This is a genomic window from Pandoraea capi (assembly GCF_902459735.1).
In the GTDB taxonomy this organism is placed as follows: Bacteria; Pseudomonadota; Gammaproteobacteria; order Burkholderiales; family Burkholderiaceae; genus Pandoraea; species Pandoraea capi.
Genome location: NZ_CABPRV010000017.1, coordinates 1 through 98,927, shown reverse-complemented (window position 1 = coordinate 98,927; position 98,927 = coordinate 1). Strand labels below are relative to the sequence as shown.

The 98,927-nt window shown below is 62.9% G+C and carries 94 protein-coding genes and 4 pseudogenes; 50 read left to right on the top strand and 48 right to left on the bottom strand.

All coding sequences use genetic code 11. From position 1 onward, the window contains the following. Positions 1 to 182: 182 nt before the first annotated feature. From PCA20602_RS26135 to PCA20602_RS25005, 5 genes and pseudogenes are all read left to right on the top strand, one after another. Positions 183 to 448 (top strand): annotated as a pseudogene (locus PCA20602_RS26135) (IS3 family transposase); the annotation flags it as partial. Positions 449 to 771: 323 nt separating this feature from the next. Next, on the top strand, positions 772 to 1,701 hold the full coding sequence (locus PCA20602_RS25020; protein ID WP_150723494.1) for a hypothetical protein: 930 nt from the start codon (positions 772 to 774) through the stop codon (positions 1,699 to 1,701). A 2-nt stretch (positions 1,702 to 1,703) separates the two neighbouring features. After that, positions 1,704 to 2,144, top strand: coding sequence for a hypothetical protein (locus tag PCA20602_RS25015; protein WP_150723493.1), 441 nt, complete (start codon positions 1,704 to 1,706; stop codon positions 2,142 to 2,144). Then, entirely contained in the window at positions 2,068 to 4,206 is a 2,139-nt protein-coding gene (locus PCA20602_RS25010; protein WP_150723492.1) for an AAA family ATPase, read from the top strand. The genes PCA20602_RS25015 and PCA20602_RS25010 overlap by 77 nt, the downstream gene beginning before the upstream one ends. A gap of 226 nt (positions 4,207 to 4,432) precedes the next feature. Further along, on the top strand, positions 4,433 to 6,019 hold the full coding sequence (locus PCA20602_RS25005; RefSeq protein WP_174981600.1) for an RNA-directed DNA polymerase: 1,587 nt from the start codon (positions 4,433 to 4,435) through the stop codon (positions 6,017 to 6,019). A 334-nt stretch (positions 6,020 to 6,353) separates the two neighbouring features. Here PCA20602_RS25005 and PCA20602_RS25000 read toward each other — a convergent pair whose 3' ends face one another. Beyond that, positions 6,354 to 6,692: a hypothetical protein gene (locus PCA20602_RS25000; RefSeq protein ID WP_150723490.1), complete on the bottom strand. Its 339-nt coding sequence runs from the start codon at positions 6,690 to 6,692 to the stop codon at positions 6,354 to 6,356. A gap of 526 nt (positions 6,693 to 7,218) precedes the next feature. On the opposite strand from PCA20602_RS25000, the gene PCA20602_RS24995 reads away from it, so the two are divergent. Further along, complete coding sequence (locus PCA20602_RS24995) at positions 7,219 to 7,509, top strand: type 2 periplasmic-binding domain-containing protein (RefSeq protein WP_150723489.1); 291 nt, start codon at positions 7,219 to 7,221, stop codon at positions 7,507 to 7,509. A gap of 13 nt (positions 7,510 to 7,522) precedes the next feature. On the opposite strand, the gene PCA20602_RS24990 is transcribed toward PCA20602_RS24995, so the two are convergent. Beyond that, positions 7,523 to 8,071, bottom strand: coding sequence for a lipocalin family protein (locus PCA20602_RS24990; protein ID WP_150723500.1), 549 nt, complete (start codon positions 8,069 to 8,071; stop codon positions 7,523 to 7,525). Between the two features lie 405 nt (positions 8,072 to 8,476). Here PCA20602_RS24990 and PCA20602_RS24985 point away from each other — a divergent pair, with 405 nt between their 5' ends. The 5 genes from PCA20602_RS24985 (at position 8,477) to PCA20602_RS24965 (ending at position 14,824) form a co-directional block, all read left to right on the top strand. Next, complete coding sequence (locus PCA20602_RS24985) at positions 8,477 to 9,373, top strand: alpha/beta hydrolase (protein WP_150723488.1); 897 nt, start codon at positions 8,477 to 8,479, stop codon at positions 9,371 to 9,373. A gap of 46 nt (positions 9,374 to 9,419) precedes the next feature. Continuing rightward, the gene (locus PCA20602_RS24980; RefSeq protein ID WP_150723499.1) at positions 9,420 to 10,001 is read left to right on the top strand and encodes a fasciclin domain-containing protein; all 582 of its coding nucleotides are present in this window, start codon (positions 9,420 to 9,422) and stop codon (positions 9,999 to 10,001) included. Between the two features lie 224 nt (positions 10,002 to 10,225). Further along, positions 10,226 to 11,440, top strand: coding sequence for a glycosyltransferase (locus PCA20602_RS24975; RefSeq protein ID WP_150723487.1), 1,215 nt, complete (start codon positions 10,226 to 10,228; stop codon positions 11,438 to 11,440). 10 nt (positions 11,441 to 11,450) lie between these two features. After that, the gene (locus PCA20602_RS24970; RefSeq protein ID WP_150723486.1) at positions 11,451 to 12,152 is read left to right on the top strand and encodes a polysaccharide deacetylase family protein; all 702 of its coding nucleotides are present in this window, start codon (positions 11,451 to 11,453) and stop codon (positions 12,150 to 12,152) included. A gap of 206 nt (positions 12,153 to 12,358) precedes the next feature. Then, positions 12,359 to 14,824: a patatin-like phospholipase family protein gene (locus PCA20602_RS24965; protein WP_150723485.1), complete on the top strand. Its 2,466-nt coding sequence runs from the start codon at positions 12,359 to 12,361 to the stop codon at positions 14,822 to 14,824. A 79-nt stretch (positions 14,825 to 14,903) separates the two neighbouring features. Here the strand turns inward: PCA20602_RS24965 and PCA20602_RS24960 are convergent, their stop codons facing one another. From PCA20602_RS24960 to PCA20602_RS24945, 4 genes are all read right to left on the bottom strand, one after another. Continuing rightward, positions 14,904 to 16,064 (bottom strand): ATP-binding protein, encoded by a 1,161-nt coding sequence (locus PCA20602_RS24960; protein ID WP_150723484.1) that lies wholly within the window; start codon positions 16,062 to 16,064, stop codon positions 14,904 to 14,906. Between the two features lie 79 nt (positions 16,065 to 16,143). After that, positions 16,144 to 16,848 (bottom strand): response regulator, encoded by a 705-nt coding sequence (locus tag PCA20602_RS24955; protein ID WP_069340263.1) that lies wholly within the window; start codon positions 16,846 to 16,848, stop codon positions 16,144 to 16,146. A gap of 243 nt (positions 16,849 to 17,091) precedes the next feature. Further along, positions 17,092 to 17,478: a DoxX family protein gene (locus tag PCA20602_RS24950; protein WP_246182334.1), complete on the bottom strand. Its 387-nt coding sequence runs from the start codon at positions 17,476 to 17,478 to the stop codon at positions 17,092 to 17,094. Between the two features lie 255 nt (positions 17,479 to 17,733). Continuing rightward, the gene (locus tag PCA20602_RS24945; protein WP_150723482.1) at positions 17,734 to 18,783 is read right to left on the bottom strand and encodes a D-cysteine desulfhydrase family protein; all 1,050 of its coding nucleotides are present in this window, start codon (positions 18,781 to 18,783) and stop codon (positions 17,734 to 17,736) included. A gap of 223 nt (positions 18,784 to 19,006) precedes the next feature. Here PCA20602_RS24945 and PCA20602_RS24940 point away from each other — a divergent pair, with 223 nt between their 5' ends. The 5 genes from PCA20602_RS24940 (at position 19,007) to PCA20602_RS24920 (ending at position 24,073) form a co-directional block, all read left to right on the top strand. Then, the gene (locus PCA20602_RS24940; RefSeq protein WP_240493404.1) at positions 19,007 to 19,702 is read left to right on the top strand and encodes a GntR family transcriptional regulator; all 696 of its coding nucleotides are present in this window, start codon (positions 19,007 to 19,009) and stop codon (positions 19,700 to 19,702) included. A 391-nt stretch (positions 19,703 to 20,093) separates the two neighbouring features. Next, positions 20,094 to 21,182, top strand: coding sequence for a TauD/TfdA family dioxygenase (locus tag PCA20602_RS24935; RefSeq protein ID WP_150723481.1), 1,089 nt, complete (start codon positions 20,094 to 20,096; stop codon positions 21,180 to 21,182). Between the two features lie 87 nt (positions 21,183 to 21,269). Beyond that, on the top strand, positions 21,270 to 22,163 hold the full coding sequence (locus PCA20602_RS24930) for an ABC transporter substrate-binding protein (protein ID WP_240493403.1): 894 nt from the start codon (positions 21,270 to 21,272) through the stop codon (positions 22,161 to 22,163). Positions 22,164 to 22,176: 13 nt separating this feature from the next. Further along, complete coding sequence (locus PCA20602_RS24925) at positions 22,177 to 23,316, top strand: amino acid ABC transporter permease (RefSeq protein WP_150723480.1); 1,140 nt, start codon at positions 22,177 to 22,179, stop codon at positions 23,314 to 23,316. Between the two features lie 13 nt (positions 23,317 to 23,329). Then, the gene (locus tag PCA20602_RS24920) at positions 23,330 to 24,073 is read left to right on the top strand and encodes an amino acid ABC transporter ATP-binding protein (protein ID WP_150723479.1); all 744 of its coding nucleotides are present in this window, start codon (positions 23,330 to 23,332) and stop codon (positions 24,071 to 24,073) included. A gap of 69 nt (positions 24,074 to 24,142) precedes the next feature. On the opposite strand, the gene PCA20602_RS26440 is transcribed toward PCA20602_RS24920, so the two are convergent. Continuing rightward, on the bottom strand, positions 24,143 to 24,274 hold the full coding sequence (locus PCA20602_RS26440) for a hypothetical protein (protein ID WP_425495714.1): 132 nt from the start codon (positions 24,272 to 24,274) through the stop codon (positions 24,143 to 24,145). On the opposite strand from PCA20602_RS26440, the gene PCA20602_RS24915 reads away from it, so the two are divergent. The 4 genes from PCA20602_RS24915 to PCA20602_RS24905 all read left to right on the top strand — a co-directional run bounded on the left by PCA20602_RS24915 (position 24,212) and on the right by PCA20602_RS24905 (position 26,063). Next, positions 24,212 to 24,526: an alkaline phosphatase D family protein gene (locus tag PCA20602_RS24915; protein WP_174981597.1), complete on the top strand. Its 315-nt coding sequence runs from the start codon at positions 24,212 to 24,214 to the stop codon at positions 24,524 to 24,526. The two genes, PCA20602_RS26440 and PCA20602_RS24915, sit on opposite strands and share 63 nt — an antisense overlap. Positions 24,527 to 24,584: 58 nt before the next feature. Then, a complete protein-coding gene (locus tag PCA20602_RS25790; protein WP_174981594.1) occupies positions 24,585 to 24,722 on the top strand; it encodes a hypothetical protein in 138 nt (45 codons plus the stop codon). Positions 24,723 to 24,727: 5 nt separating this feature from the next. After that, positions 24,728 to 25,420, top strand: a complete 693-nt coding sequence (locus PCA20602_RS24910; RefSeq protein WP_174981591.1) for an HD domain-containing protein — start codon at positions 24,728 to 24,730, stop codon at positions 25,418 to 25,420. 208 nt (positions 25,421 to 25,628) lie between these two features. Beyond that, positions 25,629 to 26,063 carry a porin gene (locus PCA20602_RS24905; RefSeq protein WP_343032118.1) on the top strand — a complete coding sequence of 145 codons (435 nt, stop codon included), beginning with the start codon at positions 25,629 to 25,631 and terminating at the stop codon, positions 26,061 to 26,063. On the opposite strand, the gene PCA20602_RS24900 is transcribed toward PCA20602_RS24905, so the two are convergent. Then, positions 26,020 to 26,493 carry an Lrp/AsnC family transcriptional regulator gene (locus PCA20602_RS24900; RefSeq protein ID WP_069340255.1) on the bottom strand — a complete coding sequence of 158 codons (474 nt, stop codon included), beginning with the start codon at positions 26,491 to 26,493 and terminating at the stop codon, positions 26,020 to 26,022. The two genes, PCA20602_RS24905 and PCA20602_RS24900, sit on opposite strands and share 44 nt — an antisense overlap. Before the next feature lie 200 nt (positions 26,494 to 26,693). On the opposite strand from PCA20602_RS24900, the gene PCA20602_RS24895 reads away from it, so the two are divergent. The 3 genes from PCA20602_RS24895 (at position 26,694) to PCA20602_RS24885 (ending at position 30,494) form a co-directional block, all read left to right on the top strand. Further along, positions 26,694 to 27,962, top strand: coding sequence for a Zn-dependent hydrolase (locus tag PCA20602_RS24895; RefSeq protein ID WP_150723477.1), 1,269 nt, complete (start codon positions 26,694 to 26,696; stop codon positions 27,960 to 27,962). Between the two features lie 63 nt (positions 27,963 to 28,025). Further along, a complete protein-coding gene (locus PCA20602_RS24890; RefSeq protein WP_150723476.1) occupies positions 28,026 to 29,258 on the top strand; it encodes a diaminopropionate ammonia-lyase in 1,233 nt (410 codons plus the stop codon). 57 nt (positions 29,259 to 29,315) lie between these two features. Continuing rightward, the gene (locus PCA20602_RS24885; protein ID WP_150723475.1) at positions 29,316 to 30,494 is read left to right on the top strand and encodes a M20 aminoacylase family protein; all 1,179 of its coding nucleotides are present in this window, start codon (positions 29,316 to 29,318) and stop codon (positions 30,492 to 30,494) included. A 26-nt stretch (positions 30,495 to 30,520) separates the two neighbouring features. Here PCA20602_RS24885 and PCA20602_RS24880 read toward each other — a convergent pair whose 3' ends face one another. Next, positions 30,521 to 31,258, bottom strand: coding sequence for a GntR family transcriptional regulator (locus PCA20602_RS24880; RefSeq protein ID WP_150723474.1), 738 nt, complete (start codon positions 31,256 to 31,258; stop codon positions 30,521 to 30,523). 275 nt (positions 31,259 to 31,533) lie between these two features. Here PCA20602_RS24880 and PCA20602_RS24875 point away from each other — a divergent pair, with 275 nt between their 5' ends. Then, positions 31,534 to 32,988 (top strand): 2-hydroxymuconic semialdehyde dehydrogenase, encoded by a 1,455-nt coding sequence (locus tag PCA20602_RS24875; RefSeq protein WP_150723473.1) that lies wholly within the window; start codon positions 31,534 to 31,536, stop codon positions 32,986 to 32,988. 123 nt (positions 32,989 to 33,111) lie between these two features. Here the strand turns inward: PCA20602_RS24875 and PCA20602_RS24870 are convergent, their stop codons facing one another. The 3 genes from PCA20602_RS24870 to PCA20602_RS24860 all read right to left on the bottom strand — a co-directional run bounded on the left by PCA20602_RS24870 (position 33,112) and on the right by PCA20602_RS24860 (position 37,042). Then, a complete protein-coding gene (locus tag PCA20602_RS24870) occupies positions 33,112 to 34,308 on the bottom strand; it encodes an aminotransferase-like domain-containing protein (RefSeq protein WP_150723472.1) in 1,197 nt (398 codons plus the stop codon). A gap of 179 nt (positions 34,309 to 34,487) precedes the next feature. Then, a complete protein-coding gene (gene amaB, locus PCA20602_RS24865; RefSeq protein ID WP_150723471.1) occupies positions 34,488 to 35,987 on the bottom strand; it encodes an L-piperidine-6-carboxylate dehydrogenase in 1,500 nt (499 codons plus the stop codon). 29 nt (positions 35,988 to 36,016) lie between these two features. Next, the gene (locus tag PCA20602_RS24860; protein ID WP_150723470.1) at positions 36,017 to 37,042 is read right to left on the bottom strand and encodes a DUF1338 domain-containing protein; all 1,026 of its coding nucleotides are present in this window, start codon (positions 37,040 to 37,042) and stop codon (positions 36,017 to 36,019) included. A 176-nt stretch (positions 37,043 to 37,218) separates the two neighbouring features. Between PCA20602_RS24860 and PCA20602_RS24855 the strand changes: the two genes are divergently transcribed. Beyond that, on the top strand, positions 37,219 to 38,142 hold the full coding sequence (locus PCA20602_RS24855) for a LysR family transcriptional regulator (protein ID WP_069340246.1): 924 nt from the start codon (positions 37,219 to 37,221) through the stop codon (positions 38,140 to 38,142). On the opposite strand, the gene PCA20602_RS24850 is transcribed toward PCA20602_RS24855, so the two are convergent. Both PCA20602_RS24850 and PCA20602_RS24845 read right to left on the bottom strand, forming a co-directional pair. Beyond that, positions 38,127 to 38,774, bottom strand: a complete 648-nt coding sequence (locus PCA20602_RS24850; protein WP_150723469.1) for a YitT family protein — start codon at positions 38,772 to 38,774, stop codon at positions 38,127 to 38,129. The genes PCA20602_RS24855 and PCA20602_RS24850 overlap by 16 nt on opposite strands. Positions 38,775 to 38,922: 148 nt before the next feature. Continuing rightward, entirely contained in the window at positions 38,923 to 40,020 is a 1,098-nt protein-coding gene (locus PCA20602_RS24845) for a branched-chain amino acid aminotransferase (protein ID WP_150723468.1), read from the bottom strand. Positions 40,021 to 40,469: 449 nt separating this feature from the next. Between PCA20602_RS24845 and PCA20602_RS24840 the strand changes: the two genes are divergently transcribed. Further along, entirely contained in the window at positions 40,470 to 40,841 is a 372-nt protein-coding gene (locus PCA20602_RS24840) for a hypothetical protein (RefSeq protein ID WP_150723467.1), read from the top strand. A 23-nt stretch (positions 40,842 to 40,864) separates the two neighbouring features. Here the strand turns inward: PCA20602_RS24840 and yfcF are convergent, their stop codons facing one another. After that, complete coding sequence (yfcF, locus tag PCA20602_RS24835; protein WP_150723466.1) at positions 40,865 to 41,533, bottom strand: glutathione transferase; 669 nt, start codon at positions 41,531 to 41,533, stop codon at positions 40,865 to 40,867. A gap of 169 nt (positions 41,534 to 41,702) precedes the next feature. Between yfcF and PCA20602_RS24830 the strand changes: the two genes are divergently transcribed. The 6 genes from PCA20602_RS24830 to PCA20602_RS24805 all read left to right on the top strand — a co-directional run bounded on the left by PCA20602_RS24830 (position 41,703) and on the right by PCA20602_RS24805 (position 48,334). Next, complete coding sequence (locus PCA20602_RS24830) at positions 41,703 to 42,590, top strand: LysR substrate-binding domain-containing protein (RefSeq protein WP_150723465.1); 888 nt, start codon at positions 41,703 to 41,705, stop codon at positions 42,588 to 42,590. A 106-nt stretch (positions 42,591 to 42,696) separates the two neighbouring features. Further along, the gene (locus tag PCA20602_RS24825; protein ID WP_150723464.1) at positions 42,697 to 43,617 is read left to right on the top strand and encodes a LysR family transcriptional regulator; all 921 of its coding nucleotides are present in this window, start codon (positions 42,697 to 42,699) and stop codon (positions 43,615 to 43,617) included. Positions 43,618 to 43,863: 246 nt separating this feature from the next. Beyond that, positions 43,864 to 44,727, top strand: a complete 864-nt coding sequence (locus PCA20602_RS24820; RefSeq protein WP_150723463.1) for a VOC family protein — start codon at positions 43,864 to 43,866, stop codon at positions 44,725 to 44,727. 33 nt (positions 44,728 to 44,760) lie between these two features. After that, positions 44,761 to 45,516, top strand: a complete 756-nt coding sequence (locus PCA20602_RS24815; protein WP_150723462.1) for a class II aldolase/adducin family protein — start codon at positions 44,761 to 44,763, stop codon at positions 45,514 to 45,516. 157 nt (positions 45,517 to 45,673) lie between these two features. Beyond that, a complete protein-coding gene (locus PCA20602_RS24810) occupies positions 45,674 to 47,014 on the top strand; it encodes an MFS transporter (RefSeq protein WP_150723461.1) in 1,341 nt (446 codons plus the stop codon). Between the two features lie 180 nt (positions 47,015 to 47,194). Continuing rightward, the gene (locus tag PCA20602_RS24805) at positions 47,195 to 48,334 is read left to right on the top strand and encodes a porin (RefSeq protein ID WP_425495713.1); all 1,140 of its coding nucleotides are present in this window, start codon (positions 47,195 to 47,197) and stop codon (positions 48,332 to 48,334) included. Positions 48,335 to 48,417: 83 nt separating this feature from the next. On the opposite strand, the gene PCA20602_RS24800 is transcribed toward PCA20602_RS24805, so the two are convergent. Next, positions 48,418 to 49,467 carry an aldo/keto reductase gene (locus PCA20602_RS24800; protein ID WP_150723460.1) on the bottom strand — a complete coding sequence of 350 codons (1,050 nt, stop codon included), beginning with the start codon at positions 49,465 to 49,467 and terminating at the stop codon, positions 48,418 to 48,420. A 417-nt stretch (positions 49,468 to 49,884) separates the two neighbouring features. Between PCA20602_RS24800 and PCA20602_RS24795 the strand changes: the two genes are divergently transcribed. Beyond that, positions 49,885 to 50,859, top strand: a complete 975-nt coding sequence (locus PCA20602_RS24795) for an AraC family transcriptional regulator (protein ID WP_150723459.1) — start codon at positions 49,885 to 49,887, stop codon at positions 50,857 to 50,859. Between the two features lie 2 nt (positions 50,860 to 50,861). Here the strand turns inward: PCA20602_RS24795 and ligD are convergent, their stop codons facing one another. Together ligD and ku are read right to left on the bottom strand one after the other, a co-directional pair. Next, entirely contained in the window at positions 50,862 to 53,420 is a 2,559-nt protein-coding gene (gene ligD / locus PCA20602_RS24790; protein ID WP_150723458.1) for a DNA ligase D, read from the bottom strand. A 17-nt stretch (positions 53,421 to 53,437) separates the two neighbouring features. After that, complete coding sequence (ku, locus tag PCA20602_RS24785; protein WP_150723457.1) at positions 53,438 to 54,436, bottom strand: non-homologous end joining protein Ku; 999 nt, start codon at positions 54,434 to 54,436, stop codon at positions 53,438 to 53,440. A 333-nt stretch (positions 54,437 to 54,769) separates the two neighbouring features. On the opposite strand from ku, the pseudogene PCA20602_RS24780 reads away from it, so the two are divergent. Both PCA20602_RS24780 and PCA20602_RS24775 read left to right on the top strand, forming a co-directional pair. Continuing rightward, a pseudogene (locus tag PCA20602_RS24780) lies at positions 54,770 to 55,300 on the top strand (hypothetical protein); the annotation flags it as partial. Between the two features lie 204 nt (positions 55,301 to 55,504). Beyond that, on the top strand, positions 55,505 to 55,756 hold the full coding sequence (locus PCA20602_RS24775) for an MJ0042-type zinc finger domain-containing protein (RefSeq protein ID WP_150723456.1): 252 nt from the start codon (positions 55,505 to 55,507) through the stop codon (positions 55,754 to 55,756). A 14-nt stretch (positions 55,757 to 55,770) separates the two neighbouring features. Here PCA20602_RS24775 and PCA20602_RS24770 read toward each other — a convergent pair whose 3' ends face one another. The 6 genes from PCA20602_RS24770 to gtdA all read right to left on the bottom strand — a co-directional run bounded on the left by PCA20602_RS24770 (position 55,771) and on the right by gtdA (position 62,143). Then, on the bottom strand, positions 55,771 to 56,712 hold the full coding sequence (locus PCA20602_RS24770; protein ID WP_246182332.1) for a 2-hydroxyacid dehydrogenase: 942 nt from the start codon (positions 56,710 to 56,712) through the stop codon (positions 55,771 to 55,773). A 112-nt stretch (positions 56,713 to 56,824) separates the two neighbouring features. Beyond that, the gene (locus PCA20602_RS24765; protein WP_150723455.1) at positions 56,825 to 58,168 is read right to left on the bottom strand and encodes an MFS transporter; all 1,344 of its coding nucleotides are present in this window, start codon (positions 58,166 to 58,168) and stop codon (positions 56,825 to 56,827) included. 160 nt (positions 58,169 to 58,328) lie between these two features. Next, positions 58,329 to 59,546, bottom strand: coding sequence for a 3-hydroxybenzoate 6-monooxygenase (locus tag PCA20602_RS24760; RefSeq protein WP_150723454.1), 1,218 nt, complete (start codon positions 59,544 to 59,546; stop codon positions 58,329 to 58,331). Between the two features lie 95 nt (positions 59,547 to 59,641). Continuing rightward, positions 59,642 to 60,283 carry a maleylacetoacetate isomerase gene (gene maiA / locus PCA20602_RS24755; protein ID WP_150723453.1) on the bottom strand — a complete coding sequence of 214 codons (642 nt, stop codon included), beginning with the start codon at positions 60,281 to 60,283 and terminating at the stop codon, positions 59,642 to 59,644. 9 nt (positions 60,284 to 60,292) lie between these two features. Next, positions 60,293 to 60,991: a fumarylacetoacetate hydrolase family protein gene (locus PCA20602_RS24750; RefSeq protein ID WP_150723452.1), complete on the bottom strand. Its 699-nt coding sequence runs from the start codon at positions 60,989 to 60,991 to the stop codon at positions 60,293 to 60,295. 114 nt (positions 60,992 to 61,105) lie between these two features. Continuing rightward, positions 61,106 to 62,143: a gentisate 1,2-dioxygenase gene (gene gtdA / locus PCA20602_RS24745; RefSeq protein ID WP_069340228.1), complete on the bottom strand. Its 1,038-nt coding sequence runs from the start codon at positions 62,141 to 62,143 to the stop codon at positions 61,106 to 61,108. Positions 62,144 to 62,343: 200 nt separating this feature from the next. Between gtdA and PCA20602_RS24740 the strand changes: the two genes are divergently transcribed. Next, the gene (locus PCA20602_RS24740; RefSeq protein ID WP_150723451.1) at positions 62,344 to 63,294 is read left to right on the top strand and encodes a LysR family transcriptional regulator; all 951 of its coding nucleotides are present in this window, start codon (positions 62,344 to 62,346) and stop codon (positions 63,292 to 63,294) included. Positions 63,295 to 63,370: 76 nt separating this feature from the next. Here PCA20602_RS24740 and PCA20602_RS24735 read toward each other — a convergent pair whose 3' ends face one another. Together PCA20602_RS24735 and PCA20602_RS24730 are read right to left on the bottom strand one after the other, a co-directional pair. Then, positions 63,371 to 63,979 carry a hypothetical protein gene (locus PCA20602_RS24735; RefSeq protein ID WP_174981583.1) on the bottom strand — a complete coding sequence of 203 codons (609 nt, stop codon included), beginning with the start codon at positions 63,977 to 63,979 and terminating at the stop codon, positions 63,371 to 63,373. Further along, positions 63,972 to 65,003, bottom strand: coding sequence for a ParA family protein (locus tag PCA20602_RS24730; RefSeq protein ID WP_174981580.1), 1,032 nt, complete (start codon positions 65,001 to 65,003; stop codon positions 63,972 to 63,974). The genes PCA20602_RS24735 and PCA20602_RS24730 overlap by 8 nt, the downstream gene beginning before the upstream one ends. Positions 65,004 to 65,355: 352 nt before the next feature. Here PCA20602_RS24730 and ruvA point away from each other — a divergent pair, with 352 nt between their 5' ends. Next, entirely contained in the window at positions 65,356 to 65,937 is a 582-nt protein-coding gene (ruvA, locus tag PCA20602_RS24725) for a Holliday junction branch migration protein RuvA (protein WP_069340224.1), read from the top strand. Positions 65,938 to 66,020: 83 nt separating this feature from the next. Next, positions 66,021 to 66,929 (top strand): LysR family transcriptional regulator, encoded by a 909-nt coding sequence (locus tag PCA20602_RS24720; protein ID WP_150723448.1) that lies wholly within the window; start codon positions 66,021 to 66,023, stop codon positions 66,927 to 66,929. Positions 66,930 to 67,093: 164 nt separating this feature from the next. Here the strand turns inward: PCA20602_RS24720 and PCA20602_RS24715 are convergent, their stop codons facing one another. The 5 genes and pseudogenes from PCA20602_RS24715 to PCA20602_RS24700 form a co-directional block, all read right to left on the bottom strand. Continuing rightward, the gene (locus PCA20602_RS24715; RefSeq protein ID WP_150723447.1) at positions 67,094 to 68,413 is read right to left on the bottom strand and encodes an MFS family transporter; all 1,320 of its coding nucleotides are present in this window, start codon (positions 68,411 to 68,413) and stop codon (positions 67,094 to 67,096) included. Positions 68,414 to 68,840: 427 nt separating this feature from the next. Then, positions 68,841 to 69,195 (bottom strand): annotated as a pseudogene (locus PCA20602_RS26130) (DUF2817 domain-containing protein); the annotation flags it as partial. After that, on the bottom strand, positions 69,132 to 69,437 hold the full coding sequence (locus tag PCA20602_RS26125; RefSeq protein ID WP_246182331.1) for a DUF2817 domain-containing protein: 306 nt from the start codon (positions 69,435 to 69,437) through the stop codon (positions 69,132 to 69,134). The pseudogene PCA20602_RS26130 and the gene PCA20602_RS26125, both read right to left, overlap by 64 nt. Then, positions 69,434 to 70,294 carry a VOC family protein gene (locus PCA20602_RS24705; RefSeq protein WP_150723446.1) on the bottom strand — a complete coding sequence of 287 codons (861 nt, stop codon included), beginning with the start codon at positions 70,292 to 70,294 and terminating at the stop codon, positions 69,434 to 69,436. Before PCA20602_RS24705 ends, PCA20602_RS26125 begins: the two co-directional genes overlap by 4 nt. Before the next feature lie 275 nt (positions 70,295 to 70,569). Continuing rightward, positions 70,570 to 71,565, bottom strand: coding sequence for a LysR family transcriptional regulator (locus PCA20602_RS24700; RefSeq protein ID WP_150723445.1), 996 nt, complete (start codon positions 71,563 to 71,565; stop codon positions 70,570 to 70,572). 116 nt (positions 71,566 to 71,681) lie between these two features. Between PCA20602_RS24700 and PCA20602_RS24695 the strand changes: the two genes are divergently transcribed. After that, positions 71,682 to 72,125 carry a cupin domain-containing protein gene (locus PCA20602_RS24695; protein ID WP_150723444.1) on the top strand — a complete coding sequence of 148 codons (444 nt, stop codon included), beginning with the start codon at positions 71,682 to 71,684 and terminating at the stop codon, positions 72,123 to 72,125. Between the two features lie 75 nt (positions 72,126 to 72,200). Here the strand turns inward: PCA20602_RS24695 and PCA20602_RS24690 are convergent, their stop codons facing one another. After that, on the bottom strand, positions 72,201 to 72,998 hold the full coding sequence (locus tag PCA20602_RS24690; RefSeq protein WP_150723443.1) for an aldolase: 798 nt from the start codon (positions 72,996 to 72,998) through the stop codon (positions 72,201 to 72,203). Between the two features lie 104 nt (positions 72,999 to 73,102). Further along, positions 73,103 to 73,822 carry a haloacid dehalogenase type II gene (locus PCA20602_RS24685; RefSeq protein WP_150723442.1) on the bottom strand — a complete coding sequence of 240 codons (720 nt, stop codon included), beginning with the start codon at positions 73,820 to 73,822 and terminating at the stop codon, positions 73,103 to 73,105. A 125-nt stretch (positions 73,823 to 73,947) separates the two neighbouring features. Here PCA20602_RS24685 and PCA20602_RS24680 point away from each other — a divergent pair, with 125 nt between their 5' ends. Continuing rightward, positions 73,948 to 74,823, top strand: coding sequence for a LysR substrate-binding domain-containing protein (locus tag PCA20602_RS24680; protein ID WP_150723441.1), 876 nt, complete (start codon positions 73,948 to 73,950; stop codon positions 74,821 to 74,823). Between the two features lie 22 nt (positions 74,824 to 74,845). Here the strand turns inward: PCA20602_RS24680 and PCA20602_RS24675 are convergent, their stop codons facing one another. After that, on the bottom strand, positions 74,846 to 76,447 hold the full coding sequence (locus PCA20602_RS24675) for an MFS transporter (RefSeq protein ID WP_150723440.1): 1,602 nt from the start codon (positions 76,445 to 76,447) through the stop codon (positions 74,846 to 74,848). A 180-nt stretch (positions 76,448 to 76,627) separates the two neighbouring features. Here PCA20602_RS24675 and PCA20602_RS24670 point away from each other — a divergent pair, with 180 nt between their 5' ends. Next, positions 76,628 to 77,530, top strand: coding sequence for a LysR family transcriptional regulator (locus tag PCA20602_RS24670; protein WP_150723439.1), 903 nt, complete (start codon positions 76,628 to 76,630; stop codon positions 77,528 to 77,530). A 25-nt stretch (positions 77,531 to 77,555) separates the two neighbouring features. Here PCA20602_RS24670 and PCA20602_RS24665 read toward each other — a convergent pair whose 3' ends face one another. Continuing rightward, positions 77,556 to 78,437 (bottom strand): LysR family transcriptional regulator, encoded by an 882-nt coding sequence (locus PCA20602_RS24665; protein ID WP_150723438.1) that lies wholly within the window; start codon positions 78,435 to 78,437, stop codon positions 77,556 to 77,558. Between the two features lie 232 nt (positions 78,438 to 78,669). Here PCA20602_RS24665 and PCA20602_RS24660 point away from each other — a divergent pair, with 232 nt between their 5' ends. From PCA20602_RS24660 to PCA20602_RS24635, 6 genes are read left to right on the top strand one after another with little or no spacing between them, the layout of a single operon-like run. Further along, complete coding sequence (locus PCA20602_RS24660; RefSeq protein ID WP_150723437.1) at positions 78,670 to 79,530, top strand: transporter substrate-binding domain-containing protein; 861 nt, start codon at positions 78,670 to 78,672, stop codon at positions 79,528 to 79,530. 11 nt (positions 79,531 to 79,541) lie between these two features. Then, positions 79,542 to 80,231 carry an amino acid ABC transporter permease gene (locus PCA20602_RS24655; RefSeq protein ID WP_425495712.1) on the top strand — a complete coding sequence of 230 codons (690 nt, stop codon included), beginning with the start codon at positions 79,542 to 79,544 and terminating at the stop codon, positions 80,229 to 80,231. Continuing rightward, positions 80,221 to 80,934 carry an amino acid ABC transporter permease gene (locus PCA20602_RS24650; protein WP_150723436.1) on the top strand — a complete coding sequence of 238 codons (714 nt, stop codon included), beginning with the start codon at positions 80,221 to 80,223 and terminating at the stop codon, positions 80,932 to 80,934. The genes PCA20602_RS24655 and PCA20602_RS24650 overlap by 11 nt, the downstream gene beginning before the upstream one ends. Then, on the top strand, positions 80,931 to 81,890 hold the full coding sequence (locus PCA20602_RS24645) for an agmatinase (RefSeq protein ID WP_069340201.1): 960 nt from the start codon (positions 80,931 to 80,933) through the stop codon (positions 81,888 to 81,890). The genes PCA20602_RS24650 and PCA20602_RS24645 overlap by 4 nt, the downstream gene beginning before the upstream one ends. A gap of 14 nt (positions 81,891 to 81,904) precedes the next feature. Further along, positions 81,905 to 82,633: an amino acid ABC transporter ATP-binding protein gene (locus PCA20602_RS24640; protein ID WP_139133031.1), complete on the top strand. Its 729-nt coding sequence runs from the start codon at positions 81,905 to 81,907 to the stop codon at positions 82,631 to 82,633. A 34-nt stretch (positions 82,634 to 82,667) separates the two neighbouring features. Continuing rightward, on the top strand, positions 82,668 to 83,081 hold the full coding sequence (locus PCA20602_RS24635) for a RidA family protein (protein ID WP_150723435.1): 414 nt from the start codon (positions 82,668 to 82,670) through the stop codon (positions 83,079 to 83,081). A gap of 97 nt (positions 83,082 to 83,178) precedes the next feature. On the opposite strand, the gene PCA20602_RS24630 is transcribed toward PCA20602_RS24635, so the two are convergent. Together PCA20602_RS24630 and PCA20602_RS24625 are read right to left on the bottom strand one after the other, a co-directional pair. After that, positions 83,179 to 83,769: a hypothetical protein gene (locus tag PCA20602_RS24630; RefSeq protein WP_150723434.1), complete on the bottom strand. Its 591-nt coding sequence runs from the start codon at positions 83,767 to 83,769 to the stop codon at positions 83,179 to 83,181. A gap of 332 nt (positions 83,770 to 84,101) precedes the next feature. Then, a complete protein-coding gene (locus tag PCA20602_RS24625) occupies positions 84,102 to 84,428 on the bottom strand; it encodes a winged helix-turn-helix transcriptional regulator (protein WP_150723433.1) in 327 nt (108 codons plus the stop codon). 173 nt (positions 84,429 to 84,601) lie between these two features. Here PCA20602_RS24625 and gstA point away from each other — a divergent pair, with 173 nt between their 5' ends. Beyond that, positions 84,602 to 85,252, top strand: a complete 651-nt coding sequence (gstA, locus tag PCA20602_RS24620) for a glutathione transferase GstA (protein ID WP_150723432.1) — start codon at positions 84,602 to 84,604, stop codon at positions 85,250 to 85,252. Between the two features lie 59 nt (positions 85,253 to 85,311). On the opposite strand, the gene PCA20602_RS24615 is transcribed toward gstA, so the two are convergent. Further along, positions 85,312 to 86,442, bottom strand: coding sequence for an FAD-dependent oxidoreductase (locus tag PCA20602_RS24615; protein ID WP_174981577.1), 1,131 nt, complete (start codon positions 86,440 to 86,442; stop codon positions 85,312 to 85,314). A 137-nt stretch (positions 86,443 to 86,579) separates the two neighbouring features. Here PCA20602_RS24615 and PCA20602_RS24610 point away from each other — a divergent pair, with 137 nt between their 5' ends. Continuing rightward, positions 86,580 to 87,371, top strand: a complete 792-nt coding sequence (locus PCA20602_RS24610; protein WP_150723430.1) for an AraC family transcriptional regulator — start codon at positions 86,580 to 86,582, stop codon at positions 87,369 to 87,371. Here the strand turns inward: PCA20602_RS24610 and PCA20602_RS24605 are convergent. The 9 genes and pseudogenes from PCA20602_RS24605 to lldD all read right to left on the bottom strand — a co-directional run bounded on the left by PCA20602_RS24605 (position 87,368) and on the right by lldD (position 96,209). Continuing rightward, positions 87,368 to 88,222, bottom strand: coding sequence for a hypothetical protein (locus PCA20602_RS24605; protein ID WP_150723429.1), 855 nt, complete (start codon positions 88,220 to 88,222; stop codon positions 87,368 to 87,370). The two genes, PCA20602_RS24610 and PCA20602_RS24605, sit on opposite strands and share 4 nt — an antisense overlap. Before the next feature lie 212 nt (positions 88,223 to 88,434). Further along, the gene (locus PCA20602_RS24600) at positions 88,435 to 89,166 is read right to left on the bottom strand and encodes an ABC transporter substrate-binding protein (RefSeq protein WP_150723428.1); all 732 of its coding nucleotides are present in this window, start codon (positions 89,164 to 89,166) and stop codon (positions 88,435 to 88,437) included. A gap of 28 nt (positions 89,167 to 89,194) precedes the next feature. After that, positions 89,195 to 90,091 (bottom strand): GntR family transcriptional regulator, encoded by an 897-nt coding sequence (locus PCA20602_RS24595; protein ID WP_150723427.1) that lies wholly within the window; start codon positions 90,089 to 90,091, stop codon positions 89,195 to 89,197. Positions 90,092 to 90,128: 37 nt separating this feature from the next. Then, the gene (gene acnA, locus PCA20602_RS24590; protein WP_150723426.1) at positions 90,129 to 92,759 is read right to left on the bottom strand and encodes an aconitate hydratase AcnA; all 2,631 of its coding nucleotides are present in this window, start codon (positions 92,757 to 92,759) and stop codon (positions 90,129 to 90,131) included. 65 nt (positions 92,760 to 92,824) lie between these two features. Then, the gene (locus PCA20602_RS24585; RefSeq protein ID WP_150723425.1) at positions 92,825 to 93,571 is read right to left on the bottom strand and encodes a PA3715 family protein; all 747 of its coding nucleotides are present in this window, start codon (positions 93,569 to 93,571) and stop codon (positions 92,825 to 92,827) included. 78 nt (positions 93,572 to 93,649) lie between these two features. Beyond that, complete coding sequence (locus PCA20602_RS24580) at positions 93,650 to 93,988, bottom strand: putative antibiotic biosynthesis monooxygenase (RefSeq protein WP_069340190.1); 339 nt, start codon at positions 93,986 to 93,988, stop codon at positions 93,650 to 93,652. A gap of 27 nt (positions 93,989 to 94,015) precedes the next feature. Next, positions 94,016 to 94,510, bottom strand: a pseudogene (locus PCA20602_RS24575) (SDR family oxidoreductase); the annotation flags it as partial. After that, positions 94,441 to 94,884 (bottom strand): LacI family DNA-binding transcriptional regulator, encoded by a 444-nt coding sequence (locus PCA20602_RS24570; protein ID WP_281354674.1) that lies wholly within the window; start codon positions 94,882 to 94,884, stop codon positions 94,441 to 94,443. The gene PCA20602_RS24570 and the pseudogene PCA20602_RS24575, both read right to left, overlap by 70 nt. 182 nt (positions 94,885 to 95,066) lie before the next feature. Further along, positions 95,067 to 96,209, bottom strand: a complete 1,143-nt coding sequence (lldD, locus tag PCA20602_RS24565; protein ID WP_069340445.1) for an FMN-dependent L-lactate dehydrogenase LldD — start codon at positions 96,207 to 96,209, stop codon at positions 95,067 to 95,069. A gap of 140 nt (positions 96,210 to 96,349) precedes the next feature. Here lldD and PCA20602_RS24560 point away from each other — a divergent pair, with 140 nt between their 5' ends. After that, on the top strand, positions 96,350 to 97,246 hold the full coding sequence (locus PCA20602_RS24560) for a LysR family transcriptional regulator (protein WP_150723424.1): 897 nt from the start codon (positions 96,350 to 96,352) through the stop codon (positions 97,244 to 97,246). 506 nt (positions 97,247 to 97,752) lie between these two features. Here the strand turns inward: PCA20602_RS24560 and PCA20602_RS24555 are convergent. Next, positions 97,753 to 98,628: a hypothetical protein gene (locus PCA20602_RS24555; protein ID WP_150723423.1), complete on the bottom strand. Its 876-nt coding sequence runs from the start codon at positions 98,626 to 98,628 to the stop codon at positions 97,753 to 97,755. Between the last annotated feature and the right edge of the window lie 299 nt (positions 98,629 to 98,927).

Genomic DNA, 98,927 nt, shown 5'->3' with positions numbered 1-98,927 from the left:
CGATTTCTTCATGACAAGGTTTCTCCTGCGGCCTTGCCACTAACTTTACAGTGGGATACTTCCGAGGGGTAAGGTCATCCGGTACGGAATGTAACCGCGAAGCTCTGACGTGTTGAATTTCGCCAAATTTTGACCGTGGGAGATGCTGACAAAAAACTACTGAACTGCATTGTGGGTAGTCCATCTGCTTATGCCAGGGATATTTTCACGCGGTAGAGTTGTACCTAAAGCTCGGGAATCACCGCGAGCCGACCAATCGCCAATTGAGAAAACCGGCGAAGAATTCCATCAAGGAGTGATGTGAGGAATTCGAAACGAGTGACGACCTTCAGAGACGGTATGTTCGGGTAAAACCGAAGGACTACGAGGATCAAAGGAGCGCCGCATATGAGCATTACATCAACCACGGCGCCGCTACGCCTTCATCCTCAGGACGTCGGGCTATCCCTGACGCCAAAATATTTTCGGAGTGAGCTGTTAGAATCAGAAGAAATCAAGCAGAACAACGAATTAAAATGCGGGGGCGCATGAAGGTCCTGAGGGTGCTCGCAATGGGTGCTTGTTTCGTTGTCGACAGCAGCGCCGGTAGCGATGTTCCATGTCAACCCAGTGATACTTTCTAATTCCGTGCAATACGACAAAGGTGGGCTATCCGCTGTGGTCACTTCGCGTCGATGTGCAGGGAAGCGCCACCGATATGGCGGCTTTCATGGTGACTGGGACCGCAGGAGAATAGCCGCATCTGAACGGCACATTTAGATTGGGGGCTTCGTGATACAAACCGATTTCGGGACTTTCGATGGCACAAGCTGGGAGCGCTTGTGCCAGTCTGCGTTCAAATTGAAATACGGACCGTCTTATCAACGCATGCCGGCGTCGCCAGGCGACTATGGAATCGAAGGCTGGACTACGGACGGGCTCGCGTTCCAGTGTTACTGCCCAGAACGGCACTACACGCAGGATGAACTCTACGAAGCCATTCGAGACAAGATTACGCGTGACGTGGGAAAGCTCAAGTCTTATGCAGAACAGATAGCTGAGCGAATTGGGGCCACGAGGATTCACAACTGGCTCTTTGTGACGCCGACGATAAACGACAATGAGCTTCACAAGCATGCTCGAAAAAAAGAGAAGGATGCCCGTAAATGGGAGCTGACCATCCTCACCGAAGACTTCAATATTTCGCTACTGGATGCTGGCTACTTCTCCAGCGAGTTTGAGCAATCCAGACGCAATGCCGGGACTGCGTTGCAGCTAGGGCCTGCGGTGAGCAAGTCGACAGTCCTGCCGGAAGCCCCTGAGGAATACGACAAGCTCATCGCTCGAAAGAACCGCATGCGCCTCAAATCGCGGCAGGCCAGCCCAACGTTTGAATCCGAGTTGTCAGAGTTCAACAAACTTGTTCAAGGCAAATTCTTACGCTGCGACCACCATCTGGCGACGATAGAGCGAACGTCGCCACAGGCCTTCGCGCAGGTCATTCGAATCATCGGTTTGTACGCTGACGAAATGCAAGAGCTCAAGTATTTTTGGACTGGCGAACCCAATGAGCTGGTTGATTCTGTCAGATCTGAACTCGGTAACCGGCTCGAGAAGGAGCTCGGCGGTGTCGTCAGTTTCAGTGACGCGCGCACGTTGGCCGACCTCGTCGTAGCCCGTTGGCTTGCCATATGTCAGCTTGACTTCTCGGAGCCGGTCTAATAATGGCAACTCTCGAGTTCAATGTTCGTCCCTCAGTCGTACTACCCGACCATCGGCCGCTCTTCAAAATTACGCAACTGCTACTTGTATTGTTGTTGGCGTCACGCGGACGAAAGTCCAGCCTCGTCAGGCTGCAGTTGTTCAACTGGGTCCTGAAAGAAGACGTGCGACGGGAGAAGCTGGTTCGCGCCGCGAAGAGTCAAGAAATCGATTTCCCTGCATGGGGCCTCGACCCCGCAGTGCAGAAGGCGATGACTCTCGCCGCAGCGGACGGACTTATCACCGCAAGCGCAAAAATGGTGGCTTTGACGAACAAGGGCAGCGCATTTTGCGAGCGCGCTTTGGAGGAACAACTGTACGACGACGATGCTGCGTACCTACGCGGACTCAAGACGTCCATCACCGAAAAAATGGTCGACAATATTGTGGAGAAATGGGGCTAATATGCTCATCCGAGGAATCGAAATCCGAATCATCAGTGACGGTGAGACCTTTGGGTTCCGGACCCCTTTTATGCCTGGGCTCAACATTATCAAAGGGCGTAACTCGTCGGGGAAAAGTACCCTAGTTAACACTTTAATGTATGGCCTTGGGTTCGAAGAGCTGGTCGGTGTAAAGGGCGAGAAAGCTCTCACGTCAGCCGTGCGCGACAGCTTCCAGTTCGACGGCAAGACGCGAGTCATAAGCCAGTCCTCAGTCCTAGTGGAAGTCGAAAACGATTCAGGGAAGGTCGTCACGTTTCGGCGTCCTATCAGGAGCGAGAGCAAGCAAACAAGGCTCGTCGAAGCCTTTGACGGAGCATTGGTCTCGAAGCCCGGCGATGCTGTCGGTGAGCCGTCACCGCTCTTCCTCCATGACCCTGGCGCCGCGAAGTATGAGAGCGGGTTCTTACGCTACCTAGAGGCGTTTCTCGGTATGCAGCTACCTCGCGTCCAATCGTCAATTGGCGGGCTCACGCGGCTTTATCCGCAAGTTGTCGCAGCGGCATTGTTCATCGAGCAGAAGCGTGGCTGGACCGACTACATAGCAAACATCCCGTTCTATCAAATCCTCGGGGCGCCTACTCGAGTTGTTCAGTACCTTTTGGGCCTTGATAACTTCAAGCTCGAGGAGGCAAGAGCGCTCAACGAACAACGCATCAATCAGATTCAGGCTCGGTGGGCAGACAATCTCGCAGAGCTTCAGGCGGCCCTGAATGTGGTGAATGTTTCAACGCAGGGCATTCCGAAGACCCTACACAGCTCGTTCAAGCCATCCGACGTTTCGCTTTGGGTGAGAGTCGAGTCAGAGAATGTTGCAGTACCGAATGCCGTTTCAGAAAAAACGGAACAGTGGCGCGCGATTGAGCGTCGTCGCAAAGCGGGACCAATATCGACGACTCCAGATGTCATTGACCTGCTTAACGAGCGGACCGCCAAGCTAGACAGTCTCATGGCGAGCTACGAGACATTGATGAGCGAAGCACGTCTTCGAAAAAACAACCTCATCGAGTTCCGGCAGCTCATGCAGCAGGCTGAGTCTGACCTACGCAAGAACAAGACGACCCGAAAGCTCCACGACTTGGGCGCTAGTCTGCAAATTCAATCTGCTGAGGGAAAATGCCCGACCTGCGGGGCAGACATTGAGAACACGCTTCTCCCCCACACGGAGGGTGTGACGCCAATGGACCTGCAGCACAACATCGACTACCTTGAAGCCCAGTTGCGCATGCTCAAGGGCCAGATTGCAGGTTTGGAAAGCATGGGTGAGCAATCCACAGGTCACATTTCAGCATTGGAGAGCGAGATTGCACAGCAGCGAACCTATGTCGTGAATTTGAGAAAGAACATTTCCCAGTCGGACGCGACACTTGAAGCCGATGTCAGGAGACAGATAATTCTGGAGCAAGACGTCCGCTCCCTTCAGGCAGCAGAGTCTCGTCTGTTAACGTTCCTTGAGCGCGCGGATGACTTGGTGGATAAGCTTGTCAGTGCAGAGAAGGAGCGAGCGACGTTTCCGAGCGACTTGTACAGCAAGCGAGACCGCGTCAAGATTTCAATTCTTGAGAAGAACTTTCGTGCCAATGCATCGGCGTTTAACTATACGAGTGCGGAGATTCCAGAGGTACAAATCAATGCGGGAACTCTACTTCCAGCATTGGGTGACATCACTCTGCGTGAAGTGCTGAAGCGGAATGTAAAATCCGAGTCGTCCGCAAGTGACTTTGTCCGACTTATATGGGCGTTCCTGCTCGCGGTGTATCAAACATCGTTGACGCGTGAGTACGCGGGCAATCATCCCGGTGTGTTGATGTTCGACGAGCCGGGCCAACATTCAATGAGCGAGACGAGCCAGAAGGCACTTGTGAATCTGATGAGTGGGCTGACGCAGCTTCAGAGTATTCTTGCTGCATCATTCGATGAAAGCGTTGCGGTTTTCGACCGAGTGACTGGAGGCAGCCGGTTTTATCTCATCGAGTTGCCAGACAAGTTCATTGGTCCGATGGAGCATGATGGCGCAATGTAGCCTGCTGTATCGTCTTCGCGTAGAGGCGCGGACTGGTAGACACCAAACGTTGTGACCGGGGTTAATTGGTGTCACGTAGTACGTTTGTAAATGACGGGGAATCGGTCAATGGAGATTTCGCTCTGAATTGTCTGAACTCGGAGCGGAGCAAAAAAGTGCACGTTGGCAAAAGTTGTTTATCTAGATGCGGCGGCCTCGCTAGAGCGAGGACTATCATGGAATGCAAATGCCTTTGACTCTCACTGACGCGGCTCTAGATTGGGCGCTAGAGCATGCACGGACCTACAAAGACACGGACATATTTCCGTCTATCTTTGAATTTGACGCGATTGCTGACTCTTGGGGGACGGTAAAGGCGGCTATCCAAGCGACCGATGTTAGCGAGTGGCGGGTGCGTCCGTTCCGGCGATGCCTTGTTCCAAAACATCGCTTCGGATTTCGGATTTCCACTCAGCTTGATCCGCTCGATTTCATTGTCCTGACTGCGCTCGTGCGAGAAGTGGGGCACAGGCTAGAGGCACAAAGAATTCCGCAGGCGGACGACATCGTTCATTCCTATCGCTTCGCGCCGGAAGCTGACGGCCGCATGTTTTCCGAAAAATATTCATATCGGGCCTTTCAGCAGGCATCCCATGATATTTGCGAGCAGATCGCACCTTCTCATGTTGTCATTGCTGATATAGCGGATTTCTTCCCGCGGTTATATACACATCGGATCGACAATGCCCTTGATAGCGCCTTGGGTTTAGGGCACATGCACGCAAAGGCTCTGAAGGGTCTTATAGGGCATTGGGCAGGAGCATATTCGTATGGAATTCCTGTGGGCTCGGCAGCATCCAGGTTAATTGCAGAGGTTACCATTGCGGATATTGATCAGCTCTTACTCTCTGAGGGGATAAGATACGTGAGATATTCGGACGACTTCCGGATATTTTGCAACTCAGAGGCTGAAGCCTACAAATGCCTTACGATTCTTGCGCGTTCACTTCTGGACAACCACGGCCTGACACTCCAGCAGAACAAAACAAAGATTGTTCCCGTTGAAAATTTCCGTCGAGACTACCTTCGGGAGAATGAGCGCCGAGAGCTCGATACATTGTCTGAACGATTCTATGAATTGCTCACGGAAATCGGTATAGACGACTCTTATGAAGAGATTGATTACGACGCTCTGCCTGAAGAGTATCAAAGTGCAATTGATCAACTGAATCTGGAAGGCATTCTGCAAGAGCAGATCAACGCCGAAGAGCCTGACCTGTCATTGCTGAAGTTCCTGCTCCGCAGACTTGGCCAGTTGGGCGATACTGAAGCAATTGACCTGATTTTTGATAACTTTGGAAAGTTTGTGCCAGTCATCCGGGAGACCATCGAGTACCTACTTCGGCTCGACGGAATGCCGGCGCCTCGAAAAGCTGAATTGGGTGAGCAGTTGATCAACATCGTAAAAGATGATGCTTCAACTGCGTCACACCTCGAGTATTCTCGAATGTACCTTTTACTTCCATTCGCGCTTGACGGTGAATGGAACTCAGACGATCAATACGTGAAGTTGTACAACGATACTCCCGACGAGTTTTCGTCGAGAGAGTTACTGCTTGCTATGGGGAGAAGCAAGAAGGACTTCTGGTTCAGAAGTCGGAAGCAGTACTTACATGAGTTGCAGCCGTGGCTGAGGCGGGCATTCATTTACGGTGCGTCGTGTCTGCCTGCGGACGAATACAAGCATTGGATTCGGGGCATTGATGGGCAACTTGATGACGTGGAGCGTTCCATTGCCAATTGGGCTAAGAAGAACCCCATCGGCCGGGCTTAGCTGCTCGCAGCTACCACGGAGCAGGGCAGTATCATGGTGGGATAAGTGCTCGGGCCTCCAGTGCCATAAGGTTTGCAGGTGATTCCGCAAAATCTTCGCGACCGCGTGAAGCACGTGCATCGTCTCTGATGATCTTTTGAGCCGCTTTGACGGTCCATAACCCTCCCCCTCTGCCTGAGATCGAGCCAGAAGTGGGCGTTCATGGGCTTTTTCAATTTGGTCGTTACATTAGTAATGGGCATCGCCATCCCAGATATGGGTGTTGATTTGCGCCAAATGTTGACCCAGGGGGATGCGCTTTTATCTTGATACCTGCCTCGTTGCCGTAAGGTAATCATAGTAATCCGATGTGTTCGCCGTCGGAATTTCTCCTTTCTAGATCGATCAAGCGTTCGCGAGCAATGTCGGTCATCCAACCGATGAAATCCCCCCACGCACTTTCTGTCAATGCCATACCTGCGGCCTTATTACCTGGTTCGGTTTCCACTAGATCACAGTCGGGAGAGTCATACTCAACGCGATCAGTTTGCAGTAGTAGCCACCGAGGAAGGATGTCAGACCACTCGTAAGGAATGCGTGTGAGTGGGATGTAGCGTCGTCCGTTGCGCTCAAAGGTGTGAAATCCCATGGGCATAAAGTTGCCCAAAAGGCGCATTTTTTGGTCTATTGCCATGAGATAGTCACCGGTGATGAGGCTGCATTGACATGAATGATATATCGGGATGTCGGCGCGTAGGCCGCGAGTGACATTTCAGTATCAAACGCAGGTGGGCGAACAGCGCGACTCGTCCCTCGACTGATCCCACGGTTTTCTGGTTCGAGATGGGGCCATAAGGGGGCGATTGTTCTCGGTATATCAACAAAATAAAAATTTAGGTATTGCTGGGACGCTCATTTGACGCAGTTGGCGGACTACTATCAACAATTTTTGATGGCTATAAATGTACTAATTCCTGCCAAGTCCGTTATTGGTTAGTTGAGGCCCGTATCCCGTTTGGGAGGCGGGCTTTTTCTTTGCCAACACTTTTTTACCCGCGATGAACGAGCACTGCGAGTCCGAGCGCCAGCGCAGACACGGTTGCCGAGACAAGCAACAAGGCAAGCAGGTGCGCTAAGGCGAAGCGCAGCGGGGTCATGTCGACTGTCCCTCGGGAAGGGTATGCAGCAATGGGTGGGACAGATGCACGACCTCATACGCGATGGCCGTCAATGCACTGGACGCGGCTGGCGTCGCCTGGACCGAAGCGTTTGTGGGCGGGGGCGTCAATACCGTAGGGGCGGCCGCTTCGGCCGGGCTGGGCGTCGCGGCGTTGGGGCGTCGGGTGGCCCCGCGAGGAACGGTGGATCTCTCGTCCCGTCTGGGCCTTCCGGCGCTACCGTCGAGAGACGTCGTGCTGTACACGAGTCTGAGAGATCCACAGGTCAAAGGGGCGCTGCATGCGCTGACGGTGGCCCTGCGGTCGACGACACAACCCAAACGCCAGACATGAAAGCACAACGACCTCAACGCCCTGGCGACGCAAATCCCGCCTGCCCGATTTGCTCGGGCATCTGCGGCACGCGTCGGAAGCGTGAAGTGTCGTAGCCCATCGCGTCGAAGCGGGCGAGCAGGGCGCGATAGGTGACGTCGTCCATCACCGGTTCACGGGAAAAGATCCAGCCGAGCGACTTGTCCGGGTAGCCGAGCAGCGTGTAGCGATAGTCGGGGTCGACGTAGAGCGTGAGTTGGGAGACGTAGATCGGCCAGAAGAGCCGGACTCGCCAGTGCCCGCCGCCACTGCCGGGCACGACGCTGTCGACGAACTGGTAATGACGCTCGGGCTGATCGAAGCCGTTCTTGCGGCCATAGAAGTGATCGTCGATCTTGCCGTCGTCGCGCAATACCCACTCCGCACGGCTGCCGACGAAATCGCGCTCGGCGAAATAGGGGATGTTGGCGATTACGTACCAGCGCCCCATGTATTTCGGCAAATCCACCGGCACCGGACGAAGTGGAACCTCTGCACGAGGATTGGGGTTTGGCGGCGATCCCGAGCATGCCGCGAGCATCATGCCCACGGTCGCCGCGCCGATAACGCGAACGACGCACGTCAGCGTGCGTCGCCAAAGACGTCCGCCACGATTCGGGGTATGTCGCACCCGACCGACGTCCCTGACATCCCCGAAGTTCTTGATGTCCTTGATTTCCTTGATGTCCATTAAGGCGGCACGCGGCATATGAATTCTCCATGTGGGTCGTGGGCACTCCGTCTCACCGTGGTTGATACGGATGCCGCGCCCGCGCGGATGCACGAAACCGGAGAAATGTGTGTCTCCCCGCCGCTCCACGTGCATCCGATTGGCTGTCGCGCCCGTATCTAGCCATGTGCAGGGAACAACCGGCTTCTGTTTCGCCCTGCTTGTCGCATTCCCCACCGCTTGTCACGTCTGGATCGCCAACCGTCAAAAGGAGCGATGATGGTGAACGCTTTGTTTGGCCGCCTGCTGATGGTCTTGCTGGCGGGGCTCTCGCTCAGCGCTTGCAGTCCTATCGGCCTGGTCGACGCGCTCACACCGCGCGAGACCTATCGTACTGTCGGGACGATTGCCTACGGCGCCTCGGAACGGCAGCGGCTCGACGTCTATCTGCCATTGCCGCAGGGGGCTGTGTCCACCAGCGCAATGCCGGTGGTGGTGTTCTTTTACGGGGGGAGTTGGCAGAACGGCGACCGTGCGGACTATCGATTCGTCGGCGAAGCGCTGGCGTCGCGTGGATTCATGGTGATCGTGCCCGACTATCGCACCTATCCGGAAGTCACATTCCCGACCTTTGTCGACGATGCCGCGCTGGCGGTCCGTTGGGCGCGGCGTCATGCTGGCGAATATGGCGCCGATCCTGAGCACTTGTTTCTCATGGGACATTCGGCCGGCGCGCAAATCGTGGCATTGCTCGCGACCGATGCCACATACCTACGAGCCAACGGATTGCGTCAGTGCGATATCGCGGGTGTGATCGGGCTCGCGGGCCCATACGATTTTCTACCGCTGCACAGCGCCGTGCTGGGGCGCATATTTCCGGCATCGGTGCGACTGGCGAGTCAGCCCATTCATTTCGTGACGGGCGAAGAGCCATCGATGTTTCTCGGTGTCGGCGACACCGATACCGTTGTCGACCCGGGCAATACCGAGCGCTTCGCAGAACAGTTACGCAGCCATGGCAGTGAAGTGCAGGTACACCACTATCCGGTCGGCCACGCGATGATGATCGGTGCGGTGAGCGTTCCGCTAAGAGGCGTCGCGCCCGTGCTGGACGACATCGTCACCTATCTGAATGCTTCAACAGAACATGCATCCGCGGACCGGTGCCGCTCGTAATAGAGAAGGCTTCCGCTTTGCGAAGCGCCATCAAACAGGTGATGAAATGGAGACTCGTTATGCCACCGGATTTCTGCCGGTGCTTGTGGCAACGTGCTGTGCGCTCGGCGGGGCGATCCATGCGAATGCCGCGCCGATGGACAACGAGAAGACGGTCATGGTCGGTGGAGCGCCCATGTACCCCTCGAAGAATATCGTCGAGAACGCGGTGAATTCCAAAGACCACACGACACTTGTCGCCGCCGTGAAAGCCGGCGGATTGGTCGATACGCTGTCCGGCCCCGGGCCTTTCACCGTCTTCGCGCCGACGAATGAAGCGTTCGCCGCGCTACCGGCAGGGACCGTCGATTCCTTGTTGAAGCCGGAGAACAAACCTGCGCTGGTCAAAGTCCTTACCTATCACGTCGTGCCGGGAAGGCTTTCCGCTCAGGATCTGATGAAAGCCGTCGACGACGGTCATGGCATGGCGTCGCTGAAGACGGTGGAAGGCGATTCGCTTACCGTGAAGAAGGACGGCGGGCACCTTAGCGTGACGGACGACAAAGGCGGCGTGGCCCACATTTCGATCAGCAACGTCATGCAGTCGAACGGCGTGATTCATGTCGTGGACAAGGTCTTGTTGCCGTAAGGCCTCATGTCGCGCGCCGAGGTGGCGTTCCGCGTTTCTGGCGATCGCCTGTCCCGAAAGTACGGGGACGTGAGTTGACGATGTCCCCGTACCTTCTCTGCCGACACATTCGCCGTCGTCCGGCGACAAAACGCAACAAATCTCATCGAGACTCGACACCCTATCGGGCCGGGTCTCCCTACCATTCGTGCAGACACCTTCGGGCCCTACCCGGATCGACACGGATGAAAATTCTTTACACCAACTTTCACGTCGGCTGCGGCGGCGGGCAAGACACTTACGTACGGGAACTCGCGCTGGCGATGCGGCGCGATCATCGGATCACCGTCGCTACGCCCCCCGGTAGCTGGCTCGGTGAGCAGGTCGCACGACTCCCCGGCATCACCGCCGTCAGCATCGATTTCAAGCCGCGCTGGCACAGCTTCTGGCGTGAGACGTTGCGCCTGCGCCGTCTGATTCGCGACAACCAGTTCGACGTCGTGCATGTCAACGGCTCTCCCGATCATCGTCAGGTCATGCTCGCCGTCGCGGGGCTGGCGACCCGGCCCGAAATCGTCTTCACCAAGCACAACACGTATCCTGCCAACTCGCTTGGCAACCGGTTGCGCGCCCGGTTCGGTACGTCGCGCACGATTGCGGTGAGCGACTATGTCCAGTCGATGCTCGAACGCGACTCGGCCTATCCGAACATCGTCGTCGTCAAACACGGTGTGCGTGCGCCGCGTACGGAACCGCTCTCCGAAGACGAGCGCCTGCGCCGCCGTGCCGCGCTGCTCGGTGCGAAGGACGACAGCATCGTGCTCGGCAGCGCAGCCGGTACCGGCGCAGCGAAAGGGTGGGCCGATCTCGTGACCGCACTGACCTTGCTGCCCGAAGCGACCCGTCGGCGCTTTCGTGTCTGGCTCGCCGGTACCGATCCGAGCCTCGAACAACGCGCGATGGTCGAGCAATGCGGACTCGATGCGCAGATCCTCTTCACGGGTTCCATCAACCACGTGCATCACCTGCTCGCCGCCACCGATGTGGCGTTCGTCCTCTCGTACCACGAAAGCCTCTCCTACGCATGCCGCGAAGCCATGGCGGCCGGTTGCGCCAGCCTCGTGACCAACGTCGGCGGCCTGCCGGAAAACGTCACGCCGTGGGTGGACGGCTGGATCGTGCCCCCGCGCGATCCGCACGCGATTGCCAACGTCCTCATGCATATCGCGGACAAACCCGAACGCACGCGACATATGGGACACATGGCGCGACAAAAAGGGGCGACGGAATTCGACTTCGACGATTTCGTCGCAGCCACGCACGCGGTGTATGTCGATGCGGTGTCGTCGCGCATGGCGCCGATGGCACCGATGGCACTGACGGCATCTATGGAAGCGCATCGCAGCAGCATCGCAAGCCCGCAGCGACGCAAACGGCGCACCGCAAAGCAAGCCGCCTGAGACCGTTCGCATGGCGCTTCCGATCCTGATGTACCACCAGATTCGCGTGGTCCCGTCGCGCGACGATCCGCTGCGCGGCCTGTGTGTCGATCCCCATACCTTCGCGGCGCAGATGTCATGGCTCAGGCGCCTCGGCTATCACGGTCTGAGCATGCGGGAGTTTCAGGCTCATCGGCGTGCGCAGGGGCGTGCGCGCGTGTTCGCCATCACGTTTGACGATGGCTTCGTCAGCGTCTTCGATAACGCTATGCCAGTACTGGATTCGTTGGGCTTCTCCGCAACCTGCTATTTCGTGGCGGCGCGCCTGGGCGGGTGGAACGACTGGGACGCGCACGCCGGTCCGGCACCCGAGCCGCTGATGTGCCGGGACCAACTGCTGACGTGGATGCGTCATGGGCACGAGGCCGGTGCACACACGCTCAACCACGTGTCGCTGCCGGATATCCCGCAGGCGGATGCCGTCGACGAAATCATCGGCGCCAAACACCGGCTCGAGACGACGTGCGGGACCAACATCGAAGCGTTTTGCTACCCCTATGGGAATGTCACCCGTGACGTGCGCGACATCGTTGAGCGCGCGGGGTATCTGCACGCCACCACCACGCGACGTGGCCGTGTCGCGCCTCACGACGATCCCTTCCTGCTGCCGCGCGTGGCCGTCGCACCAGACGTGGGGGCCTTGCGCCTCCTGTTCAAATGCCTGATGGGCTAGGCGATCACCGTTTCACCATGCCCGCGCCGGCTACCGTCGGCAGGTTCGCGACGGATCAGCGACGCGCGAAACGCACGCTTCGCGGCAAGGATATTTCCCAAACGTAATTCGCGGATACTGTGCGGCGCTACGTGCCGCCCGTCCGGTCCGTTGGGTGAAACGGAAAACGGGTATTCTTGCGTCTTTTCCCAGCCGCCCCGTAAGCCATGAGCCGTTTCCCGAATCTCCAAAAGCGCTACCGGGACGGTTTTCGCTGGCTGGGTCTGTGCCTGCTGACCGGCGCTGTCCTTGGGGGGCTTTGCGCTCCGATAGCAAAAGCTGCGCCGGGCGCATCGGCGGGGCAAGGTGCCAACGTCGCCCCGGCGCTCGCCACCTCCGCTGTCCCCGTCTCGGCTTGGGCTGCGCCTGCATCGCAAGCTACGTCAGCGGGTTCGGGCTCTGCCTCCGTGTCAGCGCCTGCTGGCGGCACCGTGTGCCGCGTGCAAGGCGGCGCTCCCGGCCGTCCCTCCGTCGGCCTGGTGCTGTCCGGCGGCGGTGCGCGCGGCTACGCGCATCTCGGCGTGCTCAAGGTGCTCGAAGAGAATCACATCCCGGTGGATTGCGTTGCGGCGACCAGCATGGGCGCAGTCGTCGGCGGGCTTTACGCCAGCGGGCTCAGTGCCGAGGAGATGCGTGCCCGGCTGGAGCACGTGAATCTCGCGGACATCGCATTCGACGTCACCGATCGCAGCGATTTACCCCAATCGCAACGCGAAGACGAACGCTACTACGTCGACAGCTTTTCCCTCGGTTTCGGACGTAACGGATTCCAGCTTCCGTCAGGTCTGGTGCACGGCAACAAGCTTCAGGCGCTGTTGCAGGAGTGGACGCCGGCCATCGGTGGCTCGGTGTCGTTCGACAGGCTGCCCGTGCCGTTTCGCGCGATAGCAGCCGACTTGCAGACGGGACAGATGGTGGTGCTCGATCACGGTTCGTTGCCGCAAGCCATCCGCGCAAGCATGGCGTTACCCGGTCTTTTCTCGCCGGTCGATGTCGGCGGTCGCACGCTCGTCGACGGTGGCATCGTCAGCAATCTGCCGGTGGAAACGGCGCGCGCGATGGGGGCGGACATCGTGATCGCCGTGGATATCGGTTCGCCGCTGCGTCCGCTGGATGCGCTGTCGTCCCCGGCGGATGTCTTCCAGCAGATGGTCGGCATTTTGATTCGCCAGAACGTCGCTCGCCAGCGCGAACAACTGCACGCGAGCGATGTGCTGATTCAGCCGGATCTGGGGCGTCTGACCTTCACCGATTTCGAAAACGCATCGCAAGCGATCGCTGCGGGTGAGGCGGCCGCGCGGGCGGCGCTGCCGAAGCTGCGTCAACTTGAATTGAGCCCGGCGCAATATGCCGTCTGGCGCAGCGCGCATTCGACGATGCAGAGCCCGGCGGTGCGCATCGCGAAAGTCGAAGTCCATTCGCGCGGGGTGGTGCCGGCTGAGAAGATTCGCGCCGCGCTGCATGTGAAGGAGGGTGACGTATACGACCCGGCCGTCGTCAACAAGGACCTCCTCGCGCTCGTCAACGAAGACGATTTCGAGAGCGTCACGCAGCAGTTCGTCGACGAGAACGGACAGAACAAACTCGTCATCACAGCGCAGGAAAAGCGCTGGGGCCCGAACTTCCTGCTGTTCGGGTTGGGGCTGTCGGCGACATCGAAGGAGGAGGGCAGCTTCCGTCTGCATCTCGGCTATCGTCGCCCGTGGCTGACGAGCAGCGGCCTCGAAGCGCGCGTGGACACCACGCTCGGCAGCGACGTCGCGGAACTGCACGCGGAGTTGCGCCAGCCGTTCGCGAATCCGTGGGGCGCGTACATTGCGCCATATGTCGACGTGCAGCGCCGTCACGCGAATCTGTACGACGACTCGGTCGAGGTCAAACTCACCCGCTACCGGCTCACGACCGAGCGGGCCGGGGTCGACATCGGTTTCCCGGTCTCGACGCTGGGCGACTTCCGTATCGGTGTCGCCTATGCGCATGGCACGGCTGTGCCGCAATACAACCTGCCTATCGGCGACGATGACGACGACGATCCGGGTGCGTACCGGCAACTGCTGTTCCCCGACATCTCCGGACGACAACTGAGCGCGCGCGCCCGGCTGGTCATCGATCAGCTCGACGATCCGCAATTCGCGCGACGTGGTTACTTCACCGAGTTGCGCGCCGAGCGTTCGCTGTTTGCGGGCAGCAACAGTTACACGGAGGTGTACGGCAAGGGCATGGTGGCGATGAGCTACGGACGGCACAGCGTGAGCGCCACGCTTGAGGCAGGCAACAACTTCGGCGGCGTGAACGTGACGAATCCGTTCGGCTTTACGCTGGGCGGCTTCCAGCATCTGTCGGCGTATGCGGCCGACCAGTTGGCGGGCAACTCGATGGCGTACGGCAACATCACGTACATGAATCGCATTGCGTCGTTCACCGCATCGCCGATTCGCCGGTTGTTCGTCGGCGTGAGTCTGGAGGCCGGTAACGTCTGGTCGGCTGATGACGCCTTTGGCAGCGGTACGCTCAAGCGCAGCGTCACGCTGTTCACGGCGCTGACGACTTCGTTCGGTCCGATCTACGTTGGTTTCGCGATGGCGCCCGGCGGACGCAATAACCTCTACTTCCAGTTGGGCCGCACGTATTGACGGGCGACGCCGACATGCGGCGCGGCGACCGACAGCCGGTCAGGCCGCGTCAGGGAGCGTTTGGGGGCATTAGGGGGCGTTAGGGCGCGTCAGGATGCGAGGCCGGAAGCGAAGTCGCAGAGGTCGACGCGGTCACGGCAGGCCAGCGGATTTCGAAGCGCGCGCCGCCGAGGCGCACCGGATCGGTCGCGGCAACGTTGCCGTGGTGCGCCCGCATGACCTGCTCGGTGATCGCCAGCCCGAGGCCGTACCCGCCGGTGCGGCGGTCGAGGCGCACGAAGGCGTCAAAGATCTTCGCGCGATCCGCCGGCGCGATGCCGGGGCCGTCGTCTTCGACGTAGATCTCGATGTTGCCGTGCCGCAAGGCCATGCCGACCTCGATGCGCGATCTCGCGTAACGACTGGCATTGCGCAGCAGATTGCGCATCGCATACGACATCAGCCGCTTGTCCATGACGACCTGACACGACGCATCGAGCTGACATGTCGGCGTAATCTCCCGTTCGGCATAGAGCAGTGTCGCGTCGCGAACCTGATTGGTGAACCAGTGAGCCACGGACGTCGCTTCGAGATTCGACTGGAGCGAGCTGTATTCGAGCCGTGCGAAGGTGAGGCTCATGTCGATCAGTTCGTCGAGTTCGGTCACGTCCTGATCGATGCCGACTAACGCTTGCTGACACGCCTGCGGCTCGGACGTCGGATCACGCAGAATTTCCAGTGCGAAGCGCAGCCGCGCGAGTGGCGTGCGCAACTCGTGGGAGATGCCGTTTGTCAGATCGCGTTGCGTGGCGATCAGTTTCTCCATGCGCTCGGCCAGCGCGTTGAGCGTACGCGCCAGAGGGCCGATGATCACGCTGTACGACTCCTTGGCGCGGGTGTGAAAACGTCCGCCGCTGAAGTCGATGGCGCGCTCGCGCACCATCACGAGATCGAGCCAGACGGGGCGCATCCAGCGATACGCCACGAACGCGGGCAGCAGCAGCGTGCTCAGCACGCAAGGCACCACGAAGTGCGACGCGCTCAGTACACCCTCCCACGCGCTCTGGGGCAAGACGATCCACAGCATCAGCGCGGGCACGGCGAGCACCATCAGACAGAGCTGAAGCAGCTTCGTGTACGTGCGCACATACAGGCGCGACCAGCTTGGCCGCCGGTCGGCGCGCGTGTCCGTCCACGATCGTCGGAATCGCAGCCACCGCAGCCGGCAGTAGCGATAGGGCTGGAGTTTGTCGGTCTGCATCGTCAGTGCCGGCGAGGCCGGTCGTGAATTAGGGCGAGATTGAGGTCGTGAGGTAAGTCGTCAGCGAAATTGCGCCGGGTCAGTCCCAGCACGACTTGTTGAGTTGGTAGCCTTTGCCGCGCACCGTCAGAATGCATTGCGGCGCCGCCGGATCATCGTTGAGCTTGCGACGCAACTTGTAGATGCCGCCGTCGACGGACCGGTCGATCCCGTCGAACTCGACGCCACGCAGTTGCCGCACCAGCGCGTCGCGCGTCACGACTTCGCCTGCGGAACACGCTAGCGCCCAGAGCAGATCGAATTCGGCCGACGTCAATTCGGGCTGCTTGCCGTTCGGCAACGTGACCGAGCGGGTACCGCGATCGATACGACACTTGCCGAGCAGCAGGCTTTCGGGCTGATTAATGTTCGGCGCGAGATGCTCGTTGCGTCGCAATTGCGCCTTGATGCGGGCGAGCAGCACACGCGGTTCGACCGGCTTGTGGACGTAGTCGTCGGCACCGAGTTCAAGGCCGAGCACCTCGTCGAATTCCTCGTCGCGCGCCGTCACCATGATGACGATGCCGCGATACTGCGCGCGGGCTTCGCGGCAGATCTCGAAGCCGTCCTTGCCCGGCAGGTTGACGTCGAGAATCACCAGATCGGGACGCCGCCGCAGAATCGTTTGCACGGCCCGCGCGCCGTCGAGCACGCACTCGACCTGATAGCCGTGCTTCTGGAGATAACCGCTAATCAGTGCGGAAAGACGGGCGTCGTCTTCGACGAGGAGAATTCGGGCAGACATTTGGGAGTTTTCACGAGATGTCGGGAGTGTAACGGCTTCGTGCACGCCGGTATGGCAAGTCGACAAAACTCGACAATTCTCTATGGCAGCGTCGTCCTAACTTTGTTAAGCACTCCCTTAAAAGAAAAACCCCGAAGGCCGGGGCCTGTCGGGGTTGGGAGCGCGGCGTTGGAGGCCGTCGCGCCGGGGCGTTAGATCGTTACGTCGTTACGTTGTCAAGTCGTCGCAGCGACGCAAAGCCACTTACGCTTTCGAATTGGACGAATCCGATTGAGCGAGGAGCAGCAGGAAGCCGCCGGCGATGGCGATGTTCTTGAAGAAGTTGTTCAACTGGCCGCTGAACTGCGCCGGGTCGGCGGCCCAGAAGCGGTGGCCGATGAAGGCCGTCGCCACGGTGTAGATCGCAAGGCCGAGCGCGAGCGGCTTGAGGCGCCAGCCCAGAATCAGCGCGATGGCGCCGCCGGCTTCGATCAGGATGACCAGCACGGCGACGACTTCACTGAACGGCAGGCCGATGGCCGCGAAATAACCGACGGTAGCCTTGAAGGCCAGAATCTTGCGAATTCCTGCGATCAGGAACAGGGCCGACATCAACACCCGCGCAACCCACTGAATATTGAAACGCTGCATGGCGATTGTTCTCATCCAAAAGCAAATGTCACCCGACGAAGATGTCGGCAATCCGTACTGACTCGTGCCTGTCGGCGTTCGTGCTGCCACAGGTGGCGCTCATCATATCGACGCGCTGCGCCGCACAAAATACGCGCTCCGGAAATTCAAAGTTGCATGGACGGAACAATCGGCACACCACCTTTGTGTTGCGAAGCGTGGTAGTCGGCCGCCGATGCCATCCGTCAAAGGCGGCCTTTGCCATACGTTCGGTGCTCAATTCGCGGTGTCGGGGGCGAAGGCGCTTCGGTAGGCGAACAGACCGGGCGTGCCGCCGGTCATCACGAACAACACGTCGGTATTGGTGCCGAAGCGACCGGTCTCGATATCGTTGAGCAAGCCGGAGAAGGCTTTGCCCGAATACACCGGGTCGAGCAGCAGACCTTCGGTGCGTGCGAGTCGCTGCACGGCTTCGATCATCGCGGTGGTCGGCAGGCCGTAGCCGTCGCCGCGATAGTTGCCGTCCACGATGACGTCCGACGTGGCGTCGAAGGGGGTGTCGCTTGCGCCGAGTAACGCGAGTGCGTCTTCGACCAGTTGCACGGTTTTGGCGAGCGTCGTCGGCTGATCATGGAGCACGGAGTACGCGCGCACGATCTTGCCGCGTCGCCCGGCAATCTGAAGACCGGCCGTCAGACCGGCATGCGTGGCACTGCTGCCGTTCGGTACCACGATGTGACCGAACTCGATGCCGTTCGCGGCTTCGTAATCGAGAATTTCCTGTGCGCAGCCGACATACCCCAGCGTGCCCAGCGGCGACGATCCGCCTGTTGGGATGACCATCGCCTTGCGGCCGCTCGCCGACAATGTTTGTGCGCGCGCGTTTGCAATGCCCATCGTGTCGCTGCCGGCAGGCACAAACGTCAGCGTTGCGCCGAGAATCCGGTCGAGCAGAACGTTGCCGTTTTCGCGGTAGTCGGTCTCGTGTTTCGGCACCAGGTCGGCGAGCAGCAGTTCGCAGGAGAGTCCCAGACGTGCGCAGGCCGCTGCCGTCAGACGCGCATGATTCGATTGCATCCCGCCCATGGCGATGATGGTGTCGACGTTCGTGGCAAGCGCTTCACCCAGCAGGAACGAAAGCTTGCGCAGCTTGTTGCCGCCACCGCCGGTGTCGCCCAGATCGTCGCGCTTGACGAAAATGCGGATGCCGCGTGCTTGTGCGCCGCACGCCTGTTCGAGCCGCGTGAGACGCGCAATGGGCGTTGGCTGGCTCATCAGGGAAACGGTGGGGAATTTATCGAGTGCCGATTGCAACGAAGAGATCATGCTGCCTCCTGACGCTGGCGGTCTTCAGCACGCCCAGCGTCGATGTGGGTGACTGTGGTTGGGGGGAGTCTGATGTTTTATGTCGCGCGCCGGAAAGTCAGGGGGAACCGGACTGAAAGCGCGTCCAACGCGTCGACCTGAAAAAGTATACGGAATATTGAAATTGTATAATCGTCGGGTCGTTCATTCTCGCCTTGATCCACCTTTCGCCTGACGAGCTTCCGTGACCCGAATCGCCCACACCGATACTGCCGATATCGTCGATAGCCCTGATACCGCATCGCTCTCGACCGCAGAGCGCGCCTATGAGGCGATTCGTCGGCAGATCCTCTCGGGCGAGTTGCCGGAGGGGGCGCCGATTCGTCAGGACGACATCGCAGCGCAGATCGGCGTGAGCAAGATCCCGGTGCGCGAAGCGTTGATGCGTCTGCAATCCGAGGGGTGGGTATCGCTCAAGCGCAATGCCGGCGCCATCGTTTCGCCGCTCACCGTCAACGACTGCGTCGAGATGCTCGACATGCGCATCGCGCTCGAATGCCGCGCATTGGAACTGGCGGTGCCGAACATGGCGCCGAGCGATCTGGCGCTGGCCGAACAGTTGCTCAAGCGTTATGCGAAGGCGGATACGCCGCAGTCGTGGAGCGATCTTAACCTGGCGTTCCATCAGGCGCTTTACGCCCCGGCGAATCGCCCGCGTCTGGTCGCTACGGCACAGGCTGCGCAAGAACGCATGGGACGCTTTCTGCGCGCGCATCTGTCCGCCGTCAACGATCACCAGCGCTCGACTGACGAACACATCGCCATTCACCGCGCCTGCGCTGCTGGCGACACGAAAACGGCCGTACGCCTGCTTCGCAAACACCTCGAACAGACACAGCGAGAGGTGATGGCGTTCTTCCGATTGAGCGGGAAGGTTTAGAGCGACATCCCTCGTTTCCTATGCGCTTTTCATGCTTTTCGTTCGCCCAAAATCGTATACGAAAATAATAAATAATATACGGACTCATTTTTGATCGCGTATAGTCCATGTGACCGGGGTCATGCGTACCCGGCTGTTCGGGCAGTCCCGCGCGGGGCTTCGGGCCCATCATCTGTCTCGCCTGTCGTCTGCCAGCGAGGCGCTGCGCGCGCCCGCACTGCGCTGTAGAGCACACCCAGGACACCTCGCCGCTGTGTTGTTTTCCAGGGCTAGGACTTTCCCTGATCCGACGCAACCCCTGATTGCCGGAATCGAAAAACTGGGTTTAATGTATTTACATGTATATACAACGCAGGACGAACTACTAATCAACATCCATCAGGAGGGTTTCATGTCCGAGTCCAAGAGTCTTCAGGGCGCTGCCGTCTGGCGCGGTGCCGAAATGCTGAACAACGACCGTTGGGTCAAGACGTTCCCGGCGCAGGTGCTGGCGCAGATCGACGCCGCGATCGCACTGACGCGCGACATCGACTGGCGCGACATCAATCGTCAGAACTTCCCGCTGCCCGATGCCGGCGCGTTTTTGGACGATGTGCGCGAAGAACTCGAAAACGGCTCGGGCATGGTCAAGATTCGCGGTCTCGACGTGGGCCGCTACAACACGGAAGAACTCCGCCGCATGTGGTACGCGCTGGGCGCGCATCTGGGCACGCCGATGTTCCAGAACTACCGCGGCGAAGTCATGCGCGAGATCAAGGACGAAGGTATGGGCGTCGGCGCCAAGCTCTATGGCGCGACGGTCGACAGCTCGGGCAAACCATTCCTCTCGTCGGGCGCCCGCACGCTGTCGCCCGGCCAATTGCGTTTCCACACGGATCGCTGCGATGTCGTCGGCCTGCTGTGCGTGCGTCAGGCATCCGAAGGCGGCGTGAGCAAGCTGGCCAGCAGCGCCACCGTCTACAACGAGATGCTCAAGCGCCGTCCGGACCTGCACGCACTGCTGTGCCAGCCGATTCCGCGCAGCCGCTTCGGCGAAGAAGCCGGTGGCGAACACGTCGCCTACGACCTGCCCATTTTCGGCGTGCGAGACGGCAAGCTGACGAGCCACTTCTCGCTCACCTATATTGAGAACGCGCAGATGCTGCCGGGCGTGCGCAAGCTCAGCGACGCCGAGCACGAAGCCATTCAGATGCTCATGGCGCTGGCCGAAGAAGAATGCTTCCAGATGCGCTTCGCGCCGGGCGACATTCAGTTGCTCAACAATCACATCGTGTACCACGGCCGCACCGCCTTCGTCGACGACGTGAAGACGGGGCAGGACCGCATGCTCATGCGTCTGTGGCTGTCGATGCCCAACTCGCGCGCCCTGCCGGAGGATCACGCCGTGCTATGGGGCGATGTCGGTGCCGGCAAGCCGCACGGCGGCATTGCACAACCGGCGGCCGCACTGCCTGCCAATTTGTCCGCAGCCGCTGCCTGAGCTCGCCACCTGAGCCCGACGCCTGACCCTAACCCTGACGTTCGCGCCCCCGAACCCCACACTCAAGACGCAAGGAGAGACTTCCCCATGAACCCGATCGAACGGCAAGACAAGAAACGCGCAACCCGCAAGACGACCCCGCTGCGCATGCTGCTCATTCCGCTCATGCTGGGCGGCCTCTGCGCGATGTCGACGACGGCCGCCGCCGCGCCCGACTACGGCAACTGCCAGGTCACCGGCACGCGTGGCTCGATCAAGCTCGAAACGGTCACGCCGGGTGCGCTGTCGGTGCGTCCCGTGCTGCCGGCCCCGGGCTGGTGGAACGGCGACTCGCCCGACACCATCAAGGACGGTTTCGAGTACTGCATGGCCGCGAACATGGCCTACCGCGCAGGTCTGGATCGCGTGATCGTCGTCAATCGCTCGTTTGCGCAAGTGGTGACGGGGCAGGCAAAGGGCTTCGATATCGCGCTGAGCGAAATCACCATCACGGACGAGCGCAAGAAGGTCGTGAACTTCACCGACCCGTACTTCAACTCGGATCAGGGCATTCTCGTGAAGACGGGGACGAAGGTCGATCGCGAGAGCATCAAGAAGATGCGTCTGGGCGTGAAACAAGGCACCACGATCCTGCCGTATCTGACGGACAAGGTGAAGGTCGCCGAGCACCCGAAGGTCTACACCGATGCCGCCGCCATGTACGCCGCGCTCGCCGCCGGTCAGGTCGACGCCGTGCTGTACGACACGCCCAACGTGCTGTCCATCGCCAAGAAGTCGGAAGGCCGCTTCGAAGTCGTTGGCCGCTACGACACGAGCGAGCAGTGGGGCGGTCTGGTCAACAAGGACTCGCCGAACCTCGCCGCGTTCAACAAGCTGATCGCCGAGATGAAGAAGGACGGCACGTTCGACCGTCTGGCCACGCAATATCTCGTGCCGAGCCTCGGCGCCGATCCCGCCAAGCTGCCGATCCTGACGCCGTGAGGTCGCCACGACCATGAGCCAATCCACTCAAAAGGCGCCGGAGGCGATCCTCGGCAGCATGGGCCGGGAGCGTCGCCTGAACATCGGCGGCATGCCGTCGGCGCCCACGGTGCTATGCCTGTGTGCGTTGCTGGGGGCGGCGATTGCCGTCGCCAGCAGTGTCTACACGATCGCCGCGCTGCGTGATGGGCTGCTCGCCGACCAGTTGAACGGCTGGTGGGTGCCCGTAGGCACCGTCGTGCTCGGTCTTGCGTCGCTGCTCGTGCTTATGCCGCTCGCGCGTGGTTTCGCGCGCTATCGGGACTTCGGACGCGCCACCTCGCGTCGCGACATCGTCGCGGCACGGGTGGCCAGATCGGAGGCGGGCGTGCAAAGCTGGATCACGCTGGGTTACACGCTCGCGCAACTGATCGTGGTGCTCGCGTTGCAGTTCGTGCTGGCGAACAATCTGGCGGTGGCGAAGACATTCTTCCTCGTGCCGCTGATCGTCAACACGTTCCCGCTCGTGCTCACTGCCTTCTGGGTGAACGTGAAGATCTTCCTGATCGCGGAAGTCTTTGTGCTGATCTGGGGCCTGATCGTGGCGCTGGCGATGTTCGCCCCCGGTAATGCCGGCAAGCCGCTGCGCTTCATCGCCACGGCCTACGTCGACATCTTCCGCGCGATGCCCGCCGTGCTGGTGATCTATCTGGTCGGCTTCGGTCTGCCGCTCACCGGCGTGCCGATCCTGAAGGACCTGTCGCTCACCACGTATGTCGTGATTGCGCTGACGCTGACCGTCGGCGCCTACGTCGCAGAGATCTACCGCGCCGGGATTCAGGGCGTGCACTGGTCTCAGGTGGCGGCGGCGCGCTCGCTCGGCCTGTCGTACACGCAGACGCTGCGCTTCGTGGTGCTGCCGCAGGGCATCCGGCAGATCATTCCGCCGCTGCTCAACGCGTTCATCGCCTTGCAGAAGGACACGGCGCTGGTCAACGTGGTCGGGGTGATCGATGCGTTCAACCAGTCCATGGTGATCGCGTCGAACCACTACAACCTGTCGGCAGCGACCACCGTGGCCATTCTCTTCATCATCATCTCGGTTCCGCAGGTGCGTTTCGTGGAACGGATGGCAAAACGCGACCGCGCCCGCATGCGCGCTGGCGGCGCCTGAGGAGCGAACGACCATGTCATTCATCGAGATTCGCGATATCGCCAAGTCGTACGGGGACGTTTCCGTCATCAACGGTCTGGCGATGACCGTGGAAGAGCATCAGGTGGTGTGTCTGATCGGGCCGTCCGGTTCGGGCAAGTCGACGTTGTTGCGCTGTATCAACGGACTGGAATCGATCGACGCGGGCGAGATCCTCGTGCACGGCGATCGCATCACCGGACCGGGCGTGGACGTCAACTCGCTGCGCCGCGACATCGGCATCGTCTTCCAGGGCTACAACCTTTTCCCGCACATGACCGTGCTGGAGAACGTGACGCTGGCGCCGATCCGTGTGCTCAAGCAACCGAAGCGTGAAGCCGAAGCGCGAGCGATGGCGTTGCTCGAACGCTTCAGCCTCGCGCACAAGGCCAATGAGTACCCGGATCGCATGTCGGGCGGGCAGCAACAGCGCGTGGCGATTGTGCGCGCGCTGGCGATGGACCCGATGGTGCTGCTGCTCGACGAAATCACGTCGGCACTCGACCCGGAGCTGGTGTCGGAAGTGCTCAACATCGTGCGCGATCTGGCGCACGAGGGCATGACGATGCTGCTGGCGACGCACGAGATGGGCTTCGCGCGCGAAGTGGCGTCGAAAGTCTGCTTCCTGTGCGACGGCGCAGTGTGCGAAGAGGGGCCGCCCGAGCAAATATTCGGCGATCCTCAGCAGGAGCGCACGCGCGCGTTCTTGCGCAGCATTCGCCAGGCGAAGCGTCTGTAAGAAAGACCCCCTCGAACGTTCATGTGCGAGGGGGGGGGGTGCTTTGCACGGGGACTTCCGACCTGCGATTCAGGCCGGGCAGGGGCCGGTCGATTCCCGCAGGATCAGGCGCGTTTTCACGGTGCTGACCGATGCCGGTTGTCCGGCGCGTTTGCGCAGGAAGATGTCGACGGCGGACTCGCCGAGCGACTGCGTCGGGATCGCCACGGTCGTCAGCGGCGGCTCCAGCAGCGACGCCAGCTCGATATCGCCGACCGCTCGATGCTGGGTCAGGGGCAGGAGCTCTGGTTGGCCGACCGTCTACAAAAGACGACAGCGCAATGGAACGTGGTCGCCTCGACCGTGAAGATGACGCCCTTCGACATGCGTCACAATGGCGAGCTGTATCGTTACCTGCAATCGTGGGCACGTCGATCAGCGCCTTGCGGCCCGAGCCGCTGGCCCGGCCAATGATGCAGGGCATGCCGGACAATCCCGCGTCAACTATTTCGAGAGCGAGCAGCGCGGCTATATGCGATGCACCGTAACGCGCAACGAACTTCTGACCGATCTGCGAACGATCGACTTCACCGACAAGCCGGGTGGCGCCGTCCGGACGAGCAAACGCTTCGTCATCGAGAACGGCAGGACCGGCGCACTGGAAATCTGACCCTCATGACGCCTTCCGACAATCCGCTGCTGCAAGCTTTTCATCCGCATGGCGACACCATCGCTGCCGTACTCGACACGATGGGCGTGCAGGCCAGCCAGCAAGACAGCGACGACGGCTCGCACGACTGGTCGCATCTGATCCGTGTCTGGAAACTGGTGAAGGAGATCGCCGCCGAGGCGTCCGGGCTCGATCTGGAGATGCTCGCCGTCGCCACGTTGCTGCATGACTGCGTGGCAGTGGAGAAGACCGATCCGCGCCGCTCGCAGGCGTCGCGCCTGTCCGCCGGCAAGGCCAGCGAAGTGCTGCGTACGATGGGCTGGGAAGCGGCGCGCATCGATGCCACCGCCCACGTCATCGAAGCGCACAGCTTCTCGGCGGGCATTCCCCCGCGTTCGCACGAGGCTTGTGTGCTGCGCGACGCCGACCGCCTCGATGCCATCGGCGCCATCGGCATCGCTCGCACGTTCTACGTGGCCGGACGCAACGGTTCGCGACTGTACGACCCCGTCGATCCGTTCGCGGCCCACCGTGAGCTGGACGACCGTCGTTTCGCACTCGATCACTTCGAAACGAAACTGCTGCATCTGGCCGACGGCCTCATGACCACCACGGCGCAGCGCATCGGCGAGCGACGTGTGGCCACGATGCGGGCGTACGTCGATCTGCTGCGTGAGGAAATCTCTCCCGAGCGCTAACGGTAAATGCGCTGAATCGTCGGGCGACGGGTCGTCCGACGCGAAAACTCCACCACGTCGACGAATGAATATTCGTCAACCGTTGTTCATTTAATTAGTTATGCGAAATATAACGATGAAGATGCCGATTGCGGCAGGTCTGCTGCTGGGTGCTGTCTGCGCGATGCCGTCGGTCGCGATGGCGCAGAGTTCAGTGACGCTGTAGGGCATCATCGACACCAGCCTGCAATATGTGAATCACGCGGGCGGCAAGCAGAGCCAGATATCGATGGTGACCGGCAACGGCCTCGGCACGCGTTGGGGCCTGACCGGCACCGAGGATCCCGGTGGCGGGCTGCAATCCGTCTTCAAGCTGGAGAACGGCTTCGATTCGACCAACGGACGCCTGCTGCAAGGCTCGCGCGAGTTCGGCCGTCAGGCCTATGTGGGACTGACGAGCCGCGAGTGGGGCGCGGTGCTGATCGGGCGTCAGTACGATCCGCCCATCGATCAGGTGCTGCCCACGCAGGGCAACTTCTTCGTAGCGCGTCCGTCCAGCACCTCGGGACTTCTTCTCACCAATCCGCCTGTCGGCCAATCCGCCCGCGCCGTCGCAACGCTCAGTCTGCGACGGCGTCCAGCGGCACTTCCAGTCCGACTTTGACGTTGCTCATCGAGACCAGCGTCTTGAAGCGCTTCACGTTGTTGCTCTCGAAGAAGAGCGTGCGCGTGAGCGCCGTGTACTGCGCCATGTTCTGCACGACCATGATCACGACGAAGTCGCATTCTCCCGCGACGTAGTAACACTGCTGCACCTGCGGGCACGCCAGAAAGCTGCGCTTCATGGCGTCGAGCAGGTCGAGCCGCTCGTTCTCGACTTCGACTTCCGTGATGATCGTGAGCGGATAGCCCACGCGCTCGGGATCGACCAGCGACACCGTCTTGCGTGTCACGCCTTCGTCGGCGAGCTTCTTCAGCCGCCGGTTCACCGCTGCGGATGACAGATTGACCTGCGCGCCCAGCGCGTGCTGGGGCGTCGTCGCGTCTTGCTGAATCGCCGCGAGCAGGGCGATGTCGTAGCTGTCGAGGCTCATGGGGCGCAATAAAAGTTCGCTTGAGACGGCAAAAACGCGTGAATCGTACGCGCTGCGCGGAATATTATTCAGGCTGTCCGATGATACTCCGCTAGCGGCAACGTGCCGTCTCCCGGCGTCATCCCTGCAATATCTGCGATATGCGCTTCCCGCTTCCCGTTTCACGCTTTCCCATACCTACAAGAACGACCGACCGCCTCATGTCCGACACGAAAACCCCCGCCCTCCGTCTGAACGGCCCCGTCCTGCTGCAACAACTGCGCGACCTAGGTGACATCGGCGCCGATCCTGTCGCGGGCGGACGCACGCGCGTCGCCCTTTCCGACGACGAAAAGGCCGGCCGCGATCAGGTCGTCGCCTGGATGCGTGAGCTCGATCTCGACGTGCAGATCGACCGCATCGGCAACATCTTCGGCACGCTGCCGTCCGCGAAGGACGCAGCGGGTCAGATGCCGCGTCCGTTGATGATGGGCTCGCATATCGACACCGTCATCAACGCCGGTGCGCTGGATGGCTGCTACGGTGTGCTGGGCGGTCTGGCTGTCGCCCGTGCGTTTCGCGACGCGGGCATCGTGCCCTCGCGCCCGATCACCGTGGCGGCGTTCACCAACGAGGAAGGCGCACGCTTTCACCCCGACATGATGGGGTCGCTGGTCCACGCGGGCGGTCTGCCGGTGGAGGAAGCGCTCGATGCCATCGGCACGGATGGCGCGCGTCTGGGCGACGAACTCGTGCGTATCGGCTACGCCGGTGACATGGCGCCGGGCACGCTCGTGCCGCACGAATACCTCGAACTGCACATCGAGCAAGGTCCGATCCTCGAAGCCGAGGGACTGGAAATCGGCGTCGTCGAGAACTTGCAGGGCATTTCGTGGCAGCAGATCACCGTGCAGGGCAATGCCAACCATGCGGGCACGACGCCGACGAGTCTGCGTCACGATGCGGGCTACGTGGCCGCCGCGACGGTGGCGGAACTGCGCCGCATCGCCGTCGAATCGGGCACGACGCTCGCGACCGTCGGCACGATCAAGTTCGAGCCGGGTGTCATCAACGTGATTCCGCGTCGTGCCGTATTCACCGTCGACATGCGTGATCCGGACGAGCAACGCCTGAGCGAGAGCGAAGCGCGTCTGGCCGATTTCCTGATGAAGACGGCGGCGGAAGAGGGCGTGCGTGTCTCGACCGAGCGCTTCGCGCGGTTCCAGCCGGTGGTCTTCGATGCTGCACTGGCAGACGCCATCGAAGCCAGCGTCAAGCGCATGGGGCTCTCGTACAAACGCATGACGTCGGGCGCCGGGCACGATGCGCAGATGATCGCGCGCATCGCGCCGGCCGCCATGATCTTTGTGCCCAGCCGGGGCGGCATCAGCCACAACCCGCGCGAGCATACCGACGACGATCAGCTCGTGCGCGGCGCCGAAGTGCTGCTCGATGTCGTCGCGCATCGTCTTGGCGCCGTGCCGGCGTGATGTCGTTTGCCGCTACGTCACCCCATCGTCTTTTCTGAACATCCCGCAACACCGGAGCCCCCCATGCTTTACGTCAATCCTCGCGCCACGCGTGCGCCTTACCCGGCCGAACTTCAGGACATCATGAGCATCGCGCGTGCGCAGCAAAGCCGCGAGTGGCTGGCGCATTGGGACGGGCTCGCGCCCGGCAGCACGCCGCTGCGCACGTTGCCCGGACTGGCCGCGTCGCTCGGAGTGCGCAGCGTACTCGTGAAGGACGAGGCGAAGCGATCGGCGCTCGGCAGCTTCAAGGCGCTCGGCGCGCCGATTGCACTGGTGCGTCTGCTGTTGCGCGAGTTCGGGGCACAGGGATTCACGGCGCAGTCGCTGCTCACGGGGCAGCACCGCGAAGCGCTGCGCGGCTTCACCGTCATCAGCGCCACGGACGGCAACCACGGTCGTGCGCTGGCGGCCGCGGCGCAGCGTATCGGTTGTCACTGTGTGATCGTGCTGCACGCCCACGTGAGTGACGAACGCGAGCAGGCGATTGCCGCTTACGATGCCGAGATCGTGCGCATCGCCGGAAACTACGACGCTTCCGTCGAGGAAGCGGCGGCGCTTGCCACCCGTCATGGGTGGCACGTGGTTTCGGATACGTCCTACGATGGATACGAAGTCATTCCGCGCGACGTGATGCAGGGGTACGGCACGGTGGCGGCGGAGGTCTCGGAAGCGCTCGACGACGACGCGTCGCGCGTGGGCGCTGTCAGCACCGTGACGCACGTCTTCCTGCAAGGCGGCGTGGGCGGGCTGGCCGCCGGGATCGTGAGCTATCTCTGGGAGCGTTGGGGCGTGTGGCGTCCGACGTTCGTGGTCGTCGAGCCGGAACAGGCCGATTGCCTCTATCAGAGCGCCATCGCAGGCAAAGCGGCCTCGGCGTCGGGGTCGGTCGATTCGGTGATGGCCGGACTGGCGTGTGGCGAGACGTCGCCGCTTGCCTGGCGTTTCCTGCAACCGTCGGTGGACGCGTTCATGACCGTCACCGATGCGCAGGCGGTCGATGCCATGCAGCGTCTTGCGCGCGGCAGCGACACCGATGTGCCGTTCGTCGCGGGAGAGTCCGGCGTCGCCGGGCTGGCCGGACTGGCGCTGGCCGCGGCGACGCCCGCGATGGCGGCGGCGCTCGGGCTGACGGTCGACTCGCGCGTGTTGCTCATCAACACCGAAGGCGCGACGGCACCGTCTGTGTATGCGGCGCTTGTGGGCGAGTCGGCAACCGACGTCGAGGCGCGTCAGCAGGCGTGGCTCACACGCTGACATCGACGTCATCAAGATCATCGAGACCATCGACATCACCGGAAAGGGTAATCGGCCATGAGTCAGGACATCGCGCAGGACACCTATTTCGCCAAGGCGCTCACCGGTTGGCGGCATGCCTTCCATCGGTTGCCGGAGACGGGATTCGAAGAGGTCGCCACGTCGCAGACGGTCGCGACGATTCTCGAGAGCCTCGGGCTGGAGGTTCACCGCAACATCGGCGGCACGGGCATCGTGGCGAACCTCCGCGTGGGGACGGGTGGCGGCGCCATTGGCATTCGCGCTGACATGGATGCGTTGTCGATCGCCGAGCAGGCGCCGGGGCGCGATTACGCGTCGCAGGTGCCCGGCAAGATGCATGCGTGCGGGCACGACGGTCACATGTCGATGGTGCTTGGCGCGGCGAAGTTGCTCGCCGAGTCGCGTGACTTCAACGGCACGGTGCGCTTCATCTTCCAGCCCGCCGAGGAGCATGGCCGCGGCGCGAAGGCGATGATCGCCGACGGGCTGCTCACGCGCTTGCCCATCGATGCGATCTACGGCGTGCACAACATGCCGGGAATTCCGGCAGGACGGATCGCCACGCGCACCGGCGGCATCATGGCGAGCGAGGACAACTTCGTCATCCGGATTCGCGGCAAGGGCACGCATGCGGCGCGTCCGCACATGGGCATCGATCCGCTGGTGATCGGCGCGCAGATCGTGGTGGCACTTCAGACCGTGGTATCGCGCAGCGTCGATCCGGGGCTGTCGGCGGTGGTGTCATGCACCGAGTTCATCACGGACGGCATTCGCAATGCGATTCCGACGAACGTCGTCATCAAGGGCGACACGCGAAGCTATACCCCTGACGTTCAGCAGTTGCTCGAAGCGCGCATGCGCGAGATTTGCATGGGCGCGTGCGCGATGCACGGTGCGCATTGCGAGTTCGAGTACACGCATGAATTTGCACCGACGGTGAACTGGGCCGACAACACGGCGCTCGCCGTGCGTGCCGCGAAGGCGGTGGCGGGGGAGGCGGGCGTTGATGACGACGTCGCGCCGATGATGGCGTCGGAAGACTTCGGTGTCTTCTTGCAGCACGTGCCGGGCAACTTCGCATTCATCGGTAACGGCAGCGGCGATGTGCCGGGCGCGATCCCGCTGCACAACGCCGGCTATGACTTCAACGACGCGATTCTGCCGCTCGGCGCGCGTTACTTCGCGCAGATCGTGCGCGACAGCCTGCCGCGCTGAACGGGTGTTCCGGTGCGGTGTCGTGCTCAGCGCACCGGCGTGAGCGGCACTGTCCCGGCGTTGATGACGGCGTCGGGCAGCTCGCGCACGGCTTCGAGCGTCTTGCGGATGTGCGCGGCGAGCAGCGCGGCGGCTTTATCGGCGTCGCGTGCGAGACAGGCGTCGAAGATCGCCCGATGCTCCTCATGCACGTCGCGCGGCACCGGACGATGCGTGATCGACAGCCGTCGATACCGCTCCGACTGGCGATACAGAATCGCCAGAAAGTGATGCAGCCAGCGCGACGGACACGCACGGATCAGCACTTCATGAAACGCCCGGTTGCGCACTTCCCACTGGGCGAACTGGCCGCCGTCGCCGGTCTTGCCATCCCCCAACCGCTCTTCGGCGAGCGTGAGCAGGTGAAACGCGCTCGTCAGATCGGCTTCCCACGTGTCGTCCCCCAGCGCGACGGACTGGCGTAGCGCTTGCGTCTCGAGCTGCACCCGCGTCTCGGTGATGTCGATGAAGTCGGCCAGCGAGATCGGCGTCACCCGAAAGCCGCGATGGCCGTGCTGGACGACGAGCGCATCGGCGACCAGCAACGCGAGCGCCTCGCGCAACGTACCCGCCCCAACTTCGTAACGATCCTTCAGATGCTCGACGCGCAGCTTTTCGCCCGGCGCGAGGTGCCCCTCGACGATGTCGCTGCGCAGACGCATGTAAGCGCTCTGGGCCAGCGTGGCGTCGGCGGTCGGGGCGGCGGATGGGGTCGGGCTATGCATGCGGCGGACGGTGAGGTGGCGGGGACGATCGGGTTTCGGGATCGAGTCTTGGATCGGGTTTCGCGATCGAGTTTGGGATCGAGTTTGGGATTATAGGCAGCTTCCGTCAAATTTTCGCAAAATCCACAAATAATCGAGATAAATAAAAATTCTCGAGAAAATGTTGACGATCATCGGTCGCCGGCTTTATCGTGTGCTTCATGCCGACGTCGCCCCTCTGTTGCGGGGGCGTGCGATGTCGTCCCGCAGCCATCCAGACAGAACGAGAGTGAGACATGAAGGATTTCCAGAACTTCATCAACGGTGAGTGGGTTTCCAGCGCCCGCACCTTCGAGAACCGCAATCCGGTGGACAACAGCCTGATCGGTCACGTGCACGAAGCCGGCCGCGCCGAAGTCGACGCCGCCGTGCGTGCCGCCCGCGCCGCGCTGCACGGCCCGTGGGGCAAGATGACGGTCGCCCAGCGCGTCGAGCTGCTGCACGCCGTGGCCGACGGCATCAACCGTCGCTTCGACGACTTCCTCGCGGCCGAAATCGCAGATACGGGCAAGCCGCACAGCCTGGCGAGTCATCTGGACATCCCGCGCGGCGCCGCGAACTTCAAGGTGTTCGCGGACATGATCAAGAACGTGCCGACGGAGTCGTTCGCGATGACGACGCCCGATGGCGGCAACGCGCTGAACTACGGTGTGCGCACGCCGCGCGGCGTGATCGCGGTCGTCTGTCCGTGGAATCTGCCGCTGTTGCTCATGACGTGGAAGGTCGGTCCGGCGCTGGCGTTCGGCAACACGGTTGTCGTGAAGCCGTCGGAAGAGACCCCGGCCACAGCGACGCTGCTGGGCGAAGTCATGAACGAAGTCGGTGTGCCGGCAGGGGTGTACAACGTGGTGCACGGCTTCGGTCCTGAGTCGGCGGGCGCGTTCCTCACCGAGCATCCGGGCGTGAACGGCATTACCTTCACCGGCGAGACGCGCACCGGCGAAGCCATCATGAAGGCGGCGGCCAACGGCGTTCGCCCGGTGTCGTTCGAGCTGGGCGGCAAGAACCCGGGGATCGTGTTCGCCGACGCCGATTTCGACAAGGCCGTGGCCGGCATCACGCGCTCGGCGTTCGACAACAGCGGTCAGGTCTGCCTCGGGACGGAGCGCGTGTACGTGCAGCGTCCGATCTTCGATCGCTTCGTCGAGGCGCTCAAGACACGCGCCGAAGCGCTGAAGCTGGGCGATCCGTATGCCGAAGGTACGAACTTCGGGCCGCTCGTCTCGCAAGTGCATCGCGAGAAGGTGCTGTCGTATTACGAAAAGGCACGTGCCGAAGGCGCGACGGTCGTGACCGGTGGCGGTGTGCCCGACATGCCCGCCTCGATGAAGGACGGCGCCTGGGTGCAGCCCACGATCTGGACGGGACTGCCGGAGACAGCGTCTGTCATTCAGGAGGAAATCTTCGGGCCGTGCTGCCACATCGCGCCGTTCGATACGGAAGACGAAGTGATCGCGATGGCGAACGCTACGCCGTACGGTCTGGCGGCCACCGTGTGGACGTCGGACGTCAGTCGCGCGCATCGCATGGGGGCGGCGCTCGAAGTGGGCGTGTGCTGGATCAACGCGTGGTTCCTGCGTGATCTGCGCACCGCGTTCGGCGGTGCAAAGCAATCGGGCATCGGCCGCGAAGGCGGCGTGCATTCGCTGGAGTTCTACACCGAACTGCGCAACGTCTGCGTGAAGTTGTAAGCGCTGTCGGCGTCGCCGGACGCCGGTGAGCGCCAGTGCGCGCCGTCGGCACAAACCATAAGGGCCTCGCCAGTCGTCGCGCAAAGCGACGGTGGTCGAGGCCCTGTTGTCATGGCGGCAGTCTTATTTGCCCGTGGCTTCCATCGCACGCGCCAGACGCGCCACGCCTTCCTCGATCGCGGTCACGGCAGGCGCCGCGAACGACAGGCGCAGCGACGCTTCGTCCGCATGCTCGGCGAAGAACGCCGTGCCCGGCACGAACAGCACCTTCTCGGCGATCGCATTCGGCAGCAACTCGCTGGTCTTGACGGCAGCCAGACGCGCCCACACGAACATGCCGCCCTGCGGCGCATGGAATTGAATCGCGTCGCCCAGCTTGTCGCTGAGTGTGCCGCACATCGCTTCGCACTTGAGACGGTAAGCCTCGGTGATCTTCGGCAAATGGCGCGTGAGCGACCCCTCGGCGAGATACTCGGCGGCAACGGCCTGCGTCCACGGCACGCTGCACAGATCGACCGTCTGCTTGGCGACGACACAGCGACGCGCAATCTCCGGCGGCGCGACCGTCCAGCCCACGCGCAGCCCCGGCGCCACGATCTTCGACAGGCTCGAGAAGTGCACCACCCAGTCGCGCGAGCCCGGCACTTCGGCCGTCAGGCCGAGCATCGTCGGCACCGCTTCGCCTGCGAAACGCAGATCGCCGTACGGATCGTCCTCGACGATCACGAAGCGATATTCGACGGCGAGCCTGAGCAGCGCAATGCGGCGCTCGCGCGAGAGCGTTGCGCCCGTCGGATTGGCGAACGTCGGCACGGTGTACAGCAGCTTGGGCACCGCGATCTTGCCTTCGCGCAGCAGCGCGCTCAGGTGATCGACGTCCAGGCCGTGCGCATCGACGGGCACCGTGACGAGCTTCGCCTGTTGCAGACGCAAGGCCTGCAACGTCGCGGGATAGGCGGGTTGCTCTGTCACCACGACATCGCCCGGCGCGACCATCACGCGCAGCAACAGGTCGAGTCCCTGCTGTGAGCCCGTCGTCACCAGCAGTTCTTCCGAGGCGCATGGCGAGCCGCGTTGCGCCATCAGGGCGATGAGCTGTGCCTTGAGCTCAGCGAGGCCATCGGTCGGGCCGTATTGCAGGCAGCGCGTCGGCAATGCGAAGGCGCGCGCCTGCGCGGCCGCGAGACCGTCGACATCGAACAGATCGCTCGCCGGGTAGCCGCCCGCAAACGAGATCATGCCGGGCTCGGCCAGATATTTGAACAGTTCGCGAATCGGCGAGCCGACCGGGTTGGCGAATGGAGAAGTGAATGCGTACATGAGAGCCTCGCTATTCAAAGCGTGACGTGAGAGTGCGGTCGGGGAAGCGGTGGCGCCGGACGCTTGAACACGTCCGGCACGGGCAGAATCGGTGGCAGATGCCGGGCGTCGTGCAGGGTCGGTTACCGCGAAGATCGCAGGGACCGCCATGTCCGACGCCGGAGCGCTGCCAGCGCGACTTACTCGATCGAGAAGTCGATGCCTTGCGCGAGCGGCAGGGCGGAAGAGTAGTTCACGGTGTTGGTCGCGCGGCGCATGTAGCCCTTCCACGCGTCGGAGCCCGACTCGCGGCCACCGCCGGTTTCCTTCTCGCCGCCGAACGCGCCGCCGATTTCCGCGCCGCTCGGGCCGATGTTGACGTTGGCGATACCGCAGTCGCTACCGGCCGACGAGGTGAAGCGCTCGGCTTCGCGCAGGTCGTTCGTGAACACACACGACGACAGACCGTGCGACGACGCATTGTTGGCGTCGATCGCCTGTGCGAAATCGCTGTACTTGAGCACGTAGAGAATCGGCGCGAACGTTTCCGTCAGCACGACTTCCGTTTGCGACGGCATTTCGACGATGGCGGGCGTCACGTAGAAGCCGCCTTCGTTGCCCGCCACGGTGTAGCGCTCGCCGCCCGTGACCTTGCCGCCTTGCGCACGCGCTTGCTCAAGCGCGCTTTGCATGCGCTTGAAGGCGCCTTCGTCGATCAGCGGACCCATGAGCGTGCCGCGTTCCAGCGGGTTACCGATGGCGACCTTGCCGTACAGCGTCTTCAGACGCTCGACGGTCTTGTCGTACACGCTCTCGTGCACGAACAGGCGGCGCAGCGTGGTGCAGCGCTGACCGGCGGTGCCCACGGCCGAGAATAGAATGCCGCGCAGGGCGAGTTCCGGGTTGGCGCTTTCGGTCACGATACCGGCGTTGTTGCCACCGAGTTCGAGGATCGAGCGACCGAAGCGGCGCGCGACTTCCACGCCGACCTTGCGGCCCATTTCCGTGCTGCCCGTGGCGCTCACGATGGCCGAGCGCGGGTCGGCGACGAGCGCTTCACCCACGTCGCGACCGCCGATCACCAGCGCCGTCAGGCCTTCCGGGGCGTCGCCGAATTCGGCGATAACGTCTTCCATCAGCTTGTTCACGGCGAGTGCGGTCAGCGGCGTCTTTTCCGACGGCTTCCACACCACGGCGTTGCCGCACACGAGTGCCAGCGCAGCGTTCCACGACCACACGGCGACCGGGAAGTTGAAGGCGGAGATGACGGTGCAAACGCCCATCGGGTGCCACGTCTCGGCCATGCGGTGGCCCGGACGCTCCGAGGCGATCGTCAGACCGTACAACTGACGCGACAGGCCGACGGCGAAGTCGCAGATGTCGATCATTTCCTGCACTTCACCCAGACCCTCTTGCAGGATCTTGCCGGCTTCGAGCGTGACCAGAGCGCCGAGTGCCTGCTTGCGCTCGCGCAGCTTTTCGCCGAGCAGGCGAACCAGCTCGCCGCGACGCGGGGCCGGCACGTTGCGCCATGCGGTGAAGGCGGTCTGCGCGCGGGCGAGTGCGGCTTGAGCGTCGGCGACCGAAGCGCTGGCCACGCGGCCGATGAGTTCGCCGTTGATCGGCGAATGCACGGCGATGTCGCCGGTCTCGGCCAGTTTGGCAATGCCCAGTTCGTTGAGGATGGAAGTCGCGTTCACGTGGATACCCTTATGGAATTCGGTGTTGGTTACTTGGCGTTGGCCGTCATCTTGAAAATGCCCTGCGCGTTGCCTGCGTCGAAACGCAGATCGAGCTTCCAGCAGCGCCTGGCATTGTCGTACTCGCGATGACGCGTGATGAATTCGTAGAACGAACCCGGGACTTCGCGCGTGACGAGCTCACCGTTCGCGGCGCGGAATTCGCGACGCACGGTGTCGGCGCGATAGGCCGTCTGAAACACGCGACCCGAGCGCGAGCGCTCGACTTCGGGCTTCATCGGGCGGCCCTTGGCCTTCTCGGCGTCCGAGAGGGCGAAGACGTCTTCCACACGATCGGTCGCATGGTTGAAGGCGTTGCCTTCGGTGGAAATCCAGGCCATTTCGGCAGATTCCGCCAGCAGCAGTTCGTAATCGGCCTCGCTCGGCACCTCGTGCTGACGCGCAAACGCGCCCACGATCACCGGCAGCAAGGCCTGTGCGGTCTCCAGCGGCAGCGTACCGTCGCGCTCCAGTTCCCACAGTTGACCGACGGCGGCCGGCGTGAGCGGGTCCGTCGACGTGCCGACCACGCGCGATACCGCTTGCTGGAACGTCTCCGAGAAACGCTCCGGATGCAGCTCGCTCACGAAGAATTGCGAGATTTCGTCCGGGCAGTCTTCATGGGCATAGGCGCGGCCCGTCATGCCGAGGCGATCGAGCGGATAACGGCCGTTGAGCTTGAAACCGAGCGGACGCAGAATGCGCGTGAACGCCGATTCGCCCGGGGGCAGGGCGCCGTTCTGGTCCCAACGCACGGTGCGCAGCGCGCCGTGATCGAAGTACACGCCACCACCGGCAGCGATGGCTTCTTCGGTGTAAGTCCGGCCGTTCGCCGAGCGCTCCAGCAGCCCTTCGAACAGGGCCATGTTCATCGCCTGCGCCAGTTCGGCGCGGGTGACGCTGCCGAACTCGAAGTCGGCCAGGATCGACGGGGAATTGAGCGTGGCGAACAGCGCGTCGGTGCGTGCTTTCCCGATCAGGGAAACCAGCAACGACTCCACATTGGCATTGCGCATCGGTGTGTCTCGCAGGGTGGACGCCATGGGGAGCGGCGTCTCAGTGGGTCAGGGTGTCAAGGCATGGCACGGAGCGCTATCGCTCCCCGCCATCTTGCAGTGACTGCATTATTGGAACGGATGCGTCGCGCGTAAAGCGAGATAAAATTGCCACTTGATGCGTTTTTGGAATCAACATGCGCAAGTTCAAGACCCCCGGCACGGCGGCGCTGCTCGCCTTCGAAGCCGCCGCCCGGCACGAAAGCTTCACGCACGCGGCCCGCGAGCTGTTCCTCACGGAAAGCGCGGTGTCGCGCCAGATCGCCACGTTGGAGACGCAACTGGGCGTGCGTCTGTTCGTACGGGCCAAGCAGCGCGTGGTGCTCACGCGCGCGGGGCGTCTGTACGGCACGCAGGTGCGTCGTACGCTGGAGCAACTGGATCGCGACACGCTCGCCATCATGGCACACGGCAGCGGGGGCGGTTATCTGGAGCTGGCGGTGCTGCCGACGTTCGCGTCGGAGTGGTTGATTCCCCGAATGAAGGACTTCGACGACCGGCATCCGGACGTGCGCGTGAATATGGGCGTGCACACCGATCTCTTCACGTTTGACGAGACACACTTCGAGGCGGCGATCCACTTCGGTCAGCCCACGTGGCCGGGCACGTCGTCGGACTATCTGTTCGGGGAGGAAGTGGTGCCGGTGTGCCGTCCGTCGATATTGAAGGGACCGGTGCGCACGGCGGCCGATTTGCTGACGTATCCGTTGCTGCACTCGACGACGCGGCCGAGCGCCTGGACGCAATGGTTCGCCGAGCAGCGCATCGAGGACCACCGGGCGTTGCAGGGCGTACGCTACGAGCTTCACACCATGCTGATCGCCGGCGCGGCGGCGGGGCTGGGCATTGCGCTGGTGCCGAAGTTTTTCGTCGAAGGCCAACTGGCCACGCTCGGGCTCACGATCCCGTTCGATGTGAAAAGCGTGGCGGAATCGGCCTATTACCTCGTCTACCCGACGGAGCTGACCCACGGGCAGCCACTCAGCGTGTTCCGCGAGTGGCTGCTCGATCAGGCGAAGGCCTATCGACCGACTTACCGGCCGGACTACCGTCCCGTGTAACGTCCTGGCTTGTGCCACGCTACGACCATCGCGCTCATGGCGACGGCCGACACGGCGGACCAGCCGACGCGTCCCGCCGGAATCGTGGTGAGCGACACGAGCAGAATCGTCGTGTCGATGCACACCTGCGTGATGCCGGCGTTGATGCCCCGCTGGCGTTGCAGCCACAGCGTGACGATGCCGGTGCCGCCCACGCCTGCGCCATGACGCGCCAGCGCCAGAATGCCCATGCCGCATAGCGTGCCGCCCACGAACGCCGCGAACAGCGGGTTGATGAAGGCGATGTCGACCGTCTGCGGCATGGCCGCGAGTGCGAAGGTGATGCCGAAGCTCGCGATCGCCGATTTCAGCGCGAAGCGCGCGCCCATCGTGAAATACGCGAACAGGAAGAACGGTATGTTCACCAGCGTGAAGATGGTGCCTACCGGTAGCGGAAAGACGTAAGAGGCGAGCAGCGCGATGCCTGCCACACCGCCGGTGACCAACCCGGCAGCCTTGAGCAGCACCAGACCGACCACCACGAATGCCATGCCGATGACCATCGCATAGATGTCTTCGAGCACGGAGTGCGGCACACCGATTGTGTCGGCTGTCGCGATGGCACCGGATACGGTGCCCGAGTCGTGTTTCATGATCTGTAAGTCAGGAACAACAAGACGGCGCGAACGACTCTCCTGGTGTCGTCACGCGCCGCCGGCGATTTCCCGCGTCGCTGTCTCGGGCGACGCGCAGCTTCACAGCTTGTAATGAATGTCCGTACTGAAACCTATCACGCCAAAATTACGCGACGTGATGGACCCACTGGAACGGATCGGCCACCTTGCCACGCTGAATGCCCGTGAGCTGATCGCGGATACGCTTGGTGACCGGGCCTTCGCCGCCGTCGGCGATGTTGAATTCGCCGTTGGCATGACGCACCTGACCAATGGCCGTGACGACTGCGGCGGTGCCGCACGCAAACGTTTCCTTCACACGGCCGCTGGCCGCATCGGCTTGCCACTGCGAGAACTCATACGGCGTTTCGTTGACCGTGAGGCCTTCGCGGCGAGCCAGTTCGATGATTGAAGCGCGCGTGATGCCCGGCAGGATGGTGCCCGAGAGCGGCGGCGTCTGGAGCGAGCCGTCGTCCATCACGAAGAAGACGTTCATGCCGCCGAGTTCTTCGATCCAGCGGTGCTGGGCCGCGTCGAGGAACACGACCTGATCGCAGCCCTTGGCGCTCGCTTCGGTCTGCGCGATCAGGCTGGCAGCGTAGTTGCCGCCGCATTTGGCCGCGCCCGTGCCGCCGGGCGCTGCACGCGTGTACTGGTCCGAGACCCACACCGTGACGGCCGACTTGCCGGGCTTGAAGTACGGGCCGACCGGGCAGGCGATCACGCAGAAGATGTACTCATGCGCGGCGCGCACGCCGAGGAAGCTTTCCGAGGCAAACATGAACGGGCGGATGTAGAGGCTGCTGCCTTCCGAGCCCGGGATCCATGCACGGTCGATGTCGACCAGCTTTTCCACGGCTTCGAGGAACACGGCTTCCGGCAGATCGGCCATCGACATACGTTGCGCCGATTCGCGGAAACGCCTGGCGTTCGCTTGCGGACGGAACAGCGAAATCTTGCCGTCTTCGCCGCGATAGGCCTTCATGCCTTCGAAGATTTCCTGCGCGTAGTGCAGCACGGCGCAAGCCGGATCGATCTGGAACGGACGACGGGCTTCGACCTTCGCGTCATGCCAGCCTTTGCCTTCGGTCCAGCGGATCGTGACCATGTGATCCGTGAATACACGGCCGAACACCGGATTCGCCAGCGCGGCGGTGATCTGGTCGGCAGGGGTCGGGTTGGCGTGCGGCTCCACGACAAAACGCAATTGGTTGTCAGCGCTCATGTTTCTTCAGTGTCTCGGCAGAGGTGGCTTCAGTCGTAAGTGCCGTTAACGTAAACGGCAAGATCGCGATATTTTCCTCCTTTCGGGGCCTGCCTGTCGACTGAATTCACCGCTTCCCCCGTCACGAGGGCATTTTGGCGGTAATTGCGCTGAAAATTGTCGGAATTTGGCTGATTTTCGCAATAAATATGCGTCATTCGACGGGGTTTGCGGTGTCTGTCGTCTGCCCGAATCCCCGCCCGCCCGGGAAATTATCCAGGCGTAAGAGAGTGTAAAAAAACATTTCAGGTCACAGAGTCGTGGCACTCGACATTTACCATCGAAAGCGGATGATGACGGGAACACGGCAAGCAGCGCTGAGATGGCCCCGGCCGATGGTCTTGATGACCGGGATGGCGTCACGACCCGCAGGTGTTCCCGCCCGATGACAGCAAAGGGAGAGGAGACGGATGAAGTCGACAACGATTCGGATGTTGCGCGCCTATCTGCTTGTGGCTTCGCTGGGTGCGGTGTGCATCGACGCCTGCGTCGTGATTGCCATGCTCGTGTTCGATGTGCCGGAGCGCATCTTTACGTCCGGTGACTTCCGGATCGCGATGGCCGGTTCACTGCTGCTGTTGATGCTGGCTGCGCGCTCCGTGGCATCGGCGGCCTATGAGGCCGCGCTTGCCAGCCGTCATGCCGAAGTCGAGGGGGCGAACCGGCGGGACAAGGCCGCCAGGGTCGCTACGGTCGTGGTGCGCGACGATTGCCCCCACCGGTTGCTCGTACTGCTTCACGTGCGCATCCACCGCCAGCAACTGGCGATGGTCGCCGCTTAAGAAACCACAACGCCAATTGTCGCTCAGGCGGCCTGACCGTCCACCAGATCGCACTCGCGCGGCGGACGCGTCATCGCCGCCCACTCCTTCACCGCCGGGTGCAGGAACTGACGGCGGGCATATTCGGCGAGCGCCGGCGGCACGACATCGTCGTTGTACACGAGACGGTTGAGCATGATGGCCAGATCGATGTCGGCGATGCACCACTTGTCGAACAGCGACATGCGGCCGTCCGGCAACAGACTCTGGGCGATGGCGATCAGCTTGCTCGCCGCGGCATAACCGGCATCGCTCAACGGCTGATCGCTCGGGCCATAGAAGATCACCTGCGTCGAACGTTCTTCACGCAAGATGCCCAGATCGCTTCGCACCCAGGCCTGCACCTGACGCGCACGCGCACGCTCGCGCACGTCCGTGGGGTACACCGGCACGTCCGGCGCAATCGTTTCCAGGTATTCGTCGATGGCCGACGATTCGGACAGCATGAAGTCGCCGTGCACGAGCGTAGGCACGCGGCGCGTGATCGACATCCCGGCAAAGCCGCTCTCGTGATGTGCGCCCTGATCGAGATCGACGGTGCGCAGATCGAACGGAATTCCTTTCTCGCGCAGCGTGACGAAAACCGACAGTGCGTAAGGGCTGGTGAACTGTGCGTCGACGTAGAGCGTGAACGGTGCGGGGGCGGCTGACACGGTGGACTCCTGTAGGGAAAATGCGGGTGCGAAATCACCCGCAGATGCCTATGTTGCCGTACGCGCGTGGTGCTAAGCTACTGCACAAATCGATGGCGAGCTGTGATCTGTGTTCACACCTCGCGCAGGTCCGGCGTCCCGTCATCTGCCCCTATTTTTCTCGTCCTCCATGACTTCCGAACACCGCTCCCGCCCACCGCTGGCAAATCTCGAGACCGTGTGTCTCGTGGCGCACCATGGCTCGTTCACGGCGGCTGCCGAGGCCAGCGGACTCACGCACGGCGCGATCAGCCGACGCGTCGGCGCGGTCGAGAACTGGCTCGGTTGTGCGCTTTTCGACCGACATGGGCGAGGTGTCAGCCTCACATGCGACGGTCAGCGTTTTCTCGGGCGCATCGAGTATGCCTTCGACGTGATCGACGCGGCCGCCGATCAGTGGCATCAGGCACGAAAAGCGCCTGCGGTGCGGCTGAGCGTGGTGCCGTCGTTCGCCAAACTATGGCTGCTCGAACGCCTGCAATCGCTCCAGGCGGGACAGCCGTTCATCGACATTCAGGTCACCACCGAGCATCGCAACGCCGATGTCAGCGCCGGTGAGGTCGACATCGCCCTGCGATACGGCCGGGGCGGCTGGGCGAGCGTCGATTCGGAGCCGTTGCTAGGCGAGACGCTGTACCCGGTGGCGTCGCCCGAAGTCGCACAACGGCTCAAGGGCGTGAGCGCGTCGGAGATGCTGGCGATGCCGCTGCTGCACGACTCCGACCTGACGGGCTGGCGCGCGTGGTGCGGTGCGCAGGGTGTGTCGCTGCGCCCGCGCGCGCGAGACCGGCGCTTCGAGGATTACACGGTCGTGCTCGCTGCCGCCGAGGCGGGGCTGGGCATTGCGCTGGCACGGGCGCCGCTCGCGCATGACTGGATCGAACGTAGTCGCCTCGTGCGACTGTCGGACTTCGAAGTCGCATGCCCGTTGCAGTACCACGTCGTGACGGCCAAGCGCGAGAAGCGGCCGGAGGTGCTGGAAGTGATCGCGCGTCTGCACGCGGCCGCGCGCACGTAAATACCATGAACGCGCCGCAGCGCATGGGCGGGGTTTCCCGCACTGCGCGCGCCGCAGGTCGTTGCCTAAAATGCGGGACGCTTTTGGCAGAACTGCACGGCTGGGGATGAACTTACGCTCGCTCGATCTGAATCTGTTGCTCGTGTTCGAGTCGCTGCTGCGCACGCGCAGCACGACAGTCACGGCCGAGGAACTGAACCTCACGCAGTCGGCGGTGAGCAATGCGCTCAAGCGTCTGCGTCTGGCCTTCGGCGATCCGCTGTTCGTCAAGACACCGCAGGGCATGCTGCCCACGGACCTCGCCGCTTCGCTGGCGCCGCCGGTCACCGAGGGGCTGGGGCTGATTCGCGGCGCCGTCGAAGCGCCGCAGGATTTCGTCCCTGCCAAAGCGCAGCGCACATTCCGGCTCTACCTCAGCGACATCGGCCAGTTGATCTTCATTCCGAAGCTCATGGCGACGCTCGCCGTCGAAGCGCCCGGCGTGCGCATCGTCACGGTCGACACTACTCCGCGTGAAGCCCAGAACGCCATGGCGATGGGCGACATCGACCTCACACTCGGGTTGTTCACGCGCTTCTCGTCGGGCTTTCATCAGCAACGTCTCTTTCGCGAGCACTACGTCGCGCTCGTACGCGGCGGACATCCGTCGATCCGCGGCGCACTGACGGTCGAGAACTTCCTGAACGCGGCACATGCGGTGTATCGGCCGACCGCCGGACATCACGATGTTTTCGAGACGGCCGTGGAGCAGTGGTTTGCGCGCTCAGGGCATCAGCGTCACGTGGCGCTGCGCATGGCGCATTCGATGGGGCTCTCCGCGCTCATCGCGGCCAGCGATCTGGTCGTGTGCGTGCCGACGCGGCTGGGTCGCGCGCTCAAAGGCGCCGCCGATCTGCAAACCTACGCGCTGCCGTTCGACAGTCCCGAGTTCGACATCTCCCAACTCTGGCACGAACGCTTTCATACCGACGCGGGCCATCGCTGGCTGCGCAGCACGATCTTCCGCCTGTTCCACGGCGAGGACTGACGCACGCACCGGCTTCATCGGGCAGCGCCTCGCTCGCTGCGCGTTTCCCCGAACGTCAACACTGCCTCGCTGCTGCGGGGGCGGCCTCGCACGTCCCGATGCTGCACCCCCAATTCACGACGTAAATACCGCGCATTTACGCAATTTGTTGGCGTCATGAGACGCCGGTCCTTATCGTATCTCTCACGACACTGAAGTCATTGGACGCCTGTCCGTGACACGAACAATATCCGCAGGAGACAAGCGGTGATCAATCTGCACGACATTCGTTACGTGCGGCTGGGCACTCGTGACCTGGAAGGTGCGACCCGTTATGCGCGCACCATTCTCGGGTTGCAGGAAGTGCGTCGCGAGGCCGGTTACGTATTCCTTCGCAGCGACAGCCGCGATCATTCGGTGTGCTACTTCGAGGGCGACCCCGCCGACCACACGGTGGCGTTCGACGTTGCCAGCGACGCGCATTTCGACGCCGCCGCCGCACAGCTCGACGCCATGCGTATCGAGTTTCGCCGGGGCACGCGTGACGAAGCCGACATGCGCCGCGTGGCCGACTTCCTGACGTTCCGTGACCCGACCGGCAATCAGATCGAACTGGTGCTGCGCGCGTCACAGACCGGCCGTCGCTATCACGGCGAGCGCGATGCGGGCATCGAGTCGTTCAGCCACGTGGGGCTGTGCACGACGGATGCCCGTCGCGACGAAGCCTTCTGGACGAGCGTGTGTAATGCCCGCGTGTCGGACCGTATCGGCGATGCGCCGTTGCTGCGCATCGACGACGTCCATCACAAGATCGCGCTGTTCCCGGCCAGCCGTGCGGGTATTCAGCACGTGAATTTCCAGGTGAACGGCATCGACGACCTGATGCGCTCGTGGTACTTCCTGCGCGAGCAGGGCGTGCAGATTCGCTTTGGTCCGGGACGTCACCCCACGTCGCACGCGATGTTCCTGTACTTCGCCGGGCCGGACGGCATGGTCTACGAGTACTCCACGGGCGTGCGCAAGATCGCCCCGGAAGACGAAGCGACGTATGTCCCGCGTCAGTTCCCGTTCGATCCGACCGGGTTCTGCATGTGGGGCGCGAAGCCCGAGATTCCCGAGTTTTCCAGCTGACGCTGCGCTCGCCATTCCCCCGAGAGTGTCCCCATGAAACAAGCAACATTCGACGCCGCCGTCGCGCCCGGCGCTGATCCTGTCAGTGCGCTCAGTGCGCTCGACCGCGCAGTGCGCGTGGCCGCACGCACGCTGGCGCGTGCCGGACTCGCGCATGCCTACGGTCATTGCAGCGCGCGTCTGGACGCCGATCGCTTCGTCGTCTGCGCGGCGCGGCCGATGGGGCTGCTCGGCGTAGGTGAGACGGGGACCGTCGTGCCTATCGACGGCCCGCTGCCCGACGGCGTGCTCGGCGAGGTGCGTCTGCATCAACACATCTATCGCTCGCGTCCGGAGATCGGCGCTGTCGCCCGCACCATGCCGCCGAAGACGATGTCGCTCTCGACCCTGCGTCGCACACCGCGCGCGCTGCACGGGCCGGGCACGTACTTCGCACCGGGCGTGCCGTTGTGGGACGACCCTCAACTGATTCGCTCCGACGAACAGGCCGCTGCGGTCATCGACACGATGGGCACGAACGCGGCCGTCGTCATGCGCGGCAACGGTGCGGTGGTCGCCGCCGACACGCTCGAAGCGATGGTAGCCCTCACGTGGTACCTCGAAGACGCCGCGCGCGTCGACCTCGACGTGCTCGCCCTCGAAGCGACGCTGCCCGCTGCCGTACTGAGCGGTGACGAATGCCAGGCACGCGCCACGCGCTCGGGACGCATCATCGAGCGCATGTGGGAGTACCTGTCGGCGGGCGATCCGGAGCTGCCCGCCGCCGTCGCATCACAACCAGGTTCTTGACGTAATCGCCCCCAACCGGCGGCGGGTGACATTGCGACGCGCGATGGAAAGGCATTGCGCCACATCGCACGACGTAGCACGACAAAGAGCGTCACAGACAAAAACAGACGCCACACCCGCCGCTCAGCCTGCGGCAGTCGCCGCACAGGAGACAGACATGGAAATATCCGCTTTGATGAACCGCAGGGGCATCACGCCGTTTCAATGGCGTGTGATCGCCCTGTGCTTTCTGATCGTCACGCTGGACGGCTTCGATACCGCTGCCATCGGTTATCTCGCACCGGCCATCCGCAGCGAATGGGCGATGGCCACCACGAGCCTCGGCACCGTGTTCGGCGCCGGGCTGGGCGGGCTGATGCTCGGTTGCTTCATCTTCGGCCCGCTCGCCGATCGTATCGGCCGCAAGCGCGTGCTGATTCTCTCGGTGGTCCTGTTCGCGCTCGGCAGCGTTGCGTCGGCCTTCGTGCATAGCCCGACCGAACTGGCCGTCATGCGCTTCCTCACCGGGATCGGACTGGGCGGCGCAATGCCCAACGCCATCACGCTGAGCTCCGAATACTGTGCCGAGCGCATGCGCTCGCTGCTGGTGACGGCGACGTTCTGCGGCTTCACGCTGGGCTTCGCCATCGGCGGCGAGATCGTGGCGCAGACGCTGCCGCATATCGGCTGGCGGGGTGTGCTGATCGCCGGCGGTGTCGTGCCGCTGCTCGTCGTGCCGGTGTTGATGCGCTGGTTGCCGGAGTCGATGCGTTATCTCGCGGCGCGCGGCGACCGGGCGGACCAGTTGCTGGCGATTGCGCGTCACATCGATCCGCAAGTTACGCGCATCGATCCCGAAGTGACGCCCGCCGGCGCCGTCAATTCGGCAGTCGGCGGCTTGTTCGCACGTCGTTACGTCGTGGGCACGCTGCTGCTGTGGGCGACGTACTTCTGCACCCTGTGCGCGTTCTACCTGCTCACGAGCTGGCTGCCGCTGATCGTGAAGGACTCGGGATACACGCTGGCGGAGGCCGCACGTATCGGCGCAATGCTGCCGCTCGGCGGCACGGTTGGCGCGGTGATGATCGGTTTCGCGATGGATCGCACGAGTCCGTACCGCGTGCTGGCAGCGTCCTACGTGATGGCGGGCATCGCACTGTGCGTGCTCGGTTCGGTAACGCATCAGGCGGGCTGGCTGATGGCGGTCGTCTTCCTGGCGGGCTTCGGCGTGGCGGGTTCGCAGACCGGCGCCAATGCGCTGACGGCAGCGTACTACCCGACGCCCTCGCGGGCGACCGGTGTGGCGTGGGCGCTGGGCGTGGGACGTCTGGGTTCCATCCTCGGATCGAGCCTCGGCGGTGTGCTGATCGCCACGGCGGCGAGCACGGCGCAGGCCTTTCAGATCGTCGCCATCCCTGCGTTTCTCGCGGCGGGGCTGATGCTGGTGATGCGTCGTCGCGTGGGACGCGGCGCGTCGTCTGCCGCATCGACGGCGAACCCGGCGGCAGGGACCGTCTGACACGTCTGACAACGGTTCAGGACGAAGCTGTCGAAGCGCCGCATTTGGCAACCTGATCGGCAAGCCTTCGTCCAGGAGAAGTTCCCGCTGCATGGACCGTCCCCCGACGGCCGTGCGGCGGCGCTGCAAACTGACCGGTACAGGTCAGGCCACCACACGTATCCAGGAGACATCACCGTGATCCACAAGGGACTGCCTGCGCTCGCGCTGGCTGCCGGCCTCGCATTGGCCACCACTTCCGCCTCGGCCCAGAGCGTGACGCTCTACGGCATTCTCGACACCGGCATCGAATACATCTCGCACGCGGGCGCCAACAACAGCTCGCTCGTTCGCATGCCGGCCAATACCGGATCGTTGCCGTCGCGCTGGGGTCTGCGCGGCGACGAAGATCTCGGCGGCGGTCTGCACGCACTGTTCATGCTCGAGAACGGCTTCAACGTGCGGGCGGGCGATCTGAATCAGGGCGGCCGTCTGTTCGGGCGTCAGGCGTGGGTCGGGCTGTCGAATCAGTACGGCACGCTGTCGTTGGGGCGTCAGTATTCGATGACGTTCTGGGTGATGACGGACGCAGACATTCTCGGCCCGGATCTCTATGGCAGCGGCTCACTCGACAACTACATCCCCAACGCGCGCAGCGATAATACGGTCGCGTACAAGGGCGTGTTTCACGGCCTGACCGTGGGCGCGACGTACTCGTTCGGGCGCGACGGCGGCGGCACCGGCAACTCGCCCGGACAAGGCACCTGCGCGGGCCAGACCCCGGGGCAGATGACGGCCTGCCGTCAGGTCTCCGCCATGCTGAAGTACGACACGGCGTGGTTCGGTGTGGCAGGTGCGTGGGACGAGCAACGCGGCGGCGCTGGCGCGGCCGCGAGCTTCTTCAACGGTGCGGCGGCCGTGCCGCTCACGAGTTCGTCCGACAAGGACACGCGCTGGCAGTTGAACGGCTACGTGAAGGGCGGTAACTGGAAGGCGGGCGCGGGCTGGTTGGGGCGTCGCGTGCAGACGGCGTCCGCGGCTGTCGCGGATGTGAATTCCGACATGTTCTACATCGGCGGCCTGTATCAGTTCACGCCGACGTTCGCGGTGGACGGCGAAGTCTTCCGCATGCTCAATGCGCGCCAGAACGCGCGGGCGACGATGGCGACGCTGCGCGGGACGTACTTCCTCTCGAAGCGCACGGCGGTGTACACGCAGGTCGCCTGGTTGGGCAACAGCGAGCACGCGGCGTACTCGGTCAGTTCCGGCGGTGCGGGCGGATCGCCCACGGCGGGCACGAGTCAGTTGGGCGTGAACGTGGGCATGCGTCATACGTTCTGACGTCCGCCGCTCGATCTCCGATGTCAAAGCAAAACGGCGCACCGCAGAAGGTGCGCCGTCTTGCGTTTGGACCGCCCCGTCGATTACAGCAGACCGGCTTCGGCGAGTTGCGCGCGACGCGGGTCGCCCTGACGCGAGAGCATCCAGCCGGGGTACTCGCTCGGCAGTGCGCTGGCGGCATTGATGGCCGTGAGTTCGCGCTCGGTCAGCGTGACGCGCGTGGCGGCAATGTTGTCGTCGAGCTGATCGGCACGCTTGGCGCCGATGATGACCGTCGAGACGACCGGCTGGGCGAGCAGCCAGGCGAGTGCGATCTGCGCGACGGACACGCCCTTCTCGGCGGCGATGCCGCGCATGACATCGATCACATCGTAGGCGCGATCCACGTTCACCGGCGGGAAGTCGAAGCTCTGACGGCGTGCACCGGCTTCGGCCTGACCTTCACGCGTGTACTTGCCCGAGAGCAGACCGCCGGCGAGCGGGCTCCACACCATCAAGCCCACGTTTTCGCTGCGCAGCATCGGGACGATTTCGCGTTCGAGATCGCGTCCGGCAACGGTGTAGTACGCCTGAAGCGAGGCGAAGCTCGCGAGGTTCAGCCGTGCCGAAATCCCCTGCGCCTTGGCAATCTGCCATGCGGCCCAGTTCGACACGCCGATGTAACGCACGTGGCCCTGACGCACCAGCGTATCGAGCGCGCTGAGCGTTTCTTCGATGGGCGTGACCGGGTCGAAGCCGTGCACCTGATACAGATCGATGTGATCGAGTTGCAGGCGCTTGAGGCTGGCCTTGATGCCGTCCATGATGTGATAGCGCGACAGGCCGCGCGAGTTGCTGCCTTGTGCGCCGGTCACGCCGAACACCTTCGTGGCGACGACGACGCTGTCGCGCGGCACCTTGAGGTTGCGCAGCGCCTGACCGGTGAGGGTTTCCGACTGGCCTTCCGAGTAGACGTCGGCGGTGTCGATGAAATTGATGCCTGCGTCGAGCGCGCGGCCGACGAGGGCGTCGACATCGTTCTGCTGCAATTGGCCGATCTTGCTCCACATGTCGCCTTGTCCGCCGAAGGTCATCGTGCCGAGGCACAGTTCCGAGACGAAGAGGCCGGTGTTGCCGAGTTTGCGTTGTCGCATGGCATCGCTCCATTGAAATTGCCGCCCGTCGCAGGTGGCCGCCAAAGGAAGGTGACGGCATGCACGGGATGGGAGGCATTATGCGTCGCGGGGCATCAGGCAAGCAGTACCCGTTCCTGCACATTTCCTGCCTGATTCTGCAAGGGGGGCGTCGGGACGTCGGCGTCTTGCGGCCTCGTACCCCGGCAAAGCGTTGCCGAACATGGCGGGAAGGTGACAGACGCCTGTCGACGTGAGACGACCTGATGACGGGGTCGGCGAGCAGAACTTGCCGAATCGTCCGAAATTTCTGCCTGATCGTGTCAATGTGGGGCCGGAGAATCGGGCAATTTTTTCCGGCAGGCGTATGCTGTCGCGAATGTAGGCCGGGATGTCGCAATGCGGCGTCGGTAACCGGTGCGGATCGAGGACACCGTCATGCATCTTGTTAAAACATCGCCTCGCGAGGCGCCGCCGCCGCGTGAGTTTTCCGACGACCCGTCGCACGCGGCGCGCGCCGAGCTGGTGCAATTGCTCGAACGTGCGACGCACGGTCTGGAGGGCACGTCGCCGACGGCGGTCGAGGGCTTGCTCGTGCATCGTGTGTTGCACCCCGGGGGGCCGCGTCCGGCATTGCAGCAACCTGCGTTCGCGGTGATTGCGCAGGGCGAGAAGCGCTTGCAGATCGGCGAGGCGCATTACGCCTACGATCCGATGCATTACATGGTGTCGTCGGTACATCTGCCTGTTGTGGCGCAGGTGTCCGGGGCGAGCGAACAGTCGCCGTATCTGGGCATGCGTCTCAATCTGGTCGCCGAAGACGTGACCTCGCTCATCGGCGACGAACATCTGCCGCCCCCGGCACCCGCGCCGTGCGGGCGAGGGTTGTACGTCAATCGACTGGATGCGGCGTTGCTCGACGCGGTGTTGCGGCTGTTGCGATTGCTGGAAACGCCGCGCGACATTCCGATTCTTGCGCCGATGATCAAGCGCGAGATCATCTATCGGTTGTTGATGAACGGGCAGGGCGTGTTGCTGCGTCAGATGGCATTGCAGGACAGCCAGATGAACCGCATCGCGAATGCCGTGCGCTGGTTGCGCGACCACTATGCGCAGCCGTTGCGGGTGGAGGCGTTGGCGCAGGAAGTGCACATGAGCGTGTCTTCGTTGCATCACCATTTCAAACTGGTGACGGCGATGAGCCCATTGCAGTATCAGAAGCAGTTGCGGTTGCAGGAAGCGCGCCGACTGATTTTCGTCGCGGATATTGCGGTGGCTGCGGCGGCGCAGGCGGTGGGCTACGAGAGCGCCTCGCAATTCAGCCGCGAATACGCCCGCGTCTTCGGCGAAGCGCCATTGCGCGACAAACGGCGCTGGTTACAGGACGGGGATGTGGGGGCGACGCGGGGGTAGTATCAATCCCCTAACCTATCCAGCATGGCCTTCGTCACCCGCTGTTGCGAGGCCGTCTCGTAGCCGGACCACGGGTCTTCTTTCAAGGCATTCAGGTGCGTCATAGCGTTGCGCACATTCCATGCGTCGGCGCCTGACAATTCGGATAATTCCTCCCATTTCACCGGCATCGAGACGGCCATGCCTTCTCGGGCGCGGGCGGAGTAGGCGCAGACCGTCGTTGCGCCACGGTAGTTGCGGAGATAGTCGATGAAGCACTTCCCCACGCGATGCCTGGGGCCTATCGTCGCGGTGAACCGATCCGGGAACACTTGCGCCATGTGTTTCGCGACCGCTTCGGCGAAACCCTTCGCCATCTCCCATTCGTGACGTCGCGCCAACGGCGTTACGACATGCAACCCCTTGCCGCCGCTGGTCTTCACGAAGGCGGCCAGACCGAGTTCGTCGAGCAGGCCGCGAATCAGTCGCGCGCCTTCCACAATCTGTTCGAACGCCACGCCCTTGCCCGGATCCAGATCGAAGATCACGCGATCCGGACGCTCGATCAGATCGCTGCGCGCATTCCAAGTGTGGAACTCCACCGTCCCCATCTGCGCGGCGCCCACGAGTCCCCTGGCGTCGTCGATCTGCATCAACGGCGCGTGATCGGGATCGAGCGACGGATCCAGCGTGTGCACGCCCGTTATCGTCTTCGCCGCATGCTTCTGGAAGAACATCTCGCCACCGATGCCCTCGGGGGCGCGCAGGACCGCCACGGGCCGGTCCGCGAGATGCGGCAACATCCAGCGGCTCACTGCGTCGTAATATTCGGCGAGCTCGATCTTGGTCACGCCAGAATGCGTGTCCATCACGCGCTCGCCGTGGGTAATCTTCACGGGGAGTCCGGAGACGTTCGATGGCGCGGTTTTCGGCATGGAAGGTGTCTTCTTTGTCGTGTTCGCGGCGCTGTGGGGGCGAGTTTCCCGTCGGATGTCCTTAGCCGGCTTGTCGGTTCGCATGGCGACGAACGAGGCTTGTCGCACGTGGGCGTCGCGCGTCCACTCGGCGAAGCGGACTTCGGCGACCAGCGTGGGACGCAGCCAGTGCACCCGTGCCGGACCGCCGGGGCGCGGCGCGGGCGAGAGCGGGGGATCACGCGTCTCGATGGCGGCGAATTGCTCGCGCATGCGCTTCAGCGCCCTCGTATCGAAGCCGGTGCCGACCTTTCCCGCATATCGCAACGTCTTGCCATCGTCGTCGTAATAGCCGAGCAGCAACGCGCCGAAACCCTGGCGTGTACCCGTCGGTTCGGTAAATCCCAGCACCACGAACTCCTGACGCCGGGAACACTTGAGCTTGCGCCACGCGTCGCTGCGTCCCTCGATGTAGGTCGAGTCGTTGCGCTTGACCATGATGCCTTCCAGACCCGCCTCGCATGCGCTGTGCCAGAGCGATTCGAGATCGCCTGACACGGGTTGCAGCACACGGACGGCGTCAGTCTGGGCATCCGTCCCCGCATCCGTTTCGTGACTCGCTTCGAAGATGGCCGCCAACATCGCCTGACGCTCATGCAATGGTTTGCCGCGCAAATCCTGACCGTTGCACCACGGCAGATCGAAGACGTACGTGACGATGTCGCTTTGCGCGTTTTCATCGAATGCGCGTTGGAGCGCCTGAAAGTCCGGCAAGCCGTGTTCGTTCGTGACGATGGCCTCACCGTCGAGCCATGCATTGGGCATGCCGCGTTTTCGCAAGGCTCGCAACATGTTGACCGTTGGCGCGAAGCGATGCGTCCAGTCTTGTCCCGAGCGCGTGAAGACACGAATGTCGTCTCCCGCAATGCGGATGAGCACGCGATAGCCGTCCAGCTTGATTTCCGCATGCCATCCGTCGGATGACGGCGCGGCATCGACGAGCGTCGCGAGCATTGGACGCAGTTCGGCGGGAGGCTGCGCCGATGACTTGCGCGCCGTTATTTTCGGCTTTGCAGGCGAAGCCGGTCTTGTGGAGGTGGGCGACGCTGCATCGTCATGCCGATGGATCAGCAACCACTGCGGTTGACGCGCGGGTTTGTCGGTGCGAACGAGCGTCCAGTGTCCGGTCAGGCGCTCGCCATGCAAGGTGAACGACAGCTTGCCGTCCGCATAGTCGCGCGCGGCGTCGCCATCGGGCGTCCAGGTGCCGCTGTCCCAGATATCGACATGCCCGGCGCCGTAATTACCTGCCGGAATGTCGCCCTCGAAATCCGCGTAGGCAAGGGGGTGATCTTCGACTTGCACCGCCAGACGCGGACGACTGACGTCCGGGCTCGGCTGCTTCGGCAGCGCCCACGATCGCAACGTGCCATCGAGTTCAAGGCGGAAGTCGTAGTGCAGATGACTCGCATTGTGGCGCTGGACGACGTAACGCAACGCGTTCGCGCGCGCCGAACGTTTGCCGCGAGGCTCCGGCGTCGCGGAGAAATTGCGTTTCGCATCGTAGGCGGCCAGCGGATCGGCGGCGCGCTTGGAATTGAGGGCTTTACTGCGCTTCGGCGTTGTTGTCGTTGCCGATGCGCGGGGGCGGGTGGCGTCTCTTGGCATGGTCGCGCTCCCCCGGCTCATTTGGATTTCGCAGACTTGGCGCTGGACTTGGCACGTTTTGACGTCGCCTTCGCCGGACTCCCGCTGGCTGCTTTCTTCGCCGCTTTTTTTGCTGCCGTCTTACCCGGCGATGCCCGGGCTCTGGATTTCGGCTTGGCGGCGGAGGTTTTCTCTTCGACATCCTCGGCGTCGACAGCGACCGCCTCGCGTTTGCCCTTCGTCCCAAGACTCTGTCTGAGCAACGCCATGAGGTCGGTCACATTGCCGTTGCTTGCGAGCTTCGGCGCACTCGCTTCGATCTGTGCAACTTCGCGTGTCTGACCGTATGCAATCTTTCGGTCGATGAGCGCCTTGAGGTCGTCCTGAAACGTGTCGTGATAATCGCCCGGGCGCCAGGGCCCCGACATTTCGTCGATGAGCCGGATCGCCATGTCCAGTTCGCGTTCGCCCGGTGCCGCGAGTTTGCCGAGCTTGTCTTTCGTGAGTCCGACTTCGGCCGGGTCGCGCATTTCGTCCTGCCATCGCAACGTGTCGAGCACGAGCGCGTCGCCAGCGGGGGCGAGCACGGCCAGATGCGCGCGCGTGTGCATCACCACGCGCGCAATGCCGAGCTTGCCCGCCCGGATCAGGGCGGCGTGCAACAGCGCATAAGCTTTCGCGCCGCCCCGTTCGGGCACGAGGTAGTAGGGGGTGTCGAGATACATGAACGACACGTCGGTCGCATCGACGAAGGCCAGAATGTCGACGGTCTGTGTCGCTGCCGGATTCGCCGCGCGAATCTCGTCGTCGCTGAGCACGACGTAGTTACCCTTTTCGTATTCGTACCCATGCACGATCTGATCGTGGGGCACTTCCTTGCCATTTTCCTTGTTGACGCGTTTGTAACCGACCGGCGACATCGTCCGCTTGTCGAGCCAGTCGAGATCGAGTTTGTGTGTCGTCGAAGCGGGGAACAGGGTGACGGGGACATTCACCAGACCAAAGCTGATGGCGCCCTTCCAGATCGCGCGAGCCATAGACACTCCCATGCGCCCAATGTTGGGGTTCGATGCGGGTTCGATGCGGGTTCAACAGCGAGATGCGAATAACGCAGACACATCGCGAGGCGTGCGGCCTTGCCAGTATAGGCGGCGACGTCGCGCCGAAGGTCTCTCCGATGGCGGCCATTTTCAGTTTGACACCCTATCTTTGCGATTGCGCCGCCATCCGCAGGTTCCCGCGCATTGATTTTCTCAATGCATATGCAGCACGCGTAAGGATTCCTTGATGAAACGAAGCCGGATCGCTGCCATCCCATAAGGATCGAAGCATGCAAACACGAATTCACCAAACAACGGAGGGAGGTTGCGATGGCGATGATCGTGGCAGGACGTTTTACAACGTTCGATCAGGCGAATCTGGTGGCGAGCCGTCTCTATGACCGCTCGTTTCGACCGTCCGACGTGTCGGTATTCTTTCTGAACCCTACCGGGCAGCATGCGACGTTTCCCGTCGGCGGAGACGTAAACGCCGACGCCGCCGCACGGCCAGCCGGCAAGGGCGCTGCGCAGGGCGTGATCGCCGGGGGCGCGTTCGGGCTGGCGTTGGGTGCGCTGCTCTTCATCTCCGTCTGGCGATTCTGGCTGGTGCCGGTCGTCGCAATGATGGCCGGTGCCTATCTGGGCGCATTTTTCGGTGCCCTTGGACGCATGCGCAGCCGCGAGCGCGTGTCGGCGCGAGAGGCCGGCATGCGAGATGCGGGCGTGATGCTTGCCACGCACGTGAGCGAGGCGACGGCCGATACGGCGATTGCCGTGCTGCGCGATGCAGGCGCCGCAGAGATCGAACAGGCGAACGGTGTGTGGGAGCGCGGTGAATGGCGTGACTTCGACCCGGTGCAGCGGGCCCACGGTGTGCAAGGGGACGACGTCGACGACGCACATGCAGAGCCGACAGTGGGTGTGGCCGCGAACGACCATCGCACGGCGTCGCGTCGCGAGTCGGAGGATGCCACGCGCCGAAAGCCTCGCCGTACCGACTGGCTGTAGAATCGCCGAACGCAGTCGCGCAATGAAGTCGCTCAATGAACGCTCAGGAGGCTGACCATGCTGTCGATCCACACCGGTTTCGTCGTATGCCCCACCTGCAAGTCCCGTTTTGCCGTGGCGGCGAGCGAGCCGACGGTGCAGGCGCTCCACGACTATCTCCATTCGGAAGCCGAGGTGAAGTGTCCGACCTGCGAGACCGTCTTCACCACCGGCAGTGCGCGAAGCAGCATCGAGTTCGAGCCCGTCAACGACGGCGTGACGCTCTCGCCGTCGCCCGAACGAAGTATCGACGGGCTCGATAATCACTGACGGATGTCAGCCGCTCACAGCGGCGTCATTACCGCCTCACCCGCCTGATAACGGCGGGTATTTTCCAGGAACATCGCAATCGTCGCGGCTTCCGCTTCAGGGGAGCGGCCAGCGACGTGCGGGCTCAACACGACGTTCTGCAAGTCGATGAGCGCGGCAGGCGGCGACGGCTCGCCTTCGTACACATCGAGCCCCGCGCCGGCAATCACGCCGTTGCGCAATGCGTCGGCCAGTGCTGCCGTATCCACGACACTGCCACGTCCCAGATTCACGAGGAAGCCATGCTTGCCGAGTGCGCGCAGGACGTCGGCATTGACCATGTGATGCGACTCCGCGCCGCCAGGCGCCGTCACGACGAGAATGTCGGCCCACTCGGCCAGCGCCGGCACGCTGTCGAAATACTGGTAATGCGCGGGCAGATCGTCACGACGATTGCGGTTGCGGTAGCCGATCTGCATATCGAAGCCTTCGCCGCGCCTGGCGAACTGGCGTCCCACGGCCCCCAGACCGACGATGCCGAGCTTCTTGCCCGCGACGCCCGGTTGCATCGGCAGCGCATCGCGCCAGACACCCTTGCGGCATGCGGCGTCGTACTCGGGGATCCGGCGGATCGCCGCGAGCAGCAGCGCGAAGCCCTGATCCGCCACGGTCGGTGCATTGGCCCCGGCACCGTTGACGGCGACGATATTGCGCGCACGCATGGCGGGGACATCCAGATTTTCATAACCGGCACCCAGCGCACTGACCAGCTCCACGTTCGGCAGATGCACCAGCTCGGCAGCGCTCATGCCGCGCGAACCGTTGGTGAGCACGAAGCGCGCGCGTTCGCCTTCCGGTCCCCAGCCTTCCGGCGTGGGATGGTGGCTCGGGCGGTAGATCACGTCGAAACGGGTTTGCAGTTCGGACAACTGCTCGGGATGCATCGGGATGATGACCAGCAAGGGGGGCAGCGACACCTTCAATCTCCGTCGGGGGAATTTGGATTGACGGCGCCGGGGCCGCGCAGGCCGCTCGCGTCGCCGTCAGACGACACTCTATCCCGATCCGGGGCGCTTTGCGCGCTGACGTTCAGGCAGCTGCTTCGACGGCCAGCACCGCTTGCCGATGACGCAGACGCCCGAGCGTGAGCATCGTCAGACCGGCGAGCACGGCCGGTACGCCGATGGCCGCGAAGAGCGCGGGCATCGACCAGCCCATCGCGAGCATCGAGGCCCCGCCGACCGAACCGACCACCGAGCCCATACGTCCCACGCCGTTGGCCCAGCTCACACCGGTCGCACGGCAATCCGTCGGATAGAACTCTGCCGACAACGCATTCGCGCCGACCTGACCGCCGGAGACACAGAACCCGGCCCAGAACACTGCCACCGACGCGAGCACCGGGGAACTCGCCAGCGGCCCGACAGCCGCCACGCAGACGCCGGCGAGCACGTAAGCCGCAGCGAGCACATAGTGCGGATTGAAGCGGTCCATCAGCCAGCCGAGCACGATCGCGCCCAGCGTGCCGCCGACCTGGAACATCGCCGTGACGATGGCGGCATTGCGCAGCGTGAGGCCGTTCGTGCGCAACAGCGTCGGCAGCCAGCTCGACAGCAGATAGATCACCAGCAGGCTCATGAAGAACGTCACCCAGAAGAGCAGTGTGCCGCGCAGTAACTCAGGCTTGAAGAGATGGCGCACCGGCGACGTGGTCAACGGCTTCGTCGCCACGTTGAATGTTGCTCCACGCAGATCCTCCTGCGGGGCAATGCGTTGCAGCGATGCGGCCACGCGTTCCGAGGACTTCCCTGCCATCACGAGATAGCGCACCGATTCAGGCAATGCACGCATGAGCACGACACCGAGCACGATCGGCATGACGCCGCCCACGATCAGCACCGAGCGCCAGCCGAATGCCTCGATCAGTCCGGCAGACGCGAGACCGCCCAGCGCCGAGCCGAGCGTGAAACCGCAGAACATCGTCGTGACGAGAAACGAACGGCGCGATTCCGGGCAGTACTCGGACGTGAGCGTGATGGCATTGGGCATCGCGCCGCCGAGACCGAGCCCCGTCAGAAAGCGCAGCGCGATGAGTTGCCACAGCTCCATCGACCATGCCGAGGCCAGACTGGCGACGCCGAAGAACAGCACCGAGAAGATGAGAATGGTCTTGCGCCCGAGCTTGTCGGCGAGCGGCCCGAACAGGAAAGCGCCGGCCATCAGACCAGCGAGGCCTGCACCGAACAGCGGTGCGAGATGCGCGGGCGTGAGCGACCATTCGGTCCGTATCGCCGGTGCGATGAAGCCGATGGCGGCCGTGTCGAAGCCGTCGATGGCGACGATGAGGAAGCACAGGACGACGATCATCATCTGGAACGGCGAGATGCGATGCCGGTCGATGAACGCCGTCACGTTGATGGGACTGACTGGCATGGGTTGTCTCCTCTAAGGTGCCAGACGCAGTGCGACGTCGTCGTGACGTCGCACCGCAGGACTCCGCGCGATGGTATTTTTGTCCGCTGCGGGGTTGATGCCGGGGATGCTCGGGGTGGGGCTATGCGCTCATGCCGCCACGCCATTTGCCGTCACGCAATCACGCATTCGGCAACCACGGCGTTTGCGACAGGCAGTTCTCGGCGCGCCAGCCGTGCAGCCATTGCAACGCGTCATAGAACTGTGTCTGCGCGCGGCCTTGCCAGAGCGAGTTACGCACCCAGCGGTCTACGCCCTTGGCGTGATAGACGCGTCCCATGTCGCGCGCGCCGTAAAGCACGCGAGCGGTGCGGGGAATGCGGGCGTGTTCGTAACGGCGGAAGGCGTCGGTAAAGTCACCGTTCGCAGCGGCGTAGGCGGCGCCGAGCGTGACGGCGTCTTCCAGTGCCTGACATGCACCTTGCGCGATGTACTGCGTCATCGGATGCGCGGCGTCGCCGAGGATCGTGGCGCGCCCGAAGCTCCACTGCTCGACCGGGTCGCGATCGGCCGTGGCCCAGCGTCGCCACGAGCTCGGGCGGTCGAGCATCTGGTGCGGCAGCGCGTCGATGCCTTCGAAGTACGACAGCACTTCCTCCTTGCTGCCGTCGCGCACGCCCCAGACTTCCTGCTCACGGCTGTGGAACGTCACCACGAGGTTGTATTGCTTGCCGCCGCGCAGCGGGTAGTGCACGAGGTGGCAGTTCGGGCCGGCCCACACGACCGGTGCGTTGACCTGCAAATCCTTTGGCATGTTCTCGACGTCCACCACCGCGCGATACACGACGTGACCGGTCACGCGTGGTTCATCACCGATCAGTGCTTCGCGCACGGCAGACTTCACGCCGTCGCAGCCGATCACGGCGTCGGCCGTGTGGCGCTCGCCATGCTGATCCGTGACGGTGACGCCGTTCGCGTCCTGATCGAGCGAGACGACGCGCGTTGCCGTGCGGAACTGAATCAGCGGATTGCGCTGCACGGCTTCGAGAATCGACAGATGGATGTCGGCGCGATGGATCACGGCATACGGATTGCCGAAGCGCTCGCGGTAGGGCGCACCGACGTCGACCTCCGCGATGACGCTGCGGTCGATGGCATCGCGCAGCGTGATGTGGTCGGTGAAGACCGAGCGTGCGCGCGCGGCCTCGCCAACGCCGAGCGCATCGAGCGCGGCGAATGCGTTGGCGGCCAACTGAATGCCTGCACCGATCTCGCCGATCGTCTCGGCCTGCTCCAGCAGTTCGATGTACACGCCCTGATTGGCGAGTGCCAGGGCAGCGGCCAGACCGCCGATGCCCCCGCCTACGACGAGCGCCTTGGGTTGATGGATTTGCGTCATGCTTGTCTCCTCGGGCACTTTCCGCCCTTCCTGCCTTTCATCTACGGCGTGCGGCCACGTGTGGGTCGTTGACGCCGAGTTTGTGCCGCTTCATGTCAGGCCGTGTAATCCGGTTGACGGTCGGGGGCTGCCGAGACGAACGCCGGGTGCGTCGCCGCCTTGGCATACACCGCCATCGCCCGCGGATAGGGCGACAGATCGCAGCCCATCCGTTGCGCGTTGGCGATCTGCGGAATCAGGCAGACGTCGGCCAGCGTTGGCGAGTCGCCGAAACACCATTCGCCGTGGCCGTACCTGTCGAGCAGACGCTCGACACCGGCCATGCCCTCCGCCACCCAGTGCCGATACCAGGCGTCCTTCTGCTCGGCGGACAGGCCCAGCGGGCCTTGCAGATACTTCAGGATGCGCAGGTTGTTTACCGGATGGATGTCGCAACTGATGAGCATCGCGAGTTCGAGCACGCGAGCGCGCGCCTCGATGTCGTGCGGCACCAGACGCGTCTCGGGATACTTCGCGTCGAGATAGTCGACGATGGCGAGCGACTGACCGAGCGCGAAGTCGCCGTCGACGATGGCGGGCACCGTGGCCGACGCATTGACCTCGTCGACGTAGGGCGCGGCACGGTGCTCGCCGACGCGAATGTTCACCGGGATGGTGTCGAACGCAATGCCCTTGAGTGCCAGCGCAATGCGAATGCGATACGACGTCGAGCTATTGAAGAAGCTGTAGAGCTGCATGACGATGCCTCAGACCACACGCACCGTGATCTCGCCGAGTCCCTCGACGGCCGTCACCATCGTCTCGCCTGCCTTCACCGGACCGACGCCTTCAGGCGTGCCGGTGTAGATGAGATCGCCCGGTTCCAGACGGAAGAATTGCGAGAGATACGATACGGTCTCGGCGACCGACCAGATGAGGTGCGTCACGTCGCTCTTCTGCTTTTGTACGCCGTCTACCGTCAGCGAGATCGCGGCCTTTTCGACATGGCCGATGCTCGACACCGGATGGATCGGGCCGATGGGGGCGGAGGCGTCGAACGCCTTGCCGATTTCCCACGGACGACCCATCTCGCGCATTTTCATTTGCAGGTCGCGACGCGTCATGTCCAGACCCACGGCATAACCCCACACGTGCTCCAGCGCCTGATCGAGCGGAATGTCCGAACCGGCCTTGCCGATCACGGCGACCAGTTCCGCTTCGTAGTGATAGTTGCTCGTCTGCGCCGGGTACTTGAGCTCCAGCATATCGCCATAGGCGACCGGGATCACGGCGTCGGCCGGCTTGCAGAAGAAGAACGGCGGTTCACGGTCCGGATCGAAACCCATTTCGCGGGCGTGAGCGGCGTAGTTACGGCCGACGCAATACACGCGGCGTGCGGCAAACAGGTCGTTGCTGCCGACAACGGGAATGCCAACGATGGCGGGCGGAGTGAAGACGTAGGACATGGTGTTTGACTCGTCGAATCAGAGAGAAGACAGAGAGAGGGTTGACCGCGCACCGCTCGCATTCGTCGAATGCGTGGCGGGGCGCAGGGGCGTCGTTGGGTTGACGTGTGCCGCTCAGGTACGCGATTCGCGCAGCAGATTCAGCGCTGCGAGCACGGGGCGGTCGGAGTAGCTGAACAGCACGGCGTCTTCCAGCGCGGCGAGTTGCACCGGCGCCCATGACGGCACGACGAAGTGATCGCGCGGTTCGAACTGGAAGACTTCGTCGCCGATGCGCACGGTGCCGCGGCCTTCGACGACCGAAAAGACGGTGGCGTCGGTGCTGCGGTACGTCTTGCCCTGGAAGCCGGCGGGCAGGTACTGCATGAACGTCGCCATCGTCGGCATCGGCCAGCCGCCGGTCGCCGGATTCACGTAGCGCAGCTTGATACCGTCCCACGGATCGAGTTCGCCGTTGCGGTACAGCGTGTCGAGCGCTTCGCGCGAGCGAGCATACGGATAGCTGAAGATCGGCGACGTCGGGTCGCTGACCTTGTGATGCACCGGCAGCATGTTGAACCCGTAGCGGGCGAAGCTGTCGCCTTCCGGGCGCTGAACGGGTTGCTGCGATTCCGGGTAGTTCTCGGCGAAGCCGGCGTCGAAATACTGAACCAGCGGAATGTCGAGACCGTCGAGCCACACGACCGGCTCACCGTCCGCCGGATTGCCGTGGTCGTGCCATGTCCACGACGGCGTGATGATGAAGTCGCCCGGATGCATGGTGGTGCGCTCGCCGTTGACGGCCGTCCACGCGCCGCGACCTTCCACGATGAAGCGTAGTGCCGATTGCGTATGGCGATGGCTCGGTGCGATCTCGCCCGGCAGGATCAGTTGCAGCCCGGCGTACAGCGAGCCGGTGATGCTCGACGAGCCCGGCGTGCCCGGGTTTTGCAGGATCAGAACGCGGCGCACGGCTTCTTCGGCGCTGATGACGCGTCCCGCTTCCATCACCAGCGGACGAACTTCGTTGTATTTCCAGATGGCAGGCACCACGCGCGGGCGCGGCTGGGGCGGCACGAGGCTGTGCAGCGATTCCCACAGCGGGGCCATGTGGTTGTGACCGATGTGTTCGTAATAAGCGGCGCGTTCTGCACTCGGGGCGCGGTCGGACATGCTTGTCTCCATATTGGAAGGGGCCCGGTCTGCTTGTCTGGCAAGCGCAGCCATGCGGCGGTGCCGTGGCTTTCGGGTCTATGGATAGCGTTATACTCGGCGAGACATATTCTTTGAAATGAAAAAATCATCGGATCCATACGAAAAATCGTATGGCTTGGGTGATTTCGGGGTGCCGCACTGGCATCTGGAGGCGACGCATGGATTGGACCCATCGATTGCGTCTGCGCAACTTGCAGATGCTGCTGACCCTGGCGGAGACCGGCAACATGAGCCAGTCTGCGGCGCTGCTCAACACGACGCAGCCCGGGTTGTCGAAGTGGCTGAAGGATCTCGAGGACGACATCGGCTTGCCGCTGTTCGAGCGACAGGCGCGGGGGTTGCGTCCGACGGCTTACGGGGAGGCGCTGATCCAGCACGCTCGCCGCATCGAGGCGCAACTCGACACCGCACGCGACGATCTCGACGCCATGCGCGAGGGCGGCAGCGGGCTGGTCGCGATCGGCACCTCGGGAGCGTCGTCGGCGGACACGGTGCCGCTCGCGGTGCTGCTACTGTTGCAGCGTATGCCGCGCGTGCAGGCGCGGGTCGTCGAAAACACGATGGACCGGCTGATGAATCAGCTTGCGCATAGCGAGATCGACATCGTGGTCGGACGCTCGGCGCCGGAATTGCAAGACCGGAATGTACGCACGGAGGCGTTGTATCTGGAGCCGTTGCACTTTGTGGCGCGTGCGCGGCATCCGGTGTTTTCGCGCGCGTCGGTGGATTGGTCTGACATCCAGCAATATCGATGGGTCGTGTGGCCGCGCGGCACGCCGATTCGCAACGCCTTGGAGGCGGCGCTGGCCGAGGCCGGGTATCCGTTGCCGAACGACACTGTCGAATCGAATTCGACGATTCTCAACCTCACGCTGCTCAACAACAGCGACATGATCGGTCTTGCGTCTCACCGCACCGCGAGTCGTCTGCAAGCGCTGGGCGCACTGCGCATCGTGCCGCTGCGTCTCGCGGGGTTCGGCGGCGTATCGATGTACTGGCGCGACGACGGCGCGAACCGCGCAGCAGTCGCTGAAGCACTCGAATGCCTGCGCTCGGCCGCCGCACGCTCGACAGGGGATCTCGTTGAGGGGATCGAAGGCGATGGGTGATGGCGGCGGGGAACGATAAATGAGCAAACGGCGGCGGCCCCCAGGCCGCCTCGAAAGTGCGGCGACGCTGCCGAGATCAGCGCACGAGTTCGTGAATGGTTTCGCCTGGTCGACGCATGAAGCGGGTGAAATCAGTGGCCATCTCGCGATTGATCGGGCGCTTCGCCTGAAGGAAGTGGTGGACGTCTGCTTCGTGGGCGATGGCATTTCTTCTTCTTACTACCTCGTAGAGAAATACACGCACGGTCGCTTCGTCTTCTCCCATCGCCGACGCGATTTTCTTCCACTTGCGCTTCTCGTGCCAGATGTAGCTGAGTCCGTCGACGACCTTGTCCGGGTGCTGGAAAGACATTGCACGCAGTTTGTCGCGAATGGTTTGAGAGAAGATGTTGCTCCGGGGAGCGTCTTCAACTCCTTTCAATTGGGCAACGACACCGAGTGGAATCGGCTCGTCGAGATACTTTGGCGTGGAGGTTCGGTTGCCGGAGTAGATATCGATAATCCCGATGTGAATGATGTCGTGCATGAGTTTGTCGAACGCGCTGACAGAACAGACGATCTTCGAACGAAGCAGATCGTCGAGACTCTTCTGTCCCCGCATGTTCTCCACCAGGAAGTCATAGAACGCTGCGAAGGCTTCAACGTCGTCCATATTGGATCGAAAGGCGGCGAGCGCATCATGCATGGTTCAGTAGCGAGGTGAGGTCTGCGGCGACGGATTCAAGTTGGATGCGAAGATGGTCGCGTTGCATCTTTCCATGTGCTATCGATGCGCCAAGCGCGTCGATGTCTGAATCGGAAAGCGCAAAAGCCGGGATGCCAACTTCCAGCGACCTCCTGTGGAGTTCGCTGTCATCCTCGATTTCACCAAGACGGAACCCCTCCGTCAGTAGACTGGGCGGATACTGCTCTGGTGGGAAAGTCATTCCCTTTGTCGACAGATGGGGAACAAAGTCGTTGGAAATTGCGTATCTGATTTTCTCGACATCCTCTGACGCTGGCCTTTTTATCGACCCGGTGTAATCGACCAGTGGGCGGTGCAATATTCCGCCAAACTTCGGTGTCCCGCGGCCCAACGGGTATGCCGTTCTTGCGAAAGCTCCCATCGAATTTTTCTTCCAGCTGATCCATCGGGCGAGCACGTATTTCAGCGTGTGCAGCGTTTTCACCGCGAAAGGATCGGGTGTGACGGGGACAACGAAAACATCGCTATGCATAAAGAGGTTCGCACTGACGCCACCGAACCCGGCCGGGACATTGATCAAGGTGAAGTCGATGTCGTATTTCCGTTCGCACAAGGAAATCAAATGGTGGAAAGCACCCGGTGTGTTCTCCATCGACTCGAATCTTGCATCGGCATCCTGCACAAGCGTGAGTTGGAAGTCGCATTCCGCCAGATTGGCGTGACCCGGCAATAGGCGCAAATTGGGAGACTCGGGCGGCGCAGGGCAGTCGATTTCGCGAATGAGAAAGGCGTCCAGCTCGAATGCCGCACGCGTTGCATCTTTCAGATTGTGACGACATGTGGTTTCCGCCCGGTAATGCTCGTCAAAACCCTCCCGCAGAACAAGGCTGGTCAAATCGCATTTCGGGTCGGCATCGACGAGCAGAACGCGGTAATTCTCGGCCAGCAGCCAGCCCAGGTGATAAATGAAGCTGGTAATGCTAATGCCGGCGGTGTAGTTGATCGGTACTAGACGCTTCGCCATAGTCGTCTCCTGCATGGATGTGCCAGGAAGTACGACGGGATGCCCGTCGAACGTTTCCGAATGGTGTTTGAGCCGAGGTTGTCGTGATCGGGGGTAGGTCATGTCGAAGTGTGGTCTGCGAAACGGATGCACAGTCTCGCAAGAATCCCCAAGGGCCACTGACACTCGAAGAGACACAGGCACATCGGAATCGCATAGCTTTCAATGGCTTAGCGAAACCCGATCGGACCCATTTATCCGACGTTCCCCAAGTCTTGCGCGTCGCCCGCGCAAAGCCGCATCCCAAACCCCAAAGCGCATCGAACGGTTTGCTACACTTGCCGCCTGTCGAAGTCACTCTCTCGGGGCGTCAATGATTGGCCGCATCTCCGGCACGCTGCTGGAAAAGAATCCGCCGCACATCCTGGTCGACTGCCAGGGCGTGGGCTACGAAATCTCGGTGCCGATGAGCACTTTCTTCAACCTGCCGAACGTCGGCGAGCGTGTCACGCTGCTCACGCAGTTCATCGTGCGCGAAGACGCGCAACTGCTGTTCGGCTTCGGCTCGCCAGACGAGCGCAACACTTTCCGCGAACTGCTCAAGATCTCGGGCGTCGGTGCACGCACGGCGCTGGCGATTCTGTCGGGCATGAGTGTTGCCGACATCGCGCAGGCCGTGACGCTCCAGGAGTCGGGGCGTCTGACCAAGATCCCCGGCATCGGCAAGAAGACCGCCGAGCGGCTGCTGCTCGAACTCAAAGGCAAGCTCGGTGCGCAACTCGGCACCGTGGCCGGAGCGGCCGTGCCGCACGACCACAAGAGCGACGTCGTCAACGCACTGCTTGCGCTCGGCTATTCCGACAAGGAAGCGCTGGCCGCAGTCAAATCCGTGCCCGACGGCACGACGGTGTCCGATGGCATCAAGCACGCGCTCAAGTCGCTCTCGAAGGCCTGAGACGGCCTGAGCTTCCTGCGAGTGGATACGCAGTCATGTTGCGCGAACGCGCGACAAACGTGGGACGGTAGCGAGGAGACGGTATGCAACTGCGATGGCTCGAAGACTTCGTCGAACTGGCCCGCACGCGCAGCTTCACGCGGGCGGCGGAGAACCGGTTCGTCACGCATCCGGCGTTCGGTCGACGTATTCGCGCGTTGGAGGAGTGGGTCGGCACGCGACTCGTCGAGCGCAGCAAGCCGCTCGAACTGACGGCGGCGGGCACGGTGTTTCTCGACGCCGCCACCAATGCGCTCGATATTCTTCACAGCGCCCGTACGCAGTTGCAGGACGCCGCGCCCACGCTCGAAAACAACCTGCGGATCGCCACCGGACGTACGCTCGCCGCCACGTTCTTCCCCGATTGGTACGACGAAACCGTCTCGCGCATCGGCTTCTTTACCGCCACGCTGTCGACGGGCGGCGCAGAGGAAGCCATCCTGCGACTTGCGGCCGGTGAAGTCGATCTGCTCATCGTCTACTCCAGTGCGCACACGCGTCTTCTCATCGACCAGGAGCGATTCGACTGGTTGAGCGTGGCGCGCGAAGTGCTGGTGCCGGTCAGTGCGCTCGATGCCAAGGGCCGCGCCAGATACCGGCTCGCAGCCGGTCCGGCGTCGATACCGTGGCTGGCGTTCACCCGGACATTGACGCTGCGGGCGGTGCTCGCGCGCCATCTGGCCGAGATGCCGAATCGTCCGACGCTCAAGCCCGTCTATCAGGCGGATTCCTACGAAGCGATTCTCGCGATGGCGCGACGCGGCGCCGGCATCGCCTGGCTACCGCAACGTCTCGTGGCCGACGACGTTGCGCGCGGCACGCTCGCCATCGTGGGTGGCAAGGAATGGCAGATCGGGTTCGACATCGCGCTCTATCGGCGACGGCACCAGCCGCACCCCGTGCTCGACGCCATCTGGGAGGCCGCGAAGCTGGCTGCCGGGGACGACGTCTGACGTTCAGGATGAAACGGGAAGGGCAGGGAAAGCCGGGGAGCAGATCAGGCCGTCACGTGGGCGCCGGAGCGCGCCACGTGAGGTAAAGCGTCGAGATACTGGTGTGTCGGCGAAGGCACTGCTCGAAAGTTCCTACCTTCGAGTCCGCACCTCCGCCGTCAGCATCAATGTTCGTGATGCAGGTACTTTGCCTGACGCGGCAGGCGCAGGCTCACCAGGAACGCCAGCACCATCATGCCGGTGACGTACCAGTAGAACGTCGGCTCCATGCCCGCTTTCTTCAGGCCGAGCGCCACGTATTCAGCCGAGCCGCCGAAGATGGCGTTGGCGACTGCATAGGCCAGGCCCACGCCCAGCGCGCGCACTTCGATCGGGAACATCTCGGCCTTCACGATACCGCTGATCGACGTATAGAAGCTCACGATAGCCAGCGCCAGGCAGATCAGCACGAACGCGCTCGTCGGGCTTTGCACCGTCTTGAGCGCCGTGAGGATCGGCACCGTGCAAATCGCACCGAGGCCGGCGAACAACAGCATGTTGTTGCGACGGCCGATCTTGTCCGAGAGCATGCCGAAGATCGGTTGCATGCACATATAGACGAACAGGCAGCCCGTCATGATGTAGCTCGCCGTCTTGATCGGCATACCGGCCGTGTTCACCAGATACTTCTGCATGTAGGTGGTGAACGTGTAGAAGATCAGCGACCCGCCGGCGGTGTAGCCGAGCACCGTGAAGAACGCGGCCTTGTGGTGACGGAACAGACCGGCAATCGACCCGGCGTCGCGGTTGTTACGGCTCGTGCTCGTCGACGTTTCATGCAGCGTGCGACGCAGCATCAGCGCCACCACTGCCGTGATCGCCCCGACCACGAACGGGATACGCCAGCCCCAGGCCTTGAGTTCGGCTTCGCTGAGTAACTGCTGAAGAATCACGACCACGAGCACGGCGAGCAACTGGCCGCCGATGAGCGTTACGTACTGGAACGACGAGAAGAAGCCGCGGCGGCCCTTGAGCGCCACTTCACTCATGTACGTCGCCGTCGTGCCGTATTCCCCACCGACCGACAGGCCTTGCAGCAGACGCGCGAGCAGCAGCAGCGCCGGGGCCCAGTTACCGATGCTGGCGTAAGTCGGCAGTGCCGCGATCAGCAGCGAGCCGAAGCACATCATCATCACGGAGATGACCATCGAGTTCTTGCGGCCGTTACGGTCGGCAATGCGGCCGAAGATCCAGCCGCCGATGGGACGCATCAGGAAGCCGGCCGCGAAGACGCCGGCAGTGTTGAGCAGTTGGGCCGTCGGGTCCGAACTCGGGAAGAACGCCGGCGCGAAGTAGATCGCGCAGAAGGCATAGATGTAAAAGTCGAACCACTCGACCAGATTCCCCGACGACGCGGCCACGATCGCGAAAACGCGCTTGCGGACTTCTTCGGGAGTGGGGGGCGGGTTGCTGATTCCTGCGTTGGCTGTCGCTGTCTCTCTCATTTCTACTGGCGATGGGGGCATCGCATTGATAACTACGTTTGCAACATGACGCTGATGCGCTTGCTCGCCTCGCAGGTCCTTCACATGCGAGGGAACAAGCGAATCGCGTCGCGGGGGCGGGCCAACTATAGCGGTTGTCAGCGGGGGCAGACAATGCCCGCGTGACAGATCGATTATTGTGAATATCGCAACAATCGATCGAATTGTTGCGTCGCAGCATGGTGATGACGCCCGCCCGGCGGACGTTTGCGTGAGACGACGAGCGTTTCGGCTAACGGGACGAGGCACGCGAAATACACCGGAAATTCGAGAAATATTCTTTCGGGTGGGACGTTGCCCGGGCAGGTTTGAGCGCTTCCTGGAGGCTTATGCTCCGTCGCCGCGTGCATTTCTTCCGGACATTCATAAGCTTTTCGATAACAAATGCTTAGCCGCGCTCGGGGTGGCCGGTAGCATGAAATGCATGCACTGGTCTACCAACCCGATCACGGACGCCTCGCCCATTGCCCCCGTCTGCACCTGATCCTGAGTGCGGCGGTGGGCGCTGGTTCTGCACGCGTTCGGCCTCCCACCAGCGGGCGGCTTCGCGTTGTGCGTCGCTGCCGTCGGCGTTGAAGCACGGGAAGAATGGCTCGCCGTATTCTCCGATGCCCGTGTGCCAGTCGATCAGACCGATGCGCTGTGCCTGCCAATTCGCGCTCGACAATCGTCTGCAACGTCACGTTCGACCACTCGCGTGAGCGTCCGCCGTAAATGAGGCCGTCGGCGTGCGTGTACTGACCGCTCGCGGGCGTGTTGAAGCGGGCGTCGGGGCCATGTTCGGCGCGGAACGCATCGACGGCGCATGCGCCGTACCCAACCGCGCTACGTCGACCGTCAGATCACTGCCGTCCGGCGCTTTGGCGCTCGGATGCACATAAGTGCTCAGGTCCGCGCCTGCGCGGTCAGCCGCGCTGCGAAAGCGTTGACGTGCGTCGGCATAGTCGACGCCGAACGCCTGCCACCATGTCGGTTGCGTGCTCACGGTGTGTCCCCTTCGACGAACTGAAGCGCCACGTGGAAGCCGTCGGCGGCGGCCACGAGCACGGAGCCGTCGTCGAGCGTCGTCCACGGCACGCCGTTCTCGCGCAGCGTGGCTTGCGTCTGCGAGAGGGAGCGCGTGCGCAGCATGAGCGCGACGCTGCGCTCGCTGCCGTCGTCCGTCGTTTCGACCTTGCCGAAGCGTTGCGCGGCTTCGATGGACGTGACGAAGTGCACGCGAGCGCGCCCTGCGGTGAACGCATACCCCGTCTCGCCGGCGGCGGTGAGGATGCCGGGACCGAAGACGCGATCGTAGAGCGCAGCGGTGACCGCGGGATTCGGCGACGCGATCACGAAGCCGACGATGTCCGTCGCGCCGTTCGGATGATCGCGCCATTCGTCGCGCCAGACATGCTCGGGCGTGAAGTGATGGCAGAAGAACGTGCGGCCATTGCGCACGAGTTCGGTGGCCAGCCGCACGGTGCGAAAGCGGGCGTCTTGCGTGGTGCCGTCCGGCAGACGCACCGGGCGGAAGAATTCGGCGGGCGTTTCCAAGCCGATGCCGCGGTCCTGCAACGTCGCGTAAAGGCCGTGCGAATCCTGCGTCTTGAAGACGAGACCCGTCAGGCCGAGCGGCGCTTGCGTGACGTCGGGACGTGCGGTGGACTTGCCCGCCTCGAAGCCGAGCAGTTCGAGATAGTTTTCCCCGAAGATCGCCAGATGGTTGCTGGTGCCGAGCGAGTGATGACCGCGCTCGGTCAGGGCGAAGCCCAGACGGCGGTACGTATCGACGGACGCTTCAAGCTCGCCTTTGACGTTGATGACGACGTGATCGAGCACCGGTGCGGGAAGCTGACTCATACCTGATCTCCAGAATGTTGACGTGGGAACGAAACGATGGAGGCAGGGTACACAAAGGAGGACGCAAGCGGTGCAAGCGCGACGGCGGCGGCAAGGCACACGCCCGGAACAGAACGACTGGACACGATAGCTCCCGACAGAGAAAGGACGACGCGTCCATTCTAGAAGCGTGCCGCTGTGCGCCCAACGGATGCTTTTTGCTTTGCTTAGTGCTGGGCGTGCGGGGCGTGCGGTCGTGAGGCCCTCACGTGCGCCAAGGGCCGAATGTCGGACGCTCAGCCTTGCTTTACGGGCTTTCTCACTCGATGAGACGGTGCTTTCGAGGCAGATTTCGGGTCTGCGGCGCCGCGCATCTCCAGGTGCTCGACGAGATGGTCGGAGAACGCCTTGACCTTCGCGGTGAGCTCACGCCGTGAAGGATAGACCAGATAGAGACCGGCTTGCGTATCTCTGGTATCGCCGCTGTTGAACGGCAGGTTGAGCAGCCTTCCGTTCGCGACGTCGTCGTCGCAGGTATGCGCGGGCAGCACCGCCGCCCCGGCACCATGCAACGCCAACTGCCTGAGCAGGGCGAAGCTGTTCGTCGCAACGGCGTAATCGGGTTGTGGCGGGTGCGGCGGTTGCGGTGAGATGCGCGCGGTCGAACGCGACAATGCCGGCGACCCCGCGCGCGGGCGGAAGATGAGTTGCGGGATGTCGTGCGTGGCGCTCGGCGTGTCGTCCTTGCCGACGCGCTTGCCGCGCGACTTGCCGAGCGCCGGGCTGGCGAAGCGCGCGAAGCCGAACGTGGCGATGCGTCGCGCAATGACGTGATCCCCGCCGGGGTTGCCGCCGCGAATCGCCATGTCGAGATTGTCGTCGACGAAATCGCTCACGCTGTCGTCAACCAGCACGTCGAAGCGAACGCGGGGATGCATGACTCGAAACCTCGTGATGGCAACGCTCAGTGCATCGAACGGGAAGTCGAACGGCACGCCGATGCGCAGGGAACCCGTCAATGCCCGATTGGCCGATGCACTGGCGGCGCCAGCCTGCTCAGCGTCGCGTAACGCCTGAATCGCGGGCGCCGTGCGTTCGAAATAATCGCGGCCATCGTCGGTGAGCGCGATGCGGCGTGTCGTGCGACGCAGCAGGACAACGCCCAGATGGGCTTCCAGCGAGGCCACGCGGGCGCTCACCGTCGAGCGGGGAATATCGAGGGCGCGCGCCGCTGCGGAGAACGAGCCGCGTTCGACCACGATCACGAACGCCAGCGTTCCATTGAGATCCATCGAGATTGATTGTCCATTTGATTGGCAAGTCCTGCCAATTTTAGACGTCTTTTCTCGCAAGTGAGAGATCGCCAGAATGAAGGCATTCCCCCTGACACGAAGGAGCCTTCCGTTTCATGCAATCCGAATTCAATCCGCACCTCGATACGGTGTCGTTCGCCAACATGGATGTCCGCCTCATCGCGGGCGTGCACGATCGTGGCGAGCATCATGAGCGTGACCTCACGATCATGGATATGACCGTCAATCCGCAGGGGGGCGCGCCGATGCATCGTTCGCTCGATGAAGAGAAGACGTTCGTGCTCACGCATGGACGTCTGCGTTTTACCGTCGGTGACATGACGCGGGAAGTGATGGCGGGCGACGTGGTGAATGTCGCGAAGGGCGATGTGCACGGCTTCGTCAACGAACAACCGACGATCGCGCGCATGTTGCTCGTGTCGACGCCGGCCTGTCACGACGCATTCTTCCGCGCCATGGCGGCGCTGCCCGTGCCGCACGACCCGCAGGCTGTGCGCGAGGTATGTCAGACGTTCCGTCAGGAGATCGTGGGTCTGTGAGGTGACGTCAGTCAGCGAGCCGGTCCCGGGTTGGATGCCGGTCCGGTGCGCTGACTTTTTCGCGACGTACCGCGATCAGCGGTCGAAGGGTACCTCGGCAGCACGCAGGCGTCGCATGGCGCTGTCGAGGTGAGCGCGAGCGCTGTGCGGATCGCCTGCGCGCATCTCGGCGGCGGTGCGTCGAGCGATGGCCTCCGGCACCGCACGAAGCTCGCGCCCCGTGCTCATCGCCTTGCACTGCACTTCGCAGGCGCGCTCCAGATAGTAGAGGTCGTCCCACGCCTCGGCGATGTTGGGCCCGGCCACCATCACCCCGTGATGCTTCATGAAGACGATGTCCGCGTCGCCCATGGCGGCGGCAATGCGGTCGCCTTCCTCGTTGCCCAGCGCGAGCCCGTTGTAGTCGGTATCGACGACGGTGCGCCCGTAGAACTTGAGCGCTGTCTGTCCCGCCCACACGAGAGGGTCGCCTTCACTCATCGCGAGTGCGGTCGCCCAGGGCATATGCGTATGAAACGCCGCGCGCACGCGCGGGTTCGCCTTGTGCAATCGGGCATGGATGTAGAACGCCGTGGCTTCGGGAACACCGTCGCCCGCGACGACGTGCCCTTCGACATCGCACACGAGCAAGCTCGATGCCGTGACCTCTTCGAACGCCAGCCCGAAAGGATTGACGAGGAACCAGCGGTCGCTGCCCGGCAGCATCGCCGAGAAGTGATTGCAGATGCCTTCCTCGAAGCCGTGCATGGCGGCGAGCCGGAAGCATGCCGCGAGTTCTTCGCGGGCAGTACGTACGGCGGGTGAGTCGAGATCGACGTCGTGGTCGAGGCGACGCGAGGTGTCGCCCGCGTTCAGTGAGAGCGTATGCGCCATGTCAGTCTCCACGTGAGCGACGGCACGCTTGCGCCTGCCGTCGCATCCGGTGATTGCGAGTCTTCTGCATCGTTTTCCGAGTAGCTTCCGGATTGGCTTCCCGATTACCAGCCGAACGCGTCGAACAACGGTACCACGGCATCGAGCGTGGCGATGGTCGCGTCCGGCGTGTAGTCGGGCAGCGGACGACGGCCCGTGCCGCGATCCACCCAGACACAGCGAAAACCGATGTCGCGCGCGGCCGCATGATCGAGATGCGGGCTTGCGCAGATGTGGACGACCTCGTCCTTCGTCACGCCAAGCTGCTCGTGGGCGTAGTCGAAAAGACGCCGGTTCGGTTTGTATGCGCCGGCCTGCTGCGCGGTGATGACGCGATCGATATGCCCGCCCAACTGCGCGACGTTGCCCGCGATGATGTCATCGTCGGTATTGGAGACGATGCACAGGCGGTAGCCGCGCGCCCCCAGCGCCGCGAGCGTCGGCACGACTTCGGGGAACGGCGGCATCGCGGAGATGTTGCCCGTCAGCACTTCGATGTCCTGCGGCGAGGCTTGCAGCCCCAGATCCTGCAACGCGAGGCGCAGCCCAACGCCTGCAACTTCACGGAACGCGCGATGGGGCGGCGTTTGTTCGAGCGCGTGTTCGTGGTGATCGAACGTCGAGATGAGATCGGCCGTGCCGATGTTGTGCCCCGGCTTGCTTTGCAGAATGCGGGTGACGGCGTCGCGCAGGCCCTCGTCCCACTGAATGAGGGTGCCGTAGCAGTCGAAGGTGAGCCACTGCGGGCGCGGGCTGTTTTTCAGCGATTCGGAGGGTTGCGACATGTCGTGTCTCCTGTGTCTTCATGACGAGGAAATGGATGGGATGCCGTCAGCGTAGTCGTATCGCTGCATATTCCAAAATTAAATTAAAATGTGACACTTATCGAATATGTAAATATGGTGCTGCCATGCTGGATCTCGGCCTGCTCAAGACCCTCGTTGCCGTTGTGGACGAAGGCAGTTTCACGCGCGCAGCGGAACGGGTGCATCGCACGCAGTCGACCGTGAGTCAGCAGATCCGGCGGCTGGAGGACGACGTCGGCCGCCAGTTGCTCATGCGCGACCGCTCCGGTGTGAACGTCACCCCGACGCTCCACGGCGAACTGCTCGCCCAGTACGCACGCAAGCTGTTGGCGCTCTCGATGGAAGCCGTCGATGCGATGGAAAACGACAGCCGGGTATCGACGGTGCGTGTCGGGCTGCCGGAAGACATCGACGCTCGCCGCATGGCCGAGATGCTGTCGCGCTTCGTGCAGAGCCACGGCGACATTCGTCTGGAGATCGTGGCGGGGATGAGCACCGATTTGCGCGAGCGTCTGAGTGCGGGCGATCTGGAACTTGCGCTTGTGAAGCGCGAGCCGGGGCAGGGCGACTGTCTGATGGCGTGGCCCGAGACGCTGGTCTGGGCGATGGGAAGCCATGCCGACGCTGACGACATGGTGCATGCCCCCGTGCCGCTGGCGCTGTTTCCCCAGGGCTGCATTTACCGGCAGCGGGCGATCCGGAGTCTGGATGCGGCGCAGCGTCCGTGGCGCATGGCCTTTGGCAGCCACAGCCTCACGGGCATTCAGGCGGCGGTGTCATCCGGTCTCGGGGTGTCGGTGTTGCCCGAGACCGTGTTGTTGCCGGATCACCGGGTCTGCGAGGCGTTGCCGCCACCGCCGCCGTCGGAAATCGCGTTGGTGGATGGCGGTGGCCCGGCATCGGCGTCGCGTCGTGCGCTGGCGGACTTTCTCGCCGTGACGGTGGGCGAGACGTTGGGCGTCGTGTCGGCCAGCGCCTGATCGACACCACATCGGGGAACGTTCAGGAGGAGCGTGATACCTGGGCGGCGCGTGTCTCGCGGGCCTCGGCGCGTCCCATGCTCAGGTGCACGGCCAACGCGCACAGCACGGCGAAGACACCCGCGCCGAGGAATGCGCCGCTGAAGCCGCTCGCGTAAGCGTTGCGCCCGGCGTCGAGCAGCGCCTGACTCAGCGTCGCCGGATACAGATGCAGCGCCTGCGTGAAATCACCGGCGGAGATCGCGTCGGCAAAGTCCATGCGTGTGGCGACGTCACCCTGCGTGGCGCCCACCAGCGCCGGAACATGCGCGGCGACGCTGCGATGCACGCCCGCGCTCAGCACCGCGCCCAGTGCGGTGTATCCGAGCAGAATGCCGGAGAAGCGGAACGTCGTACTGATGCCCGACGCCATCCCCGCCCGGTCCCGCGCAATCGTCCCCATGATGGCCTTCTGAGTCTCGCCGTTGAGCAGACCGCCACCGCTGCCGAGCACGAACATCGCCACCATCAGCGGTAATGCCGAATGCCCGAATCCTTGCGCCGAGACGTACGCCATCGCGGCATTACCCAGACCCGTCAGTGTCAGCCCCAGCACGAGAATCCGATGGGACGGCAGATGCGACGAGAGTCGTTTGCCGACCTGTGGCAGCAACAGCATCGCGACCGCGAACGGCAGCATGGCGATGCCGGCACCCAGCACGGTCTCACCGCGCGCGTTCTGAAGGAATTGCGGCAGCAGCGAGGCCATGACCTGCGCGCACGCGGCGTAAGAAAACATGGCAAGCGTGGCCCCTGCGAACGGCCACGAGCGGAACAGCGACAGGTCGAGCATGGGATGCGCGCGCGAGCGCTCCACGGCCGCGAAGATCGCAAAGAGGATGGCCCCGGCGGCGATGCGCGTCAGAATGCCGGGGCTGCTCCAGCCGGCGGCGGGCGCGGCGATCAACGCCCACGTCACACAAAACATCGCACTCGCGAAGAGCGCGATGCCGGGCACGTCGATACGGCGTTGTCCCTCGGCTTTCGACTCGGGCACGATACGCACGACCGCCAGCCCGAGCAAGGCGCAGATCGGTGCGTTGACGTGGAACGCCCAGCGCCATCCGAGCGTATCGCCGATCACGCCGCCGATGAGCGGAGAGAGCACCATCGTCAGTCCCATCACCATGCCCCACAGCCCCCACGCGCGGGCACGGGCCTCTTTCTCATGGAAGCCGTGGCCGATGATGGCGAGCGCGGGCGCCAGCAGGAACGCAGCCCCGATGCCTTGTGCGGCGCGAGCGAGATAGAGCCACTGTGCCGTCGGCGCAAGACCGCAGGCGAGCGACGCGAGCGCGAAGCCGGTAATGCCGCAGAGGAATACGCGGCGTCGGCCGAAGCGGTCTGCGATGGACCCGGCGGGCAGGAGCAGCGCGGCGAAGCACAGCACATACGCGCCGATGACCCACTGCACTTCGGCGAAGCTCGCGTGCAGTTGCGCCGAGATGGTCGGCAGCACGACGCCGACGACGTTGGTGTCGAGCACCGTCATGGCGCAGCCGGTCGAGGCGGTGAGCAGGAGCGCGAGGCTGCCCGTCGACGAAGACGGGGTGTCGGGTGAGCCAGTTTGAAGTTGCGTTGTCATGTCGATATTCGCAAGGGCGAGTGTGTCGAAGCGTGTGTGCATTCGATCACGCGAGGGGGCGACGCGTCATTGCCGGGCGTCGGCAAACTTATTAGGTTGAACCTAATGAAACGAACAATGACGCCCGGAGCGCCGCGCGGTAGCATGGCTGACAACCTGTAACAAACTGTGGGGATTCCGGTGGAATTACGGCACTTTCGCTACTTCGTGACGTTGGCGCAGACGCTGCATTTCGGGCGCGCGGCGCAGGCGCTGGACATCGCCGCCCCCACGCTGACCGTCCAGATTCAGGACATCGAACGCATGCTGGGGGTGCAGTTGTTCGCGCGAAGCCGTCGCGACGTGCGTCTCACGCCCGCTGGCGAGATGTTCCTGCTCGAAGCGAAGCAGGTGCTCGCTCAGGCCGAGCACGCCGTGCAGGCGGGGCAGCGCGCCGGACGCGGCGAGACGGGGCGCATCGAGATCGGTTACATCGGCTCGGCGGTGTTCTCGGGCGTCTTGCAGACGCAACTCGCTGCCTTCCGGCAGGCGTGGCCGGGGGTGATCGTGACCGCGAAGGAGGTGTCGCAGCACGAGTCGCCGGCGATGCTCGTGGACAACCGTCTTGACGTCGCGCTGGTCCGCATGCCGATCAACCTGCATAACCGGCATCGTGCACACGTCCTGTTCCGGGACAGTTTCTGCGTGGCGTTGCCTGCGGGACACTCGCTGGCGAATCAGTCGGGCGCGGTGGACGCCGAATCGCTGGACGGCGAGCGTTTCATCAATCCAGAGCAGACGCTGGGGACGTTCGAAGTGGCGCGTCGCGGCGGATTCACGCCGATCATCGGTTCCGCGCCGGGATCGTTGATCGCGGTCTTGACGGCGGTGGCGTTAGGCGAGGGCGTGGCCATCGTGCCCGACGTGCTCGTCGGCGCGACGGCGATCCCCGGCGTGGTCTTCAAGTCGTTGGCGGGTCCACCGATTCATTCTGAAATCTCCGCCATCTTTCGCAGCTTCGAGCCGTCGCTGGCCGTGACGAAACTCATCTCGCAGATTACGCGCACGGCAGCGGTCACGTCGTACGCCTTGTTCGATCAGTGAGTGTCGTGCGCCGACCGACCTGTCGTCACGTCTTCTGCGTCTGTGAATGACATTGCGCCAGCAGATCCAGAAACAAATCCAGCGCCCGCGTTCTCGGGCGTGACGCCTCCGTAATCGCGCTGATCGCGTTCTCGTATTCCGGCCCGGCGGGTACCCGCACCAACGCGTGGCGCTTCGCGAACGATCCCGCGTAGTACTGCGGCAGCAACCCCACATAGTGTCCCGACAGCACCAGCATCGCCACCGCCTCCAGTCCCGAGGCCGTCGGCCCGCGCATCAGTCCCAGCGTGTTGAGCGCTTCATGCACGAACGGCTGTGTCCGATAGACGAGCGGTAGTGTCGACGCGTCCTTGACCCGATGCTTCGCCACATACAACTGATGACGCTCGATAAACAGCGGCTGATAGTGAAACCCCGCTTCACGCCGGTACATCCCCCGTATCGCGATCTGCACACGGCGCTCGCGCAACGCGAGATCGAGTTCATTGAAGGTCATCACCGTCAGCTCGACTTTCACATCGGGCGCCTGCGTCTTGAGCGCATCCAGCGCCTCGGGGATATGACAGCCGACATCCGACAGGATGTGCTCGACCATCCCAATGGATAACGTGCCCGACAGCACACCACGCACGGCATCGATTTCCGGACGGATCCGCTCCAGCGACTTCAGCGCATCGCGCGCCAATTCAAGCGCGACCTTGCCCGCATGCGTGAGCACGAAGCCGGACGGCCCGCGCTCGCACAGGCGCGTGCCCAGCGTCTCCTCGACTTCACGAATATGTCGGCTGATCGACGCCTTCGACATGTTCAACTGCTTCTCAGCCGCCGCAAAACCGCTCGCCTGCGCCACTGCGCAGAAGATGCGCAACGAGCGCAAGTCTCGCTCACTGAAATCCCGATTTGCCATCACCCATTCCTCGATGACTCCCGCCCGTCCACGTCCGAACGCCTGCCGAACATCAAGCAAACCCCCGCCACTCGCGCCCTTCAAAAGGTTTCATTTTTTGAAACCATACCAATAAAAAAATCATTTTTCATGATCTTTTTGCCCGCATACATTGAATTTCAGAGGCGCATCGAACCGGGCACTGCCGGAAGACGCCCGTCAGCTACTCAACCCACATGACGCGAGGCAAGCAATGAAGACCTGGTCCAGACGATCCTTTGTAAAGGCGGCGCTTGCATCGAGCGCCGCAGTAACCCTCCCGGTGCTGCCGACACTGGCCTTCGCCGAAGGCGGCACGCTCGCCGACATCAAGAAGCGCGGCAAGCTGACGGTCGGCACCGAGGCCGCTTACGAGCCGTTCGAGTTCGTTGAAAACGGCCAGGTGGTCGGTTATGGGCACGACGTGCTCGAACTCATGGCCGCGAAGCTCGGCGTGAAGCTCGAACAGATGAATTTGCCGTTCCAGGGCCTGTTGCCCGGCCTGATGTCGCACAAGTTCGATTTCGTGGCGACGAGCGTGGGCATCACGCCGGAGCGCGCCAAACGTTTCGCCTTCAGCCAGCCGGTCGGCGTGGTGCGCTCGGTGTTGATGGTGCGTGTCGACGAAACGGCGATCAAGGGCGATATGGACATTGCAGGCAAGACCATCGGCACGCAGATGGGCTCGTCGTCGCAACCGGTGGCCGACGAGTTCGAAAAAGAACTTAAAGCGAAGACGGGCAAGGGCTATGCGGGTACGCGTCTGTTCCAGGCGTATCCGGATGTCTCCAACGCGCTCGCCAACAAGACCATCGACGTGGCGCTCATGCCGTCGAACATCGCGGCAGTGCAGATGCGCAAGCAACCCAACGCGTTTCGCATCGCCGGCACCATCGGTCAGCCGAAGTTGCTCGCGTGGGTGGCAAACCCGAACGATCTCGAAATCCGCAAGTTCATCAACGATTCGCTCGACGAGTTCCGTGCCAACGGCAAGCTCGCCGCATTGCAGCAGAAGTGGTTCGGCGGCCCGATGGACACGCCGCGCGAGAACTATCTGCCGCAAGGTGCGATTTGACGACCGCCGCCATGTTCGCCGGGCTGGGGATGTCTGACATGGGCGGCGTGATCCAACCGTTTCTCGAAGGCGTCGTGTCGGGAACGGCGATCACGCTGGCCGCCTCGGCAGGGGCCTTCGTGATCGGTCTGGGTCTCGGGATCGTGCTGCTGCTCGCGCGCATCTCGCCGATTGCGCCGCTGCGCGCATTCGTCGTGCTGTGGGTAAGCCTGATTCGCGGCACGCCGGCGCTGATCCACATGTTGATCGCGTACTACATGGTGCCCGCGCTGCTCGATATCTCGATCTCGCCGGTGACGGCCGGTGTGGCGGCGCTGGCGTGCAATACGAGCGCCTACATCGTCGAGATCCTGCGCGGTGCGCTCGGCACGATCTCGTACGGGCAACGCTCGGCGGCGTACGCCATGGGCATGCGCGCGACGCAGGTCTGGCGGCACGTGCTGTTGCCGCAAGTCATCTACCGCGCCATTCCGCCGCTCACCAGCGAGTTCACGATCCTGCTCAAGGCGTCGTCGCTGATGTCGATCATTGCGGTGCCCGAACTGGCGACCGTCGCGCGCAACGCCACGTTGCAGACGGATCTGCCGTTGCAGGTCTTCGCGATTACGGCGGCCGTGTACTTCGTGCTTCTGTTCTGCATTTCGGCCGCGTCGCGCGTTTGCGAGCGCCGGGTCTCCAGGATGCTGCCCCATGGCCATTGATTTCTCCATCGTCCGGGAAGCCGTTCCCGTTCTGCTCGAAGGCCTGCGCATCACGGCGCTGGTGAGCGTCATCGGCATCCCCATCGGGGTCGTGGCCGGAATCGTCGCCGCCTATGCGGCGCAGTCGCGCACGCTGCTGCGCCCCATCGCGCTCGGCTACGTCGAGCTGGTGCGCAACATCCCGTATCTGATCCTCGTCTATCTGTCGTTCTTCGGGTTGCCGAAGCTGGGGGTGAGTGCCTCGGCGATGACGGTTGCGGTCGGCTGCACGGCGTTCTACACCGGCGGGTATTTCTGCGAAATCCTGCGCGCGGCATTGCGCAGCGTGGCGCGCGGACAGACGCATGCGGCGCTCTCGCTCGGCATGACGTACTGGCAGACGCAACGTCACATCATCGCGCCGCAGTTGTTCGGCTTTCTGATTCCGCCGACGACGAGCCTCGTGATCATGATGTTCAAGGACTCGGCCATCTTCTCGGTGATGAGCCTGCCCGAGATGACTTACCAGAGCAATCTGCTCACGGCAAACACATTCGCTTACGTCGAAGTGCTCGGCACGACGGCGTTGATCTACTGGCTCAGCAGTGTCTTGCTGGCCGGTGTCGGGCGACGTCTGGAAACCGTTGTCGGGCGACGTACCCGCACACCTGACGTCCCCGCTTTATCGACACTCCCCGCCAAAGGAAAAGGACAACTCTCATGACGACTTACACCGTTGCCCCGCGCACTGGTCATCCGACGCTGCTGTACTCGGAGCTCGATCTCGACATCGATAACCTGAAGGCCGACATCGCCGTGCTCGGCATGCCTTATGGCGCACCGTACGCTGCCTCCGACTTCAGCAACGATCAGACGAATGCGCCGTCTGCGATTCGTCAGGCGACGGATCGTGTGGTGCGTCGTCCCGAGCACTACGACTTCGATATCGACGGCCCGCTGCTGCAAGGCCGCAAGGACATTCGCTTCGTCGACTGCGGCGACATCGTTCCCGATCTGTCGAAGCCGGGCGAGCACTATGCGCGTGCCGAAGCTGCCGTGCGCCGCATTGCGGCCGGTGGTGCAATGCCCATCGTGCTGGGCGGCGATCACGGCATCACCACGCCAGTGCTGCGCGGTCTCGATCAGAAGGGGCCGATCACGCTCGTGCACATCGACGCGCATCTGGACTGGCGCGACGAAGTCAACGGCGTGCGCGAAGGCCTGTCGAGCCCGATCCGTCGTGCTTCAGAGATGGCGCACGTCGATCGCATCATCCAGATCGGCCTGCGTGCACAGGGCAGCGGCCGTCCGCAGGATCTCGCTGCGGCGCGTGAGTACGGTGCGGAGCTGGTCACGGCGTACGAGTTGCATGACATCGGCATGGACGCCGTGCTCGATCGCATTCCCGACGGCGGCAACTACTACCTCACCATCGACGCCGACGGCCTCGATCCGTCGACGATGCCGGCGGTCGCCGGTCCGGCGCCGGGCGGCGTGACCTTCGTGCAGGCGCGCAAACTGATCCACGGTCTGGTGCGCAAGGGCCGTGTCGTCGGCATGGACATCGTCGAGATTCAGCCGGAGAAGGACGACGCCAACCTGATCTCGTGCGTGACGGCCGGCCGTCTGATCCTCAACCTGATCGGCGCGTCGATTCGCGCGGGACACTTCGACAAATGAGCAACGCACAACCGATCATCGACATTCGCGGCGTCGACAAGTGGTACGGCGCGCACCACGTGCTCAAGCAGTGCTCGACGCATGTCGGCAAGGGCGAGATCGTGGTGGTGTGCGGACCGTCCGGTTCCGGCAAGTCGACGCTGATCAAGACCGTCAACGCGCTGGAGCCGTTTCAGAAGGGCGACGTCGTGGTTGCAGGAACGTCGCTCACCGCGAAATCGACGGACCTGCCGAAGCTGCGCAGCAAGGTCGGCATGGTCTTTCAGCACTTCGAGCTGTTCCCGCATCTGGACCTCACGCGCAATCTCACGCTCGCGCAGCAGATCGTGCTGGGGCGCGATGCCACGTCGGCGCGCACCAAGGCGCGGGCGCTGCTCGATCGTGTGGGTCTCTCGGCGCACGCGCACAAGTATCCCGGCCAGTTGTCCGGCGGTCAGCAGCAGCGTGTGGCCATTGCGCGGGCGCTGTCGATGGATCCCATGGCGATGCTGTTCGACGAACCGACATCGGCCCTCGATCCGGAGATGGTCAATGAGGTGCTCGACGTGATGGTCGAACTCGCCCGCGAAGGCATGACGATGATGGTTGTCACCCATGAGATGGGCTTCGCGCGACGCGTGGCGCATCGCGTGGTGTTCATGGAGGACGGCGCGATCATCGAGGACAGTCCGACGGACGTGTTCTTCAACGACGCCGCCAGTCCTGCCGCCAAACGCTTTCTCTCGAAGATCCTCGCGCATTGAGCGCAGGACACATCGCTTTCAGACACGAGACAACATGACGCACACCCGAATCCGTAAGTTCAACACGCGTGAGACCTACCCGGAACAGAAGCTCGACAACGATCTTTGCCAGGCGGTGATCGCGGGCAACACTATCTATCTGCGCGGGCAGATCGGTCAGGATCTCGACACCCGTGAGTCCGTCGGTATCGGCGATGTCACGGCGCAAACCGAAAAGGCGATGGCCAACGTGAAGATGCTGCTCGACGAATGCGGCAGCGAGCTCGCGGACATCTGCAAGGTCACGGTGTATATCGTCGATCCGCGATATCGCGAAGCCGTCTACAACGTGATGGGACGCTGGCTCAAGGGCGTGTTCCCGGTCTCGACAGGCATCGTGGTGCAGGCGCTGGCGCGCCCCGAGTGGCTGGTGGAGATCGACGTGACGGCGGTGAAGCCGACCGCGTAAGCCTTGCGCTGACGGTACGAAACCGAATGGCCGACGCACGACCGTCGGCCACTTGCATTGTGTGGCGAGATGTGAGGTGAAAGGCGAGACCCAGGCTTCAGAAGCGGCGTTTGACGTAGACCGTCGCGCCGAGATCCTTCTGACGAAGAATCGGGATTTTCGCACTTGCGGAAACGGTCCAGTCTTCCGTCTTCAGCGAGAGCCCCCGCTTGGGATCGGAGCCGAGCTTGTCGTCCGCGTTGTTCCATTGCACCAGCGACAACTGTGGCGACTGGTTCGGTCCGATGCTCAGATAACTTCGCGAGGCTTTGGCCGCAGCCGCCGCATCGGCGGCCGGCGTCGACTCGATCCAGTCGGCGGGCCGATGGTCGTTGGGGTGCACCGCGCCGTTGATCGCTTCGATACGCGTATAGAGGAAGGCGTTGGTATCGGCTTGCGACATTCGGTCGACGCGCTGCACTGTCTCCTGGCCTTCCCGGCCGAACGGATAGAGCGTGACGGGAACGGCCGGAACCGCTGCGACGGAAACAGGCGCGGGCGGTGGCGGGACATAAACGGGTAGCGGTGAGGGCCCGAGATTGGCCATCATCATCTTTTCGGATGAACCCGAGTCGGCGCCATCGGCCATCGCCACGCCGCTAAGCGTGAGGACACAGGCGCCTATCATCCATTTGTTCAGGCACGTCATGGACATGCCTCCCGTGAAGGAATGGAATCGCTATTCCACTGGCCCCATTTTTACCTTCGTACGGCGCACTTCCTGCATCTGCCGGGCTCCGATGAAACCCTGGAACTTCGCATAGCGAACCGTCTTGAGCGGTCTCCATGCGCCGTATGCATTTAGGAAGTGTAGTCAGTCATTTGCAGACCGCTACCCCAATTTCCACCGGGGGCACGCCATTTTGGCGGAGCGTGACCCGCTCAGGCCCGCCAGACATGCCCTTAGCGCATGCTACGCCCTGGAGGCTTCGGGTATATCCCGACGGTTCGCCCCGGGCCTCGCTCTTTAGGATCCGGCGATCATGACGACTCGTCGCGTGCCTTCAGCCATAGACCGAATTCCTTCATCACTTCGACCACCGGGCGCAGTCGCTCGCCATCTGCCGATAGCGCGTATTCGACCTTGACGGGGGAGCTCGGATATACCGTGCGCGTAATCAGCCCCGCGTCTTCCAGTGCGCGCAGGTCCAGTGTCAGCATGCGCTGCGAGATGCCGGGAACGTCACGACGCAGATCGTTGAACCGCTTTGGGCCGTCAAGCAGATACGACACAAGCAACAGGCGCCAGCGCCCTCCCAGAATGCGCATCGATTCTTCGACCGAACAGCCGGACAGGTTCTCTTTCATCACACACTCACATCTTTAAAAGTAAGTATATTTTTTGTACTTATGTGACATTTTAATGCCTTCTTCACTTTTTATACCAAATCCCTAGAATGGCGCCGATCGCGCTCGATGTGAGCTGTGACGCATCACAACGCTAGCGCGTTGAACTTGTCGAATCTATTCGGGGAACATGAATGAAGCTCTACTACGTGCCGGGGGCCTGCTCGCTGTCGCCACATATCGTGCTCAATGAGTTGGGCGACGATTTCTCGCTGGTGAAGGTCGACTACAAGACACATACGACGCAAGACGGCGGCGACTTTTTCGCGCGCAATCCGTTCGGTTACGTGCCGCTACTCGAACTGGAAGACGGCACGCGACTTCGAGAAGGACCTGCCATCGTGCAATATCTGGCGGATCGGAAGCCGGCGTTGGGGCTTGCCCCGGCGAACGGATCACTGGCGCGTTACCGGCTTCAGGAGTGGCTCAATTTCTTGAGCACGGAAATCCACAAGGGCTTTATTCCGCTGCTCTATGCCGTGCTTGCGGGGAAGTACGCGACCGAATCGGCGAAGCCGAAGCTCGCCCATCGCTTTGCATGGATCGACGAACAGTTGGCAGAGCGGGCGTATTTGATGGGCGACACCTATACCGTGGCCGATGCCTATCTGTTCGCGTTGACGCAGTGGGGGCAGGCGTCGTGGCTCGATTCCGTCTACAAGGCGGACATTCACTTCGACGATCTGACGCATCTGCAACGCTGGTATGCGCGTGTACGAGAGCGTCCGGCCGTGCGCAAGGCGCTGGCGGACGAAGGACTCAAGGTGACGACACGCGCCGCGTAGTTTCGGACGTCATGGCGTTCGGGGAGGTGTCGTCCCCAAGAGACCCGAGTGCGATCGCGCTATTGCGCAGGCAGCCCGGCAACGCTCGCCAGTCCGAACCATTCCCTGAAGGCGCTCGTGCATTCCGCGCTCGTCTCGGCCGCGCGATCGAGCATGGCCCGCTCCTGGGCATGCACGGCGGCCTGCCAGTCGGTCTGGCTCGCGATGGCTTGCGCGAGTTCGGCGGCGTCGAGCATGGCGAGATTGACGCCGACACCCATCGGCGGCGTCACGTGCGCGGCGTCGCCGATCAGCGTGAGACCGGGCGTGGCAGGCCATCGCGTGCCCACCGGCAGGCCGACGATGGGGCGGATGGCCGCGATACGGTCGGCGTCTTCGATCAGCGTCAGCAGTGTGGGCGACCAGCCGGGAAAGCGCGCGAGAAGGTCCTGTTTCGTGAGGTTGGCGAGTGCCTTCTCGGGGCGATCGGTGTCGTCGGCATGGGTGCGGAATGCGGCATAACTCCGGACTACGGCGTTGCCGTTGCGCTGCGCAAAGAGCGCCGTTCCCAGCGCTTGCCCGGTGCCCAGCGACATGAGCGTACCGTGTCCGACCCTCTTCGCAATCGCAGGATGGCGGCGGTCCACATCGGTCATCCACAACTCGACGAACGTCACCCCCGAATAGCTCGGACGGACGTCGGTGAGTGCGGCTCTGACGGCCGACCCTGCACCGTCTGCCCCGATGACGAGATCGCATTCGTGTGTCCGTCCATCGTGAAGACGCACGGCGCAGCGTCCGCCGGGCGTCCGGGTCACCCGTGCGATGCGCGCCCCCCATACGACCATTCCGGCAGGCAGCGGCGTGAGCAGCAGTTCGCGCAGCACGAGGCGGTCGATCTCGGGGCGATCTCCCGTGCCTGGCGCGGGGATGTCTTCGAGCAGCACCGCGCCCGTGGCCCAGTCGATGTCGCGCAGTTCCTGATCGTGGTGGCGGGCGATGGCCATGAAGGCGTCGAACAAGCCTGCCTTTTTCAGCGCGAGCTGGCCGTCCGGCACGTGCAGGTCGAGCATGCCGCCCTGATCGCGCGACGTGACGGAAGCATCCGCTTCGAAGACGGTGACGTCGAAGCCGTCCCGATGGAGCATGTTGGCGGCGACCAGACCGGCGGGCCCTGCACCGGCGATGACGATGGCGGGTTTGTGCGACATTTCGATTCCCTTGATTCGTTTCATGCGCGCCACGTCGGTGGCGTATCAGCACGCACTCTATCGGTCGCCGTGGTTGATCCGTTATCCGCATAAGGTCAAAATATGCTGAAAATCGGCCATCCTCCCGCGACCTCCACATGCCCAGCCCGACCGCGAAAACCACGACGCATCGCGCCGTTCTGAAAGGCTTCGGTCTGGATGGCGAGCGGCTGCACGGCGTCAGTCGCCTGAACCGGTGGCACCGGCATCCGCAGGGGCAACTGATCTACATCGCCGCCGGACATTTCCACATCCGCACCGAATTCGGCGCATGGCTGCTACCGCCGAAACGAGCCGTGTGGATTCCACCGGATCTGATGCATTGGGGCGAACTCAAGGGCGTGAGAACCGGCGCGAACATCCTGCTCGCGCCGGCGTATTGCGCGACGCTGCCCGATCGTCCGCAAGTGTTGTCCGTCGGGGCGTTATTCGAAGCGTTGATCGAGCGGGTGGCGGCGTGGCGCACGGAAACGGCGGCGTCGCCGGAGGACGAGCGCGTCGTGGCCGTGCTCATCGATGAAATCCGGGCGGCGCGGCATGAGCCGCTGCATCTGCCGATGCCCAGCGACAAGCGGCTGCTGAAGATGACCGAACTCGTGCTGAGCGAGCCGGGGCGCGAGCATTCGCTGGAGACGCTGTCATCGATGGCGGGACTTTCGATGCGCACCGCGCGACGGCTGTTTGCCGCGTCGGTCGGCATGACGTTGTCCGAATGGCGTCAGCAGGCGCGGCTGATGCGCGCCGTCGAGATGCTCTCGGAAGGCGAATCGGTGTCGACCATCGCCGATGCGTTGGGCTACGCGAGTCCGAGCAATTTCATTGCCATGTTCCGCACGGCGTTTGGTGTGACGCCGGGCAAATACGTCGGCATTGGAAGGACCGGCGCCTAAACCGAATCGGCGGGCGTCGCGTTGCTGTCGTGCACGTGGAACGTGGCCGGCACGCCGAGGTTCGTCAGGTGATCGACGAACTGCTGCAAGTGCCGGCTCGTCGGTTGGTAGTGGCCGCTGGTGCGCGATACGTCCGTGACCTTGCCGTTCTCGATACGGATGTCGCCCGCCGCGGCGACGGGCTGTCCCGCAAGAAAGCTCGAATGGTGAAACAGCCCTTTCCTGAAGGTCTTCGACAAGTAGATGTCGCCGTGCCTGTCCATCACGAAGATGGCGCGCTCCGGGGTCTTGCCCGGGCGACGCGATGCATCTCGCGTATCGATGGGACGGCCGTCGGCGCCGATCATCAGGCCGTCTTGCACGGAGACCTTGAACTGGGCCCGCTCGGCGGGCTTTAGGTACATCACTTTCGATTCGAACGACACCCCGCGGTCTTCACCGGCATGGCGGCCATCCAGCGGCTGAAGGTGCTTGAAAAGCGTGGGACGACCGCTGACTTCCGTTTCGACACGCGCTGCGCCGAAGACCGTCAGGTTGTTGTGATCGAGACCGGGAGCGAGCCGGTTCGGACGTCGCGCGCCGGGTGACTCGGATTGGGGCAGCGGTTCCAGCTCGACTTCCTCGATGACGATCTCGATGCTGCAATCACTATCCGAGTGATCGGCGGCATCCGGCGAGGGACTCGGCGAGCGTCGGGCCCTGACCGGCAGGCCGCTCAACAGCGGGTTGGCCGCCGTCGGCGTGGGAAGTCCCAGTGAGGCAGGGGCATGCGTTGCGCCGGGCCGGGCCTGCGTGGGCGGCGTGATCTGGAGGGACGGGAGCTGCAACCCACGGTTCGGAATCTTTTGCATATTCGCTCGAATGACTGACGTGCGGCATCGGTGCGGCATCATTGCGACGTCAGTGCCACATCACGCCGCGCACCCCCGAAGCATGCAACCGGCATTTGTCGATGGCGGTGGCAGGAGCGCAGTCATGGCGACGCAGGCGAAACGTGGTGGCAGCGCCTGCGGCCAGTAGCAAAACGAGCGGAAAAACGAACCGAAAAACGAATGAAATCAGTTTATTCGGCAGGCGCGACGCTCACGCCCGCGATGCCGTGACGCTGCATGGCGTCTGCCACGAAGCCTTCGCGCTTCATGTCTTCCACGAACGTCTTCAGATAGGCCAGTGCGGCTTCGCCGCGCGTGATCGGCACACCCATGGCCTGACGAATCACCATGAAGCGTTCGTTGAGCAGGCGGTAGCCGCTAAGGTTCGCGACATCCTGCTCCAGTTGCTGCTTCACACCGGCCGCGACTTCGCAGCCCGTATCGATGAACGTCTTGATGACGGTCGGCGATGTCGGCGCGCGCACGATTTCCGCGTGTTGCAGTTCGCGCGAGAGGAACAGGTCGTAAGCGCTGCCTTTACCGACGACGACACGTGTGCCGGTCTGATCGACATCGGCGTTTGTCTTGACGGGCGACGCGTCGCGCACGAGGTAATAGCCTTCGATGAGGACGTACGGCGAGGTGAAGCCGATGGTCGCTGCGCGACGCGGATCGATGGCGAAGAAACCGACGTCGGCCTGCTCGTTCGTGACCGTCTCCACCGATTTGCCTGCGGCGTCGACCACCACGAGTTCGAGATCGACGCCCAGCCGCTTCGCCAGCGCACCGGCCAGATCGACGGAGATGCCGACCGGTCGGGACTCGGCGTCGGTGCCCGCGAGAATCGGATTGCCGAGGTTGATGCAGGCGCGCAGTACGCCAGTCGGTGCAAACGCTTTGAGAAGGGTCGGGTCGGGCGTCATGATGGGCGTCGGAAGTCGGGGGAAGGGATCAGGGTTCGAGCAGACCGGCGATCTTGCCGATGGCGTCGATCGTGTGTTGCAGGTGAGCGTGCAGCAATGCGGAGGCATCTTCGTTGCGCTCATGCGCCAGCAATTCGAGAATTTCCAGATGCTGCTGCGCGTGGGGACGATAGCGCGCACGATCCTGCATCGAGCGGTACGAGAGCAGACGCCGCACGCGTGTGACGCGTCGCATCGTGTCGACGAAGAACGGATTGCCCGACGCCTCGACCAGCGACTCGTGAAAGCGCACGCCGCGCTCATGCAACTGATCGGGCGTGTCGGTCTCGATGCCGCCATCGAGCAGATGGCGCTCCGCGGCGCGCAGACGTTCGAGCACCTTCGCATCGAGCCGGTAGCCCGGCTCCAGCAATGCCGCCGGTTCAAGCGCGAGTCGCAGGCGATACGTCTGGATGAGGCTGTCGGGCGTTGTCAGCATCGACGAAAACTGCCAGCCGTAGCCGGGTTTGCGCTCGGCCCAGCCTTCGTCGCGAATGCGTCCGAGCACGGCGCCCAGTTGTGTCGTCGTCAATCCGTAGCGCGTGCGAATCAGTTGTTCGGAGAACTCGCCGGGCAACTGGCCGCGCAGCAGGTCGTCCGCGATCTGGAAGTAGGTGCTCGTGACGATGTCGGTCTCGTCGAGCCCGAGCGATTGCGCGGCGTCGACATCCGACGTCGGCACCGGTTGTGCCACGAAATATCCCCGGTTGCGCTCACGTACCAGAACGCCCTTGTCGTGCAGCAGCGCGAGCGCTTCGTTGATCGGCGAGCGGGAGATCCGCAGTTTGTCGGCGAGCATCTGCGCGGGCAGATGCTGACCGGCCTGCATGCCTTCGGCCTGAATCAGATCGACGATTTGTGTGGCAATGGAGCGCTCGGATTTCATCGCGAAGAAGTCGGGACCGGCATGCCGCACCTCGCCATCATGCAGCCCCGGCGTGTTGCGCCAGTGTCCGTTGCAGAATCGACGGAATCACCCCGCCTTGTCGCAGCAGCGCAATTTCGAGGCGCGTTTCGACGGCAGCCGTCGCGGTGAAGCGCTCGCTGCGGCCATCGGCGCGATCGATGCGCACTTCGACGGCACCGCGCGGCGAGATCGTCTCGGCGTTGGCGGCGATGTGGATCGTGTCGTTCGGACGGATGGCCAACGTTACCGGGTCGATGCCTGCGGGAAAGCGCAGCGGCAGAATGCCCATGCCAATCAGGTTGGAACGGTGAATACGCTCGAAGCTTACCGCAATTACCGCGCGAACCCCCAGGAGACGCTGCCCCTTGGCCGCCCAGTCACGCGAGGACCCTGTGCCGTAGCGCGCCCCTGCCAGCAGCACGACCGGATCGCCCGCCGCTTGATAGCGTTGCGCCGCTTCGAAGATCGGCATGACGTCGCCACTTGGCCCGTGCACCGTGTGCGCGACCGGCAGGTCGTCGGCCAGCAGGTTCGCCAGCGTCTTGCTGTAGAACGCGGCGCGCACCATCACTTCCCAGTTGCCGCGCCGCGAGGCGAAGACGTTCAGGTCGTTGCGGTCGTCGCCCTTTGCCACGAGGAAGTCGGCGACGTAGCTCTGCTTTGGAATCGCGCTGGCTGGCGAGATGTGGTCGGTCGTGACATCGTCGCCCAGCGCGAGCAGGGGGTAAGCCGTGTAGTCGCCCAGTTGCGTGCCCGCATCGAGAGAAGCGAAAGGCGGACGTCGCAATGCCGTCGAGTCGGGGTCCCAGGGGAAGCGGGCGGACTGGGGCGCGTCGAGGCTCGACCACATCGGGTTGCACGACGCGATGGCGAATGCCGACTTGAAGTCCGTCGGGCGGGTGCCCGACGCAACGAGGGCATCGACTTCCTCACGCGTGGGCCACAAGTCCTTGAGGTAGATGGCCGTGCCGTCGGCCCGGGTCTGCACCGGTGACGTGCTGAGGTCGATGGCGGCCGATCCGGCGAGCGCGTACGCAATGACCAGCGCCGGCGACATGATGAAGCCGAGACTCAGGTCGGGATGCACGCGTCCCGGGAAGTTGCGATTGCCAGAGAGCATGGCGACGGGCGACGCCGTCTGTTGCGCGATGGCCTGTGCAATCGGCGCGGACAGCGGCCCCGAGTTGCCGATGCAGGTCGTACAGCCGAAGCCGACGATGTCGAACCCGACGGCGGCGAGATCGTCCGTGAGTCCGGCGCGTTGCAGATAGTCGACGGCAGCGGGGGAGCCGGGCGCCAGCGACGTCTTCACCCAGTCGGCGACGCGCAGTCCCAAGGCTCGCGCGCGACGCGCCACCAGTCCCGCCGCGATCAGTTGCGCAGGATCGGACGTATTCGTGCAACTCGTGATCGCCGCAATGGCCACCGGCCAGACGGGCAGTGAGGTCGAGGTGTGCGCGGGTTGTCCTGCGACTTCGCGAAGGGCGTCTCCGGTCTTCGCGTAAGGCAGCAAATCCTGCGGACGGCGAGGACCGGCGACATGCAGTTCGACGGTAGCGAGATCGATCTCGATCACGCGCGTGTAGCGCGGGGAGTTGTTGGCGTCGAACCAGAGACCGGCGCTGCGGTAGAGGGTTTCGACGGACTCGATCAGGGCTTCGGCGCGTCCGGTGGCGCGCAGATAGTCGAGCGTGCTGTCGTCGACCGGAAAGTAGCCGGTGGTCGCGCCGTATTCGGGGGCCATGTTCGCAACGACAGCGCGCTCGCCTGTCGTCAATGTCGACACCCCCGGGCCGAAGTACTCCACGAACTCGCCCGACACGCCGATGTCGCGCAACGCTTTCGTCACGCGCAATGCGAGGTCGGTGGCGGAGGTGCCGGCAGGCAGACGTCCCGTGAGCTTCACACCGATGACGTCGGGAATGCGCTGCATGACCGGCATGCCGAACATGACCGTCTGGGCTTCCAGCCCGCCGACACCCCAGCCGAGTACACCGATGCCGTTGATCATCGGCGTGTGGCTGTCGGTGCCGATGAGCGTGTCGGGAATCAGCCACGTCACCCCATCGACCGTGCGCTGTGTCGCCACGGTGGCGAGTTGTTCGAGATTGATGGTGTGCATGATGCCGGTGCCCGGCGGGTTGATGTGCACCCCGTCGAGCGCCATCGATGCCCAGCGCAGAAAGCGGTAACGCTCCGCATTGCGGCGCATCTCGATTTCGAGATTGAGCGTGGCCGCATCGGCCCGGCGCGTTTGCTCCACGGCCAGCGAGTGATCGACGGATACATCGACACGCAGCGTGGGATTCAGGACGGCCGGATCGACGCCGGCCTCGGCCAGCGCGTCGCGCATGGCGGCAATGTCCACGAGGGCCGGTGTGCTGGTCGTGTCGTGCATGAGCACACGTGTGGGCTGAAATGCGATTTCCGCTTCGCTGGTGCCGTGCTCAAGCCAGCCCAACACACCCGAGACTGCGGCCTCGCGCTCAGCGTCGTCTAGATTGCGCACGGCGTTCTCGAGCAGCAGTCGCAGCACGACCGGCAGACGCGGCAGCACATCGCCGAACATCGTCGGCAAATCCACGAAGCGATAGGGCGTGCCGTCCAGTTCAAGCGGCGTGTGTGGGGGAATGAGGGCATTGTTCATGCCTCGAATATTGCATTTGTTTTTGTAAAAATGCAATGATGCAAAAAATCACCCTTGCCGGCAGGTCATCCACCCGCCAGGGCTTTGGGCACGACATAGCGTGCGCCGTCGTATTCAAGGGTGACGTTTGCGCCCTTCGACGTGCGCTCCTTGCTCGCGCAGTCGTTGCGCGTGGGCTTGTTCGTCGTAGTCGTCGTCTTCTGACTCACGATCAGTCTGGCGTAGCCGTCTATCCCGGCAGGGCCGACGGAGACGGCGCGAGACGTGTCGTCGAAGCTGCCTGCGCAATTGCCGTCCCATTCGCCGCCGCTCGATTGCGTGGCGAGGTTGTCGACGACCTTGCGCAGCTTCGTGCCATCGACGACGTAGAGGCTGAGCGCCGTTTGCGAGAACGGGTTGACGCGCGAGGACCCTTCGAAGGTGGTGCGTACGCCGAACGCCAGCACCTGAGCGGTCAGACGCCACGGGGCAGTGTCGAGCGCGATGCCGCGCAACATGACGGCGTCCGAGGTGATCGCCGCCTTTTCGAAGCGGTGTGCCACGATCTTGCCGCTCTGGCTGTCGGCGACGATCACTTCGACGTCGTAGACCTTGTCGTCGTCGGTACCGCCGGGTTGCGGCATCGGCAGGACAGCGAGTGTCTGTGCCGGGTTGGCCGGCCAGACCTTGCAGGTGGCGAAGTCCGTATCGACGGTGCGCCCCGGTTGTAATGCCTTGGTCCATTCGCCGAAGCGGTCCTTGCAATCGGCGCGAGAGTCGGCGTGGGCGAGCAGTGGCAGACAGAGCAGGGCAGCGGTGAGGATTTTGCGCATGAGGGAGCGACGACCGGTCGAGTTGGGCAAGTCTGCCTATTCTAGCGGCGCCGCTCGCCCGCACGTTTCGATGGAGAGTCAGTCTGACGGACCCACGAACTCCTGTGCATCGAAGACCGTGTGAAAGACCGTGCCGTCAAACATCTCCATGAGCTTGCGCGACTCGGCCTGGCTCTCCAGCCGGGCGGGTGACGCCAGTGCGGCGTCGATGTCTTCCTGCGTGTCGAAGCGGATCGCGATGCCGAGCGGCAGGTTCAGGTCGGTGGCGTCGGTGTGTCGCTGCCGCAGAATCCTGACTTCCTTCGCACCGGGAAAGCGTGTCCAGAGGGGAACCAGTTTGTCTTGCACATGGCGTGCGAAATCGGCTTCCCTACCGGCCTTGATCTGCCCCCGGAAGAACGCGTAACGGATCAGCATTGAAATGTCTCCTGAGGTGGGGGCGGCTTAGCCGCGTCCCACGAACGGCATATGACTGGCCATGACGGTCATGAACATGACGTTGGCCTCAAGCGGAAGGCTGTCCATGTAGAGCACGGCGCGCACGACGTTGTCCATTCCCATCCGGGGTTCGACCATCGTGGTGCCGTTGGCTTGCAGCGTGCCTTTCGCCATCAGCTCGCTCATGTCGCTGACGACGTTGCCGATGTCGATCTGACCGCACGCGATATTGAACGGACGGCCATCGAGCGACGTTGCCTTCGTCAACCCGGTAATGGCGTGCTTGGTGGCGGTATAGGGCGCGGACTGTGGACGTGGTGCGTACGCGGAGATCGACCCGTTGTTGATGATGCGTCCGCCCGGAGACGATTGCTTTTTCATCAGCCGGAATGCGCCCTGCGAACAAAGAAACGCACCGGTCAGATTGACGTTCACCGCCTGCATCCAGTGGTCGTACGAAACGTCTTCGATGGAACGCTGCGGGGTAAACACGCCCGCGTTTTTGCCGTGTGCTTGCCGCCCGTCACGACGATGCCCCGGGGCTGATGACTGAGCAACGCGCGCACGAGTTCTTCTTCCCGGTCCAGCAGGTATTCCGTGTTGGCGAGTAAAAGGCGGAGATTTCGTTGCTCGACGACATCGTTGATGCCGCGTGCGGTCTCGGCGAAGTTCGAGCTGGAGAGCGACGGCACGATCACGGCGATGACGTTGGTCCGGCCCGACGAGAAAGCGCCGGCCACGGCGTCGGCGACGTAACCGGTCTTGCGCACGGCATCCATCACGCGCGTGCGGATGTCGTCGCTGACATGTTGGCCTGTCAGCACGCTCGACACGGACATTTTGGACACGCCGGCCAGTTGCGCGACATCGGCCATGCGCACCGGCTCGCCGGACGGCAGAGAATCGGGTTTCGAACTCATCTCACGGAGCAGACAGATAATCGAGTGACATCAATTTCGTCATGACACTTGCTTCGTCGCCGATGCCCGCGGACCGCCGCGCCGGTTCGATGCGTCGGCGGTATCGCGCGCGCAGTGTCGTCGTTAAGACGCGGGATTCACGGGTTGCCGAGGACCAGCGAGTTCCTGTCGATGGCGTCGATCGACGTCACGCCGGTCAGCGTCATCGCTACGCGCATTTCCTTGGCGAAGATGTCCAGCATGTTCTCCACGCCGCGTTGTCCGTCTGCGGCCAGCGCATAGGCGGTGGCGCGCCCGAGCAGGCAGCCCTTCGCGCCGAGCGCCAGCATGCGAACGACGTCCAGTCCCGAGCGGATGCCCGAGTCGGCCAGCACGGTGAGGTTGTCGCCAACGGCATCGGCAATGAGCGGCAGCGCCTTCGCCGTGGACAGCACGCCATCGAGCTGACGGCCGCCGTGGTTGGAGACCACGATGCCGTCTGCCCCGAAGGTCACGGCGTCCTTGGCGTCTTCGGGGTCCAGAATGCCTTTGATGATCATGGGGCCTTGCCAGAAATCCCGAATCCATTCGAGATCCTTCCAGCTGATCGACGGATCGAAGTTGTTGCCGAGCCACCCGATGTAGTCTTCCAGCGATACCGGCTTGCCGAGGTACTTCGACACGTTGCCCAGATCGTGCGGACGGCCCGTCAACCCGACATCCCATGCCCAGTGGGGGCGCGTCATCGCCTGAAGCATTCGGCGCGACGCGGCAAACGGCCCGGACATTCCCGAGTGGGCGTCGCGATAGCGTGCGCCGGGCGTGGGCATGTCGACGGTGAAGACAAGGTTGCGGACACCGGCGTCACGGGCGCGCTCCAGCACGTTCTTCATGAAGCCGCGATCCTTGAGCACGTACAACTGGAACCAGATCGGTTGCGGGCTTTGCGCCGCGACTTCCTCGATGGAGCACACGCTCACGGTCGAGAGGCACAAGGGGATGCCCTTGCTCGCAGCCGCTTTCGCGACCTGAACTTCCCCGCGTCGCGCGAACATGCCGGTCAATCCGACGGGCGCCATGATGATAGGCATCGCCAGCGGCTGACCGAACAGGGTCGTATTGAGGCTCAGGTTTTCGACGTTGCGCAAGATACGCTGGCGCAGCCCGATGCCGGCCAGATCGGCCGTGTTGGCACGCAGGGTGTGCTCGGCGTACGCACCGCCGTCGATATAGTCGAACAGAAAACGTGGAAGCCTCGATTTGGCCGCTGCCCGGTAGTCGGACGCCGAAGAAATGATCATGACGCGATTCCCCATCGAATTTTTTTGAGTTCGAGCCCTGACGGCTCGGGACACTGCGTTGGACGGGCATCAAGATACGGCAACCGATACCCCGATAAAATGACTTTTCGTTCTGATATTCAGTCGGATTTGGAATAGTTATGAATCTGAGAGCATTACGAACCTTCGTCGAAGTGGTACGCCAGGGCGGGTTCTCGCAGGCGGCCGAAGTGGTGTCCCTGACGCAGTCTAGCGTCAGTAAGGCCGTCAGGACGCTCGAAGACGAGTTAGGCGTGCCGTTGCTCAGTCGTATCGGGCACCGCAGCGAGCTGACGGATGCCGGGGAGATCGTCTATCGCCGGGCGCTGTCGCTGTTGGCGGAGCGTCGCGACATGATCGACGAGATCGACGATCTGCGGGGGCTCAAGCGTGGCACCTTGCGATTGGGATTGCCGCCGGTGGGGTGCGGCGTGCTGTTCGCGCAGATGTTCGTGACCTATCGCGAACGCTATCCCAACATCGATATCGCGCTGACGGAGCATGGCAGCAAGCGTCTTCGCGAGTGCCTGGAGGACGGGGAGGTCGAACTGGCGGCGCTGCTGCTGCCGGTGGCCGATCATTTCCAATATCAGGCCGTGCGCAAGGAGCCGCTGGTCGTGGTGCTCCCCGCGGGGCATGCGCTCGCCAAACGAAAGTGGCTCGATTTCACGGCACTGGCGGACGCGCCCTTCATCCTCTTCGAAGCGGGGTTTGCGCTGAACGGCATCATCATGGCGGCGTGTGAGCGAAAAGGCGTGGCGCCGCGCGTGACGGCCAGAAGCGGGCAAATCGATTTCATCGTGGATCTGGTCACGGCGGGACTGGGCGTGGCCTTCCTGCCGCGCATGCTGGCGCTCAAACATCGGCATCCGGGCATTGTGCTGGTTCCGTTGCGCGAGCCGCAGACGGACTGGCACATTTCGCTGGCATGGCGCAGTCACACGCACCTGTCCTCGGCCGCGCGTGCCTGGCTGGATCTGGCGCGGGAGGTGCATGGGGGGCCTGCGGCGACCCTCTGATGCGTAACAATTAACTCCGTAACCCAAGGGCTAATGGCTACGCCGATTTCGAAGATATGCCGGAAAAAAATAAACTCCGTGATGCCCTTCGATGTACTAGATAAAGTCCAACGAACTAACAATTAACTCCGTAACATCAGCAGCACAAGAGAAGCGTGCGGCGCCAGCTCACTGCTTCGAATGTCAATTGCCACTTGCTGCTCAGCAAGCCCGTTCGACGTATGGTCGACCGCCACGCGGTGCGCACTAGCTCCGTCCCCCCCCCCGGGTACGCCGAGTCCTCGACGAATGTGATGTCGAAGCTCTCGGTCATGTGGATACGGTACTAGAAGTCAGATCGCTATGAGGACTAGCCAAGCCCCGGCGTGTCCAGTAGTGTCTTTGCCCAACCTGTGCGCCCGATCGAATGGAATTTATACACTTTGGCACCGAATGCTGAAGCTCTTCTGCAGTGGTGTGGGGGCATTTCCATGTACGTTCGGTGCGCGCACGTCCATGCGCCACACCTATGCTTCGTATCTCCCGCGACGCATGTCGGCGATCAATGAGAGCCAGATTTCCGGCTCATCCAACTTCAATTGATTTCGGAGTTGTACGACATGAGGGCCCAAACTCCGAGCCCTATCAATCACCTCCTGAGTTTCAGTGCGGACACTCACCGGCGCGCTTTCCAGCATTCGACAGAGGCTCTCGGGAAAATCCGCTTTAATACATTCGTAAGCTCCGGTAAAGATGTGATCCTGAAATGCGCGCAGAGCGTTCTGCTCATTGGTGAGCTTGCTTAATGCCTCAATCGGATTTTCGCTCGCTGCCGTTGCGCGAAGGATATTCACCTCTGTGCCGATCTCATTTGCCTTGCGTTGAATAATGTTATGTAGGGGGTGGATGAGCGCGGACGCTAGATCTGCACACATCATTGAGACCCAGGGGCGGACGATCTGTTGAATCTGTTCGGGTTTCGAATGAAGTGCTCTAAGTGTTTCTATTGATTTTTGCGCGAGCGTATAACTTTCACTCGCAACCGGTACTATGCCTGCTCGCCCGTTGCCTGTATCCAAGCGAATAATCGCAGCAGTGGCCAATTCAGCAACCTGCCTCAACTGGTCGAGCGCTTGATCGGCTTGACTAATTTTCTCGTCCAACTTCTTGGTCCGAGCTTCTATACCCCAGCCCTTTAATGATTCGAATCGATCGATTGTGGCAGCCAATAGAAGAATCAATCCGGCAGCAAGGAAGGTAACTGCCAGTGTCGACTCTGCCTTGTATGCTGACCATGTGCCTAGCCCAATGTTCACCATGCCAGATGAAAACAAAATGAGACTGGTGAGGACGGAAAGAACGGATGTAAGCGTATGGGAGCGCTTCGTTTTCGGTTCTGACATTTGGTTGTAGGCGAAACAGTACGGTGCTTGGGCGGGACGTAACGCTTCCCGTTTTGATAAAAGTATCTGAGGCCGAGCGTTCTACTTCTGGAGCGGGAAACAGCGTAACAGAGTCCCTGCGCGTCGGTTTGAAAAATGGATAAGTTAGGATGTGTGTATATTTGTGCGATAAGCTCACACACGACCGGATAATACTTCACTAGTGGCTGCCTGGTTGATTAGCAGGCTGTTGAAATAAACCCCGCTGATGCGCGGCCCTCCCTTCCAAAGAGCCGCCGTGCCGGCTTGGTTCACGTTGA

What these genes read in the sequence shown, in the direction of transcription:
- PCA20602_RS24690 (WP_150723443.1), bottom strand. Translation starts at nt 72,998, where the DNA reads ATGGCGCATACGCTCTCACTGAACGCGGGCGACACCTCGCGTCGCCTC.
- PCA20602_RS24715 (WP_150723447.1), bottom strand. Translation starts at nt 68,413, where the DNA reads ATGAGAGAGACAGCGACAGCCAACGCAGGAATCAGCAACCCGCCCCCC.
- PCA20602_RS24695 (WP_150723444.1), top strand. Translation starts at nt 71,682, where the DNA reads ATGCAATCCGAATTCAATCCGCACCTCGATACGGTGTCGTTCGCCAAC.
- PCA20602_RS25005 (WP_174981600.1), top strand. Translation starts at nt 4,433, where the DNA reads ATGCCTTTGACTCTCACTGACGCGGCTCTAGATTGGGCGCTAGAGCAT.
- PCA20602_RS24995 (WP_150723489.1), top strand. Translation starts at nt 7,219, where the DNA reads ATGGCCGTCAATGCACTGGACGCGGCTGGCGTCGCCTGGACCGAAGCG.
- PCA20602_RS24830 (WP_150723465.1), top strand. Translation starts at nt 41,703, where the DNA reads ATGACTTCCGAACACCGCTCCCGCCCACCGCTGGCAAATCTCGAGACC.
- PCA20602_RS24825 (WP_150723464.1), top strand. Translation starts at nt 42,697, where the DNA reads ATGAACTTACGCTCGCTCGATCTGAATCTGTTGCTCGTGTTCGAGTCG.
- PCA20602_RS24815 (WP_150723462.1), top strand. Translation starts at nt 44,761, where the DNA reads ATGAAACAAGCAACATTCGACGCCGCCGTCGCGCCCGGCGCTGATCCT.
- PCA20602_RS24760 (WP_150723454.1), bottom strand. Translation starts at nt 59,546, where the DNA reads ATGACGCAAATCCATCAACCCAAGGCGCTCGTCGTAGGCGGGGGCATC.
- PCA20602_RS24630 (WP_150723434.1), bottom strand. Translation starts at nt 83,769, where the DNA reads ATGACGTGCCTGAACAAATGGATGATAGGCGCCTGTGTCCTCACGCTT.
- PCA20602_RS24765 (WP_150723455.1), bottom strand. Translation starts at nt 58,168, where the DNA reads ATGCCAGTCAGTCCCATCAACGTGACGGCGTTCATCGACCGGCATCGC.
- PCA20602_RS24910 (WP_174981591.1), top strand. Translation starts at nt 24,728, where the DNA reads ATGACGCCTTCCGACAATCCGCTGCTGCAAGCTTTTCATCCGCATGGC.
- PCA20602_RS24665 (WP_150723438.1), bottom strand. Translation starts at nt 78,437, where the DNA reads ATGGCAAATCGGGATTTCAGTGAGCGAGACTTGCGCTCGTTGCGCATC.
- maiA (WP_150723453.1), bottom strand. Translation starts at nt 60,283, where the DNA reads ATGCAGCTCTACAGCTTCTTCAATAGCTCGACGTCGTATCGCATTCGC.
- ligD (WP_150723458.1), bottom strand. Translation starts at nt 53,420, where the DNA reads ATGCCAAGAGACGCCACCCGCCCCCGCGCATCGGCAACGACAACAACG.
- PCA20602_RS24730 (WP_174981580.1), bottom strand. Translation starts at nt 65,003, where the DNA reads ATGGCGAAGCGTCTAGTACCGATCAACTACACCGCCGGCATTAGCATT.
- PCA20602_RS24555 (WP_150723423.1), bottom strand. Translation starts at nt 98,628, where the DNA reads ATGTCAGAACCGAAAACGAAGCGCTCCCATACGCTTACATCCGTTCTT.
- PCA20602_RS25790 (WP_174981594.1), top strand. Translation starts at nt 24,585, where the DNA reads ATGCGATGCACCGTAACGCGCAACGAACTTCTGACCGATCTGCGAACG.
- PCA20602_RS24680 (WP_150723441.1), top strand. Translation starts at nt 73,948, where the DNA reads ATGCTGGATCTCGGCCTGCTCAAGACCCTCGTTGCCGTTGTGGACGAA.
- PCA20602_RS24720 (WP_150723448.1), top strand. Translation starts at nt 66,021, where the DNA reads ATGCAACTGCGATGGCTCGAAGACTTCGTCGAACTGGCCCGCACGCGC.
- PCA20602_RS24980 (WP_150723499.1), top strand. Translation starts at nt 9,420, where the DNA reads ATGGAGACTCGTTATGCCACCGGATTTCTGCCGGTGCTTGTGGCAACG.
- PCA20602_RS24570 (WP_281354674.1), bottom strand. Translation starts at nt 94,884, where the DNA reads ATGGCCGATGTCGCGCAACTGGCCGGCGTGTCCAAAATGTCCGTGTCG.
- PCA20602_RS24625 (WP_150723433.1), bottom strand. Translation starts at nt 84,428, where the DNA reads ATGAAAGAGAACCTGTCCGGCTGTTCGGTCGAAGAATCGATGCGCATT.
- PCA20602_RS24880 (WP_150723474.1), bottom strand. Translation starts at nt 31,258, where the DNA reads ATGCATAGCCCGACCCCATCCGCCGCCCCGACCGCCGACGCCACGCTG.
- PCA20602_RS24920 (WP_150723479.1), top strand. Translation starts at nt 23,330, where the DNA reads ATGTCATTCATCGAGATTCGCGATATCGCCAAGTCGTACGGGGACGTT.
- PCA20602_RS24850 (WP_150723469.1), bottom strand. Translation starts at nt 38,774, where the DNA reads ATGAAACACGACTCGGGCACCGTATCCGGTGCCATCGCGACAGCCGAC.
- PCA20602_RS24975 (WP_150723487.1), top strand. Translation starts at nt 10,226, where the DNA reads ATGAAAATTCTTTACACCAACTTTCACGTCGGCTGCGGCGGCGGGCAA.
- PCA20602_RS24945 (WP_150723482.1), bottom strand. Translation starts at nt 18,783, where the DNA reads ATGATCTCTTCGTTGCAATCGGCACTCGATAAATTCCCCACCGTTTCC.
- PCA20602_RS24955 (WP_069340263.1), bottom strand. Translation starts at nt 16,848, where the DNA reads ATGTCTGCCCGAATTCTCCTCGTCGAAGACGACGCCCGTCTTTCCGCA.
- PCA20602_RS24585 (WP_150723425.1), bottom strand. Translation starts at nt 93,571, where the DNA reads ATGCGCAAAATCCTCACCGCTGCCCTGCTCTGTCTGCCACTGCTCGCC.
- PCA20602_RS24675 (WP_150723440.1), bottom strand. Translation starts at nt 76,447, where the DNA reads ATGACAACGCAACTTCAAACTGGCTCACCCGACACCCCGTCTTCGTCG.
- PCA20602_RS24735 (WP_174981583.1), bottom strand. Translation starts at nt 63,979, where the DNA reads ATGCATGATGCGCTCGCCGCCTTTCGATCCAATATGGACGACGTTGAA.
- PCA20602_RS24985 (WP_150723488.1), top strand. Translation starts at nt 8,477, where the DNA reads ATGGTGAACGCTTTGTTTGGCCGCCTGCTGATGGTCTTGCTGGCGGGG.
- PCA20602_RS24580 (WP_069340190.1), bottom strand. Translation starts at nt 93,988, where the DNA reads ATGCTGATCCGTTACGCGTTCTTCCGGGGGCAGATCAAGGCCGGTAGG.
- ruvA (WP_069340224.1), top strand. Translation starts at nt 65,356, where the DNA reads ATGATTGGCCGCATCTCCGGCACGCTGCTGGAAAAGAATCCGCCGCAC.
- gtdA (WP_069340228.1), bottom strand. Translation starts at nt 62,143, where the DNA reads ATGTCCGACCGCGCCCCGAGTGCAGAACGCGCCGCTTATTACGAACAC.
- PCA20602_RS24795 (WP_150723459.1), top strand. Translation starts at nt 49,885, where the DNA reads ATGCATCTTGTTAAAACATCGCCTCGCGAGGCGCCGCCGCCGCGTGAG.
- PCA20602_RS24900 (WP_069340255.1), bottom strand. Translation starts at nt 26,493, where the DNA reads ATGAGCCTCGACAGCTACGACATCGCCCTGCTCGCGGCGATTCAGCAA.
- PCA20602_RS24705 (WP_150723446.1), bottom strand. Translation starts at nt 70,294, where the DNA reads ATGAGTCAGCTTCCCGCACCGGTGCTCGATCACGTCGTCATCAACGTC.
- PCA20602_RS24775 (WP_150723456.1), top strand. Translation starts at nt 55,505, where the DNA reads ATGCTGTCGATCCACACCGGTTTCGTCGTATGCCCCACCTGCAAGTCC.
- PCA20602_RS24650 (WP_150723436.1), top strand. Translation starts at nt 80,221, where the DNA reads ATGGCCATTGATTTCTCCATCGTCCGGGAAGCCGTTCCCGTTCTGCTC.
- PCA20602_RS24560 (WP_150723424.1), top strand. Translation starts at nt 96,350, where the DNA reads ATGAATCTGAGAGCATTACGAACCTTCGTCGAAGTGGTACGCCAGGGC.
- PCA20602_RS24960 (WP_150723484.1), bottom strand. Translation starts at nt 16,064, where the DNA reads ATGCAGACCGACAAACTCCAGCCCTATCGCTACTGCCGGCTGCGGTGG.
- PCA20602_RS24965 (WP_150723485.1), top strand. Translation starts at nt 12,359, where the DNA reads ATGAGCCGTTTCCCGAATCTCCAAAAGCGCTACCGGGACGGTTTTCGC.
- PCA20602_RS24935 (WP_150723481.1), top strand. Translation starts at nt 20,094, where the DNA reads ATGTCCGAGTCCAAGAGTCTTCAGGGCGCTGCCGTCTGGCGCGGTGCC.
- PCA20602_RS24750 (WP_150723452.1), bottom strand. Translation starts at nt 60,991, where the DNA reads ATGTCCTACGTCTTCACTCCGCCCGCCATCGTTGGCATTCCCGTTGTC.
- PCA20602_RS24855 (WP_069340246.1), top strand. Translation starts at nt 37,219, where the DNA reads ATGCGCAAGTTCAAGACCCCCGGCACGGCGGCGCTGCTCGCCTTCGAA.
- lldD (WP_069340445.1), bottom strand. Translation starts at nt 96,209, where the DNA reads ATGATCATTTCTTCGGCGTCCGACTACCGGGCAGCGGCCAAATCGAGG.
- acnA (WP_150723426.1), bottom strand. Translation starts at nt 92,759, where the DNA reads ATGAACAATGCCCTCATTCCCCCACACACGCCGCTTGAACTGGACGGC.
- PCA20602_RS24615 (WP_174981577.1), bottom strand. Translation starts at nt 86,442, where the DNA reads ATGTCGCACAAACCCGCCATCGTCATCGCCGGTGCAGGGCCCGCCGGT.
- PCA20602_RS24595 (WP_150723427.1), bottom strand. Translation starts at nt 90,091, where the DNA reads ATGAAATCCGAGCGCTCCATTGCCACACAAATCGTCGATCTGATTCAG.
- PCA20602_RS24610 (WP_150723430.1), top strand. Translation starts at nt 86,580, where the DNA reads ATGCCCAGCCCGACCGCGAAAACCACGACGCATCGCGCCGTTCTGAAA.
- PCA20602_RS24895 (WP_150723477.1), top strand. Translation starts at nt 26,694, where the DNA reads ATGTCCGACACGAAAACCCCCGCCCTCCGTCTGAACGGCCCCGTCCTG.
- PCA20602_RS24800 (WP_150723460.1), bottom strand. Translation starts at nt 49,467, where the DNA reads ATGCGACAACGCAAACTCGGCAACACCGGCCTCTTCGTCTCGGAACTG.
- PCA20602_RS24600 (WP_150723428.1), bottom strand. Translation starts at nt 89,166, where the DNA reads ATGACGCCCGACCCGACCCTTCTCAAAGCGTTTGCACCGACTGGCGTA.
- PCA20602_RS24655 (WP_425495712.1), top strand. Translation starts at nt 79,542, where the DNA reads ATGTTCGCCGGGCTGGGGATGTCTGACATGGGCGGCGTGATCCAACCG.
- PCA20602_RS24840 (WP_150723467.1), top strand. Translation starts at nt 40,470, where the DNA reads ATGAAGTCGACAACGATTCGGATGTTGCGCGCCTATCTGCTTGTGGCT.
- PCA20602_RS24660 (WP_150723437.1), top strand. Translation starts at nt 78,670, where the DNA reads ATGAAGACCTGGTCCAGACGATCCTTTGTAAAGGCGGCGCTTGCATCG.
- PCA20602_RS24605 (WP_150723429.1), bottom strand. Translation starts at nt 88,222, where the DNA reads ATGCAAAAGATTCCGAACCGTGGGTTGCAGCTCCCGTCCCTCCAGATC.
- PCA20602_RS24990 (WP_150723500.1), bottom strand. Translation starts at nt 8,071, where the DNA reads ATGATGCTCGCGGCATGCTCGGGATCGCCGCCAAACCCCAATCCTCGT.
- PCA20602_RS24970 (WP_150723486.1), top strand. Translation starts at nt 11,451, where the DNA reads ATGGCGCTTCCGATCCTGATGTACCACCAGATTCGCGTGGTCCCGTCG.
- PCA20602_RS24700 (WP_150723445.1), bottom strand. Translation starts at nt 71,565, where the DNA reads ATGGATCTCAATGGAACGCTGGCGTTCGTGATCGTGGTCGAACGCGGC.
- PCA20602_RS24870 (WP_150723472.1), bottom strand. Translation starts at nt 34,308, where the DNA reads ATGTACGCATTCACTTCTCCATTCGCCAACCCGGTCGGCTCGCCGATT.
- PCA20602_RS24890 (WP_150723476.1), top strand. Translation starts at nt 28,026, where the DNA reads ATGCTTTACGTCAATCCTCGCGCCACGCGTGCGCCTTACCCGGCCGAA.
- PCA20602_RS24845 (WP_150723468.1), bottom strand. Translation starts at nt 40,020, where the DNA reads ATGAGCGCTGACAACCAATTGCGTTTTGTCGTGGAGCCGCACGCCAAC.
- PCA20602_RS25000 (WP_150723490.1), bottom strand. Translation starts at nt 6,692, where the DNA reads ATGGCAATAGACCAAAAAATGCGCCTTTTGGGCAACTTTATGCCCATG.
- PCA20602_RS25010 (WP_150723492.1), top strand. Translation starts at nt 2,068, where the DNA reads ATGCTGCGTACCTACGCGGACTCAAGACGTCCATCACCGAAAAAATGG.
- PCA20602_RS24860 (WP_150723470.1), bottom strand. Translation starts at nt 37,042, where the DNA reads ATGCGCAATGCCAATGTGGAGTCGTTGCTGGTTTCCCTGATCGGGAAA.
- PCA20602_RS24740 (WP_150723451.1), top strand. Translation starts at nt 62,344, where the DNA reads ATGGATTGGACCCATCGATTGCGTCTGCGCAACTTGCAGATGCTGCTG.
- PCA20602_RS24930 (WP_240493403.1), top strand. Translation starts at nt 21,270, where the DNA reads ATGAACCCGATCGAACGGCAAGACAAGAAACGCGCAACCCGCAAGACG.
- gstA (WP_150723432.1), top strand. Translation starts at nt 84,602, where the DNA reads ATGAAGCTCTACTACGTGCCGGGGGCCTGCTCGCTGTCGCCACATATC.
- PCA20602_RS24685 (WP_150723442.1), bottom strand. Translation starts at nt 73,822, where the DNA reads ATGTCGCAACCCTCCGAATCGCTGAAAAACAGCCCGCGCCCGCAGTGG.
- PCA20602_RS24885 (WP_150723475.1), top strand. Translation starts at nt 29,316, where the DNA reads ATGAGTCAGGACATCGCGCAGGACACCTATTTCGCCAAGGCGCTCACC.
- ku (WP_150723457.1), bottom strand. Translation starts at nt 54,436, where the DNA reads ATGGCTCGCGCGATCTGGAAGGGCGCCATCAGCTTTGGTCTGGTGAAT.
- PCA20602_RS24635 (WP_150723435.1), top strand. Translation starts at nt 82,668, where the DNA reads ATGACGCACACCCGAATCCGTAAGTTCAACACGCGTGAGACCTACCCG.
- PCA20602_RS24925 (WP_150723480.1), top strand. Translation starts at nt 22,177, where the DNA reads ATGAGCCAATCCACTCAAAAGGCGCCGGAGGCGATCCTCGGCAGCATG.
- PCA20602_RS24645 (WP_069340201.1), top strand. Translation starts at nt 80,931, where the DNA reads ATGACGACTTACACCGTTGCCCCGCGCACTGGTCATCCGACGCTGCTG.
- PCA20602_RS24810 (WP_150723461.1), top strand. Translation starts at nt 45,674, where the DNA reads ATGGAAATATCCGCTTTGATGAACCGCAGGGGCATCACGCCGTTTCAA.
- PCA20602_RS24950 (WP_246182334.1), bottom strand. Translation starts at nt 17,478, where the DNA reads ATGCAGCGTTTCAATATTCAGTGGGTTGCGCGGGTGTTGATGTCGGCC.
- PCA20602_RS24875 (WP_150723473.1), top strand. Translation starts at nt 31,534, where the DNA reads ATGAAGGATTTCCAGAACTTCATCAACGGTGAGTGGGTTTCCAGCGCC.
- PCA20602_RS25015 (WP_150723493.1), top strand. Translation starts at nt 1,704, where the DNA reads ATGGCAACTCTCGAGTTCAATGTTCGTCCCTCAGTCGTACTACCCGAC.